The following is a 115,343-nucleotide window of genomic DNA, read 5'->3' on the forward strand; positions in this document are numbered from 1 at the left end:
ATCACCGTCATTTCAGGATACAGCTCTGGAGATTCAGGTACAAAAGCAATGGCTCCCTGATATTCCTCGGGATTCTCATCCTGCTTATGCCCCTGCACACGGATTTCTCCGGCCTGCGGTGTCATCAGGCCCAAAATATGCTTCATGGTCGTACTTTTCCCGGCACCGTTCAGACCGATCAGTCCTACCATTTCACCCGGTTTCACATCCAGCGAAATTTGATGCAGCACCGGGCGCTTGGCGCTATATCCGCCGGTCAGTCCGTTAATTTGCAACACAGGCTGTTGTTCCATGGCTCCCCCTCTTCTCCCTTACTCGTTCGGTTTTGATCCTTTTTCCTTCAGCCATCTTGGTGCACCCTTGTTTTTGCGATCACGCTCGCGCTGTGCTTTTCCTGCTTTGGACAAGGCTGCTCCTTTGCTCTTGCCTGGAGCTGAACCGTTCGCGGAATTTCTGCCAGGACGTCCGTTTTCGGCACGAACAGGTGCCTTTCGGTCCTCCGCCGATGCTCCATTAGATAAGGATCTAGCCTCGGATGGTCTTACAGGTGCACGCTTGGCATCCGCCGGACGCGGCACAACTACTCGACCTCCATGCAACGCACGCTCTGCGATGTCAATGCCCAGTTCACGGGAGAACTTACGCATGATAAATGTTTCACGGTCAGTGACAACCGATGCCACTAATCCTTTGCGTCCCATCCGTCCTGTCCGTCCTGCACGGTGAACATAAGCTTGACTATCCGTAGCCGGGTCAAAATGAATGACCATTTCAAGTCCCTCAATATCCAGACCACGAGCTGCCACATCCGAAGCGACCAGTACTTTGAGCTTGTCCTCGCGGAATTTGGCCAACACGTTGCTACGCGTAACTTTATCCGCATCTCCATACAAGGACGCCGTAGTCAGCCCCATATGCTTGAGCTTGGCTTCAATCTCCCCGATGGCATTGGTCGTATTCACGAACACCAGTGCTTTTCTTGGATTAAAATGTCGCACCAGACGGCGCAGCATATCCACCTTATCCCGTTCTTCAGATACAAAGTAATAGTGTTCCAGTCCACTGGCCGTCTTCTGGTCGGGATCAATCCCAATTTCTACGTATTCACGCATCTCCCGTTTTGCCAGCGACTGAATCTCATCGTTCAGCGTTGCGGACAGGAATACCAATTGACGATCACGTTGGGCGGTGCCCAATATGTTGGTTACATCGCCTGCTCCGCCAAGCTGGAACATCTGATCCACCTCATCGATGACGATGGCTGTAATATTGTGCATTTTCAGCTTTTTCGAAGCGATGAGTTCCCGTACACGTCCTGGTGTACCCACGACAAGCTGTGGATGATCCTTGAGCTTTTCGATTTGACGTTTGATAGCCGCCCCACCAATCAGACCAAGTACACGGATTCCGCGATGCTCTCCGTAGCGCTGACCCTCACGTACAATTTGCATAGCGAGCTCCTGGCTTGGAGCTAGTATCAGCTTTTGCGTAGCCTTTTTCTGTGGATCAATCGCTTGCAACAGCGGCAGCAAATAAGCCAGTGTCTTGCCTGTGCCAGTTTGTGAGCGCGCCAATACATGCTTTCCCTTCATTATTTCCGGTATAGCCTCTGCCTGAACTGGCGAAGGCTGTGTAATTTCATGCTCAGTCAGTTTGTCCAACAGATCTTGTTCAACGCCGAGCGATTCAAAATTCAATGTCATGAAAAGGTCCAACCCCTATACGTAAATTCGTTACTCTCCATTATATGCGAAAATAGCCCTGTTACCAAATCACAAAAATAAAAGATGTCCCTCACCATAGCTAATGGCTTACGGGACATCTTTTATTTCTTATTCATCACACCATGACCCAGCCTGTCGGTCAGTCTGGGAGCTAACTGATACAGCTTGAGAAAAGGAGATACCCAACGTGGCAGATTAACCTCCTCCTTGCCAAGCTCCATCGCTCTTACGATATGCCGTGCTACCTTATCAGGTTTTAGCATAAACCAGCTTACATTTCGAACATATCCTCCTGAAGGATCTGCCAGTTCAAAAAACGGTGTGTCGATTGGCCCGGGGTTAATCGTCGTTACAGTCACTCCACTCCCGCGCAGCTCTTGCCGAAGCGCATTGCTGAAACCGAGCAACGCATGCTTCGTCGCCGTGTAAGAAGAAGATTTAGCTGTCCCGATTTTCCCGGCCATGGATGCTACATTGACAATCTGTCCATGGCCCCGCTCCGTCATTTGCGGCAGAAACGCCTTGATGCAGCGAACAACACCCATGTAGTTCACGTCCATCATTTGTTCAAACTCCATCAGGTCGGTTTCATTAAAATACTCAAACTTTCCGTAGCCCGCATTGTTAAGCAATATATCGACCCGTCCGTACTGTTCCAATACTCGTGCAGCAACAGCCTCTACCTGCTCCTGGCGGGTGACGTCCAGTTGGATAAGCTCATGTCTGCCGCTGATTCCCGCAGATACTTGCTTCAGTCGCTCCTGCGAGCGTGCTGTTAAAATAGGAATCGCGCCCTTTTCGCTTAACAACTGAGCGCAAAGGGCGCCAATCCCACTAGATGCACCTGTAATCACAACTATCTTGTCCTGTAGTATATTCACGGTCATCCCTCCACATTAAAGAAACTTGCTCCTTTAATATTAAGAGATCATCACCTGAATATCCAGCTCACCGATTCCTTCCACCGTAAGCGGAATATAAAGGGCACGCTGAGGCACAAAAGTGGTCAAGTTTTCTGATTTCATGACCTGCGGAGGCGTAATATCCACGACAATTCCCTGACTGGACAAAATCGTACTGGCATTACCACTAATCATATTGCCCAATTCTGAAATTGCGCTTTTTCCCATCTCATCAATTTCAGTCAACACAAATCCGCCCATCATCGCTGATACCATACGTAGCGCCACCTGTTCATTCAGGCCGAACACAATATTTCCGCTAAGCTGTCCGGTCATCCCGATCATAATCCAGATGTGGTCGTCCACCAGCTCGACATTTTTCACACCAAGATTTCCGGGTGAAGGAGATACTTGGATCAATTGTTCAATGACCCGTCGCGCCGACTCCAAAAAAGGATTTATCACTTCTGCCTTCACGATCAAAGCGCCCCTTTACGATGGGCTTTTAGACATACAACAAAAGTCCCATTTAAATTAGAATTTTTTAATTAAATATTACTGTAAAACGAATCGATCCTCAATAAAATGCTCTCTATATCACTTATCGACAGCTACCCGGTAATTTTTTATAGCTAAATCACAAAAAAATGTGAATAATGTCCTATATCTTTGCTTCTTACCGGTTTTAGATTGATTATTTTTGAAGGTTTTCAGGACTTTAGTCTTTATTTCCCAATATACCACACTTTAAGGTGCTCTGCTTCGATTCATTGCCCTTCCTGCTCGAATAACCTATAATTTAATGAAATAAAGCATAACGACGGTTTTACATATGAACCTATGGGATTGGCTAAAAATATTCATTCTATACAGCTGCGATAAGATTAAGAAAAGAGAGGAGGAACTTCATGAACATCAGTCAACTTGAAACACTTATCATGATTTCCAAAACGATGAGCTTCCGCAAAGCCGGGGAACTTCTCAATTTGACGCAGCCGGCGGTGTCCGCCCAAATTAAAAGTCTAGAGGATGAGTTCAAAACCATTCTGATTGACCGCAACCAGCCTGTCACCCTGACCGACCGGGGAGCTGTTTTTTTGGAACACGCCGAGCGCATATTAGAGGTTGTTGAGGAATTAAGACAAAAATTATACGATCTAAACGAAACACCGCAGGGTCACATTGCGCTGGGCACCACAACATCCATCGCTATTCAAATTTTACCGCGCGTGCTTTCCTACTTTCAGGATCAGTTCCCTCTCATCAAAACCTCCATTCAATCCATGGCTTCCTCAATGATTTATCAGCAGGTGGAGAACGGACTTATTGATGTTGGCATCGGTTATCTGATTGAACGTAATCCCAATTTAAGCACTTCGGTTCTGTACTACGATTCCTTTGAGCTAGTCGTGTCTCCTACTCATCCACTGGCCTCACAACCACATGCTACCATTGAAGCCCTTCGGGAAATTCCGTTGATTCTGCTCTCTCCCGATACGGTGGGACGAAAATTCGTGGATGATGTATTTAAAAAGCACCAAATCGCACCTCATGTCGTGATCGAGTTGTCCAGCAGCGAGGAAGTCAAACGGATGGTCGAAATTAATCTCGGTGCTGCCATTATTTCCAGACTATCGGTCACTTCTGAACTGCGTGCAGGCACATTAAAAATGATCCATATTCCCGAGCTGGAAGTTAGTCATCCGGTAGGAGTGATTTATAAATCCGGCCGATATCTAAACTCAGCCATGCAGCAATTTTTAAGTGATCTGAAGGGGATGCCGGAGACGAATTTCACCAGTTCTGAATAACGTAATTCGCTATGAACACCATACGAAATATAAACCCTGATTACGAAAGGAAGACAGGCTATGAAATTTGATCTGCACACCCATCATTTCCGCTGCGGTCATGCAGACGGAAACATTCGAGATTACATTGAAGCAGGCATTCAGTCGGGCTTACAAGCGATTGGTATTTCGGACCATTCCCCTTTCCTGGGCAGCGAACAGGATCAGGCTTTTCCTAAAATTTATATGGCTAAGTCACAGCTTGCTGAATACGTAGAAGAGGTACAACAGCTTAAAAAGGAATATGAAGGCCGTATTGACGTGCTCCTCGGATTGGAAACGGATTATTTTCCTGATTTTGCTGAATTATATCGTTCCACTCTGGCTCCTTATCCATTTGATTACCTCATTGGGTCGATTCACAATGTCGAAGGGAACAGCATTTTTAACCGTAACCGTTGGAACAAATTAAGCGACGCTCGTAAAATCGAGGTCAAACAAGCCTACTATGCGCTCATTCAGGAATCTGCGCGAAGCGGCATGTTTCAAATTTTGGGTCATATTGACGCAATGAAGGGAAACTTTCCTGCCTTTTCAGACATTCCTGCCGATGAAGCCATTGATGAAACCTTGCAGGTAATTGCGGAATCCAATGTGGCGATTGAAATTAACACTTCGGGTAAAACCAAGCTAAGTGGCGGATGGTACCCGTCTGCTTCTATTTTAGAAAGAGCGCACCATTTTGGTGTGGAGGTCACTTTTGGTTCGGATGCCCATAAGCCTTCGCGGGTAGGCGATGACTGGGAAGAAGTAAAGGCAATGCTGAAGGATATCGGCTTCCGGGAATGGGTCTATTTTAAAGAAAAACGTAAAATTCCTGTGGTGCTTTAAAATTCAAGGTGGGAATTGCCGCTCCGCAAATGATTTGATCTTACGAACGCTGCTGCAATGGGATTGTTGGGGATTGTAATTTATACGGTGATAATTCCATTGCAAAGGCGAACGCTTAGCAAGATTATGACATCTATGTGTGAGGAGAATTACATATGCACTTGGAAGATCCTATGAACAAGCTTAAAAAGCTAAAGCATGACATCACGCGATTTATGCTCATCTATAAATTTGCGCTCGACGAAATGGAAACCAAGATTGAAATATTAAAGCAGGAATTTCAAGCATTGCACGATTACAGCCCTATTGAGCATACCAAATCACGCCTTAAATCTCCTGAGAGCATCATGAATAAAATGATTCGTAAAAATAGCGAGTTATCGCTGGATGCTATCAAAGATCATATTAAGGATATCGCAGGTTTGCGTATTACTTGCTCTTTTATTTCTGACATTTATGATGTCAGTAACATGCTTCAGAGACAAAGTGACTTGAAGGTACTGGAAATTAAGGATTACATCAAGAATCCCAAGCCGAACGGTTACCAGAGCCTGCATTTGCTGGTTCAAGTTCCTGTATTCATGTCGGATTGTGAGGAGCTAGTCTGCGTAGAGGTGCAAATTCGAACCATTGCGATGGATTTCTGGGCCAGCCTGGAGCATAAAATCTTTTATAAATACAACCAGTCTGTGCCCGAAAACCTGACACGTGAATTAAAGAACGCAGCAGATTCCGCTAATGCTCTCGATCTTCAAATGGAGCGACTGCATCGTGAAATTAAGGAGATTAAAGATGCTAGAGGTGAAGAGGACTCCATAGAGGAGCTTCGAAAGATTATGATTAATAATCAGCAAATTACGGTGCCGGCCAATTTCTTGAAGCTTCTAGGAGAGTAAGATTAGGCGGTGCTCCACCGCTATGCGAATGATTTGATCTTATGATCGCTGTTGCAACGGGATTCACTGGATGGTATAAGCCCTTTAAAGGGTAGAATCCCATTGCAAAGGCGAACGCCTGCGCTTCTCCAGATTCAAATTCTCCACTCCGCCTGCAGGATACAAATTTATGATCAACGAATCGCGTGTTTGCTCAAAAATTGAAGAATAGAATCATTGATTAAGATCGGCTTCTCTCTAAGCATGTGCGGTCGATGACTACAACCCGGAGCAATTAGATAACGTGAGTCTTGGACCCTTGAGCATAATTCCAGGAGTTGCTCTTCTGTGGCGAAATCATCATGTTCACCCGCGATAAATAATGCAGGGCACGTAATGCTGCTTAACTCACTACGTGTCAATTGCGGATATTGGCGCCAATCCTGTGCGCTCTGACGCATAAATTCTTGCCAATTCCCCTGATGTGCCTCCTCATGCCGATCCATCATTTGATGGATCATTTCATAACGTTCGTTTTTGATGAGCCACTCTGGTTCAAATTCATCTGCCCCCTCAGGACATGCGACTCCACTACAGCCTATGGTCGTAACGGTAGCGAACATTTGAGGGTGCTTCACCGCACAGTATAAAGCCACATTGCCTCCGCAGCTGTACCCAATAAGATGGGCTTTGGAAATATGTAGCGCCTCCATAAAATCAATTACATCTTCTGCGAGTTGAGGGGTGCTCCATTCCAGGCTATCACATTTTGTTCTGCCATGACCCCTGTGGTCGGGAAAATAACATGTATACTTTTGCTGAAAATCAAGTAATTGCGATGAAAAAGCTAGAATTCCTCTTGAATAATGACTGTGCAAAAATATGACGGGTTCTCCTGCCCCCATTTTTTCATAATACATTTCTAAGTTCTGAATCTCTACGTATGGCATATGATCCTCCCCTTTTCAGTCGCTCCGTATCATTTACAATCATTATTTCGTCTATCTTAATATAAATGAAAACCATTTCAGGAGGAGTGATGTAAGTATGAAAAAGATACTTGTTTTGGGTGGAACGCGCTTTTTTGGCAGGAGACTGGTGGAACGTCTGCTGGAGAGTTCCGAGAACTCCGTTACCATCCTCACACGGGGCCAAGCAAGCGATTCGTTTGGTGACCGCGTTAAGCGAATCTATGCAGACCGTACCGATCGGCAAGCGCTCGCTGAGGCGGTAGGTGAGCAAGTGTGGGACGTTGTTTATGATAATATTTGCTTTTCTCCAGATGAAGCCAGCGAAGCCTGCCGCATTTTTGATGCTAAAGCTAAGAGGTATATTGTGACCTCCAGCCTATCCGTCTATGATTCGAGCCCGGAAGTGCTGACAGAGAGCATCTTTGACCCTCAGGCTTACCCGGTTCGCAAGGGCGGGAAGGACGATTTTACATATCAGGAGGCTAAACGGCAGGCAGAAGCAGTTTTTATGCAGCAAGCTACATTCCCTGTAGTTGCTGTTCGTTTTCCGATTGTATTGGGGACAGACGATTATACGAAAAGACTTCACTTTCATATCGAACATGTTCGTGAAGGAATAGAAATCGGAGTCCCTAATTCCGCAGCACAAATCTCATTTATTCGTTCCGATGAAGCCGCAGATTTTCTGTTTTGGCTTGGTCACACTCCTTTAACAGGGCCTGTAAATGCTTGCTCCGACGGTACAGTGAGGATTGGAGAGCTCATTTCGATCATTGAGCAGGTAACGGGAAAACAAGCTGTGATGAAAGAAAAAACAGCAGACGAGCACATGTCTCCATTTGGTATTACACAATCGTGGTACATGGATACGTCCAAAGCCCAGTCAGAGGGGTACTCATTTCTCTCCCTACATGAATGGCTTCCAGAACTGGTAACCAGCCTGAACCGTTCTTATAAATCATAAAAAAAGAGGACCCGAAGCTTCGAGTCCCAGCAATATATATAATTCAAAGGGGGTCATGTCTATGTTGTACCCACTCTATGTTAAAGTAACTTTGCAGTTATGTTTCATTTTTGTAACAAACTGAAATACAAATGAGCCCAGCCAAGGCAAGAAGGCCACTCGCCGCCACAGAGATAGAGAATGCCCTAATATAATCTGACAATTTAGCTTCTGAAAGCGTGTGATGAAGCGAGGAAGAGAACAAGAACCCGATCAAAGCGACTCCCAACGAATTAGCCAAGTACATAAAGGTCGTGAACAAGCCTGAGCCCGTTCCTGCCTCTTTAGCCGATACAGCACCCAGGACGACATGAGCCAGTGGCGTTGTGGCCATTCCGAGACCCAAACCATATACACCTAGTATCATGATAATTTGAATATGAAATAGGTGGAACGCATCTAGATGTAACGATCCAATGAGCAGAAAGCTACAAATCCCCATGATTAGCATACCTGATTTCAGCACCTTGCTCCCCCACCTCTTAACCAGCCTAGACGACCATAATGAGGTAAGAAAAAAGCCAACACCTAGCGGTAAAAAGACCATACTTGTGGATCGAACATTGTATTTCAAACCGGATTGTACATAATAATTCAAAATAAAGAAGAACGAAAACATACTAAGATAGATGACAATTACCGTCAATATCCCTGCGCCGAATGACCTCTTTCTAAATATAGATAGACGAATAAAAGGCGAGCCTCCCTTCTTTTCTTTTCCCATTTGCGTAACTATAAAAGCAACCAAAACCAGAATGGACAACAGCAGACAACCCCATGTCCATGAAGCCCAGCCCTGCTTTTGTCCGGTTGTCAACGGATAGACAAACAACAATAAACCAAGAAGCAACAGAAAAGCCCCTGCCCAATCCATGTTTGGCACGGATCTGCCATAGGATTCCGAAATAATAGGACAAAAGAGTAACACTAACAGCCCAAAGGGAACATTAAAAAAGAAAATAATACGCCAACCCAGGCCAAAAAGGTTCCAGTCTACCAAAAATCCACCCAGAATTAAACCAAGTGTAAACCCAACCCCAATGATAGCTCCATAAATCGCAAATACCAGCCCTTTCTCTCTGGGAAGAAAGCTGCTTTGCATGATAGATAGAACCTGAGGTTGAATCATGGCAGCTGATATCCCTTGAAGCACACGGATCATAATGATTAACATAGGGTGCGATACGATCCCTCCTAACAAAGCCATCAATGTAAAACCCAACACCCCGATGCATAACATGCGTCTTCTACCATACATATCTCCTAGTTTGCCACCCAATATCAAGGCCACAGCCAATCCCAGAGAATAGCCCGTAAATATGAGCTGTGCCTCCGAAAAGCTGGCGTGCAGGTCCGCCTGCATCATCGGAAGGGCAACCTGCATCATATAGGTATTCAATGAAATCAACAAAGTGGGAAGTAAAATAAGAGCTAATGCGTACCAGCGACGCGAGTCTACCTGCTGTACTGCTTGAGGATTAGTCATAGATATGGCAAAACGATCTTTCATGGTAGTTCCTCCAACTCTATAATGGTTATCTTTGATCTTTTCATTTCTCATCTCAACTTGATAACCATTATCATCTATAAAGGAAGGAGGCTCTACCTACGGAGGTATTTTCTATGCCTATAGAAGGAGCACAAATGCAAAATCCTCCAAACATGATGGACATGCTTGAAGGATTGGTTTCATTAAGATTTATTCGAAAATGTATCTGGGTTACGTATTTTCTTGATATATTCGCTAGGATTACAACCATAATACTTTCGAAAGGTTGTCGTAAAATTGCTGGCGTTGCTGTACCCAATTGAAAAGGCAGTCTCTCCAATGTTTAATTGTTCAACTTCCAAGTACCAGAGTGCTTTTTCCATTCTTTGCTTACGCACCATTTCAAAAATAGTCATTCCGAATAAATGGGGGAATCCCTTCTTTAGCTTGAATTCATTAAGCCCAACCTTTCGAGCCAGCGCTTGAATAGACAGGGGATGTTCAAAATGAAGAATGACGAATTCACGAGCCTTTTGGAGCTTGGATATATCTTCACGACTTATAAAATGGCTTGTCCCCCTTGTTTCATGTCCATCCATCTCCCCAAATAATGCAATAAAATCCATTGCCTTGCTTTCCATGTATAACCGTTTCATCGTCCCATTGTAGTTGCAATGTATCATGTCAAAAACACACTTATGCATGGCTGGCGTATCCGCATAAGAGTCAATATTTCCCTTGTAACGCTGCAGCCATGTTTCCATGCTATGCTTTTCTGCGATATCTCCGGCATAATGAAAAAGCTCTTGTGGAGAACATCGTATTTCCAGCATTTGATGGCGAACTCCTGCCTTCTTTTCCTCATAAACCAGTTCATCCTCTAAATATAAAACATTCCCGGTCAAGCGATTGGTATGACTTTCTTTGCCGTTCCATTCACAGTATATTTCACCGTTTAAGCAATAGCTGAGTTCAAAGAGAGGACAAGCCTCCTGAATATGAAGCTTCATATTCTGTTCAAAGGTGAGATCCGTGACTACGATTTCCATACCTGGGCGAATCTGTGTGCGTGTCATGCTTCCCTTGCCCATATGCGGGGGAAGCGTGAGTTGTTGCTCCCATTTTTTATGATGAATGCGACCATCCACAAGCTCCGTGAATTGGTCAAATAAATGATGAATGTCTGCACTCCATATATTCAAAGCCAATATCAGCCCTTCTTTCCTGTTCAGTCCTAACTATAGAATAACAAAAAAAGAGGACCCGAATCATCGGGTCCCAGCAACATTTATTATTCAAAAGGGGGTCATGTCTGTATTGTACCCGTCCTGTGTTAGAGTTGTTTTGCAGTTATATTTCATCTTTGTAACAAAATATTCCACTGCCATTTCTATGCATAATCCCCTTGGTTCATCGAAAATACCAATACACTCGGCACCTCTCCTGAGGGATCATAAGCACCAATTGTACGCAGCAGGCGCATCTTATTTTTAATAAGTACGCGCATGGAAGCCTGATTATCCTCTTGGCAACGACTTTCGATCCGCTTGAGCTTCAAAGATCCGAAACCAAAATTCAGCATTTCTCCCACCACTTCTGTAGCCAGCCCCTGTCCCCAAAAAGGACGATCCAGAATATAGCCCAGTTGTGCCTCACCCGTTCTTTCATTCCATTGTTGAAAAGAGACGATACCGAGCAACGGTGAGGAGGTAAGCTCATTGGATTCACCAAGGAGATTGCTTTCTCCTGTATTTCTCTGATGCCATTCCACCGCAAAATGCAGGGAATCTAGTGAATCAGCAGATATTTTAATTTGCGCAACCAGACGCCGCATTCGTGTATTGACTGGTTTGCGAATTCGATTCACATATTGGATCACCAATGGATCGGATAGAATCCGTTCCAGCGCGGGATAATCCTCCGTTCTTAGCTGGCGCAATCGGACTCGGCGGGCGTAAAGCTCCGGTAGCCCAAGACGAAGCATTTCTCTGGTCAGCACAATGTTCCCCCCTGCGGATGGATTGGCTTTTAGAAATGAATGTTTCCATACTTAATCCAGGTCCTGAATCCCGCGGTAAATTCCTGTGCGCAGCTCTCGAATATAATACGGCAAAGAAGGCACAGCAGCTTCCTCCGCTTGTTTTACCGCCAGTTCTATATCATAAGGTACACGTACAAAATGAATGGAGAAGGACGTAGGCTGCTCCTCTCCCATCTCACCCTCTAAAATGCAGTAGGAAGCCTGCGTAACATCCAACGGATTCCCGACACTGCCGACGTTAAAAAGGGTTTTTCCCTGAAAATGCTGGATAAAAGCATTGTGCACATCACCATATCCCACAACATCTGGAGCAAAAGCAACTTTTCCATTTTCTTCTGCTAACGGATCGAACATGGCAAGCCGTTTTTCCGGCTCATCCCATGGCTGCACACGGTGATATACACTTTGCGGCGAGGCATGCACCAGACGGATACGGCGTCCGCTCATTCTGAAATCATAATGAAACGGTAACTGTGCCAAATACTGCACTCGTTCTGCCCCCAAGCGTTCGGCTTGCCAGCTAAAATTGAGATCATCCGTAATACTAACCAGCTCATCCCAATTCCCCCGCACGACCACTTCACAACGTTGACGGACAGCATCCAGAACCTCGCACGGGCTAGGCCCTTTGCCGATCAGATCCCCCAAACAAAACACACGGCTAATGCCTCGGGAAGCAATATCCTCCAGCACCGCCTCACAGGCAGGCCAATTGCCATGAATATCTGAAATGACAGCAATACGATCCATCTGAACCTCACTCCTTTGTCCGAAACGACTACATCTCTACACTACATTCAAGCCATCTTTATGTAGTTCCAACATATATGATAAAGATGAAAAAAAGATCATGGCCTATTGGCCGGATTTTAGCGTAATGACACTAAGCTCTGGTCTGCACAGCACGCGAATCGGCAAATGTGTCATGCCAATGCCTCGGCTGACATACAGCGGCATTCTCTCTGTTCCCACATGAAATAACCCCTGGATGTACTTGCGTCCACCCGGAGGCGGCATTGGTGCTCCAATGACCGGCAAGCGTACCTGTCCTCCATGCGTATGCCCCGACAGTTGAAGATCAAAGGACATTTGCGCCGCTACATCTGCATAGTCCGGCTCATGCATCAGCAGCAGCTTGCACATCTCATCAGGTAGCCCGTGAATGGCACGCTGCGGATTGGGCTTGCCCATGATGTTATCCTCTAAACCGACCATGGCTACACGCTGTCCCGCAAGCTCTACAATCGCATGCTCGTTTCTCAGCAGCGTAAATCCGGTTTTCGGGTATAATTCCTGAACTCCGGCTGGTAAGCCTCTATAATCATGATTGCCCAGAATAGCAAATTTGCCAAGTGTGGCGTGCATCGAAGCCATAACTGGAACAGCAGCCTTCATGGATACTGCATAGTCATCTACAATATCGCCTGTAAAACAGAGCAAATCTGGCTTCAGACCTGCGATCCGGTCCGCAAGCTCGCGCAGATCCTGCTCATCCATATGAAAACCCAAGTGCACATCACTGAAATGTACGACCCTGATTCCGTCAAAAGCAGACGGAAGACGAGGGAGAGTCAAGTTGAAGCGTGTAATTTCCAAATGATTAGGCTCCCATAAGGAAGCATATCCTCCAGCCAGAAGCGCGGTTCCGGCTGTGGCTAAAGCCGCCTTTTTCAAAAAATGACGGCGCGAAGGATTGGCTGGTTCATTTGAAATGGAACGCCGCGAAGAACCGGGAGGGATAGCGGCCCCCTGATGCGGGCCATCCTGACTCTCGCGGCGGGTGTGCGGCGTCTTCTCCATATGCGTTCCCCCTTGCGATCTATTCCTTGATCTCACTTTTTAGAAATTCTTACTGTCCAGAAGCTTTAGCGATGGGTGGACAACCACTGCTCCGCATAGTCTACCAAATCACGTTGCCTCGCGAAAAAACATGAAGCCTCTCCAATGTTCACTCGCGTAAAAGCTGAGGGACAGTCCCGTTCAAAATCAAGTCCCAGCTTCTCAAAGTCATCTGAGGTAATATTAAAATCCTGAAAAGATACCCACGCTTTTGCTCCATCCACTATCATAGGAGCTTGATGCGTGATCACTTCTCGTCCATTATAGGCTGTTCGATATTCCGCCAAATGCAAGGACGTGTTGCTGTCATGTCCGCAGCCCAACAGCAGCACATAGGCATCTGCCTCATACAGCTTTGCCAAGGGCGAATGCTCACCCAGCCCATAGTTGAGCTGATGATCTGTCAGTAATCCCAAAGCAGCAGGTCCACGTGCCGCCAGAGAAACATGCGGATGCCCGCTGCGCTTGGTTCCCGGCAGGCCACGGAACGCTTCTACAATGATGCCCATCCCCCCGGTCAGCGTCCAGGCCGGATTATAAGCGGGCATTTCCTCGCGTACCAGTTCCCACCATGACTCATCCAGAGGCGGGTTCATCCAGGTCGAAGGATCAGTCAAGTCATGAGACTGTGTCGGCATCACCAGCGTCCCTTCCGGGCCAACCGCTTCGGTTAGCGCGGCAAGAATGGCCGAGGCTCCGCCTGGAACAAAGCGCCCAAAGCTGCGCATCGACGAGTGAACAAGCAATGTCATGCCGCTCCGAACTCCCAGCTCCTTTAATCCCTTCATGACATCCGACCTAGTGACAGGTCGATTCGTTATCGGTTGCACAGTCACCTGTCCAGCCTCCTTTTCTCCAAAAACGATACACAATACCATAATTATACCATAACTGCTATCCGCGCTCCTTCCTCCATGTTACCCTCCATCTTTTCTGAGCGCAAAAAAACAGGCTTTCTCCAGTTTGAGAAAAAGCCTGTTTGGGCAAACCTATTCGCTGTCTAGTGCTATACAGTCAGCCAGCGCTTGAACATATGCTTGGTCGTTTCCTTATTCATTTCGGCAATAGAAGTTGTCAACGGAATGCCTTTCGGGCAAGAACGTACGCAGTTTTGCGAGTTCCCGCATCCTTCCAGCCCATCGTCCGTCATCAACGCCTCCAGCCGCTCTTCTTGATTCATTTCCCCTGTCGGATGGCTGTTAAACAGGCGAACCTGAGATATCGCCGCAGGTCCGATGAACGTCGTCTTCTCGTTGACGTTCGGGCAAGCTTCCAGACAGACACCGCAGGTCATGCACTTGGACAGCTCATACGCCCACTGACGCTTTTTCTCTGCCATTCTAGGACCAGGGCCCAGATCGTAGGTACCGTCAATCGGAATCCACGCTTTGACCTTCTTGAGCGCGTTAAACATCCGGCTACGGTCGATGACCAAATCCCGAACTACCGGAAACGTGCTCATCGGCGCGATCGTAATCGGCTGCTCCAGCTTATCGACGAGCGCTGCACAAGCCTGACGCGGCTTGCCGTTAATCACCATGGAGCATGCTCCGCATACTTCCTCCAGGCAATTCGACTCCCAGCATACCGGGGCCGTCTCTTTACCGTGGCTGTCCACCGGGTTACGCTGAATTTCCATCAGCGCGCTAATCACATTCATCCCCGGACGATAAGCCAATTCAAATTCTTCCGTATAGGGACTGGCTTTAGGATCAGCTTGACGGGTCACAACGAACTTCACTGTTTTATTCGACTTCACTGCTTGCTCCGACATCTAAATACACTCCCTTCCGTTATTTGTTCTTGGAATAATCCCGAATACGCGGCTTGATCAGCGAAACATCCACCGCTTCATACGAGATTTGTGGTCCTTCCGGTGTCCAGTCCGCAATCGTTGTTTTCAGGAAATCCTCATCGTTGCGATCCGGAAAGTCTGGTTTGTAATGGGCCCCGCGGCTTTCGTTGCGCAGTAGCGCACCTTTGGTCATCGCTTCAGCCAGCTCCATCATATTCCACAGTTGCCGTGTAAACGCCGCACCCGCATTGTTCCAGCGCGAAGCGTCATTAATGTTAATGTTAGAGTAACGCTCCTTCAGCTCCTTGATCTTGTGGATCGTGGCTTCCAGCTTGTCATTATAACGAACCACAGTCATGTTGTTCGTCATCCACTCACCCAGCTCTTTATGAAGAACATAAGCATTTTCTTTTCCGTCCATATGCAAAATACGCTCATATTTCTCCGTCTGCTGATGAACTGCTGCATCAAATACGGAGGTAGCTATATCCTGTGCAGATTTTTTCAAGCCCTTGATGTATTCCACAGCCTTAGGTCCAGCCACCATCCCGCCGTAAATGGCTGACAGCAACGAGTTCGCACCCAAACGGTTCGCACCGTGATATTGGAATTCACACTCACCAGCCGCGAACAAGCCCGGTATATTCGTCATCTGATTGTAATCGACCCACATACCGCCCATTGAATAATGAACAGCCGGGAATATTTTCATCGGGATTTTGCGCGGATCGTCACCGACGAATTTTTCATAAATTTCAATAATGCCGCCCAGCTTTACATCCAGTTCTTTCGGGTCCTTGTGTGACAGATCAAGGTAGACCATGTTCTCGCCATTAATACCCAGTCCATCATCAACGCATACACTGAATATTTCACGTGTCGCAATATCGCGAGGGACCAGATTTCCGTAAGCCGGATACTTTTCTTCGAGGAAATACCATGGCTTACCGTCCTTATACGTCCAAATACGACCGCCCTCTCCCCGTGCCGACTCGGACATGAGACGCAGCTTGTCATCACCTGGTATAGCCGTCGGATGAATCTGGATAAACTCACCGTTCGCATAGCGTACGCCTTGCTGATACACCGCACCGGCAGCCGTGCCCGTATTAATGACGGAATTCGTGGTTTTACCGAAAATAATCCCGGGGCCACCAGACGCCAAAATAACTGCATCCGCCGCAAAAGTCTTCACTTCCATCGTACGCAAATCCTGCCCGCAAATCCCTCGACAGATGCCTTCATCATCCAGTACAGCCTGTAAAAACTCCCAGTTCTCGTACTTGGTCACCAAACCCGCAGATTCCCAGCGCCGTACCTGCTCATCGAGAGCGTACAGAAGCTGCTGTCCTGTCGTCGCACCGGCAAAAGCGGTCCTATGATGCTGGGTACCGCCGAAGCGGCGGAAGTCCAGCAGTCCTTCCGGTGTCCGGTTAAACATGACGCCCATGCGGTCCATGAGATGAATGATCCCCGGAGCCGCTTCGCACATCGCTTTTACCGGAGGCTGGTTGGCCAGAAAGTCCCCGCCATAGACTGAATCATCAAAGTGAATCCAGGGTGAGTCTCCCTCACCCTTGGTATTTACCGCACCGTTGATGCCGCCTTGAGCACAAACGGAGTGGGACCTTTTGACCGGAACCAAAGAAAATAAATGAACGTGAACTCCCGCCTCTGCCGCCTTGATCGTAGCCATTAGACCTGCCAGACCGCCGCCCACGACAATAATGTTGGATGCTGCCATTTCTGCTCACTCCTTTTTTTAGGATTTTAACCAAATCCCCTTTTACGTTTGAAAATAGAATCTCAACACGATGTATAATTGATATGAGTCGTTTATAGTAGCTGTTTAAAAGCGCCGCATTGCACCAAGGCAGTTGCCGTTTCCTGAAATTCCGCACTGCGGAATGCAAGCAGGGAAGCGATGAAGCCGATAGACACCACCACGAACAGGGTCATACAGATATAAGAAGATACTTTTTGCGCACGTGGTCCCACGGTAATCCCCCAACTGACCATAAATGCCCACAGTCCGTTAGCAAAGTGAAAGGATGCCGAAACGACACTGATTAAATACAAAATGAAATAAACCGGGTTCGTCACGATGCCATGCATGACTCCGCCTAGCTCCTCATGGGTTACATTACCCAGAGCCACCTGAAAGCGCGTGTCGTATACGTGCCAGATAATAAATACAAACGTAATGACGCCGGAAATACGCTGGAACAGAAAGCGCCAGTTACGTGAATAGCCGAATCTTTTGACATTCGGGTCAGCCTGATAAGCAATATACAAGCCATAAATTCCGTGGAACAGTAATGGCAAGTAGATGAATAACGTTTCTAGCACAATAACCAGTGGCAAACCATTCAGGAAGGCCACGCTGCGATTAAATCCTTCCTTGCCGCCCTCCACCGCTGTGAAGTTCGTCACCAAATGCTCAACAAAAAATAGAGCCAGCGGAATGACGCCAAGAAGCGAATGCAGCTTTCTGGAATAAAATCCTCTCATCTAGGTCATGCTCCCTTCTCCCAATAATAGCGTTTTCAATAGTAATATAACATATAAATTGACAGTTTCCGACAGGAAATGTCCAACAAGGTGTCCCTTATAAGGAAAAACAAAAGTGTGAACATCTTGTGTCGCTTTCATGTTACTCCTTTTCGGCTTATAATGGAATTGCAATATACGTATTAATTATTATGTCTTTTTTGCATATAGAGAGGAAGTGGATGATTTGTTTGAGGATTTGAACGCTTTTGCCGTGATTGTCGAGCAGTCCAGCCTGAATAAAGCCTCCAAACTGCTGAATCTGTCCCAACCTGCCCTGTCTCGCAAAATTGCGAAGCTGGAGGAAGAGCTGGGTGTGAATCTCTTTGATCGTCGGGGCAAACGGCTCGAAATTACGTCCACTGGCCGATTTGTTTATACATTCGCGCTAGAGCAACGGCAACGACAGCTGCGCTTCTTACAAAAGCTGTCCCAGCACAAAAATGAAGCCCAGAGTATGCTTACACTCGGGGCTAGTCTCACGACACTCCAAACGACGCTGCCTACCCTCGTCGAAGCTTTCATGAGCAAGCATCCTCAAACCGAGCTAAAGCTGCTCACCGGTAAAACCCATGAAATCGTCGCCTTTGTACGTGACAAAAAAGCAGACGCCGGTATTGTCGGGTCTGCCATTCATGAAGCCGGACTGCGTTGCATTCCGCTATTTGATGATCATTTGGAGCTCGTTGTTCCCATTGGACATGAATTAACCGTCAAGACAGGAACGGCCTCGATGAAAGATCTGCAAGGATTGCCGATGATTATTTTCTCCAAAGGAACCTGGTACCGCAGTCTGACGGATGACTTGTTCCAGCGCAGCGGCATCATGCCGGATATCCGCATGGAAATCGACTCCTTCGAGGCAATTGTACGCCTGCTTCCAACCTGTAAGGCTTCTGCCTTGCTACCCAAATCCTATTTGCGGAGCGAACTATTACGGGATAATGGACTCACTGCATTATACTTGCCCGATTTGAAGGAGACACGCCGAACAACCTCCCTCATTTACTCGGAGACGACCGATCTCGGTCCGACAGCACGACGCTGGATTAGCGAGACACGTGCGTCGTTTGCAGGCTACCGTATGGTGTAGAGGGTTTAATCCTCTTCATTAACATTAACAACCTCATCCTCAAAGCGACCGATATTGTCATTCGAACCGATGATGACCATAATATCATCTGCTTTTAGCCGATCCATAGCCGTCGGTGCGATCAGGATACCGTTCGCCGTATGAAGCGCCACAACGCTACAACCAAAGCGGGTACGGGCATTTAGCTCTGCTAGCGTTTTGCCATTCAGACATGCAGGTACATTGAGTTCCACAATACTGTATTCCTTAGACAACTCCAAATAATCGAGCAAATTAGGCGTGACTAGCTGGTGAGCCACCCGGATACCCATATCCCGTTCTGGATAAATAATCCGGTCCACACCGAGCTTTTCTAACGCACGCCCGTGCAGCACAGATATGGCTTTGGCTACAACTTTTTTCACACCCAGCTCCTTCAGCAAAATGGCGGTGAGGATGCTTACCTGAATGTCATCACCAATAGCAACAATGCCACAATCGAAATTACGGATGCCCAGTGATCGCAACGAGTCTTCATCGGTAGCGTCCGCCACGACAGTATGTGTCAACATCTCACTCATACTGTCCACAACATCCTCATTCCGGTCAATGCCTAGCACCTCGCACCCCATATCCACCAATTGCAAAGCCAGGCTTGAGCCAAACCGCCCCAAGCCAATAACTACAAACTGCTGCGTTTTCATATCTACTCGAAAACTCCCTTATCTGAATCAATTTCATAAATGAGGATTTTGCACAAATCCCATAAGCGACTTCCAATGAAGAAGATATAGAACGAAATGGTTTAGTTCGTCTATATCTTGACTTCGAAGCGACTGGTATCGAATTTTGCAAAATCCTGAAATGATTAAACCAACGAAATGTATATGAAATGATTCATCCTATAATCATTTTGCCTTCCGGATGACGATACAATTCTTTACCCTTTTTCGGCCCCAGTGCATAAGCTAGCGTGAGTGGCCCCAGTCTACCTGCAAACATCGTCAGGGTAATCACCAGCTTGCCTATGACTGTTAAATCAGGTGTAAGCCCCATCGACAGCCCCACCGTACCAAACGCAGACACCGTCTCAAACAAGATCATCAGAAAATGATGATCTTCGGTTGCCGACAAAATCATGGTCACCCCGATCACGAACAGCAACCCCAGCAGTGTAATGGTCAAAGCCTTGTAAATTCGTCCCTGCGCAAGTCGGTACTTGAACAGCACAATATCTTCCCGCCCCCGCAGCATCGAAATCACTGCTCCAATGAGCAGGGCGAATGTTGTGGTCTTAATCCCGCCTCCAGTAGAGCCAGGGGAAGCCCCAATAAACATGAGTATGATGATAAAAAACTGCGTAGCCTGCCGCAAGCCTGCGATGTCCAGTGTATTGGCACCTGCGGTACGGGGAGTAACGGACTGGAATAAAGATCCCAGTAGCTTACCACCCCAATCAAGCGAGCCAAGAGTCTTTGGATTCGTAAACTCAAATACAAAAATCACGAGCGTGCCGACTACAATCATAGCGCCCGTCATGCTGAGTACCACCTTGGTATGCAAGGACAGTCTCTTGCGCTTGCGATATTCTGCCAGGTCTGACATCACTACAAAACCAATGCCGCCAGAAATAATTAGAAACATTGCGGTAAAATTAACAATCGGATCATATACATAACCTGTCAAGCTGCGAAATTCACCGAATAAATCAAAACCAGCATTGTTAAACATGGAGATGGCATGCCAGATTCCAAAATAAATCGCCCTGCCTACGGGCATATCAAAGGACCAGCGAACCGAGAATATCGTAGCGCATACGCCTTCAATAACCAGTGAGTACAGTAATACCTTACGGATTAATCCGACAATTCCCTCTACAGAAGTCTGATTCATCGCTTCCTGCAAAATGAGGCGCTCCCGCAAGGAAATCCGACGTTTGAACACCAGCGCGATCAAGGTAGCCATAGTCATAAAGCCGAGACCGCCAATCTGAATGAGTGCAGCGATGACGACTTGACCAAAGGTTGTGAAAAAGGTCCCTGTATCCTTAACGACAAGCCCTGTTACACACGTCGCGGACGCGGCAGTAAACAAAGCGTCTATAAACGCAAGTGGCTTTCCTGTTGTATTGGAGATCGGCAGCATTAACAATAAGCTACCTATTAGAATGATAATGGCAAAGCCCGCAACGAATATCTGCGGTGGAGAAAGCCGAAGCCAGCTTGCATTGGGATTCATCTATTCATCACTTCTCTCCTAATCCTTAAAACTATAAATCAGTGATTTAATACGGTGTAAGCTCGCTACGCGTTCCATTTGATCTTTCGATCGTCGTTGCCCCTGAATTTTTTGATTTTTCCAAACCTTAGTTAACTATAATTAGCATTCCCTGAATACAGGAAGAATGCATGTCAAGCACTACTCGGCCCCCTGTGCTATTGGCGGGCAGTAGCGAAGGGGGCAGAATTGTTCTGAAGAAGCGAAGCGTTTGCCTTTATCTCCGGATTTTAACCATTAAAGGGGGTATACAATAAAAAAATCCGGGAATAACAGCAATCGGAAGAATAATCTGCATCCGCAGCGGTCTAACCAATCCAAACACTTTTATACGCACAAAAAAAGACACCGGAAAACCGAGTGCCTGACTTGGTTCCTGCTCATAGCCTACGAGGTTAGCTGACGGATTCGGGCAGCACAGTATGCCCTATTTACACTTCCGATCCAGCAGGATCGGTTGTAAAATTCACCCCAGTAACATGGTTCCCCCGTTTTCCCATAGAAATTCGGCTCAACTGTATATCATTACCTATGTATTTCATAGGCATTGCCTCAAGATTATAATCCTTCTATATCCAGATCACAAAACCGATTTCGCCGAAAAAACGTGAAATTGGCTTTATTTTGCGAATGGGCATCGTTTAATCGCGGCTTATCTAATTTTATTGGAACTTTAAAGTGCTTTCACTCTATTTTCATGAATATCGCTTGTCTGTTGGCGGGAACCTGTGCAGTATGATATCTTTAATGGATGTTCTTATTTACAGATTAAGGAGGAAACTCATGAATCCTATCGGGAAACCGGTCGTGCTCACGGCCAACTTCAAAAAATTAGGCTTGCTGGGCGGGATTGGCCTGATTTGCTTTTTTATCTTTCAATTGCTTATTCCCTCGCTTAGCAATCCGAGTCCAGAATCAGTAATGAACGCAAAGGTCATCAGCAAACAAGAAGCGGTCATACACGCATTGGACTTCGCCCGCTCCGAGCTGGGCTATACTGAATCACAGCCTGAGGAGCCTGTCGTGACCTATCAGGCCGAAACAGATTTGTACGGTTATTTATCTAGAGAAAAACTACTTCAACAGTACGACCGTACATGGAAAAAAAGTTACCCTTACGAAACCTTTCGGGTCGATCTGCCTGAATCCTCAGCGAAGAGTAAACTGCAAATTCATGTGGATTTATCCACTGGCAAGGTCGTTAGCTTTAAACGGATCACCTTCAGCACCAATTACACACAGGCTGATATTTCTACGGATGAACAAGCACGTAACAGGCTTGTACGTGTGGCTGAGGACGGCATGACGCTCGAAGCCAAGGAGCAGGCGGCCGCAGTATGGGTCAAGCGCTTTGGCTTTAAGCCGTCGGATTTGAAGCTTGCGACCACTGAACAAGAAGGCGGATTAAAGTATACCGTAGACGATAAAAAAATCGGCGCCTCGGTACTTACACTGGCTTTTACTTTTGAAGACGGTGATGTTCGCTCCTTCACCCAAAGCTTTTCGGCCCCGTCGTCCTATACCGATTATATCGAAAAGCAAACATTTTGGGCGAATTTGATGACCTATGCGGGTTATGCCCTATTTAGCTTTGTACTGGGTGTACTTGCCATTGTGTATGCGTCACTCACCCGACGACATACTTCATTTGTACGCGGCATTGTTCTATCCGTTGTATACTTTATTGCTAGTATAGCTGGGACCATGAACATGCTGCCTTTATTGCAAGCAGAAGCAGGCGGTAAGGGCATGCTTATATTTCTTATGGTTTTCCAGATTGGTGTTACCTTTTTCATGGCTGTAGCGCTCTACTTCTCCTTGGTCGGCGGTGACGGGCTTATGCGTCAGGTTGGACTGAATGCATGGCCGCGTGCGAAAGAGCCGGGCTACGGGCTGTATGTGCTTCGCAGTATGTATGTTGGCTACTTGTGGGCCTTTATTTTGCTCGGGGTACAATCCATTTTGTTCTTTATACTGGAGCGCACATTTAATACATTCTCCACCACAGATGCCACGCAATCCCCTTATAATATGGCTTATCCATGGCTACTGCCGATTATGGCCTGGATGGCAGGTATTGGAGAAGAGACTGTCTACCGTCTGTTTGGTATTCCGATGGTCAAAAAAATAGTAAAAAACACTTTTGTTGCTTGTCTGATCACCACGCTGATTTGGGCACTGGGACATACACTTTATCCAATCTATCCGGTGATTTCCAGACCTATTGAGCTGACTTTTCTTGGTTTGCTGTTCAGTTTTGTGTTTCTGCGTTACGGCTTTATTGCCGCCATGTTCAGCCACGTTATTTTTGACAGCATTCTAATGGGACTTAGTGTGATGAGTCTGGGAGACACTGTGAATGTGAGCGCTGGTCTATTCTGGATCTTACTTCCAGCCATCGTGGGTTACATCATTTATTGGTTTAGTCCTAAAAAGCCAAATCGAATTATGTTTGAACCTATAAAAAAAGAGGAGCCGTATTCTACGACTCCTCCTCCCGAAGGGCAGCTATAATCTGACGCGCAAGCTTATCCCCAATAGAGAGAGGCCGGAAGTCTTCGACACTGGCCTCTCTTATTTTTTTGAGCGATCCAAAATGCTTAAGCAGTAACTTACGCCGTTTCTCGCCGATGCCTGGAATAGAGTCCAGCCGGGAAGTTACCATAGATTTGCCGCGTTGCTCGCGGTGGAACGTAATGGCAAAACGGTGAACCTCGTCCTGAATCCGTTGCAGCAGATAAAATTCTTCGCTATTGCGTGCAAGTGTCACGGCCTCAGAGGACTCTCCCACTAATAGTTGGGAAGTTCTATGTTTGGCATCCTTCACCAGACCACACACAGGAATGAACAAACCCAGCTCATTTTGCAATACATCGGTCGCCGCCTTAATTTGTCCACGTCCACCATCGACAACGATCAAGTCGGGACGTTCCAAATTTTCCTTAAGCACACGTTCATATCTACGTCGGATAACCTCACGCATTGTTTCATAATCATCGGGTCCCTGCACAGAACGGATTTTATATTTTCGATACTCCTTCTTGGCAGGCTTGCCATCAATAAACACGATCATGGCTGAGACTGGATCGGAACCCTGGATATTGGAGTTATCAAACGCCTCCACCCGGTGCAAGCTATCCAGTCCAATGGCACGTCCGAGATTGCTTGCAGCTTTGGATGTCCGTTCCTCATCCCGCTCGATCAGCTTAAACTTCTCATCCAAAGCAACACGTGCATTTTCCGTCGCCATGCCTGTCATTTGCTTTTTCAGTCCACGCTGTGGTACAAGTACCTTTACATCCAACCATTCAGCCAGAGCGAGAGCCGCCGTACTCGGGTCCTCCAGTCCACCGGATAGTTGGGTTTCTGTTTCCTTTACTCCGGTATCTTGGTCACCAACTTGGTCTTGATTTGTTGCTGCTGCATAAGTTGCCCGTTCTTCAGCCACCAGCAATGAGTCAGCAGAATGCTCTGTCTCCGTTTGTATCGCTTTCTCATCTGTCTGTCCGGTAGCATCGGTTGTAGCTGCACTGTGGAGTACAGTTTCTGCCGCAACCGGTTGATCGACATTGACCTGTTCTGCCTGCATCAGCTTAGGAGAATCCGGCAGCAATATTTCTTGCGGCACTGCCGGGTTGTCACTATAATATTGCGTCACATAGGACATAAAATCACTGTAAGCTTCACCGTAGAAAGGAAAAGTCGACATATGGCGCTCGATCATTTTACCTTTGCGGACATATAGGATTTGTACACACATCCAGCCCTTATCTACTGAAAAACCGAATACATCTCGATCCTTCGCATCCGATGTGGTGATTTTCTGCTTTTCCATCATCGCGTCGATGCTGATAATCTGATCTCGCAGCTCCTTGGCCCGCTCAAAGTACAATTCCTCTGCGGCCTCCTGCATTTTACGCTGAAGATCCTTTTTAATTTCCTCATGTCCCCCGCTCAAAAAGGAACCAATCTCCTGACCAATCTGGTCATACGTTTCCTTCTCGACCTCTTTCACACAAGGCCCCAAACATTGATGCATGTGATAATACAGGCACACTTCCTTGGGCATTACACCACACTTGCGTAACGGATACATACGATCCAGCAGCTTCTTCGTCTGATGTGCCGCGTAGGAATTGGGGTATGGTCCAAAATATTTTGCTTTATCTTTCAGAACGCGACGGGTCACCTCCAGCTTGGGGTGTGCCTCGTTCGTAATTTTCAAATACGGAAAGGTTTTATCATCCTTCAATAGCACGTTATAACGCGGCTGGTACTTTTTAATGAGGTTGCACTCCAGAATGAGCGCCTCCATATTACTGCCTGTAACGATATATTCAAAATCACGGATATCGGAAACCAGTCGCTGCGTCTTGCCGTTATGGCTACCTGTAAAATAGGAACGGACCCGGTTTTTCAACACTTTGGCCTTGCCGACATAAATAATGGTGCCTTCGCTATTCTTCATCAGGTAACAGCCTGATGCATCCGGCAGTAACGCTAATTTGTGCCGTATGTTCTCCAGCGCCTTCTCCTGATTCTGCAAGTCCTCCGCATAAGGTTTCATTCGCCCGGTTCCTCCTTCCATTCTTAATGATTACTCAACTAACTATTTATAATATATAGGAATAATACACAAAAACGCCCCCGGTATTTACAACCGGAGGCATTGACCTTTCATGGCCGCTCCACCAAGCCCCCGCGGGAGCATGGGTCACATGCGATGATTATTGGTGTTTAGTAAGCATGCTTTTCAGCGCTTCTTTAGAGTTCAGACCTACCACTTTATCGACAGGCTGTCCGTCTTTGAAGACGATCAGGGTAGGAATACTCATCACGCCGAAACGGGAAGCAGACTCTGGATTTTCATCCACGTTCACCTTCGCGATTTTGACGCTGTCGCCAACTTCTGTGGACAGATCCTCCAGAATAGGAGCGATCATTTTGCAAGGACCGCACCATGGCGCCCAAAAATCAACCAAAACGGTTCCTGTGCCTTCGACTTCTGCGTTGAAGGATTGATCGGACACGTTAACAATTGCCATTGTATGTTCCTCCTTTATAGAAAAGTCAAGATTATTATAACCTGTAATGTCTGTTTCGACACCTTTTAATTATATCACAATAGTCTTTTAATTGTAAGATATCAAAATAGCAGACGGAAAAACGCTTAGCCCCGCTGATTTTTTCCCTTTACGGTAATGACATCTACAAAAGGACGAATCCGGTCCATCAAGCGTTGTCCCTTGTACATTTCCTCTCCGTCCTTACTCGTAAAGCTGAGATGCTTCTCCAGCCCCTGCAATGAGTAATTGGAAGTATAAAAGGTCGGTTTGCGATTCATTCGGTAATTCAATATGGAGCCCATCACATGGTCCCGTACCCACGGGCTTAAATTTTCAGCACCAATATCGTCAAATACGAGCAGATCGCAATTTTTGAGCATTTCGGTCGTTTCCTTCAGCTTCTGCCCGTCCTGAATCATGGACTTTAAGTCCTCCACAAAATCAGGCATATACACGATCACACCGTTCAGACCCGACAGGGCCAGCTCGTGCAATAAATAGCCCATCAAAAAAGTTTTACCCGTACCAAACGTACCTTCCAGATACAGTCCTTTTTTGGATAGACCCTGACTTTTCGTTTCTTCAATGTAACGGAATAGCTGTGTGACGGCAGGCATACGTTGTGAATCTTTGCGCGCAATTTCAAGAGCGTTATATCCCTCGAGAAGGGCGCGTTCATCCACATAAAAGCTTTTAATTCGCTGACGCACCCGTTGTTCATGTTGGGAAGCAACCAACTTCGCACATGGGGTCCGAATGTCCACGATTTCGGCTGTTCCATTCGGATATTCCACGCCCAGCTTGCAAAAGTGGCCCTGAAAATCGTTAGGACATCGTTCCAGCCCCGGACAATTGTCGCAATTTCGACGATCCCGGGTATACTGAAAGAGCATGCTCATGTTGAGTCGCAATTGTGTTTCGTCCACATCAGGATGAGCAGCACAAAACTCCTGCACGAGCGGATCATTTAGAACTTGATCGGCTACATTGCGAGTGCGCTGGCGAAACGAAGGGTTCTGCATCTGCTGTAGCAAATCGCCCAGTGATTCCAAGAACGCTCCTCCTTTCTTAAAATGTGCAGAGTTATGGACACCTTAAAATCTATCTACACCTTTTTCTGTTTTCCGGATTGCATTCGTTCGGCCAGACGCAGCAGTTCATCCAATTCTTCCTCAGATACAGACTCCTCGGAAGGATGATCCTGAACGATTGGAATGGATGGCTTGGCTGGCCCGCTATTTTTGGCATATGCGCGGGATCGACCGCCGGAAGGAGAAGCAGAGGACTGTTTTCCTTTTACCTTGGCTTGATCCCTTATATATTGAACGGCTTTTTCGTAAGTGTTTACCTGCTTAAGCAGCATGTTGGAAGCAACGGCCTCGACAAAGTTGCGGTTAATCCGCTGATCGCTCCCAGATACGAGCAGTGACATCAAATAATGGATCAGCACGTTGATGACTTCACCGGGCAGCTTATAGCTGATATCAATTTTCTCGAATATATCCAGCAGGTTACCGGGAACCGTGCCAGGGAAAAAGGTTTGCAGCAAGCGACGATAAGGCTCGTTGCGCAACATCATATTATACTGGTGAATGTCACATTTGGCTGTGAATTGTGGTGGAACCTCCACATAAAATTCCATTTCCACAGCCTGTTCTGCAGGCGGCTCTTCAGATGTGGAAGTTTCCCTCTGGCGCAAGGCAACCACTTTGGCGGCCTGTACCTGCTGTTCCTCCTGACGCTTCCGATCCTGTCTGGAGTGCTGACTAGCTCGAAGCTGAAGCTCATCGAGCAACAAATCGCCTGCTTCGGTAAAAATACCATCCTCATCCAGCAAGCGACTAATATCCTGTACAGAAAGGTCAAATTTGCGAACAACGTAATTGACCATGCCTAACTGCTCGTGCTCAAACCGAAGACGTTCCACGTGCTTACGATTGGCAGATTCACGCGGAAAACGGAGAATAATATCTGCATAATTCAATGCTTCCTCCGATTCTGACGCTAGTGCCCCAGTCTGACGACTAGTGGACACCTCGGACAGCGCCTGCTCCAGTTCATAATCTATAACATGGGTATTCAGTTCAAATAACTCGTAGAAAGGAATCGAAATATTCTCTTTATTATAGGAAGAATGCGACCATTCGCTAGATTCCCTGCTCCACAACGATTCTCTCAGAGAAAGCACTGCAAACTTACCGATTTTGTCTCTCAACAAAAGGGTGAGATGCTGTGTTCTGAAAAATTCAGCAGGTGCAAGCGGTGGCTGCATCTCATATTCGTACATATAGTCGTCCGTTTCGGGTGCATACAGCCTGGACGTCTGTAACAGACCGACGGCCTCCAGCTTGGAGGTCTGTTCAATCAAATACTTGCGTCCCTTCTCACTCGGCTCCAGTCCCAGTGTCAGAAAAAGGCGACGCTGCTGTTCCAACGGCGAATAACCGATTTGTCCAACTGGCACATGCTGGAACAACAGTCGATACAGACTGACCGCAAATGCGCCTACCATCGGCTGATAGACGCTTCCCAGCATCAATTCATCCAGTGCGCTCAAGCCAAATTCCCGATAAACGCAATAGCGGTGGTTCTCAGTATAGTGCAGCAGGTTTTTCATCCGCATTCCAACATTCTTCCTTTCCTGACATAACGGTCTCCAAGATGTTTTTCTATTCTATCATACTTGCCTTCTCGTGGGACCAACAAAATAAGGGCAATTGTTCTCCTTTTTGGCAGCCATATTCGTCTGAGTTCTACTTTTTTCGAGAATACTAACTATTTTATGACTTTGTGACCTGCATCATGGTAAAAATAAAATTCTTCACACTTCTTTCATTGGTGAAAAGCTTTACTTTGAGCTACAATATAATGGTTAAGCATCACGTATTGGATACAGGAAAGATATAAGGAAGTACACATATTTCGGTTAAGCCGATTATCATTTACAGATCGTAAAGGAGTGTAGATCGTGAGTCAACATCAACCACAACAAACCCCAGCAACACCCAACGAAGTAGCCTCCACACTGGAAGGCTGGTATGCGCTTCACGATTTCCGGTCCATCAACTGGACAGCATGGAAGACCGCAGACGATGAAGAGCGCGCCGGAGCACTGGACGAGCTTCAAGAGTTTATGAAGGAATGGAACGTTACCGAGGAAGCGGGTCTGGGCAGCTCAGCTGTCTATACTGTAGTTGGACAAAAGGCTGATTTTGTCATGATGCACCTGCGCGAAACGCTAGAAGACCTCAATAAACTGGAAAATGACTTTAACAAAACAACCTTCGCCAAATATACAACCAAAACCTATTCTTATGTGAGTGTGGTGGAACTAAGTAATTATTTGAGCAAAGATGAAGATCCAATGCAAAATCCACAAATCGTCGCACGATTGAAGCCCGTATTAAACAAGGCGCGTTATATTTGCTTCTATCCAATGAACAAAAAACGTGACCTGGACGACAACTGGTATATGCTTTCGATGGACGAGCGTCGCACCTTGATGCGCAGCCACGGTTTAATTGGACGCAGCTATGCTGGCAAAGTAAAGCAAATCATTTCCGGTTCCGTCGGCTTTGACGATTGGGAATGGGGCGTAACACTGTTCTCCGATGACGCACTTCAGTTCAAGAAGCTAATCTACGAAATGCGTTTTGATGAAGTCAGTGCCCGTTACGGTGAATTCGGCTCCTTCTATGTCGGCAGCGTGTTGAATGAAGAGACATTTGAAGACATGTTGAAACTGTAAGACGCAGACATCAACTCTTACTGAATAGAACCGAGGATTTCGTGAACTCCCACTTACGGGACGACGGAATCCTTTTTTTATAAGACCTAAAACTATAATAGATAACAAGAACAATGAAAAAAAGGCCTCCGAGCTCCTGTATAAGAGCTGTGGAAACCTTTTTCTGCTCGTATTGTTTTTGCATGTTGACTACTCGTCTGAGGTTAGAAAAACCGCCCTTTTTTCAGTACCAGTGGAATTCCGCCTATGATGAACAGATAGCGGAGATCGACAATTTTTTTCAATTGTGCGGCCACCCAGCCTTTTATTTTGCGTTTGCCCACCACGGCGACGGCTTCGCCTTTTCCAAGCGAAGCAACCGTCCCTTTGTTGGAAAATACGAACTTGTGCAGCTCCTTTTTGCGAAGAGTAGCGGCCAGATTCTTGGCACAAAGGACCCCTTGCTGCATCGCAATTTGGGCAGTCGGTGGATAAGGACGTCCTTCGGGATTAAACATCAGGGAGCTGTCCCCGATAATAAAAATATCATCGTGGCCGGGTGCACGCAGAAAATCGTCGATTTTCACCCTTCCGCGCATCACTTCGAATCCGGCTTTCTCAATTAATCCGTTCCCACGAATCCCTCCCGTCCACACCACCGTGCAGGCTTCGATTTTCTCACCCTCACCAACGATTACACCATCCTGCAAGCATTCCTTAATCGGAATTCCAATGCGGAAGGTGACCCCTTTACGCTTAAGGACATCCATCGCATACTCCACCAGTTCAGGATCGAACCCTGGCAGTGCCGTAGGAGCTGCCTCGACGTTAATGATTTGAATCCGGTTAAAATCGATATCATACGCTCTAGCGAGCTGTGGCAAACGATCCGCCAACTCCGCTACAAACTCAATCCCGCTGAAACCAGCGCCCCCAACGACAAAATTGAGGCGACCTGGCTTACCGTCATTTTTATACAGGGCCAGTTGGTATTCAATATGCTCACGAATCAGGCGAACCGAGTTAATACTGCGAATCGTCAGCGCGAACTTATCCATCCCCGGAATACCGAATGTTTCTGGCTCCCCGCCTAGTCCGATGACCAAATAATCGTAGGACAGCGAGCCATCCTCCAGCACGATTTTTTTCTCCTTTGGTATGATTTCCTTAACCGTTCCTTTGACTAAATCCACCTTGAACTCATCGATTAGCTGAGCAATCGGAATCCTTGAATGTTCAATCGTATCTGTACCTGCCGCGGGCATATGAAGATGTGTCGTAATATAGTGGTAATCATGACGGTTAATCAGCGTGACATCCGCCTCATTGTGCTTGAGCTCCTTTTGCAATTGCTGAGCCGTCAATATACCGCCATATCCGGCGCCCACAATGACAATTTTGGGAATACTGCTCATGCTTCTACCCCTTCCGATATACATAATCATAATCATTAATTGTTCACAGCTGTTCTCTCAAAACGGTTAATTGATACTCACAGAAAAGTCTTCATCAAATATTAATCGCTTTAACTTTGCAAGCGGAACCCAGCAGTTTATAATGATAAACAGTGAATCATGCGTTCGGCGGCTATCTGAACCTCTATGCGGCTGATTCAATATCTACAAATCCCATACTATCCCTTTCGGAGGTGTTTTTAGAGTGACAGCTCAATCCACAGGTGCGGAGATCCGCGATCTGATTATTATCGGAGGCGGTCCAGCCGGTATTTTCGCCGCTTTTTACGGAGGAATGCGTCAGGCATCCGTCACCTTAATTGAAAGTATGCCCCAACTGGGCGGCCAGCTTGCAGCCCTTTATCCTGAAAAATATATTTATGACGTTGCTGGCTTTCCTAAAGTGACTGCACAAGAACTGGTTAACAATTTGGTTCAACAAATGAACCACTTTAATCCAGAGGTGCAGCTAGAAGAGAAAGTCGTATCGTTAGAGAAAAAGGAAGAACGCCACTTCATTGTAAAAACAGACAAAGGTGGCGAGTATCATGGTAAAGCGGTTATTATTACCGCTGGTGTTGGTGCTTTCGAGCCGCGCAGACTGGATCTTCCAGGTGCCGAGCGTTTTGAAAAAACGAACCTGCATTACTTTGTCAGCGACCTGAGCAAATTTGCAGGCCGAAAAGTGCTTATCAGTGGTGGTGGTGACTCTGCTGTAGACTGGGCACTTATGCTGGAACCGATTGCAGAACAGGTTACATTGATTCACCGCCGTGACAAATTCCGTGCGCATGAACACAGTGTCGAAAACCTCCTCGCTTCCAAAGTAAACGTTATTACACCAACGGAAATTACAGAATTGCATGGAGAAGACACGATTACTAAAGTCACTCTTGCTCATGTAAAAACCAAAGAAACACAGGAAATCGAAGTGGACGATGTGATCGTTAACTTTGGATTTGTATCCACACTTGGCCCGATTGCTGAATGGGGAATTGAAATCGAAAGTAACTCTATCGTGGTCGACTCTCGCCAGGAAACAAATATTCCCGGCATTTTCGCCGCAGGGGACATTACGACCTATCCAGGCAAGCTCAAGCTGATTGCGGTCGGCTTTGGTGAAGCTCCTACGGCAGTCAACAACGCCAAGGTCTATGTAGATCCAGATGCCAAGTTGTCTCCCGGCCACAGCAGTAACATGAAATTGTAGTCTAGTTTAGACTATGACAAAAAAGGGTATTTTACTCCAAATTTGAATCTTTGGAGTGAAATACCCTTTTTTACGGTGTGCCTATTCGTTGCAGTGATTGTCCGTAAAGTCATCCGAACCCTGAATGACTTTACAGTCGCAGTACGAGAGCTTGTCCGGTCTAATGAAGGACTACGGCTGTATTCATCTCTAGATTTCTTTTGTGAATCTCAGCCAGCAACAGTGCAATGAAGTCACATTCAAGTTTAAGCTCGATTGCCATCTGATAGGAATCCAAAAGCATTTCATCCGTCAGCATAGCCATCCTCGACACAACCTTTCCTTTTATTTCAAAATCTATTCTATCAAAATACCAAAATCGGAACAAGCGTTCTGTTATCCACAGTCAATTGTGGAAATCCTGTGTATAAATTGTTGGTAAGTGTCGTTAACCCATATATGTGACAGGGGATAATGTGGACAATATTTATACACAGAATTTTGACGCTCGAACACAAAAAAAATATTTTTATTATTTATACAAATATATTATATTTAGCGTCTTGTTAATAGATTAAATTGGAATTTTATTGAAGAAAACAGAAATTATTGAGGTCTTGTATTAACCTCTAAAATCCATACGCGTCCATTCTGATCAAGCCCGTAATCAAATCCCAGTTGTCCGATCCCGGGAAATCTCCTTTCCAGTACAGGAATACAGCGTTGTGTAAGTTCAATGATCTCTCGCCGCTTTTGAATAGCAAGCCGCCGGGGATATATCATCCGAAGTGCCTCTGTTCCCTTCAGCAAAGTGCCCCCCTTGCACAGATTCGTAATGACCAGCCCAGGCCGAGCATGACGTGCAACCACCGCACGAAAATCCCACCTCTGCCCTTCCTTCACAACTTTGACTCGATAGTCGACAGGTCTACCTTGAATACTTGCCAGTTGGATGCCTTGTTGAATGAGATATGGACGTTGGATTCGGAGCTTATGGATTCCGATTACAAGCGCTCTAAAATGACTGAACCGGTGCGTGTGCTCCATACGCGTACAGGTGTATCCCCTACGCTCCTGTGCCACACGCATGACTCCGACTCCTCCGCCTCCTTTCACAGGTTTTATAAATACAAAAGCATGCCGCCGCAGCATCATGCGCAATTGTTCTTCACTATATAGACAGGTTTCCGGTATATAAACGGCGGTATGTGGATGGTGGAGCAGCGCCTTCGTCTTTAGCCATTTGCTTGCAAGTTGTCTCATCTAACCCTCTCCTTTCGCCGTCAGTTATACTTATACATACTCAACAGGAATGTTCTATTCTTGGATGATTGTCCGCGGCATGTGCCTATTTCGACAAGATCATGGCGAACGGTAGCATGCACCGAACATCACTGGTACAATGACAATAATCTACTACCATTTGCACGGAGCAACGGAAATTACCGGCAAATCGTTTTTTCAACAAGGAGGTCAACTCATGAATAGCAAAATTGGCATCATGGACATTGGCTCAAACTCCATTCGTCTGGTGATCTATGAAATGACAGAGACAGGGGCCTATCGAATTGTGCAGGAATGCAAAGAAGCTGCCCGACTGAGCGAAAAGGTTGGGGCCAACGGCCGTATGGAACGGGAGGCGATTCGAAGCATCGCTCCATTGCTGCGCCAATTTATGGCGGTATGCCATATGCACGGGGTGGTCCGTATGCGTGCAGCAGCAACAGCAGCCATCCGCAATGCCACGAATTCGGACGAAATCGTCCAATGGATCGCGGAGGAGACAAATTTAACACTGGAAATACTGAGCGGGGAGCAAGAAGGCTATGCCGGTTTTCTGGGCGTAGTGAACACTATGAATGTGAGTGACGGAATCATTATTGACATCGGGGGTGGTAGTACCGAAATTACGCTGTTCCGCGATCGAAAGCGACTGCATACGGTGTCATTTCCCTTTGGCGCCGTCAATATGAATTGGCGCTTTGGACGTGAGGTTAAGAATGGCGAATGGTCTCCTCAGCAGATTGAGGAAATGGAGAGCTTTGTCCGTTCTTCACTGCAAAATCATGATTGGATCTTCTCCAATCCGGGTCTGCCATTCATCGGGCTGGGCGGAACCCTGCGTACTTTGGCTAAAATCAATCAGAAGCGGCAGGATTACTCACTTCCTGTGACGCACCATTACGAAATGACGATAGAAGATGTCGATTACTTCTATGGCAGTCTGCCCCATCTTCCCTATGAAAAACGCAAAAAAACAGCCGGCCTGTCCAAGGACAGAGCCGACATCATTGTACCGGGTCTTATTATATTGAAAACGATATTTGAAGCTGCTCAAGGCTCCGCGTATTTGGTCAGTGGAGCGGGTCTGCGAGACGGCCTATTTCATGAGCTGGTCAATGCTGAACAGCCCGTGGTAGCTAATCCGCTTATCACATCCATTCGCAATATCCTTTCGTTTGCTGTCCCGGTTAGTGAAGCGCATGTCAAGCGGGTTAACGAGTACGCCGTCCGTCTTTATGACACATTGGCTAACGGAACCTCAGCTGCTATGGACAAGCGCTTGTTACTGACCGCAGCAACTCTTTACAAAACGGGGGCTGCCCTGAATTATTATCATTTCCGCCAGAATTCCGTATTCTGGATTTTACATGCAGGCATTGGCGGTCTGTCCCATAGGGAAACGGTACTAGCCGCGTTGATCGCGGATTACCATCCCAAGAACCGGACTCCCCGTTTGCTACGCACACATGCCGATATTTTGGAGCCTTCCGACGAGGAACGTGTACATCGGCTCGGCTCGCTGCTCCAGCTCGCGATTGGCATGGATCGGAGTGAGTCAGGAATGATTACCAGCATCAATCCCACTACAGGGGATGACGCACTGCATCTTCGTCTGGAAAGCAAGAGTGAACCCATATTAGAACAACGGGAGCTAGAATCGGTTGCCAAGGATTTCCAAAAGGCGTGGAACCTTACATTGTCGTGGTCCATTCTACCTTCTTCCAATTTCTAACCTTCATCGCTTCAGACTGGCTCCTAATGGGAGCCTCTTTGTCGTTTCTGGACACAAATTGATAGCTGCCGTTAGGCAAAAGCTTGCGCGCCTTCACATTATCCCTTAACGATAAATGCAGAATATCTGCCAGCATTTCTTTGATCCCGTCATCATAAATCGGACACATTAGTTCAATTCGGCGGGTCAAATTGCGCGTCATCCAATCCGCACTGGACAGAAATAACTCGGACTTGCCTCCATTTTCAAAATAAAACAATCTGGAATGCTCCAGGAAGCGGTCTACAATACTGATGACACGTATGTTCTCGCTGAATCCTTCCACACCGGGACGCAAACAACAAACCCCTCTAATAATAAGATCAATCTTCACACCTGCTTGGGAAGCCGCATATAGTTCATCGATCATCTCCTGATTGGATAAGGAGTTGATCTTGGCAATAATCCGGGCGGGCTTACCTGCCAATGCTTGCTCTGCTTCCCTACGGATGAGCTCAAACAGCTTGTTCTTCATTCCCGTTGGAGCCACCGTAAAAGCTTGCAAAGTCTTGAGCGCGGAGAATCCCGTAATTTCATTAAACAGTTCGGAGGCATCCTCGCCAAGTACCGGATCTGACGTAAACAATCCGATATCCGTATACACGCGCGCCGTGCTTTCATTATAATTGCCTGTGCCTACATGCACATATCGTTTGAGTGCGTTACGCTCATGACGTATGACAAGGATGATTTTGGCGTGCGTCTTCAAGCCAACCAACCCATACACTACATGACAGCCTGCTTTTTCAAGCTTACGCGCCCAGGCAATATTACGTTCCTCGTCAAAACGGGCTTTCAGCTCCACCACCACCGTTACCTGCTTGCCCGATTCGGCCGCACGTGCCAATGCCGGAATCAACTTCGATTCCCCGTTGACACGGTACAGGGTCATTTTGATTGCCATCACATCCGGGTCTTCTGATGCCTCAATGATAAAATCAGTTACCGCATCGAATGATTCATATGGATGGTACACGAGCACGTCCCGTTTGCGAAGTACGTTGAAAATATCCTCTTGTGGGGGCAGTTCTTCCGGATACAGTGGTTTGATTGCCGGAAATTTCAAATGCGAATACCCCTCCAAATGATCGGCAAAAGACGACAAAAACGTCAGATCCAACGGCCCGTCCATCTCAAACACATGATCGAACAGCTTGAATTCGCGTTGAAGCTCCATCAGGGCATAGGGATGGATCCCTTTTTCTACTTCCAGTCTAACCGGCGCCCCCCGGCGTCTTCGACGCAGCTCTTTTTCAATCTCTTCGAGCAAATCTTCGATCTCTTCTTCATTAATGGATAAATCGGAGTTACGCGTAACACGAAAGGCATGAACCGCCTCCGGAACATATCCAGTGAACAGCGTTTGGATGTGATGCTTGATTAGTTCCTCAATTAAAATAAATGATTTCTTCTTGCTGTTCGACCGCAAAGGCACCGTAACAACACGTGGAATATTCGAAGGCACCTGCACAATGGCAAAAAGCGGTTTATCCTCCTCCGTATCCCCGGGACGTCTCAAGACGACCGCTAAATATACGTATTTATTATGAACCAGTGGAAAAGGACGGCTCTGATCGACCGCCATCGGCGTGAGTACCGGAAATATAATTTCATGAAAATATGCATCCAGCGACTTGCGCTGTGTTGTATTTAAGTCTTCATATTCGAGCAGTAAAAGACCTTTTTTCGTCAAGAGGCGAGAAATATCACGATAGGTCCGGTATTGTTCCGATACCATCGAGACGGTACGCTTGATCAGGCGTTTGTACAAACCGGAAGGGGTATATCCCGTAAAATCCTTTTGCATAAAACCCGCCTTGATCTTCTCGCGCGTCTCTGCAACACGAACAGCCATAAACTCATCCAAATTGCTAGATACAATCGCCAAAAATTTGGCTCTCTCCAGCAACGGTGTATCTGCATCCTGAGCTTCCTGAAGCACACGGCGATTAAATTCAATCCAGCTTAAATCTCGATTAAAGTAACGTTCTGACCCGGCTTTATCCTTATTCTGACTCTCTATCAACATATGGCCTCCATCAATTCATGCAGTATAGTATCCCTTTATTGTACTATTAGATGAAACGCACTAGCATCACAGCAGTGTAAACGCAATGTAAAATGTGTGTAAACACAAACTGGATGTATGAAAAGGTCAATCGGACGCTTTACAAAAATAGCATTAAGCGGTACAGTGTTTACGTCTGTTTCATAGAGTAGATTGACGAACCGTTCCTTTTTCAGTTGTTTATGTTCATTATGATGTGTAATAACCACTTAGAAGTCACGTTCAATTGCTGATTTTCAAATGGCATGATATAGGGAGGATTTACGTTATGGAACCCAAGAAAACGCCACGCGTACTGCAAAAAAACATCGAATTTTTCACCGCGGCGCTATCTCAACACCTCGTTTCGGTCTGGCAAGAGGACCCTACAGGTGTATACTGTGAGATTGGCTGTGGATATATCGAGTTATTCAGTAGCGAGATGATTCGGGTGCGCAATCAAGATGGAACCCCAAGCCATTATGACCGCAATATCACCATGTTTCAGTTGATCACGAAGGATCAGCCGATATAATTATTATATGCTATGCCTGCGCTGTTCTTCCAGATTAGAATTGTTTAATGTTTACAACTACCGATTTTCATATCTGCTGAATCTTGCAGTTTTTCCAAAAAGCGCCTCAGAGCGCTTTTTTTGTCGACTTTTTTTGAACATCGTTTCGAAAAGCAGTATGATAAGGGAGCATATTACCTAAATTTAAAGGGGAATTAACCGATGGAGCATACAACATCAGATGGGCGCATCCTGGTTATGACCGCGGTTGAAGCCGAACGTGAAGCTGTACTGCGGGGCCTGCAAGGCGATACCCGTTTTGTGGTCGAGCTGGCTGGCGTGGGCGCACCGTCCGCAGCGGCTTCAACCGCGCTAGCACTAGCGGCAGCTGGTGACTACCATCTGGTCATCAGCGCCGGAATTGGTGGCGGCTTCGTGGAGGTCGCTGCACTGGAAAGCGTCGTTGTTGCTGACGCGATCATTGCCGCCGACCTAGGAGCCGAGACGGCAGAGGGCTTCAGCAGCGTGGACGAGCTGGGTTTCGGCTCAAGCCGAATTGCCGTGAACGTTGCCACCGCGCAGCGATTCGTTCAGGCGCTGCGCGCTGCTGGACAGACGGCTGTCGCGGGGCCGATCCTGACCGTCTCCACGGCCACCGGTACGGCGGCAACAGCGGAACGGCTGGCCAAGCGCGTTCCCGGAGCTGCTGCCGAAGCGATGGAAGGCTACGGCGTAGCCGTGGCGGCAAATAGGCTGGAACTACCGACGATGGAAATCCGCACGATTTCCAATGCTGTCGGTCCACGTGACCGTGCAGCCTGGCGGATCAAAGAGGCTTTGCAAGCGTTGGAAGCCGCATTTTCTACATTAACGGAGGTTATATAGATGCAAATTGCTTTTTCACCTTGTCCCAACGACACTTTTGTCTTCCATGCCCTGGCGCATGGATTGATTCCGGGCGCACCCGCGCTGGACATTACATTTGCCGATATCGACATCACCAACAATCTGGCGATCACACCAGACGGACTGGATATCATGAAAATTTCGTATGCTGCACTCCCTTGGGTGCTGGATGAATACGCCCTGCTGCCTTGCGGAGGCGCACTGGGCCGGGGGTGTGGTCCGCTCGTGCTGACCAAGGAAGGTTCCACCGTCGAAGGCCCGGAAGCCCTATCCGGCAAGCGTGTAGCCGTTCCGAGTGAACGTTCCACTGCCTATCTGCTGTTCCGCCTGTGGGCAGCCAAGCATGTGCCTGGGGGTGTCGGCGAGATCGTCGTGATGCCGTTCGACCAAATCATGCCTGCTGTCCGTGACGGGGAGATAGATGCCGGGCTAGTCATTCATGAAGCACGGTTCACGTATCCGTCCTACGGACTTAGTAAGCAAGTCGATCTGGGGAACTGGTGGGAAGAAGATACAGGGCTCCCAATCCCGCTCGGAGCCATTATTGCCCGACGTACGCTGGATTTGGATGCGATCACAAACTGGATACGCGCCTCTGTCGAATACGCTTGGAAGCATCCAGAAGCTTCGCGTGAATATGTATTGTCTCATGCGCAGGAGCTTTCACCCGATGTCGCCCAATCTCATATCGACCTGTATGTTAACGATTTTACCGCCAATTTGGGCGACAGCGGATATGCCGCCATCGAAGCTTTGCTTGGTCGCGCTGCGCAGGAAGGGCTGGTACCTTCGTTTGATTTAGCCCAACTGCGCCCTAATTCCACAACAACACGTTAAAAGGGACAGACAAGCCATGCATGTTTTCCTGCTGAATAGAGTAGTTTAAACATATAAAACCTCCCGAACGAGCACATGGCCTAGCCGTGCGCCCCATTCGGGAGGTTTTATCATTTCATATGGCGAATCCTCATTCGGGCTCGCTTGATCCTTATTCTTAGTTCTGTTCCTGCTCCACAACCTCGGTCTTAAATACGTTATCCAGTTTGGTACCCAATCTTTTGACCAGCGGCACCTTGATATCCCGGCTCAGCTCCTTGAAAAAAGCATCCATGTCACAATTAATCTTATCCAACACGACCTTCACGGTGCCCTCTGCCAAGATCTGCTCATTCAGATCCTCCGGTACGGTAACCGAGATATCATACTTCTTGCTTAACGTTTTAATGTAGCGGGTAAAGATTTCGATAAGCTCCTCATTGTTGAACTTCTCAACTGCAACTTGCCCTTTGTTAGTAAATTTCAAATTCACTCTCACGTTAGCATTTCCCCTTTTCCTTTTGACCATTTATTTTGGATAAACGTTGAACCTTTCAGAGGCTCTTCAAAGAAAGGGCCTTACCGGTCGTTTTAGACTCTTGTCCTTTGATATACTAAGTATAACACATTAAGGCCGTTTTCATTTCCCAACTTGTCGTTTTATGATAAAAAATGATACAATTTGCGCATTTTCAGCATAAATTCTTTCTTTTCATGCCAATCATTAGGAATAGTTTATACACAAATACACAAAAAAACGCCTATCTCGCAAAAGAAAGACGTTTCCGTATAGATGCTTAAGTGGTATGCATTTACAGAGGTTTCGTACATTCCCAACCGTGTGAACGATACTCACGCACAGCGTCTCGTATATCCTCAATATCATCAGAATGCAGCAAAAGGGCAGGTAGAATTACCCAATACTCATTCTCCGCTAGATCAATAAATACGTCCTCGACATCATAATATTGCATATCGCCAAATGCCATATCCCTGATTTTCTGTCCAACCAAAGGTGTAAACTGGGAATCAAATGTTTTCATCACCTTCGTATATTCCTTCACGCCCGTTGCCGATATCTGCTGTGAAATAATGACGCTCAATGCTGTTACCTCCCTGACCTAATAATGCTCATTATACCCTTCTCTCAGACCCTCTACAAAACCTTGCGCAAAAAAAATCATAAAAATCAATAGGCCGATGCCAATAGCAACGGAGCTGATTACAATAATGAAAATGCCCTGCGTGTTTCTTTGCTCCATTCGTTTCGTTAAAATTCCGAAAACCAAACCTAAGACACCCAACAATCCTCCAAAGACAAAAAAACTAAATATGAACCCCAAACCTGCAAAAATCCAGCCAAATAGAGCGAGCACCCAGCCCTGCGGCTGCGACTCGCTCTGTTTCATCTGCCAGCGCTCCCTCGCTGTAGGTGTATATCTGTCCATTCCTTCTCCCCCGCTCCACTTGCATTCCTTAAGACAAAAATTCGCTCGCCTTCTCCCGATGGACAGGCTTGATATGCATGTCCAACACTTTTAAGGCTGCTAGCACAACCCCAGCATCATCTGTAAAGCCCAACATCGGAATAACATCTGATATGGCATCTAATGGAGAAATAAAATACGCCAAGGCTCCGAATGCTACCCCTTTGGCATACAGAGGCGTTTCAGGATCTATCGCACAATAGTACATAGCCACCGCATCCTTCACAAAGGGAACTTTTCCAGCCGTGGACTTCACCTTGTTGAAAAATCCCTTTTTCACCTGTTCTTCCTGTTTTGGATCATACTTGGCTTTGGTTACGTCAAAATCCTTCATAGGTTCCTCCTATTGCTGACCGGTAAGTTTGAAAGTGCCACCTTCCCGCTTACCAAGCGGATAATTTTGAACCGTCATTTCCACCTTCGTGTTCTTATCCCACACCGGAAGCTTGTCAGATGTACCGTACCCTTTCATAGCTATGTTTATAACTTCCTCCGCCTTCTTCGTCAATGCAGCAGAGGACATATTATATTTACCATAACCTTGATAAGCACCGCCAAAACCGAGATTAGGTTGATTGTTCACATTCAGTAGCACACCCTTCAACGTGCCATCTTCTGTTACATCAAAAGTCACTTTTTCCAATACAAAATCATCGGTGACGACAGATGTCTGCTCTAACATATGCGTTATGGCTGACAGGTTTGCTGTTAATCTAACTCGTTCCAGTAGCGCCGCTGTATCGTTTTGTTGCTTCGTTAATGCTTGTGTTGTCTTATTTAGTGAAGCGTTCGCACTAGTTAAAGTATTTACCTTCGTATTCAGATTATAATTCCATCCCCCCAAGGCTATACATCCTAGTACTGCTACTCCTGAAATGACTGTTGCTACAACTGCGAGCTTACGAACAGAATGTGGTTGCGGCTCCACAGACTGAGTATGACTGCTTAATTCTCCCATACCAAACTTCCTCTCTACTTATATAGTCATATTTTACTATTCCCCTCTCTGATAATCTAGTATATTTTTCCTAATTCAATATTACTATGCATTTGTACAGGAATTCGTTTCATCAGCCTTTGAGCTTCGGTTCTTTCGTTTTCCGGGAGATGCTGTATTTACCAGATACACACTGCCTGCGATCAGCACCAGCCCCACAACAAACGTCAAAGTAAGTGATTCCTTGAGCATTACCATACTAAAGACCGTGGACAACACCGGAATCATAAACGTATAGGAGCCGACGGTTCCCGCATCTCCGTTGTCGATTAGTTTAAAATAAATCATCCAGCCCATCGCAATCACGAATATCGAAATAAACAATAAAATCGCGATAAAGGAGGTCGTCCAGTGAATATCGCTCCATTTCTCGGTCGTAAATCCAATCCCATTAAGTATAATCCCTCCCAAAACGAGCTGCATCGTCACCGCCCAAATGGAATCCAACTGTTGGCTTTTTTTCTTCATATAAATCGTTCCGAGCGCCCAGCACAGTCCTGAAGCTAGCCCCAACACAATGCCCAGTACCGATAAATGCCCTGCCATTCCACCAGAGCTAATCACAATCACCCCGCCAAAACCCAGCACCAGTCCAATGACCTTCAGGGGAAACATACGCTCCCCCAACCACATCCAGGAGAATAATCCTAACAGGATCGGCTGAAGGAATACTAAAGTGGAAAACAACCCAGCAGGCAAATAACGCAACCCTACCGTCTGCAAGCCATAGTAGCCTGCAATATTAAATATGGCCAGCACCAGATAAGTCCACCCATTCTGTCTAAAGCGTAAGGTTTCCCGATGACGCATAGCGAACAACAGCAGAATCACACCACCCAGTAGGGTACGGAGTCCTGAAAAAAATATCGGCGGCGTATCTGGCAAAGCCAGCTTGGTCAACGGCCAGTTGATCCCCCATACCATTACTAATATCAAGACAAGCCACAGCGTGGCTTTAGGTGTTAATTTTTTCATAGATATCTTCTCTCCCTTAGATTTTCATCGTTCATTGCTTACGACTAAAATATGAATAGCCGTTTGCAAAGTTTTGCTTTACTAGCGTATACTGTGGTCACTAATAAATAAAATGAATGTTTTCAATGAGGGAGATAACTTTTCACTTATGACCATTACTCAAATTATGATCTTCGTTCGTGTAGCTGAAACGCTAAACTTCACCCAAACTGCCCATGAGCTGCATATGACGCAGCCCGCGGTTAGCCATGCCATCGCAAGCATCGAAAACGAGCTGGATGTTCAGCTATTGCTGCGCGACCGAAAAAAAGGAGTGCTGCTGACCGATATCGGGCACAAGGTACTGCTGCAATTCCGCATGATGCTGCAAAGCATGGAAAAGGTACAGCAGCAGGTGGCTGCTGAAAAAGGTCTAGACGTGGGCACGATCACGATCGGGGCCTTTCCTTCTGCCTCAGCCTATTTTCTGCCCCCGATTATTCATCATATTCGTCAGCATTATCCGAACCTTGTTTTCGACCTACATGAAGGCTCCACGAATGAGGTCAAGGAGTGGGTTCATACCAGAGAAATCGAAGCGGGTATCATCCTGTTACCAGACCCTCAGGTAGATGTCATCCCTTTATGTCAGGATGACATGGTTATTCTCCTGCCAGACGGTCACCCTCTACAATCGCACAATAAAATCGCCATTCGAGACTTGAATCAGCAGGATATGATCTTTTGTAAAGGTGGACATGAGGTCGCCATTATGGAAGGTTTTGAACGCGAGCAAAGTCAGTTGCAGGCACAGTTCATTACTCATAATATCAGCACCTTGGTCAGCATGGTTCGACAGGGACTAGGTATGGGTATTGTCTCTTCACTCGCCTTGTCCACGTTCCCCCATGATCTGACCGTCAAGGAGACTTCACCTCTGATCACACGCCAAATCGGTATCGCTGTACCATCCCTGCATAATGCTTCACTTGCTGTACAGTTATTTGTGCGGACCGCGCAGGAGCTATTTACGGATTCGAAGCAGTAAAAGCATTGGATTATGATCATAAGGAGGTCTATTCATATGCAGAGAAATCAAATCATTCGACCCAATAGCTAGCTTACTAACCTATTTCTGGTTGTTTTCTATGTATTTATTCAAAATGAATTCTTGACGGGGTTGTTTTGATAGGCTTAACAGTTAGCAGTTCTAAAGCATTTATGCATTAATTCCACTGGTATATTATTCTAGTGCGGCGGGTAACCTATATGCTGAATACCTGCAATTTTTAAACTAGGAGGCTTTTGCATGAATGACCATCTCGTTATTTTGATCAGAAGTTTTTCAGCATTTTTTATCCTAATGATAATTGGGAGAATATTAGGGAAGCAAACCCTTTCCAATATGAACTTTCATGAATTCGTAACGGCAGTTATATTAGGAGCTATGGCTGCTAACTTTGCATTTAACGAAAAAATAGAAGTTATCCACCTATTAATAGCCCTGTCCGTTTTTACAATTACTTCTTATGTTTTGGCCAAGCTTTTTTTGAAATTCAGAAACTTTAAGATGTGGACAGAAGGAACTCCCACCGTTCTCATAGAAGGAGGGCTCATTCTCGAAGATAACTTAAAAAAAATAATATGACATTGGATTCTTTAAACCAGCAACTTCGCGAGAAAGATATATTTAATATAGAAGAAGTGGAGTACGCCCTACTTGAGATTAACGGAAAACTATCTGCCCAAAAGAAAAAGGAACTGCAAGCCGTGACATTAAAAAATCTGCAGTTGAATGCAGGCAATGCCACACAGTTCCCAATTGAGCTTATAATTGACGGTCAGCTTTTGCATGGTAATTTAAACTCCAATCATATTTCTGAATCCTGGATGCTGTCCCAACTGAAGGCTCGCGGTAAAAAGTTAGAGGACGTATTCTATGCCGTTAAAGGCAGCAACGGCCAGCTCTATCTGGATGAATATAAGGATAAAATCCAGCAACCAATTGATGTGGAATAGTTTGACTTTCGATCAATACTTACCTGAGATTCAACGTAATCAGATAATTGTATTTGGCAGCGTGCTTAAGCTCATCCAATATGATACCGTACACTGTGTCCTTATAGATGCCAGCAGGCAAACCAAACCAGATGTTGCGGTACCGTTCCACCGCACCCAACTCTCCCATCAAGGCGCGCTGTAGACCTTCTGTATAGGATTGCACCCTCTCATATTCCTCACTACTGATGCCTGCAATTTCCTGTCCTGTCAAAGCCCGATACATCTCTCTGAACATTTTATTGTGGCCGCGCTCATCGTTACGGATACTTTCAATAATAGCCACCTGCTCTTGTGAGGGAGCCAAATTGATCAATTCATCGTAGAACAACTCATCGTTACGCTCCCCTTGTACCGCTTCCTTTATCATTTGTACTGCTTTCGGAAATCCTGTGTTCCAGATAGGTACAAAATTGGCCCGCATATAGTATGAATTTCCCCAGTAAGAAGGTACTTGATACAAGTTTATCTCCTCCCGATGTTAGTTTTTAGAAAGTATATGCGCATCTGCCCATGTCGGTTCCTAACATTAGGAAAATATACTGATGATAGCTAACACCGGGGAAGAACTCACTAAAAAATCAATTACAATTTGTGTCCTAGTTGAAAGTGCTGCATCTATTGCTTCCAGATAATAAAAAGCACCTATTAATGTCCATACTGCTTGTTTCAAGGTTGATACGGGTACGCAAGCTATAAGCTATAGAGAAATAGACGAGAGACTCTTTGACAAACATTAGCTGGTTTTCTTGTCTTAATATGGTCTACTAAAAAATAAAAAAGAGTTTTCCATAAACGGAAAACTCTTTCGCGCTTTAAACAATCTGCTTCTATACTTTCTTCAATGTCGGACCAATCCACCAGCCAAATCATCCCATCGCCAAGAAACCTCATGTCCATGGAGATGCAGCCCCCCAAACCACTCGTCGATCCCTTGAACTGCAATGCGGTCCACTGATCCATTCAGTACCTCATTACCCAACTCTGTCAGAATTACCTTTCGGTTCAGAAAATCCGGAATTTGTCTGAAATCCAAGCCGGCCTTATCCCCGTCAATGATCAGCAAAGGATGTTCGCCTTGAGCCAAAGCACGAATAAATTTCCAGTATTCGAGATCACCCATGCCAAGCACATGCAGGACGTCAGTTGCATGACGAAACAATTCCAATGGCGTATTCACTCCATTATGAACGGCCTGAAGCGTGGTCTGTTCCACAATGCCAAGACCATTCCACTCCGAGGGCAACCGCTTGAGATGTGCTGTGAAAGCTTCATAGGCAAATGGCAAGCCGGATGCTGCCAATTCTGCCTTCTTGTCTTCCAGCAGATTAGCCATTTGAGTAGGATCAGGAGAAGCGTACGCCTGCCAAAGCTCGCTTCCGAGCTCCATTTCTTGCCGTTCAATAGTTCGCCAGGTCCCGGATAATGTCTGAAGCTGTGCCGGAGTGAGCTGTCCCAGACCATGAAACCGTTCGATTCCCGGAAACTCCCCAATACAGAGCAGGCTCAGCTTCGTGCGGCCCAGTTTCTGTCTCTTGAACCAGTGGAGCAGATAGGCGAGCATGCTCTGATCAAACAGGTCATGCTCAAACCACAACACGACTTCATCATACTTAATAAACTCACGAAGTTTCTGCTCTTGTTCCTCACACCCCGTAGTATATTCGCTGGCCGGAATACCCATCGTTTCCTCCAGGACCCGGGCCCGCAGTACCCGTTCTTCAGCTCCCGCTGGATTTGTAAATATCGGTCCTGCCGGATATACCTCTCTCCATACAAGCACGTCGCCTTGTACAACACCCTGCTTCAACATGTCACCTACAACATCACCGTTAACAATATGTAGCATGTTTTGCCCTCCCTCATACAAATGATTGAACACGGAAACGAGGTCGGCTACCGGGAGTGTACCTTTCAACTTTCGGCGGGCATCGTGCAGCCGCTTCTTAAGCGTCGGGACCGGAGTGCCCAGATAATCGGAAATTTCCTGCAGAGAGTAACCGTAAAAATAAAACAGCCGCAGAGGCACGCGCAGCTTGGCAGATAGTGCCTTCACCGATTGCTGCAGAACTTGGCTCTCCTCCCTACGCTCTGCAATTTCTGCCAAACCCGGTACTCCTCCCGATACCTGCACAGCTTCATCTAGAGGAAGCACCGAATGATGCTTGCGCCGCAGCATCCGCTGACACTGTCTTACGACAATGGTCTTGAACCAGCCTGGAAAAGCTGCCGGGTTCTGCAGCTTCTCCAGATTCTGATAAGCCTCTATGAACGCATCCTGCACGGCATCTTCCGCGAGATGGACATCCTTCAGCATGTCATAGGACACGGCATATGCCATTCCGCGAAAATGCAGCATCAGCTGCCCGAACGCTTCCGCGTTCCCTTGCCGCGCCTTTTCAACCCACTCCCTCATACGTTCCTAGCCTCTTTTCTTTCGTGTTCTTAATCTTAAGTGCCGGCTCAGTGGGGGAAGGTTACAAATCATGTTGATGGAAAAATGAAATGATTGATAAAGAGCTTCACTGAACACAGCAACCATATTAACAGATTCCTTCTCAATAGAAGCATAATGTAGTTACAGGCTGTTGGTTTTCAACAGAAATATATCATCCTTTATTTTTTACGAGGTTAAGTTCAATATGACTTCGACCATGTAGCCATAGCAGTTCATCCAGTAAAAACGCCAATCCATCCTTACTACGCAAACGCTCGATCAGTTCTGTAACGACTTCCATAATCTCACGCTGTACATTGTTCGCTAGTTGGAGACCCCCACTTTCCCCATCCACATAAAGATATGGATGATCCGGTTGATCTATCTTTCGTACATGCCGCAGGCACAATATCCCATGTTCAAGATAAAAGAAATAGCTACGATCATACAGAACTCCCTCAAATAATTCATACATATGAGGGTCATCATCAGGTCCATATGTCATGGTAACTCTTTTTAAGCCAACTGGATTGCTCATATATACTTTCACCCCCTCAGAATTCAATTGTAAATTCCTATACTTGAAATTTTAGTGAAGTAAAACTCTAATTTAAATAATGTAAACTTTTTATTCGACAAGTCCTGAAGGTTTGTATGCAATACTGTAATTTATGTATAAGAAGTCGTTCATTAAATACATTCGCAAAATGGTATATATACCAAGTTAACTTCTATTATATTAATGAGGTACTCATAGTATATGTTTTGAATTCTTATAATTAAAATGGAGAGTGATACGATGGATTTTATAAAATCTATTTACACAAAACAAAACGTAAATAGCTCAGTACTCTTTTTTGCATTTTTAGTTTTATATAGTGTTTTTTCTGAGATTGAAATTAAACCCGTAGTTCTCTTACTTTTTACAGTTGTATTTGCGTTTTTTAATGCCCTGAGTAAATTGGTCCAATCCATACGTAGTGATAATGATCTTAAGTAAAGTAATCTTTACACATTAAAAAGACCTCCAGGACGAATATAGTACGTGACTATACCGTTCTGGAGGTCTTGATTTACATTTTCGAATTGTTAACGCCCCATCATGAAGGTTTGTAGACAATTCATTTTCATTGTACCCTTTTAAACTATCTTAACAAGGCTCTTCGTTCGGTTTTCCGGCATCCGTAGCCGTACGGAAGCTTGAACCGCAGCCGCATGTAGCTACAGCATTCGGATTATGAATCGTGAAGCCGCCTGACATTCCAGACTCTTCAAAGTCGATTTCCAGACCGTCCAGGTAGCGGATGCTTTCCTTCTCCACTACAATCTTCATATCCTGTACGTTCATATATATATCTTGATCCGTCTCGTTGTCGTCAAAGCCCATTGCATACGAAAATCCGGTGCAACCGCCCGGCGTAACACCCAGACGTAAAAACATATTCGGCGTTTCCTGCTGCTCCAGCATATCCTTCAAACGCTCAGCAGCGGAATCGGTGATGTTAATCATAGCTCCATCCTCCTCTTTTACTTCATGTTCCCCTTCAGTATACTCCACTATTTGCAGGTGCTCAAGTCATGGAATGTCCTTCCCTTACAGGCTTAAAGACCTGTTTTTCTATTCGTTTGTATTGAACACCGGTGGTGTGAGGTTTATAATAGGTGAAGAGTGTGTAAAAGAAACTGTCGGAAATTTGTCATTTCAAAGGCGATATTTTGAGATATTCATCATTGTAGCCTGGCATTGTAACATTTTTCACATATCGTATATCCGCGCTGCCGGATTCTTACCGACGGAACGGGACATCCTGTGCGCACTTAGCGCTTGTGCCGCTGATTTGGCGGACAGCCTCGCACAGAGCAACTTGAAGGAGGAATAGGCATGTCCACATTAGTTACACCTTTTACAGACCGCAGAATGGCGGAAATTGTAGAAAAGGTACAGAACGGTATTCGTTTGAACCTTGAAGACGGTATATATTTGTATGAAACTGACGATATCCTCACACTGGGTCAGTTGGCTAACGAAGCTAATTTACGCAAGAACGGAAAAAAGGTTTATTTTATCGAAAACATGAGCCTGTACTTCACCAATGTATGCGAAGCGCGCTGCGCGTTCTGCAATTTCCGCAAGGATCAGGGGGAGGACGGCTCTTATACGTTGTCCGGGCAGGAAATGATTGATTATGTAGAGCAACACATCCATCCGGGAGTAAGAGAATTCCATATCGTCGGTGGTCATAATAATCATGTGCCTTTCCAATACTATGTAGACTCATTGAAGGCTCTGAATGAAAAATATCCGCACGTTACACTGAAAGCTTACACAGCAGCGGAAATTGACTTTTTCACACGCATAAGCGGCTTGAGTATTAAAGAAGTGCTTCAGGAGCTGCAAAAGGCTGGACTTCAATCCCTGACTGGTGGTGGCGCAGAAATCTTGTCCGACGAATATCGGAAGAAGATGCGTGTTACGAAAGCCAACGTGGACCGCTATCTCGAAGTACATCGCACGGCCCACAATCTCGGCATGAAAACTCATACGACCATGCTGTACGGTTCGGTCGAATCGTATCAGGATCGTATTGAACATATGCTGCAAATTCGTGAATTGCAGGACGAAACGAACGGATTTATGGTATTTATTCCACTGTCCATGCAGCCGAAAAGCAAAAACGCCAACATCATGCGCCGGAACTCCGCTTACGAGGATCTTAAAACCATTGCGATCAGCCGCCTGATGCTGGACAATATCGACCATGTCAAAGCTTACTTCATTAATATTGGCCCGCAATTGACGCAGGTCGCTCTCACCTTTGGCGCATCAGACGTCCATGGTACGATTGTGCGCGAGCAGATCAGCCACGCCGCAGGTGCGTTGACCCCTGCCGGATTGACCCGTAAAGAGCTGATCTGGCTGGTCAAAGGTGCCGGACGCATACCTGTAGAACGGGACACCTTCTATAACGAAATCGAAGTTTTCGAATAAATGTAATATCGGATTCAGATTTCCCGCGAGCATTTCATCCCCATTACTCACACCATGCAGCATCATGCTGCCTCGGAATACGCTGGTCTGCCTGCCAAAGGCAGGCCCGATTCTCGGGTTTTATAACAACAAAAACTTGTGTTAGATCAACGAGACACCAGACCATTTGCCGGGGACACGGTAGCGAAAGGAAGGCGGATTTTGATGAAAAATTTCGTTATTCTGGGGGGCGGCTATGGCGGCCTTACCATTGCCAAAGAATTGCTGGATAAACACATTCCCGACGATGTTCAAGTTATTTTAGTGGATCGAATGCCCTTTCAGGGGTTAAAAACAGAGTATTATGCCCTCGCGGCTGGTACGGTTTCTGATTTTGATTTACGGGTGCATTTTCCAGATGAGCAACGTCTTATTCGCAAATATGGAGAGGTCACCTCGATGGATCTGGAGAATAAAATGGTCCATTTTCAAGACGGTGAACCCTTGTCCTATGACCAGCTTGTCATTGCGTTGGGTTGTACCGACCGCTTTCACAATACACCGGGGGCTGAAGAACACAGCTGTACGATCCAGTCGTTTAACCATACCCGCCAAACCTATCTGCGCTTGAACGAAATCAAGCCATATGGACATGTCCATATTGTAGGCGGCGGTCTTAGCGGTGTTGAGATTGCTGCGGAGTTACGTGAAAGCCGTACAGATTTGAATATTACCATTATGGATCGGGGCGAGCGGGTGCTGTCGGCATTCCCGCAACGTTTGTCTGCCTATGTACATGCTTGGTTCAAGGAGCATCAGGTTAATGCCCTGAATCATGTTGCGGTTTCCCGTATTGAACCGGGGGCTATTTATAACCGTGACGAGCAAATTGTAACGGATGCAGTCGTATGGACGGCCGGGATTCAGCCGGTAAAAATTGTGCAGGATTTAGCTGTCCCTAAAGATCCTCAGGGCCGCATCGTGCTCAACGAATATTATCAAATACCGGACCATCCTGAGGTGTATGTGGCCGGAGACTGTGCGAGCCTTCCCTACTCTCCAAGCGCTCAAGCGGCAGAAGTGCAAGGGGAGCAGATCGCACACATTGTACGCGACCTGTGGAAAGGTCAAACGCCTCATCCGCATCCTTTAAAGCTGCGTGGTACATTAGGCGCACTTGGCAAGAAGGCCGGGTTCGGCTATGGCTTTATGGGCAGTACCTCATTGCGCGGACGAGTACCACGCCTGCTTAAAAGCGGTGTGCTCTGGAAGTCCAAACGCCATTTTGGATAAACGTATGCTCAAGAAACAAAGAAGACCCGCTCTCAGAGCAGGTCTTCTTTGTTTCTTGAGTGTTTGCATCATGTATATTCTCTACAAAAAGGAGCTGGCTAACAGAGCCTTTCAATCCAAATCTAGGTTATCCCATGCTTCAGCTTCCTTAATTTTGTTCATAATCACTTCGTACAGAAGCTCTGCTGAATCTGCGGATACAATCTCGCCGTTGACCATCGCATAGGGTTCGGCGTTGCACTGACCGCAATTGCTTAGGCAGCCGTATTCAATCACATCATAATCTGGATTCTGTTCCAGCTTGGACATGATTTCATCGGTACCCCAATGCATATTACTGGTGCAAAACTCAATAATAGGTCTTAACATTTTTTCACCTGCTTTGGATGACGGGCATTTTAATTTGGCCCGCTTTGTAATATAATAATAAAGGTATAGGAAAGGAGTTGAATTCTAATGAGCGAAACACAAAGCGTTCAAATGTATGATGAAGTAGCTGATGTACTGGATAAGCTCCGTCCGTTCCTGCAACGCGATGGTGGCGACGTTGAGCTGGTTGACGTTGAAGACGGCATCGTTAAGCTGAAGCTGGTAGGCGCTTGCGGCAGTTGCCCAAGTTCCACGATCACGCTGAAAGCAGGGATTGAACGTGCTCTTCTCGAAGAAGTCGACGGCGTCCAAGAAGTGGTACAAGTATTCTAATGCTTGATGCATAATGATCATGAGAGTCTTGACTTCGGTAACGAAGCTCAAGACTCTTTTTTGTGTTACAGCGTCTGAGGGATCACTCAAGCTTATATGGTTGGCCGAATGGGGTCCAATCCTCCCGATACATCCATAATATTACCTGTTATAAAATCCGAATGCTCCTCACACAAATAGGCGATCACTCGCGCAATGTCCTCTCCGCTCCCCGGACGTCCACGCGGTGTCTCTTTATCCTGCATGCCGATGACATCGGCAATTGACATTTCCTTATTTGCTCCTCGAATATCCCCTGGACAGATCATATTGACCGTAATGCCATTAGGAGCTTCCTCCACAGCCAGTGACTTCGTAAAAGACACCAGCCCCACCTTAGCGGCTGCGTATACGGCGCGATGCGGCCAAGCCCTTGCTTCTCCAGCATGACCAAAGCCAAAATGAATAATACGTCCCCATTGCTGGCTACGCATGTGAGGCAATACCAAATGATCCAGCAACATGGTACCGACCAGATTCCCTTGTATCATGGCATGAATCTCAGCCACACTGTAATCCGCAAACAGACGGCGTTCCCGGATGAACGGTCCGGCATTATTCACCATAATATCGACTCCGCCTAGCCGATCCTGTACTTCACCAATCAGCCTCCTAATATCTTCCTGAACAGAAATATCCCCTTGTAAAGACAAGCAGCGTACTCCCTTAGACTCAATCCCCCGCTTAAGCGCTTCAGCTTCTGCTTGGCTATGCACATAATTCAGCGCAATATTACAGCCTTCATCCGCCAGACGCAGAGCGGTCGTTTTACCTAAACCTTTGGCACTGCCCGTTATGAATGCGACTTTATCTCTCAACAATTTTCCTCCTGTTCACAGAGATCGGTCACCCCCAAGTATAAAATATTTAAGCTTCCCCTACAACTCCATTCAAAAAGAAACCCCCAGTCCTCTTGTTCAAGAGAATCTGGGGGTTGCGTGCAATGCGTTCTCGTTCCCTACTTAAAATGCCGGGATAATTGCGCCTTGGTATTTATCTTCAATGAATTTTTTAGTTTCTGGAGATTGCAAAGCTTTAAGCAGCTTCTGAATCGCTTCGGAATCTTTATTATCAGGACGTGCTACCAGAACGTTAGCATAAGGAGAATCCTTGTCTTCCAGTGCCAGTGCATCCTTCGTAGGGTTCAGCTTCGCTTCCAAAGCGTAGTTCGTGTTAATCAACGCAATGTCTACTTCAGGCAACTGACGTGGCAGCATAGCCGCTTCCAGCTCCTTGAATTTCAGGTTTTTCTTATTTTCAGTAATATCTTTTACCGTAGCTTCGATGTTGCTTGCGTCTTTCAGCTTGATCAGACCTTGTTTCTCCAACAACAGCAAAGCACGGCCTCCGTTTGTCGCATCGTTCGGAATGGCTACAGTTGCGCCATCTGGGAGTTCATCAAGCTTTTTATATTTTTGGGAGTAGATGCCGAAAGGCTCCAGGTGAACCGCGCCCACAGAAACCAAATCCATTTTGCGCTCTTTGTTCATCACATCCAAGTAAGGTACATGTTGAAAGAAGTTAGCATCCAGCTGCTTGTCAAACAATTGAACGTTCGGCTGTACATAGTCGTTAAACTGAACGACTTGGAGGCGAACCCCTTCTTTTTCCAACTGAGGCTTGATTGCTTCCAAAATTTCCGCATGTGGCACAGGAGAAGCTCCAACTTTCAGCTCCACTTCACGTGGTGATCCGCCTGTATTTTCGTTCGCATTGTTTGTATCCGATGTTGTGCTCTTTGTACCGCAAGCCGCCAGCACCGCAATTAATGTCAAGCTTAATACAGCCAATACCCATTTCTTCATGTTATTACCCCTCCAATAATTTGTAATATTCAGGAGCAGACGTCCTGATCAATAAGGATATCTATATGTTTTCCCTATTTTCGAGTATAATGCCGCACGAGGCGATCTCCCGCCATTTGCAGCAATTGTACCAATACGACCATCAGCACGACCGCAACGATCATGACAGCCGTTTCATAACGATAATAGCCGTAGTTGATAGCCAGTGTACCTAGTCCACCGCCCCCGATCATCCCGGACATTGCCGTGTAGGATACGAGTGTAACGACGGTAATGGTTAATGCGGCGAGCAGACCCGGAAGTGCCTCACGTAACAGCACACGCCGGATAATTTGTCCTGTCGAGGCACCCATCGCTTGTGCGGCTTCAATGACGCCCTTGTCCACTTCACGCAGAGACGTTTCGACAAGACGTGCGAAGAATGGGGCAGCCCCGATAACCAATGGCGGAATGGTTCCCAGCACCCCGGTCGAGGTACCTACCAGTGATCGGGTAAAAGGAATAAGTGCAACGATCAAAATGATAAAAGGTACGGAACGTAAAATGTTAACGATGAATGATAATACAATGTATATCACCTTCATCAGAGTTAACGAGGAGCGACTCGCCAGAAACAATAATATACCGAGCGGCAAACCAATAACGAGGGTGAACAATGCGGATGCCCCAAGCATCTGAAGGGTTTCCAGCGTAGAATTCCCTAGCTCTTCCCAACTCACTTGTGAAAAATCAAGTTCGCTCATTGTCCAATCACCTCCACATCAAGTCCTTGCCCAGACACTTCGCGCAACGTATGCTCTATATCCTCATGATTTCCTTCAAAACGAACGATTAGCTGTCCATAGGGTACATTTTTAATGGTAGATATGGTTCCCTGCAAGATCGCAAAATCAACACCAGTACTTCGAGCCGTACGCGACAGAATCGCATCATATGTTTTACTGCCCAAGAAGGAGATACGTACCACCTGCGCCGACTCGCCGCCACCTGCTGCCGCAATCGCTGCTTGCAACTCCTCGGGATGTTCTGACTCCCGTTGGATAAAGTCCTTGGTTACCTGGTGCTGTGGTTTCAAAAATACTTCCGCCACCGGACCTTGCTCCACGATGTCGCCCTGATGAATGACACCAACTCGATCACAAATGCTTTGAATGACATGCATTTCATGTGTAATCAGCACGATGGTTAAATTAAAGCGCTGATTAATATCCAGCAGCAATTTCAGGATAGACCCCGTCGTCTGCGGATCAAGCGCAGAAGTCGCTTCGTCACACAGCAATACATGAGGATCACTAGCCAGCGCCCGTGCAATTCCTACCCGTTGCTTCTGTCCACCTGAGAGCTGTGACGGATATTTTCCACTGTGTTCTTCGAGACCCACCAATTCCAGCAGTTCACGAACCTTCTTGTCCAGCTTCTGCTTGGGCGTGTTTACCAGCCGCAATGGAAATGCAATATTGTCATACACCGTCGCCGAAGACAACAAATTAAAATGCTGAAAAATCATTCCGATTTTTCGACGTTGCTTCTGTAACTGGGATTGACTCACAGTGGTGAGGTTTACCCCGTCTACCCATACTTCACCTGAAGTAGGGCGTTCCAATAAATTAATACAGCGGATCAATGTACTTTTCCCCGCCCCGGAGTGACCAATCACTCCGAATATTTCTCCACGCTTTATAGAAAGATTCAACCCAGACAGCGCATTAACGCGTCGGTTGCCTTTGCCATAATGCTTGGTTAACTGCTTAAGCTCTATCAACGTGGTGCGACCCCCTTCACTTCTTCCTTACCCTTTTAACCAGTTGTCATCTCTCAGGATTGTATAAAATCGCTATTTATTTATACAAAAAAGAGCCCCTTTCACAGAATGAAAAGGGCCCCACCTTGCGAACCTTTTCTCATCTGCCAAAATCGCTATAACTCTAGCGGTTTTGTAGGAATTAGCACCATCATGTTCCCTCCCAGTGTATTACACCGGGAAAGAACGGGTTGCCGGGCTTCATCGGGCCAGTCCCTCCACCTCTCTGGATAAGAAAAATATGTTAAACTCCAGCTTTAGCTGTCCGTTAAGTTTATATAAAAAAATATAATTCAAGCATTTTTCTGAAACTAGGTTTCAGTATAGATAGTTTACATAGCTTTGTCAAAGGATATTTTCTATCATATTTTTGGGCGTACTGCCCGGTTCTCCCATTGTTTCGCAGTATAAGTAAAGGCGTTTGACAGCGACCGACACACCATTTCCAAGCCCTGCTGCAAATCTTCCAAATGGTGATCGAGGTCCTCCAGTTGGATTTTTCCATACAAAGCTCGGTGTCGTTGCCAGAGATCATCCTGCATTTCCGTATTCATATAGTGTATCTCCGTATTTCGACGCTTACGCAGCCGATTGATGGCATCGTTGTATGTGTCCTTGATATCAATTAAATTATCGGTCAATACAGGATGCATTTTGAGATACTTGAGCTGCCGCAACACGGTAAAATACGAATAATGCGCCTTATACTGCCCTGTTTTTAAATCATACAGATCATTCAGCCAGTTACCCAGCTTATCTAAAATGGAGAATACCCTCACAAACCCATCTTTATAAAAGAAAACATACAATGCATAGTCGGATTTTTCATCCTCGCTCATATCTTCAGCATATCCGGCTTTCACTTTCATACGGAAAAAGGCGGCAGCATGATGGCTCTGCTCCAGTTCATCCAGAGATGACATTAGACCGCGTGTCAAAATATCCGCCTTCCGAAAATCGTGGGTCGGATCTCCACCAGCCTGAATTTGCCGCTCCAGCAGGTTCAACATATCTGACATGCTATTCATGGCATCCAGCAAGATTCCCTTGTTCACACGTGGCGGCTCACCCAGTAGCTTGCGTATCATGCTTACGCCTCCTTATAAATGTAAAATCCGGCTGTAGGTTTCATTAGGGCGTCAAGCGAAATAACTCGTCCATCGTTGATCTACAAGCTTAACAATATCCTCACGCGGTAACACCTCATCCGGATACCCCGGCTTCATACGCGCATCCACTACAATTGGCAGCTTATAGTTCAGATGATGCAAACGCACTTCGCTGTCCGCGTACATATCCGTAGCCGGGTTAAAGCGTGTGAATACCGTCCACAGGAACGAGGCTTGAGAGCGAACGACTTCTTTGGCATCGTCCACAATGAAGACGAGCGGCCACTCTTGCTCACCTGCAGCTAATCGCTCCAAAACACGTGCCGCCAGCTCAGGCTCCTGCTCAAAAGACGCACCCGATACGACGAGGCATCCTCCGCAATAGGGCTTAATTTCACGAATTCCCGGCAGATCGCCTCCCTCATAAGCACGAGGCAATTCACGTACAGGCTCACCTATCCCCATCAGGATCGCCTTACTACCATGATTCAGCTTGCGGCCTGTGTAATCGAGTGTATCGTGTGACGTGTGATTGAAAATAAATAAATCCGTTGCTGGATTAAATCGCTCCAGAATGGTTTCCAGCAGCAGGTTAAAGTCAGATAAATCAATTACTCGATCCGTCAGCATCAGGAACTTGGTCAACGATAATTGACCTTGACCCAAAATAGTAAAACCGGATACAAGCGCTTCACGGGAGTAGCTTTCACGTACGACTGCCGCTGCCAGCGCATGTACGCCCGTTTCCGCATACGCCCACAGGGACTTGACGGAAGGCATCACAAGCGGATATGCAGGCGACAGCAGACGTTGCAAAAACTCACCGAGATAGTAGTCTTCTTGCCGAGGCTTACCTACAATGGTTGCCGGATAAATGGCATCCTTGCGGTGATGCATATGTTTGACATGAAATACAGGGAAATCATGCTGTAATGAATAATATCCAAAATGATCACCAAACGGGCCTTCCGGACGGCGTTCATGAGGCGGCACATAACCGCTGATTGCAAATTCTGCTTCTGCTGGAATCCGGTGACCCCCAAGCGGATCTTCTGTCATGGGCAGCTTGCCTCCCATAATAAGCGAAGCCAGCAGCAGCTCAGGCAAGTTTTCCGGTGCTGGAGCAATGGCAGACGCAATCAGGGCAGGCGGGCCACCAATGATAATCGTCGTAGGCAATGGCTCATTACGCAGCTCCGCTTCATGATAATGGAAACCGCCGCCTTTATGAATTTGCCAGTGAATGCCCGTCGTCTGATCATCATAAATCTGAATGCGGTACATCCCCAGATTATGATCCTTGGGCTGACCTGGCTTCTCGGTATACACAAGTGGAAGCGTAATAAACGGCCCTCCATCTTCATGCCAACTGGTCACTTTAGGCAGTGGCGCTAACGGAGCCTCTGTACGGCGAACTCCCAATACAGGGGCCTCGCTGTGAGATACTGTTTTTAGCCCTACTTTTAGCATGTCCTTAATCAGGCCACGTTCATTCCACAATGCTTTGGGTGTAGGTGGAAACAATGTTTTGGTGGCTCCGACAATTGCATCCATCAGTTGCTCTGGTCGCGGGCCAAAAGCCATGTCTACACGGCGATTCGTGCCAAACAGATTACTGGCTACAGGAAACGGGGTTCCTTTTACATTCGTGAACAGCAGTGCCGGCCCTTCTTCCTCAATGACTCTTCGATGAATCTCAGCCAGCTCCAAGTAAGGATCGACAGGTGCCTCTATAATTTTAAGATGATTTTCTTTACGCAGCGCTTCAATAAATTGGCGCAAATTCTGGTAGATCAACTGGACGACTCCTCCTAAGCAAATCAAGCCCTCGAGAAACTCGTGGGCCTGGTTTGTTTCTTATATGCTATTATACGTGTTTAAACGCCTCTTGGGCAAAAATCCGCTTCACTATGATCTATGAAATGCTTAGGTACGTTGTGCTTGGGTCGGAACAAGCTTGCGGTCCGGTGACAATTGCCATACACGATAGCTCAGATAAGCCAAAACGGAGAACAACGATGCAATCACCAGCATATGTCCCAGCACGATAAACATGTAGATTTCAGGTCTGTTGACGTACAACAAGATAATTCCAATCACCACTTGAAGCAAAATTAACAAGACCGACACGACACCCAATATACGGATATCTCGGTGATTCGGGTGATAACGGTATGAGTAGTGACCCACAGCCAAGATAATGACGAACAGCAGACCGGCTGAAATCTGATGAAGCAGCAGTGGAGATATGAAGCCCCCAATATTTACAACCTTCTGGATGACCGAGTGACTAAGCAACGCCCCTGAATAGACAGCAATATAGGTATAGATCGTCGATAGCCATATAAAGTTGCGATAGCCCCGACTGACACGCCCAGGAATCAGACGCGGAGTGTGGCGTGAGTCCGCGTGCTCCTGCCAGGCCCCCAGCGTCATCATAGTTGCACTGGCAAAGGCGATAAGCGCAAAGCCAAAATGCAGTCCCATGACAGCAGCCGATTGGGAGAAAATGACAGCCAACGCCCCCATGGCACCTTGTATGATGACAAACAAGAGCGTGAGCAGCGAGAATAGCTGTAAATCCTTCCGATGCTTCATAAACAGCAAAAAGCCAACAAATGAGGCGATAGAAAGAATCCCGGCCATGGCACTAACGGAACGATGAGAGAACTCAATAAGGGATGCGATCGTATGTGCCGGAACCAGCTTGCCATTGCAAAGCGGGAATTCCCGGCCACAGCCAAGACCTGAATCCGTCCGTGTCACGACACCTCCACCGAAGGTAGCCAAAAACATGACAATACATGTTACGAGTGCCAGCCATTTTAATATTCTAATTTTGTTATTCAAATTCACCCGTATCCTTCCAAATATAATATTTATTCACTTTATATGTTGTGAAATGATCACTTAAAGTAATTATAACTGATATATCGTTCCTTGACATACGAGCTTTGTTGACAAAATGTGAACGTGTCCGTGAGAAAGCCGCCCCCTTAGAAGGAAGCGGCTTTCTGAATGTCTTGATGTTTAAAATTCACTTTGGAACCTTCATGCATGCATGTACAGCATTCATTATTTTGCCAAGCTCGCATGGACTTCAACAGCCCGATCCAAAAATTGCTCAATCTCCTCGCGGGATTTGCGCAGTCTGTTCACCAGACGTACCAGTTCTCTGCCTTCACTGTAAGCGATAAAGCTAGGAATACCCAATACATTCTGCTCTTGACTGACGCTTTCGGCCTGTTCTACATCAATCTCAATTAATGTAAGCTTATCTGCATATTGTTGTTCCACATCAGGCATGAACGGATCAATGAAATGACAATCCCCACACCAGTCCGCCTTAAATACAGCCACCGTTACGCCGGGAGTAGATATTGCCTTATTAAAGTCTTCATGAGAGACGATTTTTTGCATGGATGATTCCTCCTTAAATTCTTTTTATGCTGAAAAGATTGCACTTTCTATTGTAACGCCAAGTGAAGCTTTTGCACACTCCCCCATTCTGCTCACATGCCGATTGGAAGCCCTCTCATTGAGGCATACTAAAGATATACTTAAGAATCCACATAAGCGACGACATCCTAACAGCATACCCAACATACTTGGCAGGATACGGGGATGCTTGCAATTGGAAAGGAGGTTATTTAGTCATGTCTCTTACCGAATGGCTCCATACAGCATCTCGACAGCTTCAAGGAGGGCTAAAGCTACTGGGTTCCGTTCCCCGTGTTGCAGAGGAAGCTTGGGAGGGCAAACGGGCGGCTTGGACCGAATCCCGCAAATTACGCTACCCCTTGCGTCAACTAGCGTGGGATTATCATACAGCACAGGCCGCTATGAATGAAGCTGAAGCGTTAATGCTGGTGAACGGACCCGCTACGCGTCCCTCTTCTCTGAATATGCCCTTATGCGAAACAGACTGTGAGCTGCTGGAGCGGATCAAAAATGATACAGCACAGGAGAATCGCAGCAACGTCACCCGCACGGCCGCTTACCTTGAATGCTATCGTGGCTACCCGGAGTTACACTGGGCATTACTGGCCCACCTGGTTTCTCGTAATGGCGGCTATAATATGACCGATCTGAAAGGGGGACTGATTGGCAACCTGTTTGGCGAACAGGAAAAGGAATGGCTGTATCGGCTACTGGAGCGCTGTAATGCCCTTATTTTTCAAGATGCTTACCCGCAGTTGCAACTTTACATGCACAGCCGTCATTTGGGTCGGAGTTGCTTTCATTTGTTGCCTTATTTTCACATTTCGCCATTCATGAAGCCCTTTTGGGAACGTTTTTGGGCTTGGCGGGATAGCTCTCTGTTGACTGTGGCGCTCATCATTAATGAACAAAACTATATTGAAGGACGTGTGATAAAAGATCCGTATTTTCAAAAATTTGTGACACACAAGCCGGGCTTTTATTTGCATGACTGGCTCCAACTTAATCAGGTTATATTTCCACTTGGGCTGAACGGTGGACTTGCTGGACTAGTGATGGAGCGTTTCGGCCATTTGGACGAGCGGATCGGCTTTGGCAAAAGTCTCTATGCTATGCTCTTCGGCCATCAGCAGGTGCTGGACCAGGTATCAGCATTCGCTAACAGTGTGCCGCATACGGGTTCACGCAGCGACTATTGGCCCGGATTGTTCACCCCGAATGAACAAAAAGCGCTGCACTCTCCAGATGAAAGTGCAACGCTTTTAGCACATGAATGGCTACCGCCAGGACAACGTCTGTACAGCCCGGAGCTGAACGCCGTCTGGTCCGATACAGCTTATGATCCAATCCCCCGTTATGACTGGTTTCAGGACGGCTCCACACTTGGACATCTCAGCGAACCAAGGCGACCGCTGTTATTTGCCATGCGCCATGAGCATCGCCACGGCATCCAAAAAACAGCAATGGCCCACGTTGCCCATAACAGCTTGCAACCTTTCCACTGATAGACTGGAGGACTCTTTAGCCTTGTTGTCCTGTAGACTCACGCTGTAGACGCATTAACGGACGCAGTACCTTTTGCAACATACGTGGGTAGTTGCCCAGCTCGTCCCTGCGCAATACGCGCAGTACAACCAGCAACAGCAAGTAGCATACCAGTACAGCTGCCCCTGCAATGCAGCACGCGATCAAGAAGGCCACACGCGCAGGCATCAAATGCACCAGTAGAATACAGGCTTCATTTACACCGTATCCGATAGCTCCCGAGACGACGACTGCGGTTAAGAACCCTGCCCAGCGACGGCCCATGATGGAAAAGGAGACGATCCCTTTAAGCACACGTAAATTCAGCAACGTGATCACGAGGAAACATAATCCGGTTGCGGCAATGATCCCGTAAATCCCAAGCCAACCAGCCAGCAGCCAGCTCGCTGCAAACTTGACGACGATACCGACCATGACATTAACCATTGAAATACGTGGCTTGCCCATACCGATCAATATCGAATTAGAAGTCATCATCGTAATCTGGAATATCGTTCCGAGTGTCAGAACAGCGATAATACCGCTGCCTCCAAGCGAGCTAAACAGTAAACCATTAATAGAATAGGCGGTTACACATAAAGCTAGCACAATTGGCATTCCAGTCAAAATAGAGATACGCAGGGCCAGCGTCATCTGATTTTGTAAATGCTGCTCATCCTTACGGGCAAATGCTGCTGAAATGATCGGAATAAGCGATTGGCTGAGCGCAATGGCCAAAATCGGCGGAATTCCCGCCACACTCTGTGCCCGAGAGCCTAGATAACCCAACTGAGTAGTCGCCTGATCCAATCCCACTTGACCAGATAGCAGTCTCACCACAATCGACGTATCAATAAAGTTGACCGCCGGAACTGTCAGAGAGGACAATACAATGGGAATGGAAAGCTTGAAAATATCTTTGTAAATGCGCATCATCGGTAGCGCGGATCTTTCCTCTTGGAATTGATCTTGGCGATCCTGTCGATCCTGGCGGCGCAATTTCACCGTGTAGTATAACATGACCGCTAGAGCGCCAAGACTTCCCATGACACCTCCGAAGGAGGCCCCGGCCGCAACCTCGCGATCTCCATAACCCAGCTTCAAAATAATAAAAGCGAGTACAATAGCAGTCGCTACCCGTGCAACCTGCTCCACAATTTGTGAAATACCGCCTGCGGTCATATTACCGCGCCCTTGGAAGTATCCACGCATCATGGCAATGGCAGGGAACAGCAGTAATGCTGGTGCCAAAGCCTGAATGGCCAAAGCGGATTGTGGAACCCCTGCTACATGCTCGGCAAAGTAAGGTGCTCCAAAATACAGTAGCGCTGTAATGATAATGCCTGCCGCTACCGCGAATATCAAAGCCGCACGATACACACGTCGTGCTTCCGAAGGCCGATCCAGTGCATAACGTTCTGAAACCATTTTGCTCAATGTGCTTGGAATACCGGCCGTAGCCACTGTGAGCAGCATCAAATAAGCGTTGTTCGCAATGGTAAACGAGGCGTTCCCTACGGAACCGAGCAGATGCTCCAATGGAACACGCTGTACCAGACCAAGCACTCTGGCCACCAAGGCGGCAGCGGCTAAAATAAGCGTACCTTTAAGGAATGTTTCTTTATTGGACAAGATGCGTTCCCTTCTTTCTTGCTGTTCACACGCATGCAAAAGCCCCGCACAAACAATCATGGCCTGAGCCATCACCGGTGCGGAGCCGCATGTCGATTCTGTCTCTGCAAATCATAATAAACGAAAACGAATCTCGGGTCATAACACCCAAATCAAGAATACAATAATCATGGCAAGCTGCAAAATCACTTTCATCACGGTGCTGGTAAAAAGACCTAATACAGAGCCAAAGCCCACTTTTATAGCTCGATCCAGCGGGGCTTTGCCAATCAGCTCACCCAGTACGGCGCCGATAAATGGTCCCAAAATCAGACCAAATGCCGGAATAACGAAGGGGCCAATAATAATCCCGACAGTGCTGAGGATTGCTGACAGACGCGAGCCGCCAAATCGCTTGACTCCCCACGCATTCACAGCATAATCCGCAACAAAAAGGGCAACGACGATTAGTGTTTGTATAATCCAAAACAATGCATTGTATGGAGCAAACGAGAAAAACCAGCCGTATACAAAAAATGCAAAATAGATGGCGAGCGCCCCCGGCAATACGGGATATACCGCCCCGGCCATGCCCACAATGAACAGCACAATAACAACAATCCAGCCTACAACGTCCATGGGCCTCCTCCTTCTCGTCCATTCATCCTGCTAGCTGCATCATTCGTTTTATTACACAAGCACATAATCACGAATCACTTCTACAATGCCGTCGTCATTGTTCGAAGCCACGACCACATCAGCGGCTTCTTTAACCGTATCCTGAGCATTCCCCATTGCTACGCCCAGCCCAACCGCTTGAATCACAGCCAGGTCATTCAGACTGTCGCCAACGGCAACCACCTGCTCAAGAGTAATGCCAAGCAGGTCGCACACTTCAGCGATTCCACTGGCTTTGGATATACCAGCTGGGTTAATTTCCAAATTTGTCATCGAGGAATTGGAAATTTCAAGTCCCCCCATGTCCTGAAGCTTAAGTAAAATTTGGTGGCGAATTTCGTCATTTTCCGTATTATAACCGAATTTGAGCCATTCCTGTGTGTCCAATGTATCCGGCCAACGATCTCTGTTATATAATTCCTCCGTTGAGTAAGCCCAGAACCAAGAGCCTGTTTCTACGGCAATCTGGTGCATCTTACGAACGAGCTCCTTATCAAGTAAATAACGGCGCCACAACTCGTGGGGTGATTTCCACACCTCACTGCCGTTTACAGTTACCATTGGCGTCTCCAGGCCGAGTTGCTGACCGTAAGGCAGAGCATGCATCGCTGCACGTCCAGTAGACAAGCATACATGAATCCCTTCCTGAATCGCCTTGTTAATCCAGTTAATCGTTTCCAAGGAAATTTCATGATTATCATTCAGTAAAGTTCCGTCCATGTCGAGCGCAAGCAGTTTGTATTTATATTGGTTTTCTCCCATAGTCTCTCTTCCTCCTGTATGTCCCTTATGTCCAACGACATTTTACCATGAAAAAGAGATGCCCACAAAAGAATTCAAGTCCTTATTTCGCTGCCAGAGGCTTTTTAGGAGTACCATCTAGCCCGTATACTTCGTCATACGCATCAAATATTTTACGTGCAACTGGCCCCGCGCTCGTCGCACCAAAGCCCCCTTCAGGAATGATGACCGCTACCGCCAGCTTCGGATTTTGACGCGGAGCAAAAGCGATGAACACCCCATTATCTTTAACCGTACGCCCCACCACCTGCTGAGAAGTTCCCGTTTTGCGGGCATAATCATAAGGAAATCCGTTAAAGGCTTTAACATCCGTAGCCATACCCCGAATCACTGTATTCCAGTACGTATCTGAAAAGGCGACCTCATTCAGCACCTGCGGCTTAAACTCACGTACAAGATTCCCCTGATCATCTACAATTTTGCTGACCAAATGAGGCTGCATACGTTTGCCCTTTGTTGCCAGCACAGTTGTATACTGGGCTAACTGCATGGCTGTATATTTTCCCTGCTGACCAAAGGATGCCTGCACCAATCGTGTCAGCGCACTTTCATGCTTGCTCGTATACTCAAGTCTCCCCGCCCATTCACCCGGCAGATCTACTTCTGTCGGTACGCCTAATCCAAATTCCTTCATATACTTGTCCCATACGTCAATTCCCTGATGCACCCCTGCATTACTTCCGTATTTGTCATACATTGGCTTGCCGATCATATCTACCATAAACGTATTCGACGAGACCTCAATTGCCCTGCTAGGTGTCAAAGAACCATACACATGTCCGCTAGAATTCCCAACCCGGCTGGAGCGATTTTTGCCGTAGTACGCACTTCCCGTATCCAGATAAGTTTGTCCGGGAGAAAACAGGTTTTCCTTCAACCCGATCAGCACGGTTAGCGGTTTAATGGTTGAACCCAGAAGCACCGAAGATTCTGGATGTGGACCCGCTTTTCCGCTAGGCACGGATTTAATTGTTCCATTTCCCATTTTATGCTGAATTTCATCATATACCGAAGGCGAGGTACTTCCACTTTTCCATACATTAGAGTCATAATCCGGCATACTGGCCATTGCCACGATATTTCCGGTCTCTACCTCCATCGCTACAGCGAAGCCAGTGGTAGCGTCTTGATGAAGCTTCCCCGATACGGCATGAGTATGAAGCCAGCGAAGCTGATCCATAATGGCCTGTTCGGTTTTCTGCTGAATTTCCTTGTTGAGGGTGGAATATAAATGATGTCCTTTTTCAGGAGGAGTAATGGATTCAATGCCCTCCGGCATGCTGCGAGGATTGACCTCTACCGTTTTATATCCGTTTTTTCCTCTCAACTCGTCCTGGTATTGCAGCTCCAGGCCATCATATCCGACCGTTTCACTTTCCGAATAAACCTGTGTCGGTCTTAGGACCTCCGAATTAGCTTCATAGAGCTCTTTATATTTGGGTCGGTTCGTTCGAGCTCCTTTGAACTTGTACATATATCCAATCGTTTGTACCGCCACCCGATCCGGGTCATAATGGCGTACACTTTCTTCTACAACCTCTACACCAGGGAACTCTATCCGATGCTCCAGAAAATAAGCGATTTCCTCACGACTCAGGTCGGATTTGACCAAACGTGGGGTAAATCCCCTATATTGATTATAGTCCGGGTCCAGTCGCTTTTTTATTTCCTCTGCATTAAGCTGCTCTCCTTCGTTACGACCCAGTTCGTTTAATTTGGCAGCAAGCTTGGCAGCAAAAGCATTGAGCTCAGGGAGCAGCTTTTCCCCCGGCTTGCGATCTTTCTCCGTACGCTTGCTATAATCCTTAGATAAAGTTACATACAAGGACTGTACTGAAGTCGAATACGCCAGCTTAACCGTACCTGTAGAATCATAAATCGTGCCGCGACTCGGGGCTAACGGGACATTTTTCGTATTTACGGATTGCTGCTGGCCCTTCAGCTCCTCCGATTGTACAAACTGCAATACAGCTAGTCTGGTAATGATCAGGGCAAACAGCACAAAAGCACTAAAAAACAGTAGGTTGGTTCGTAAAACCGTCCGTTTTTTTCGTGACTCTTCATCCTCTTCATGATTTTTCTTTTTGAATGAAAACTTTTTATCCAAACTTCTTCTGTCCATATTAGCTGCATTACTCCTTCCAATAGGTTTCATATTCCCTGATCCTACCATATCTAAAACAATAAACGATGAATTCTAAGATGACAATTTTGTAAGAAAACGTAGAAAAAAAATAAAAAAAGCTTCCCTCAGCCCAAAGGCTAAGGGAAGCTTTCATGAAATGACATCGTATAAAAGGATTATGGCTGTTTGATTGCATTAGGATCGGTTGCTGTTTCATCCTTTTTCTTTGGAACACCGTCCAGACCGTACACTTCGTCGTAAGCATCAAAGATTTTGCGTGCTACAGGTCCAGCACTCCAGGCCCCAAAGCCCCCTTCAGGAATAACAACCGCTACTGCAAGTTTGGGATTCTGACGTGGCGCAAAGGCAATAAATACCCCGTTATCCTTCAGTTTACCGCCTACGCTTTGCTGCGATGTCCCCGTTTTACGAGCATAGTCGTAAGGGAAACCATTAAATGCGCTGACGTCTGTTGCCATTCCGCGTATGACCTCATTCCAGTATGCATCCGGGAATTTCACTTCATTCAGCACCTTCGGCTTAATCGTTTGAACTACATTGCCGTTAGTATCTTTAATCTGACTGACCAAATGCGGCTCCATCCGTTTGCCCTTGGTAGCCAGTACAGTGGTATATTGTGCAAGCTGGAGCGTTGTATACTTACCCTGCTGTCCAAAAGAAGCATACGCTAATTTGGACAAGGCCGATTCCTTACTTTTAGGTCCATACTCTCTCAAACCAGGATATTCCGTAGGTAAATCTACACCCGTAGACACCCCTAGCCCAAATTCCTTCATGTAGCGGTCCCATACATTCACACCTTGATCTTCCTTGGCATTATTAATGTACTTGTTGTACAATCTTTTGCCCACCATATCGACCATAAATGCATTGGAGGAATGCCGAATGGCAGAAGCCGGGTCTAACCCCCCGTACACATGACCGGAAGAGTTTCGAACTCGTGACGAATTGTTACGCCCAAAATAAGCCGCTCCTGTATCCTGATAGTAGGATGAGGTACTGAATAGATTTTCCTCCAGACCTATCAACACAGAAAGGGGTTTAATTGTGGAGCCCAGAAGAACAACTGACTCTGGATGTTGACCCGATTGGCCCGATCCGAACGAACGAATAGTACCATTCAAGTATACATTTTGTATTTTTTTGTAATTATCACTGGATATATTTCCAGTCTGCCAGTAATTTGCATCATAATCTGGCATACTGGCCATCGCTACCACATTTCCTGTGTCCACTTCCATAGCCACAGCGAAGCCTGTTTTGGCATAAGGATGTGTCTTGCCAGATACAGCGTGTGAATGGAGCCATCTCAATTGATCCATAATGGCTTCTTCAGTCTTCACCTGAATTTCTTTGTTAATCGTAGAATAGACATTATTTCCTTTTTGCGGAGGAGTAACAGAATCTACACCTTCCGGCATATTACGCGGATCTATCGGAACGGTTTTATAGCCATTTTTCCCCCGTAATTGTTCCTGATATTGGAATTCCAGTCCATCAAAGCCAACCGATTCGTTATCCATATAAATGAGGCCCGGATCATTTTCAGCTGACATAGATTTTTGAATATTCTTATATTTAGTCAACGTTTCACGCGCACTTTTATAGCTTTTAATGTAGCCAACCGTTTGAACAGCTACCGTATCTGGATCATAATGACGTACCGTTTCCTCTACGACATCTAAGCCTGGAAACTCACTTTTATGCTGCATAAAATAGGCAACTTCATCTTTATTAAGATTCGTTTTAATCAGACGCGGCGTAAAACCGCTAAATCGCTGATAGTTCCGATCCATAGCGTCCATAATTTGTTCTGCCGTCATTTTCGGCTCATCTTTATTACCATATTGGGCAAATCGATTTGCCAGCTTTTGTGTCATGTTTTCCAGCTCAGGCAACAGCTTTTTATCTGGATTACGCTTTTCCTCCACGCTGTCACTATAGTTCTTGGAGAGTGTGATATACAGCGATTGTACAGGTGTAGAATACGCCAGTCTATTCTGCCCGGTAGAATCATAAATTGTTCCGCGAATCGGCGTAAGCGGTACATTTTTGGTAACATTACTGGCCTCCTGCTGCTTAAGCTGAGGTCCATCTACAAATTGAAGTATCGCCAGTCTTACAATAATGACCGTAAATATAATGAACGAGCTGAAAAAGAACAGATTGATCCGAAAGCTGAATCTTTTTCGATCAGACGTCTCGTTGTCTTTTCCCTGCTCGTTGTCTATCTTTCTCATGTGCCCTTTTCCACTCCTTATTAAATCACTTTATCCTTGATATGTGTTTGGGCAAAACCAGGCGGATTAAACCAGTCCCCACTTTGCGCCCAGGTTGGGTCTAGCGGTACCCACTGATCCTGCGCGCTCAAATACACTTCATTCCATGCATGGGAACCGTAGCCTCCCTGTCCGTTATATCCAAGCCCTGTCACCACCTTGACCTGTAGTCCCTGCGACCGAGCCATCATCGCATACAGGCGGGCATAATCAATGCACACTCCTTTACGTGTATCAAACGTATCTCTAGGAGTCTGTTCATGCCAGTCACCACGTTGCTCATAGGCTTCCACCTTACTGTAATCATAGCTAATACGGGTGCCTACCCATTCATACAACGCTCTAGCTTTTTGCTCGTCACCGCTAGCCCCTTCTGTAATCTTGGCCGCTGCCTGAACGATATCGCTTGGAATGTCCCGGTCGATTATTTCATATTTGCGCTGCATGATGCCATTCAGTTCCTTGGTAACAGCCTGCGTAAATACGGGCAATTTATCCTTAATCAGTGTACCGGATAACGGCTCAATGACCGATTGCGCTCCCTGCTTATAAATCGGTGAAGCTTGGACGTAGCTGCTAAACCCGCTGTCTGGGTACAGACTTACGCCGATGAATAGCAGGGCTATAACCATGATAGCGCGTGCTCCACCAATAAGAGTACCTATTCCAGCCCCTGCCACCCTGCTGAAAAAGCCTGATTTTTTTTCATGCTCATGGAAAGAAGAATCTGACTTGCCACCTACCATCAACACATAAATTGCACGTAGTACAAATTGGGCGATCGCATAACTGAGCATGAACAATACGGCGAACCGCAGCAACGGAAACCCCTCTAACCCCGCCACCAACGTATAATAAAATTGCTCAATCCCACTTAGTTCTCGCTGAGGCAAATGTTCCATGTAAGCCGCCAGCCATTGTTGTACCTTCGGTGAAAGCCACATGGCTAATCCGAGCGAGCACAAAATACCCGCCACAGTCAGTATGCCATCTACAATAAGACTGAACAGCGCCCCTACAGATCTGGAAGCTCCTCGTCTCCAGCCCTGAATCAACGACAGCAGTACAATGACAATCAAAAACACCGTCACGCCATTCCAATGAAGAATAGGCTCCAGCCAGGATGGTTTCATTGTGTTCCTCCTGTCTCTACGGCGACTGTGGCGACTGTGTTACAGCCGAGCCTTTCGCACCTTCGATATATTTCTTGACGGTATCGCCCATACTCCACTCGCCCAGCGACATCCCCTGAAACCATACCTTGACCTTGTCACCATCAAATGGACCTTTCACTTCCAGGTTGGAGCTGGTTACCGAAAACGTACCATCCGCGTTGGATGTGTATTGGGCATCTCGTCCCTCTTTGATCATCATGTTCAAAGCCTCGCTCTGAACCTTGTTAATCGCATCATCCTTTGCCTGAGTAACGACCTTGCCGACCTGTTCAAAGGAAATGCCACTGTAGATAAGCAAGCCTGCAATGACGACAATGACAATTAGCCATTTTACGAGAGTTCTTACAATCTTCAATATGACTAACAGTAGGACAAGCCCAATTAATATATACAGCCAGTTATCCTGAACGATCTGCCAATTATGTTCCAAAAACTCTGTCCAGACGCCCTTATCCATTTCGCTACACTCCCGTTTTCAACTACATCATTTAAATCACAAAATTGTCTCTGTAATTATACATGATTACGTGATGCCCTGTCAGCTTAGCTCTTTTACATACCTTGTTATTCAATTCTTGTCCATACAAAGTGGTCTATGTTCGTCCATTCCAGCGTACAACTTAGGAAGAGCCAATACGTGGTGCAACATGAAAGTTTACATTAGGGAAGGGGGTCATCCCATGAAAACAGCCCTCTGGCTGTATCTCTTTTTATTCATTGCTTTTTTCGATCTGCATGCACAATATCCTATTTTGACACCATTCGCTATCTCCCTGGGTGCAGCACCTACTTTTATTGGCTGGATGATGGGGATTTACTCTCTAACTCATCTGCCTGGTAATTTGATGGCCGGCCCCAAGGTCGACAAACACGGTAGCCGCCGATATATTATGTTCAGCCTAACAGCCGCAGGCATCATTCTTGTCATTCAATCATACATCCACACACCGTGGGAATTACTTTTTCTTCGGGCGATTAGCGGTTTTGTGTTAGCCTTTTTATCTCCGGCCTGTCTAGCCATGTTGGCACAGCTATCCGATCATCCAGTTACGCAGGGCAAATATATGTCGGGACATGGTGTCGTTCACACGCTCGCCTCTGTCCTGTCTCCAGCCGCCGGCGCATTTATCGTAGCCAGTTTCGGCTTTAGTGAGACATTTAGTTCCCTTGGCATCATTCTCGTAGTCACGGGACTTATGGCTTATTTCACCTTGCCCAAAACAGCACCCGCTCCACAGGCCCAATTATCAGATGGTCATGCGACATCTGCTCCACTATCCGGGGTACAGAAGACGCGTTTACCATTCAATTGGCGTTACCTGCTCCTGCCTTTTGTTTTGGCGTGTGCACAAGGCATTTTATTTTACGAAATTCCATTACGGAATAACGGTTCTGCGTCTATGATGTCCACCGGATTGCTCTTTTCCATCATCAGTTTGGGAGCACTTTGCACGCTCAGTCTGCTGTTTCTGAACAAATATTCACCAATGGTGCGACTACTTTGTGGCATTATTTTGATGTCTCTAAGTTTTTACGCACTCGCCACCACGCCCGAAGCGGCGATTGGTATCATACTTTTTATTTTGGGAACAGCCAAAGGCATCATTTTCCCAGCGCTGGCCTCCCTTTTCATACGAATTGGAGGTGCGCGACTGGGCAAAACCTTTGCACTACAGTCTATTGCAACATCTATCGGCTCCTTTGCCGGACCTGTACTGGCAGGTCAGCTACCCGATCACATTTCTCCTTTTTTTATCGCATTTCTGATTCTGATGGCTGGCCTGCTATTCGTTCCTATTAAGCGATTATCTCCGACGCCGCCACTGTCTGCCTCAGGACCTTATCATTCCTAGCTAGTCTGAGGGCAGTGGTATGCTAATATGCTACCTTTAAAGCCCAAAATGTCGTTTCAGAGGGCAAATGCACAGTACACTATCCCCCTATCCACATAGACTATTTTGACTGAACATTCACTAACAAAGGGAGGTGCAGCCTGTGAGCCACTGTCATCCTGTAAGCCCTTGCCCTGTTTTTGGAACTTCAACTGGCACCATTCTTGTTCTTTATATTCTGCTCGTCATCATTCTCCGTACTTGCTGGTTTTAATGTCTGAATTGCCCTAACATGTTGCCCCTTGTACCCATGCCTGCCACTTCTGGCAGGCTGTTTTGTTATTTTTTGCATGAGAACCCTATTTGGAGCTACACTATACACATATTCTTCATTTCCCGGGGAATTTCGAGCATATGTATCAGACAAGGGGTGAGCTTAAATGGCGATAACCGTGATCGTCGAAGGGAAAAATGACCGCAGCAAACTTCGCCGATTACTTGACCCGGAGGTTCACATTTTATGCACCTTCGGTACACTCAACTCTATAAAACTAGAATCCCTCCACAAGCGGGCCAAGCACGACGAAATATATTTATTTATGGACAATGACAGCTCAGGGAAAAAAATAAGGGGTGTGCTTGCAGACTCTTTTCCGGATGCCTGCCATATGTATACCCGCAAAGGATACGCTGGCGTAGAAGGCACTCCAGACGAATATGTGATCGCTCAATTGGAAAAAGCAGGGTTGGAAGAATACATTATATACCCGCCACCTGTTCTTTAGTCTTGAAAATAACAAAAAAGCTGTCCTCAGGCCGCTTGCATGCCTGTTGGACAGCTATATGGTGCACTATAAAATGCCTCTAAAATGACATTAGAACTTATGAACCGTATCGACGATCATCAGCAAGAAGCTGAGTGTCAGATGGTTAATGGAAAAGAAAAATACTTTTTTTGCCCAGGAATCCGTTTCTTCTTCCTTAATCGTAAAACCTTTAAAGGCATAAAATGCCCACAGCACGGACAGTAACACGGACACGATCATAAAAATCATACCGGCATATCCATAAGCATACATAAGGATGGGTACCGGAATCAGCAATACAATATAAGGAATCATCTGGATCTTGGTCCGATGGATACCTTTTACGACTGGCAACAACGGAAATCCTGCTGCGCGATATTCCTCAACTCTGCGAATAGCAAGTGCCCAAAAGTGAGGCGGCTGCCATAAGAACAGGAGAGCGAATAAGAGCCAAGCGCCCATATCAATACGACCCGAAGCGGCCACATAACCAATCACAGGAGGCATTGCACCAGAAATACCGCCGATGGATGTGCTCCATGTAGACGAACGTTTTAACCAAAGTGTATAAATACCGACATAGACGAACATACCAAGTAATCCCAGTAATCCTGCCTTTACACCAGAGAAGAAGAATAGAACAGCTAACCCGACAACACCCAAAATAATAGCGTATGACAACACCGTTGTAGGGGTCAGACGCCCTGTTGGCAGTGAGCGATTACGTGTACGTTCCATTTTCAAATCCAGCTCACGGTCAAAATAGTTGTTAAAAACACAAGAAGACGCCATAACCAGCATTGTACCTAAAAGTGTAAGAATTAGCTTTATATAATCAACGTCCCATTGCGATGCTAACCAAAAACCACCAAAGGCTGCAACCAGATTGGTACGAAGGATGCCTGGCTTGGTAACTGTAATAAAATCTTTCCAAGTGCCCGCTTTGCCGGGTGGTTTAGATTTTACAGAATAGGTAGCCGCATCCGAAGAAGTCTTATAACTTATATTATCCATTGTGAGTAACTCCCCCTTAGAGATGTATGAATTCGGGAGTAAGTTGAACTCCGATATAAATTTTATCATATACCTACCCCAAAAAGTTTGACAGAAAACGCACAAAACGTTCACAATTCCGATGGCAAATCGCCCCTGCTGATCGTTTACAGTAAATTTGGGTAGTAATAAGTACAGGAAACAATACAAAAGGAGCGACAGATATGGATACAGCCACACACTTTGTCATGGGAATCGGATTGGCCGGGCTGGCCTACACTGATCCTGTCGTCGCCGGAGATCCAAAGTTGGCCGCAGTCGTACTGCTCGCTACAGTCGTAGGGTCACAAGCTCCGGATTTTGACACTTTGCTTCGGTTGAAAAATAATGCAGCCTACATTCGCAATCACCGTGGACTGTCGCATTCAATTCCCTTCTGGTTGATATGGATTTTGTCCATAACAGGACTGATTTGCCTGATCTTCAGAGATGTGCCCCCTGGTCATGTAGCATTATGGGTAACGATTGCTGTCTGCCTGCATGTATTCACAGATTTATTTAATACGTACGGAACACAGGCATTCCGGCCGTTTACAAACAAGTGGATATCTTGGAATATCATCCATATTTTCGATCCCTTTATTTTTGGCACCCATGTTGCTGCGATTATGCTGTGGGTCACCGGATTGATTCCACCCGCTCCCTTGTTTATTACGCTGTACGTTATTATTGGCCTATATTACATTTGGCGAACCTGGAGTCATTTTATAACCAGAAAAGCGGTACGTGATATGGACAATGAGCGTCAGGAGGGCGACATCTATTATATCATTCCCACCGTATCATGGAACCGGTGGCATGTGGTAAAAGCTCATCAGAATGGAAGTTATGACATTGGCGGATTAAATGGCAAACATTTATTTTGGACGAAACATGCAATTCCATCCACACATCCTGCCGTAGAAGCATCCAAATCCTATCGCGATGTGCAAGCATTTCGCTATTTTTCCTCCTTTGCCGTTGCCGAGGTGGAAGAACTGGAATGGGGCTACATTGTGCGATGGGGAGACGTCAGGTATCGACACCGGAGACAATATCCATTCGTGGCTGTGGTCGCGATGGATAAGCAGTTCGGACTGATCAACAGCTATATTGGATGGCTCAGTGACGAAAAAATGCAAAAACGCCTTTCCCTGCATACGAATTAAAACCTGCCTACAAGCTAACAACAAGCCGTATGAACAACAGACAGCAAGTCTCCCTTCATCTGGAGCTTGCTGTTTTTTTGGCCATACGCGTAATAAATCACATCTCATGAAAGCGCCCTCTTGACGAAGCGGACTTGCGTGATTCACAATGGTGATAAGCCATGCGTAAAAAAATCCGGAGCATGATCGCTCCGGATTTTCTTCATCACAGTTGCTCATAATACAGCTTCCAAGATGGAGTGTTTATGTGTATTACTGCAAACGGCTGCTGCCCGACAAGGATTGTTCTGCTTGTTGGACCAGCTTTTTCGTGATATATCCCCCAAGAGAACCTGTTTCGCGGGAAACAACATTACCGAAGTAACCGTCCTGAGGAATCGTGATGCCAAGTTCTTGAGCTGCCTCATATTTTAATTGTTGTAAAGCGGCGTTGGCCTGCGGTACTTGCAGGTTGTTTGAACGACGTCTGCTCATATTTGAATCTCCTTTCAGTTCTTTGTGAGTGAGGTTCATTGCAAGCTTGCAAGATTATTATGGCTCGCTTACAACTACTTATTCCTGAAATTCAACATTCGAACACTGGAGGTTTTTACCAATGAGCAAAGGTTTATCCCTATGGTTCGCCGTTTCATCCATTGTCCTGCTGACCGCAGCCGCTATATCCATCAGTTATTCCGCATGGCTTGCCATTCTACTGGGACTATTATCTGTCGGCAATATCGGCTGGGGTTTCGTGGTCAAAGCCCGACAACGCCGCTCCTAATCCAATCCTTTAAAAGGCCTAATCCGTTTCGTCTCAATATGCTTTAGCGTACACGTGGCAGAAAGCCCATGCGCTCTTTGACCGCAGACAACGTGACTTCAGCCGCTTCTTGTGCGCGCTCTGCGGATTGGGCCAAAATACGTCCAATCTCACCGGATTCCCGGATGTCACGATAGCGTTGCTGAATCGGTTCAAGCATAGCTACAACGGTCTCTGCCAGTTCTTTTTTAAATGTTCCGTACATTTGACCTTCATAGCGATCCTGCACTTCTTGGAGTGACAAACCGGAACACTGGCTGTAGATGCCCATCAGATTACTAATTTCCGGTTTATTGGCCGGATCATATCTAACCTCACTGCCGGAATCAGTAGTAGCGCGGCTGATTTTCTTGCGTATGACTTTCGGTTCGTCTAGTAGCGCAATAAAGCTGCCTGCATTCGGATTGCTCTTGCTCATTTTTTTGGACACATCATCCAGGGACATAATTCTCGCCCCTACTTCAGGGATATACGGTTCAGGAACAGTAAAATAATCTCCATAACGGTGATTAAAGCGACCCGCCAAATCGCGTGTCAGCTCCAGATGCTGTTTCTGATCGTCGCCTACCGGGACGAGATCCGCGTTGTAGAGCAAAATGTCAGCTGCCATCAACGATGGATATACGAACAGCCCTGCTCCTACAGAGTCCTTGCCTGCTGCTTTGTCCTTAAACTGAGTCATCCGTTCCAACTCGCCCATATTCGTCAGTGTTGTCATCAACCATCCCAACTCAGCGTGCTGGGGAACATGGGATTGTAAAAAGACATTGGATTTTTCCGGGTTAATACCTGCTGCGATAAATAATGCTGCTACCGCCTCCGACTGCTCACGTAATTGAGCCGGTTCCTGCGGTACGGTAATTGCATGAAGGTCTACGACCATAAAGTAACATTGATGATCCTCTTGCAATTTGACAAAGTTTTTCATGGCACCAATGTAATTGCCCAAAGTAAGTTGTCCGCTAGGCTGAATACCTGAAAGTACAGTTTTCATATTCTTCCTCCTCAGTATTTCAAAATTAGAACGCAAAAAGGCCCCGCATCCTCAAGGGACGCGAGACCGTGGTACCACCCTTATTCATTGCCGTCAGCCTATTACTTGTCGGAGCTATGCTCCGTGGCTGCCTGCAATCTTAAAGCTCCGTTAACGGGGAGCAATCGGCCGTCATACTGAGGACAGTAAATTCCTGTTCTGTGCGGCACTCCAAGGTCCATTCAGCAGTGCAGGCTCACCGGTTCCCATCCACCACCGGCTTTCTGAAGAGCTTATGCGAAAGCTTACTTGTCCTCATCATCGCGTTATCCATGTCATTACTTTCTAAACTACATTAATGATAATTCCGCATAATGTTATTGTCAAATGACGATTGTGCCCTACGACCAAAAATCTGTTATCATAATGACACGAAGCTTCAACCGATTATAGTGGACAAAGGAGCATGGATATGAAACAAGTGACCAAAGAACACTGGAACGGTTACGACACGTATGTTTTACATAGTAGTGAACTGGAAGTTACGATGATCCCTCGCCTCGGGAATAATATTATTTCAGTGCGTGATCTGAAGCTCGACCGGGATATCGTACGTCGGCCCGGTGAGGAAGAATTGGCTTTCTATTTACAAAAGCCTTATCATTTTGGCTTGCCCATTTTGATTCCTCCAGGCCGAATTCGCAAGGGACAATTTGAGTTTGACGGTGTTCCTTATCAGTTCGACCGAAATACAGCCAATGACAATCATATACACGGTCTGCATCGTAATCAGTCCTGGCGCTGCAGTGATATTGAAGAGGATGAAGAAGGTTGCAGTGTTACTACCGAGCTTTTAACAGAAAGTGATCCGCACTGGATGGAACAATTCCCCATTCCCTTACGTCTGGAGATGACGTATCGCTTGCAGGGTGCTGTATTAAGTCAAACGCTGCGCGTAACGAATTTGGGCGAAAAAGCAGCCCCATTTGGCTTAGGATATCACACTTGGTTTATGGTGGACGGAGAACCTGAGCGCTGGCGTCTAAAGCTACCTGTGAACGGCGTATATGAGCAGGATGCTGAACAACTACCTACAGGTATCATTACTTCGTTAGATGACTTGGAACAGCTCTCTTCGGGACTTTCTCTGAAAGGAACAAATCTAGACACTCTGCTGCGGGCAACGGAAGGCCCTGCTGAAGCTCTTTTGACTCGTGACGACGGTTATCAAATCCGCTACACAGCAGATGAGCAATATTATAAGTATTGGGTTTTATATACCAAAGGTGAATGCGACCAGTATCTTTGCATTGAGCCTTATACATGTCTGCCTGATGCGCCCAATTCACCTGATCCTGTCGGGGAAGCCGGACTGATCCGTTTGGAGCCTCAGCAATCCATCGATCTCAAAACTCAGATTCATATCATATATCCGTAATTTTCCTCTAGTCACTTTTCTTCCTTCGGCGCATATTTTCATAACTCTGTCGCATACTAACCTCATCACAGCCGAAGGAGGTGACTACACATGAATGAAGCTAATCAAGGCAGAAGCCGTCGCAGTAACAACCTAGTTGTTCCTCAAGCCAACAACGCATTGCAACAATTGAAATATGAAGCTGCACAAGAGCTGGGCATCACCATTCCGGCAGATGGTTACTACGGTGACATGCCATCCCGTGAAGCTGGTTCTCTGGGAGGCTATATCACTAAACGCTTGGTACAGCTGGCCGAACAGCAATTATCAGGTCGTTCAGGTCAATAAGCGTCATTATTCCACATGAGCATTCCGTTCATCGTAATTTACCAAAATGTGTTATAACGGGTATATAACAAAGGCGGTCTTCCTTAGGAAGGCCGCCTTTTCTTTACTTTTTTTAATTGAATTATTCGGAATTAGCCGCTCGGTATGTAGGCTTGTTGTAGCGGATCATGAGATTCGCCATGTTGTAGTTGGATTCCAGTGTTGCATCTACCAAAATCGTTCCTTGTCTAATGGCAAAATCGAAAGCAATCTCCCCATGAGTCCAGCTACGCTTATGATTTAGCGTTTCTAGAGCCATACGCCGAAAATCCTCCCGATGCTTTGCTGATAACCCCGGTTCTACTGCTGCAAATGTGCCACCTTTACCTGCAAGCGGATTATGACGAATCCCAAATTTCCCAACTACATTGTTACGTATTTGTACAAATACGATACCTGACGACAAACCTGCGAGTTCATTATCCAGTTCTTTTAAAACGATATCCATCTGCCTTGCTAACGACAATTGACCTACTTCGTCCATTACAAAAACCCTCCTATATACCTTATCAAGAAATAATTAATAGGTCTTACGGCTCAATTATATGCGAAGATTTTTAACCTTACAATCAAAACCAACATAATTGGGTATTTATAACTATTTTCTAAGTATATCCATCATTTTAAATTTCGCCAACAGGTAATGTTAATTACACTTCGACATTTTGCGACTTTGTTCATCATCTTCTGCAAAAATCACAAAAAAGGCCTCCCTTATGGGAGACCTTTCAAAAGTGTAAATCTGTTATTTTGTCATTTGTAAAAATTGCTCAATATCCTGAACAGTAACTTGCGCAGCATTACGCCAGAAGTCAGCCTGTGTTAAATCGGTACCTAAGTGCTTGGAAGCCAATTCTTCGACTGTCATGCGACCCGTATCACGCAGCAAGGCATCATATTGGTCGGCGAAGCCGTCAGGATTTTCCTTCGCAAAAGCGTAAATTCCTGCACTGAACATATACCCGAATGTGTACGGGAAGTTGTAGAAAGGAGTGTTCGTAATATAGAAATGTAGCTTGGATGCCCAAAAATGAGGATGAGCCTCATCCAGGACACCACTAAACGCTTCACGCTGCGCTTGTTCCATCAGCTCGCTTAATTGTTGTGCTCCCACAACTCCTTTTTTCCGCAGCTCGTAAAAACGGGTTTCAAACAGGAAACGAGCATGAATGTTCATAAAGAAGGCTACACCACGCTGAATTTTATCCTCCAGCAAAGCTACCTTCTCCTGACCTTCGGCAGCTTCCAGCAAAGCATCTGATACAATTAGTTCTGCCAGCGTTGATGCCGTCTCAGCTACGTTCATGGCATAATTTTGATTCAATGGGTGCAATTCATTCATCACATGTTGATGATAACCGTGCCCGAGCTCATGGGCCAGTGTCGAAACGTTGGATGGTGATCCGGCATAGGTCATAAAAATACGGGTCTCTTTGCTCAGACGCAGAGATGTACAGAAACCACCCGGACGTTTGCCTGGACGGTCCTCTGCTTCGATCCAGCTTTTCTCAAAAGCCATTTGGGCAAAGTCAGCCATTCTCGAGCTAAATTTACCAAATTGCTCAACAATCGTTACAGCAGCATCGTCGTAAGGGATTTTAGTAGTTGACGTCCCCAGAGGAGCTTCAATGTCATGCCAGGATAGCTTCTCTAAGCCCAGCAGCTTTGCTTTCCGCTCCAAGTATTTGACTACAATAGGCTTTGTTTCATTAATAACCTGCCACATCGTATCTAGCGTTTGTGCAGACATACGGCTGATTTCCAACGGTTCCTTAAGCACATCTGTCCAGCCTCGTTTTTCATATAGCTTCAGACGAAAGCCTGCCAAATGATTCAATGTATCCGCGCAATAGTCCTCTACCTGAGTCCATGCCTCTTCCCAACGTGCAAACACGTCTTTACGTACGCTGCGATCTGCTTCATCCAGCTTATTAGCAGCCTGACCAACAGACAGGTTTACGATCTCGCCATTTTCCGGCACGGGGATCGTCATATTTTTGACAATGGTATCATAAAAGTCGCCCCAGCCATGGTAGCCATCCACTGCGAGATCCAATGCAAGGCTTTCCAGCTCAGGAGCCATTTTTTCACGTGCTTCGTTCCGATATTCAGTCAGGACAAAAGAAATCGGCTGGATAGCTTCGCGCTCCATCCATTTCTGCCAAATGTCTTCACTGGTTTGTGCCAGCAAGTTCTGGAAAGAGACTAAAGCACTTTTCCCTTGGGCATACAGCGTGTTGACACGCGCCCCCAATTGAACAGCCAGCTTGTCGTGCTGGTTTTGAGCAGTTAGACAAGAGACAAAGGAACCCGCCTGCGACGCACCATTAAACAGCTCCTGTATGCTATTCAGTACACTATCCAGACGCTCGGTATCCAATACCGTTTGTGGTACTTTGGCTGCTTTAAGCTGGGATTGCAGCTGTTGAACCTTGCTCTCCATTTCTTCCAAAAATGCATGAAATGAGGCAGAGGAAGATCCTCCGCTAAAAATAGATTCCAGATCCCATGTTTGCTTTAACGGCGTTTTCATAATAGTTCCACCTTTCTTTTTTGGCGAATTCATGTGGTTTCATATACAATAAAGCTACATCGTGATAGTAAATCACTACAATTGGGAGGAAAACAGGATGAGACCCTTACAAATTTCGCCGGAAACGGCTGTGAAATTATCCGAAAAGCTCGGCATTCCGCTGGAACACCTTATGCATACACCCCAGCACATTTTGATGCAAAAGCTGGCCGAACTGGCTAAAGAAGAAACCGCTGACCCGAACGGCGGAGAATCGAACAAATCATGATCCCTTTTCATAAAACCTGGCCTTATGACATCGTCATGGGAGACGTTTATGTACAGTCTTGTCCGTTTTGCGACCATGATAATGTTTTGCTGCCCCTGAAGCCAAAAGAACTTAAGCTCATACACGAAGGTATGAAAAAGTTACTTGTGTTTCCATGCTGCCATAACAAGGTTACTTTGGTGGATTGTGATGACGATTATTTGCTGTCAGATACCACATTGCGTCATCATTAATTCATGAGGCAGTTGTAAGATAAGATAACCCGTTTTACAAACAAGGTGTGAACCATGAGCCTAAATCGGCCATAGTGCACACCTTTATTTCTTCAAGAGGAGCTTGCGTCCTGCATTTCCTCCGGCAGTTGGAAATTTTTAGCCAACATTTGTTCTCGCAGTACAGACCACTGTTCACGGGAAGCCCGGATCATGGCTGCATCCATAATCTTTTTGTCATTAATGACACGCGAAAACCAGCGTACCGCTTCGTGAAAGTTGCCTGTACGTCGATGCAGTTCACCAATCAGATAAAGCAGTTTGGCATTATTCGCCCCGACACCCTCCAGCTCATAGACCCGAACATACGAATCCAGACTAAATTTGAGAAAGCGAAGCTCCTGCTCCTCATTTCCCTGGTATCTGTACATCCATGCGATATGCTGTAATAGACTGGCTACTACGCGTTCCTTTTCTCCGATGACCTGGGCACAGAGTAAACCCAGTTTATACGTTTCTAATGCCTCTTCCCAGCTACGATGCCCGCCATATTCGCGAGACTGCCAGCGGTTACCGATTTTATCCTTAAATATCTTGGTTTGCTGATCGCTTAACTGAACGGTAGAGTGCTCTGTCGAGGTAAATCCACAATGAGGACAGACCCTTACGACATAAAAATCCGGATTTTCATTCTTATAATAAGCACAAAAATCTGAATCCGTACGAATGGCCTTCTTTAGGCTTGGTCTGACACGGGATGTCTGAAATTCTTCTTCGCAATGTGGGCAAGCGATTTTGATCTGATATAACGGTTCAAGTTCCAATGTTTTTACAACCCTCTCCAAAATTCGGCAATCCCCGAAAGCTTACGGGGTATTTACAAAATGATGCGCAGGACCAGACAAACGGTTAAGTATGATTGAACGAAGCGGCTCCTCAATGCCCGTATCCGTTAACGCACCTGCCATACAAGACAACCATGCCTCTGCTCGCTCCTCCGTTACGGGAAACTTCATATGTCTGGCACGTAACATCGGATGACCATATGCATCAGAAAAAAGAGACGGTCCTCCAAAAAACTGGCTCAGGAACATATACTGCTTTTCCTTAACCGGTTCCATGTCTTTAGGAAACAGGGGACTTAACAACGGATCTTTATAAACTCTCGGGTAGAAGGCCTCAATAATAGCACGAACACCTTCCGCACCCCCAAGGTTGTCATAAATGCTTAGGCTAGGATTCACTTTTCTCCAACTTTCTGTGCTATGGTAATAAATATACACCCGTATTATAACAAAAAACAAAAAATGACGCTAAAAATAAGCGTCATTTTATCAATTTAACATATGAAGAGGGTGTGCTTCGTTGCACACAGCTTCGTCATTCTATAAACACAACTAATAACTCCGCCAATCCTCTTCACCGGGATGGACGAGAGAGACACGAATAACATACACAAAAGCACATACGAACAGACCGGCAACGATACTCATCCTGATCACTCCATCCTTAAGGTTATGGGATCGTTGTTTTCCTATTTTAACATACTATTTACAAAAATACAGCATTAGATGTAATCGTTTTCTTTGATTTTTTTGTACTCTTTGTCCATCCCCGACATAGGTATATTAGTACAACTCCAAAGGAGGGGCCTCTATGTCGCTATACCGTCGTTACTCGCTTCCTCTGCTCATCCTTACACTGCTATTCCTATTTATGCTTATGGCTGTATACCCGCAATCTTCTCTGAATGCCGGACTTCGGGGGCTTGCCATCTGGTGGGACGTGCTGTTTCCGTCTTTATTCCCGTTTTTCGTTATTTCCGAGCTTCTCCTCGGTTTCGGAATTGTTCATTTCATAGGTGCGCTGTTGGATCCGCTGATGCAGCCTCTATTCCGTGTACCTGGCTGTGGGGGTTTTGTCGCTGCGGTCAGCTGCGCATCCGGTTACCCGATTGGAGCTAAACTAACAGCCAAGCTGTGGGAGCAAAAATGGATCACACGCATTGAAGGAGAGCGTTTGGTCGCGTTTACCACTTCCTCTGATCCGATATTTTTGATCGGTGCGGTTTCCGTTGGCTTCTTCCATCAACCAGAAATTGCACTCGTACTGGGCGCGGCCCATTATGGTGGCGTGCTCATCATCGGGCTGCTTATGCGCTTCCACGGTTCCCGTTCAGGGGAAACAGATACTCGCAGCGACCGGCCTCAACCTACTCAAAAAGCCTGGTCGAAGTCCACGAATACAAAAGCAGCAGGTCGCAATAGGCAGCCTGGCCCCCTACGCCAAGCATTATATGCCATGCATACAGCTCGTTTGGAAGATGGTCGCCCATTGGGTGAGTTACTTCGTCAGGCGATTACTTCCTCCCTACGCCTTATTATTGTCGTAGGAGGGCTAGTTGTATTCTTCTGCGTCATTTTAGAAGCTTTGACGAACTCCGGTTTAATGAGCGGGCTTCATCTGCTTACGGCAAGCCTATTGACTGCATGTGGTCTTCCTCCTACGTTAACGGAGTCCATCGTGGGTGGTATTTTCGAAGTCACTTTAGGAGCGCAAGCCGCTGGTGAAGCCACGGCAGCAGCGTTACCATTCAAGGTAGCCGCAGCCGCTTTTGTTCTCTCCTGGGGCGGGCTGTCGGTTCATGCGCAGGTTGCAAGTATTTTAAATATGACAAATCTCCGCTATATGCCATTTTTGTTGGCCCGGGCTGCACATGGCATCATCTCAGCACTGCTAGCTCTCGTGTTATGGCGGCCTCTGATGGGACAGGGAAGCTCTCCCGTCTTTTCTCCAATATACGACATCGCGTGGTCTCCTGGCTTCTCGTCCGCCATGCTGTTGCAAAGTCTGCTAGTTCTTGCCTTTATACTGGCTGGAATGCTTAGTCTCTCATGGTTGAGTGTGGGTACAAGTCGCTTATACGTACGTTTGAGAAGAACACACAGGCAATGAACGATTGTGTTCTTGCTCATAATTGATTATGATCGATATATACCCATGACAAAGGAGCTTTTCATCTTGAGATATTATGTTCTGGATCGCGGGGATCAGCACTCCATGGACTTGAGTCAGCAATTTCACCGTCTTGCCCAAGAAAAGAATTTCAAGCTGGATGCCGAATCGCCGGAAATCGTCGTGTCTATTGGAGGCGATGGTACGATGCTTCATGCGTTTCATACCTTCATCGACCGCATTCCGGATATTGCCTTTGTTGGTGTACATACCGGTCATCTGGGCTTTTATGCTGATTGGCGTGCGGACGAGCTGGAGGAGCTAATCCACCTGATGAGCCAAAGCGGATCTGAGGGACCGCTTAACCCGAGAATCGTTAAGTATCCACTGATTGAGTTGGAAATTCACAAGAAGTCAGGCAATGCTTCTTTTATTGCCTTGAATGAGTTTACGTTAAAAGGGGTGGATGGCACTGTCGTTGCCCAAGTAGATATTAACGATATCACCTTTGAAATGTTTCGCGGTGACGGTATATGTGTTTCTACCCCCTCAGGAACGACCGCCTATAATAAAGCACTTGGCGGAGCTATGGTTCACCCCACCATTGAAGCATTGCAATTGACTGAGATCGCTTCCATTAATAACCGCGTCTATCGGACACTGGGATCGCCATTGCTACTGCCCAAACACCATCATTGTGATATTTTTTCACGGAAAGATCAGCGTCTTTTATTGACAGTAGATCACCTGAACTTTCCTGTCGATGACTTAATCTCTGTTCGATGTCAGGTCGCAAGTCAGAAGATCAGCTTCGCTCGTTACCGTCCTTTCCCATTTTGGGATCGAGTACGCAACGCTTTTCTTAATTAGAACCTATAAAAGAGCCGACTCTGGCTCTTTTTTTACAAACAAAACGGTTCCTGAAAATTCAGGAACCGTTTTGTTGTGGAGCTGTAAATGTTTTATTCTTTTTACTACCCTCAGCTCTTTCGGCTTTAGCAGCTGGCTGGGTCTGACGCTGGCCCTCAGGCTCACGAGAGACACGAACTTGCCGTCCCTCCCGATTTTCCTTTGATTGGCGCTCATAGCGTGGTCCACGCGATTCCTTTTTATCGAAACTTCCCTGCTGATTGCGCTGTCTACGTGGTTCACGGGTTTGCTGCCCTTCACCCGGATTCCGTCCATCTTTTGCTTCACGTCTTTCTCTGGATGGACGACTTTCGCGAGCTTCACGTGGCTGTCGTTCACGTACTTCCTGGGCATCCTTCGGTTCCCGACGTTGCAACTCACGTGGTTCTCGGGATTCTCGAGGCTGCTCCACTCGCGATTCCTCTGTAGCTGAGGAGTCCTGCTGTGGTTGCGGCCACTCCTGTTCTCCAGCTGTATGTTGCAATACTTCTTGCTGCTCTTCGGGTTCTAACGTTCCCGCTTGTTCCCTTTGAGCATCTACCAACTGCTGAATATCTGGAGCAATGATTTCATCATTGACGCCGTTTTTATTAACCACTTCACGGCTTTTTTGCAACACAAAATAGGCACAGCCAAAATTGCAGTATTCATTAATGTAATCGTCCAGTACCACTATAGATGTATCCTTATTTGCTTTGGGATGACCGTCTCGATAAAAGCCCTTCAGACGTAGCTGATTGTAACCCCAATCACCAATAATGTAATCATAGCGATCCAGCACTTCACTATACCGATCACGAAACGCTTCGGGATTCCACCCGTTCTTGTGATCCTGCAACAATTCATAGTTTTTACCACCGATTTGAAACAAGCTATTCTGACCGCCTTTCCCGGATCAAGCCTGCGAAAGGGCGCCTTCTTCCTTATGCTGAGCGGCTGACTTCACCTGCTCATGCGCTTGGTAGGAGCTGCGGACCAACGGTCCAGATTCAACGTGGCTGAATCCCCGCTGTAATCCCTCTTCCTTTAACTTCGCAAAATCTTCCGGTGGATAATATTTTTGCACATATAAATGTTTCTCGGACGGCTGCAAATATTGACCAATTGTCAGAATGTCACAATCGACTTTACGCAGATCATCCATGGCTTGTAAGATCTCGTCCCACTCTTCTCCGACACCTAGCATGATGCTTGATTTCGTTGGAATAGCCGGATTTAATTGCTTCGCATGTTGAAGCAGCTCCAGAGAGCGACGGTATTTCGCTTTAGCCCGAACCTTGTCGGACATACGCTCCACCGTTTCAATATTATGATTCAGAATATCTGGTTTGGCATCCATGACGATTCGCAGCGATTCAATATCGCCCATAAAATCGGGAATCAATACTTCTACACTGCAAAGAGGTAATCGGCGGCGAATCGCACGAACCGTTTCTGCAAATATAGTAGCGCCCCCATCTTTCAAATCGTCGCGAGCCACACTGGTAACGACACAGTGCTTCAAATTCATGTTTTCAGCCGCTTCCGCGACGCGTTCAGGCTCCTGCAAGTCCAGTTCCGTAGGCATTCCCGTATTTACTGCGCAAAAACGACACGCACGCGTACAAATATCACCCAAAATCATAAATGTAGCTGTCCTATTGGCCCAGCATTCATATATATTAGGGCATCGTGCCTCCTCACATACGGTATGTAATGTCTTGGAACGCATCATGCTCTTGATTTCCTGATAGTTATCGCCTGTCGTAAGTTTAATACGAATCCAGTCGGGCTTAGCTTCCTTTACTTTTCTAGACAATGGCATAGACCTTCTTTCTGATAAGCTTAAGCTGTCATTGCCATACATTATAACATGAAAGCCATGGAAAAACCTCCATTCATTGTTCCCTTTTTGATATGACATTGATGCCGGAAAAAGTAAACTCTTTACATGGATAAAAGCGGCGGATATGGCTCAATCTAAACAAAAGCGCCCTATTCACGCTATTGTATACGGGCCTAGAATTTATCGGGCGATTAAGCCCTTCTATAGGAGGTCGGTTCACGTGCCTTACCCTACGCGGACAGCCCGAGCTGTTCGTCTGTTATCGCTGCTGTTATGTGCTACTACACTGACAGCGGCCTGTCCGCTTCCTGCCCATGCCTTTGCCAATCACTTACAGTCCTCGTCCGCCGAAAGCAGCCTGACCGCAAATGTAGATGCTTCACATGCTCAGTCTTCGTTGTATACGTCCAGGCTGGCTTTATATCATTCCATCGAAGCCCTGACTGGAGTTCCTTGGTACAGACTGGCCGCTATCGACCAGTATGAACGCACACTTACGGTGGCCCATCCCAAGGATCGGAAGCATGCGGAACGAATCATAGGTATTTTCATCACGGGACCAGTCTGGTCCGGCATGATGAACCCTGATTCGGAGGATCAAAATCCGCGTTCCATTGAACTATTTTCCGGGCTGGGACAAGACGGTTCGGGTGATGGAATCGCTGACCGTAATAATGACAAGGATCTGCTGTTCAGCATCGCATCTTATCTCGGAAAGTATGGAAACAACGAGGATGAATTTGGTATTGCCGTTTGGGAATATTACCATAACAGCCGCGCAGTTCAAAGAGTTCAGCAGTTTGCTAAGCTGTATCGGACGTATGGCAAGCTGGATCTGGTCAGTCAAGCTTTCCCCCTTCCTTTAGGCAGCATTTATAGCTACCGCAGCACATGGGGAAGCCGTCGCAGCTGGGGCGGCTACCGGATACATGAAGGAACTGATCTGTTTGCTGGCTATGGAGTTCCAGTTCGCAGTACCTGCTACGGTGTAGTTGAAATGAAGGGCTGGAATCCCTTCGGCGGATGGCGAATCGGAATCCGAGATCTCAACAACCGCTATCACTACTATGCGCATCTTTCCGGCTTTGACAAAACCGTCCACAACGGAGACATCGTTACACCCGGCCAGACGGTTGGCTGGGTCGGAAGCTCGGGCTATGGAAAACCCGGTACCCAAGGCAAGTTTCCACCGCATCTGCACTATGGTATATATCGGGACAATGGTTGGGCAGATTGGTCCTTTGACCCGTATCCGTTATTAAGACAGTGGGAGCAGTCCGAACGCAAAGCGCTCAAAACAGGAAAAACAAAAGGGACCTCCTCATAGGGGCCCTTTTGTTTTTCCTAGGCAGCTCGCGTCATTCCCTCCGCTCTATGGCGTTGGGGACTGGCTAGAGGTGTTTTGGTTTTCCTGTGCCTCTGGAACACTTACTGTGCTGGGATCTATAGCGCCGCTACTCTCTATGGAATGGGGAGGCAACGCCAACTGCGGAGCGGCTGCACCATTTTTACCCACTGGTTTACCCTGATTGTCATAGTAGTACATCGGAACGTTGCCTACCACTAATAAATAAGAAACCGGAATTTCCGTCTCCACAATCTGAGGTTGCATCTCAAACGGTATAACCACGGACACTTCCGTCGTAATCCGAATGTACACTTCCACCAAGATCATGTTTATGCCCGCATCCTGTTGACGGGTATTTAAATCCACCTTGATTGCTCCATGCGGCTCTACCTTTAGGGGGACCGTTGGTCCATAAGCTGCCAACAGTGGACTGCCCAATGCCTGACCAATCGGAACACTCTCATCAAAATGGCTCATGCTGTCCATCGTTGCCTTGACTGCTTTGAGCGTGTCTGACGTAATTCTCATATGCTCCGCATAATTCAGAACAAAACCGGAGGTTCTCCCTTGTGCATCCGTTCTCCATTCGATCAAATTATCAGCTGTCTTCCCCTGCTCTACCTGTGCTGTAATTGCTGAATTAATAGCCTCCGTCGCCATTTGTTTAACCCGCACTTTTGCCAGGTGCATCATGGGCGGCTTCAAATGCTGCTCCACATAAGCAGCCATCTGTATGATCCCTACCAGCAGCGCCAGTGTCACAATAAAAAAAAACCTACGTCTGCCGCGTCGCCTTCTGTTAGGTGCGCTGTGCCATTGCGGTCTTCTCATCATCCGATCCCCCCGCAGCGTTGAACTTACCCTACAAGGATATGCGAGTTGTACACGAAAAAGAAGCCGCCCGTCCGGCAGCCTCTCTAGGTGGAACAAATATATAATTGCAAATATAAGGTGCACTCATTATTTGAAAATATGGTCAATCTTTTCGATATCAGCCTGACTCAATTGGACATTTAGCGTCTTCAGATTCGCCAGCACCTGCTCCGGCCCCTTCGCCCCTGGAATGAGGGCATCAATCGAATCACGGGTCAAATACCATGCGAGTACAACATGAGCAACCTCTGCATTCAACGCATTGGCAATCTCCCGTACCTGCTCCACTTTGACCAAATTACGAGCAAATGCATCGCCCTGAAACAATGGATTTTTCGCTCTGATGTCCGAGAAGGTCATGTCTTTCGTATACTTACCCCCCAGCAATCCCGAAGCTAGCGGAAAATAAGGCACAAACGAAATGCCATTTTCCTTGGTATAAGGCAGCAGATCCTTCTCGGCTTCCCGTTGAAACAAATTATATTGGGATTGAAGCACATCTACATAACCGTCACTATTCGCATCCTTAAGTTGTTCAATGGAGAAGTTAGATACACCAATGGCCTTGATTTTGCCTTCGTCCTTGAGCTTCTTCAGTTCTCCTACTGCTTCTGCCTTCGGTGTAGCTTCGTCCGGGAAATGGATATAGAACAGATCAATATAATCGGTCTGCAATCTTCTCAGGCTGGATTCGACGGATTCACGTAAAAAAGCAGGCGAGTTGTCAAAAACGACCTCTCCGTTTACAAATTTGTGTGCACCCTTCGTGGCAATAACAGCTTTATCACGCTGACCACGCTCTTTCAATACCTCACCAATCAACCGTTCCGAGTGCTCAGGTCCATAAATAAAAGCCGTATCCAGAAAATTGATGCCGTTATCCAAAGCTGTGCGAACGACTTCTTTGCCCGTTTCATCATTCAAACCGGAAAAGAGATTATGTCCTCCCACTTTATTTGCACCCAAACCGATTGGTTTTACATATAAATCTGTTTTACCAAGACGCACTTGCTCTGCCAATTCACGTCATCTCCTTTTCGAAAGTTACTTCCATTTTATTATTAGATTCCAAAAAAAGCAAAGTGCGTACCTGGCAGTTGTCCTCATCCTTTAATCCCCGTCAAGGCAATCCCTTCCATAAAATACTTCTGTCCTATGGCAAACAGAATAATAGCAGGCAAGACTACAATTAAAGATGCGGCCATCAAAACGCCCCATTGAGCCGAATATATTCCCTGAAACTGCTGTAGCCCAATCGCCAACGTAAATTTGCTCTCATCATTAAGGTAAACCAGCGGCCCCATAAAATCATTCCATGTGTTCAAAAACGTAAACAATCCAATGACCAAAATTGCCGACCTCGACAAAGGCAAAATAATACGGGTAAAAATTGTAAAATGATTACCTCCATCCACAAATACAGCTTCATCCAGTTCTCGCGGTAGAGTCATGTAAAATTGTCTTAGCAAAAAAATATTAAAAACGCCTCCACCAAAAAACGAAGGTAATACCAATGGAACGTACGAATTAACCATGCCTAATGCCTGCCAACCAATAAACGACGGAATCAGCGTGACTGCAAACGGCAGCATCATGCTGCTTAACAATAGAGCAAATACCTTATCTCTTCCCTTCCATCTCATTCGCGCAAAGCTATAGGCAGAAATGGTACTCGACAGAAGTACACCCGCCAAAGTACCCGCAACGACGATAAATGTATTCACAAAATAGCGTCCAAACGATAACTCTTCAAACGGCTGAAAAAAATTCTCGAGTACAAAAGGCTCTGGAATCCATTTCGGCGGGATCAAAAAAATCTGACTTAAATCCATCATGGAGCTTCGCACCAGCCAATAAAAAGGAAACATACAAAACAGGGAGCCCACTATGAGAACTGTGTAGAGTAACACCCTGCTCCCACTCCAACCGTGTTTTTTCATCTTCATGCCCCCCCGCCTTCGTAATACACCCATTTTCGGGCTGTCTTGAACAGAAAGGCAGTGAATACCAAAACGACAATAAAGAGCACCCAAGCAATAGCACAGGCATAACCCATATTCGAAAAGGTAAATGCCTCGCGGAACAAATAAAAGGTATAAAACAAGCTGGAGTTATTGGGTCCGCCCTGAGTCATGACGTAAGGCTGAACAAACACTTGAAACCCACCGATGAAGCCCATAATCGTATTAAAAAAAATAGTGGGCGATGTCAATGGAATTGTAATATACATAAGCTTATGAAGAGCATTTCCACCGTCAATTTCAATGGCTTCATAATAATGTCTAGGTATATCTTGCAGGCCTGCCAGAAAAATAATCATGGTTCCTCCAACGGTCCACAAACTCATTAAAACCAGCGTAGGAACTACCGACCCTTCGCTATAGATCCACTGACTTTCGGGCAAATGCAACGCACGCAGCACCACATTTAGCAAGCCAAGATCCGGATCAAACAGCCACATCCAGATCATAGACGATGCTATGAGTGGCACAATGGTAGGGAGATAAAAAACAGTCCTGAAAAAAGCCAGACCCTTTACCTTTTGATTAAGTAATATCGCTAAAAAGAAAGCTACAATAATTTGCAGGGGCACACTTAGAAACACATAATAAAACGTAACCCCGAGTGATTTATAAAAAAATTGATCCGTACCGTCAAATAAGTGGACGTAATTATCCAGACCGATAAAATGGGCTTGTGAAGCAACCTTATAATCGGTAAGACTGAACCAGAGACTAGCGATCATCGGTCCCAGAACAAAAATGACAAAGCCGAGAATAGCAGGGGCGGCAAAAAGCCACCCCAACCCATTTTCCTTCTTACGAATAGAAGATAATGATTGCATTCTATCCCTCTCTTTCTGTCAAAACACTCACCCTATTCTTTTGGATACGTCCCCTTAAATTCCGCGTTGGCCTTTGCGGAAACCTCCCTAAATGCTTGCTCCACCGTTTTCTTGCCTAGCCATACCTGATCCAGCGCCGGGTTAATGATGGCATTGATTTTTTCCGAGTTTTTCAGATAATAGTCGTAAGAATTAACACCGTTATGCAGCGTTTGGTTCATGACAGCATCACGGTAACCATCGGCATGACCTGGTTTGACATCGGCCCATTTGCTAATCAAGTCTGGTTCGGTGTACCACTTTTTCATGACAGGCATCCACAATCCGCTGGAATGCATGTCAAGTCCGCTTTCAGCATCCAGCAAGAATTTATAAAACATCCATGCTTCTTTAGGATGTTTGGTTTTGGCAGAAATCACTTCCGGTTCGCCAAACAGGATCGTTTTGCTGCTCTTCAGTTTAGGTAACACGCCTACACCAAAATTCACCTTCGATTCTCCAAGATCCAATTGAACCCACTGTCCATCCAGATCCATCGCTACACGTTTACTTTGCAGTGCTACGGCCGGGGAAGGTATATTTTTGGACTGCGTCGGCGACGGTGCCACATGATAAACATTGATCAGATCAGCCATTTTCTGAACAGCTTCAATCACATCAGGGCTCTCAAGATTAAGCGAGTCCCCTTTGTCTGAAATGACACTTGCGTTATTGGAAGGCACAAGCAAATGCCACATCCATGTATCAAACCGAACTCCATACTGTTTAATGTTACTTGCATCGAAATTGGGACTGAGCGCATTATTTCCCGCTTTATCAATGGTGAGCTTTTGTGCTGTCTCTAAAAACTGCTCCCATGTCCAAGCCTCTTCAGCCTTTACTGGTGGCAAAGCAACACCAGCCTCATCAAACAAATCTTTATTGTAATAGAGGGCGAAAGCTTCCTCAGTTACCTTGACCCCTGCCACTTTGTCCTTATCCCAATAGATGACTGAATTAGGAATAAGACTTTCCTTCGTTAGCTCCTTATCCTCCTTCAAAAATTCATTTAAATTATATAGTTTGCCTTGTTCAGCCCATTGCAGAGCCTGTGCTTTATAAATGGGAAATACATCGGGTGCCTGATTGGCAGCAAACATCGTCGTTAATTTGGTTACGTAATCTCCGGGGATATGCATATAGTTGATTTTGATCCACGGATATTTCTCTGTAAATTTTTTAGCGATTTCCTGCTGAACCTTCTTTTCATTGGTGCTCCCCCAACTGGCATAGGTCAGTGTCACTTGCTCGTGACCCTGCAAATCAACTGGTTTGCTGCTGCTCTCATTTGAACTACAGGCTGACATAAGCCCAACGATCAAGCACATGCAGACGATCCATAATTTTCGTTTTAACATGAGTAACGCCCCCAAACCGGTTATTTTTTTATCTTTTCGTTTGTTGCTTCGTCACTAAATTTATTTTAGCAAACGCTTACATTTTTAAAAGTCGTACTCTCATTGGATTGGTGTCATTTGATTAGATCTATGAATTTCCCCGATGCGAATCTGGACGAATGCCCCCTTACCTGCTGGCGAGTGGAGCGTAACGCCATATTCCATTCCATATAATAGCCGTACTCTTCTGTCTACATTTTTAATGCCCGTTGATCTGATTTCTCCAGCTTGAATTCGGCGTATATGATCTTCCTGAATTCCTAATCCGTTATCCTCCACTTTAAAACACACCAATTGCTTCTCAATCCAGGCTGTGATTCTAATCAGACCTCCTGATTCCATTTCCGCGAAGCCGTGAATAATTGAATTCTCCACAAAAGGCTGCAAGAAAAGTTTGGGAACTTCCATTTGAAGCAAAATGGGATCAATATCATATTCCACCTTGAACTTGTCCTCAAAGCGATTCTGCATAATATAAATGTATTTTTCCAGCCAATTCAGATCGGTTTCCAAGCTCCATGTATCGTTTTTGTTTCGAGTAGTAATTTGCAGCATTTCCGCCAGACTAATGATCAATTGGCCCAGCTCCTGCTGTTGATGTTCTAACGCGATCCAATACATGGTCGTTAAGGTGTTATACAAAAAATGGGGATTAAGCTGTAAATTAAGTGCCATTAACTCCGACTCTTTGGCTCGTAGACGTGACTTGTAATTTTCCTCAATTAAATCTTTAATTTTTTCATTCATTTGATTAAATCGAATCACCAGATCTCCCAATTCATCATAGCCACGTACAGGAATTCGAATATCAAAATGTCCCTTCTCCATTACTTTCATCGCCTGTTTCATATCCGTGATGGGCTTACTGATATAAACAGACAGTAAATAAGCAAGAATAACAGCAACGAGCATCATAAAACCTAAAAAAAACACCGTGTAGGTGCGAATCGTTGACAGATGTCCCAATACATCTTCCATAGGTATGGCTATATAAGATACCCAGCCCGTCGTCTTCATGACTTCGTAAACCAGTAATATGCTTTGACCTTTAACGTTTACCATTTTCATCCCTTGTTCCGAAGTAATGGCATCCTTAAGCCAATCCGCCACGGGTTCCCCTACTTGTTGCTGTCTATCTGAACTCATGACCATCCCGTTTTTATCATGAATCATGCCATAGGATAGATGTGCAAATCCGCTACGGGCTGCGTAATCTTCAAAACCCCCTTTTAACAAGTCAGGACGAAAATTCAATATAAGTATAGGTTTTTCCTTTCCCTCCGGAAGCGTATGGAAGGTTCCTGCATCATCTAATGCAGTCAAATGGAGCTGCTTTACCACAGCAAATAAAGAACTAAACTCATAAGAGCCTCGTTTTAAATCCTGCTGATGGAATGTATCGGCATACGAATAAGCGGGAATCCATTGGGTAGCCCCCTCTGCTTCCACCGCCGTTGTTGCCAACGGAGAAGAATAGAACGGCTGAACAGGAATATACATCCGATCAGTGCTTCCATATGCATAATTTTGTGTCATAATTTGGGAAGCGTATACTTCCTCCATATTGCCAAAATATCTGTACAAAATTTTTGTAATGCTGCGATCAGCTCGTAACAGTGATGAAGAATCCGAAGTATCCACGTTCGTAATAGTTTGAAGAAGGTCATGATCGATTGGAATCATATCTACGGTTTTTTGAATAGCTGTCAGCTTGTTATCCAGCAACTGGTTATTACTACGCAGAACGCTTGTAACGCTATCTGTTACATTTGTAGTGATATTCCGTGCGCTCGTTTCAAAGTAAACGAAACCTAGGAGCAAAACGATAAAACCAGACAACAAAAAATAGGACAGCATCAATTTCGTACGAAAGCTACTGTCCAAAAATTTTTGATACATATATTTAACTTGGCGCATCGTATCTTCCTTTCACCTAACAATCAGTTGAATTTCCTACGGAATTCTTCCGGTGTGTGCAACGTTTTTTTTGAACACTTTAAAAAAGTACTTGATATCTTTATAACCAACTTGTCTGCTAATTTCTGCGACCTTGGCGTCTGTATGCAGCAGTAAGTGCTGAGCCTTTTGCATTCTGAGCTTCACCATATATTCCGTGAACGAGAGCCCAAAATAATTTTTGAACAGAATGCTAAAATAGGACGCATTATAGTGAAAGCGCCGGGCCACGATCTCCAGACTAAGGTCTTCATGTAGATGTGCATCTAGAAATTCCTTGCACTTTCTCATAATGGGATCGCCTTTGGAGCCGCTATGAAGCTCAAGAACCAGCTCTTTTAACCATGTTGCAACACCATCCTCAAGATTCCGAAGACAGGTGGCCTCTTCGACAGCTTTGTTCAAACGTTCCGAGAAACGTGAGTAGACTTCCTCACTCCACCCTATATTTAACCGTTGTAAACTAACCAACAGAAGGTGTACCAATTTTGCTTTAAGCGCTTCAGGTGCAGGATACCCTTGCGTCATTTGTCCAATGAAATTCTGCACCCGATCCAATAGCTGATCTGGCTCTCCATTAGAGATAGCGCTTTCAATAAATTTAATAAAGGCCATTTGTTCGTATGCGCTCATTTCTTGTACTGGCTGCTCATCATCTGAAATGACAAGGTTCAGACATCTGATGTGAGGTGTATAAAAGCGCATGGAGATTAGGCCGACGGCCTTTTCGTGAGATCGACTTATTTGCATTTCATCAAAATTAAAAGGCTGACCCCAAGCAAACCAGATTGAAATCGCTTGCTGTTGCTCCAAATTTTTCAGCCCAGCTTGAAGTGTTCTTTTGGCCTCCTTGCCTTCAGCCCTATCCTTCCAATTCACCACTGCAACCACATGGTCTTTATGGGTTTCAAGTGGAAACACGACAGAAGACGCCCAAGGCCGCAATATTTCAACAACCGTATTACGGAGCTGAGAATACCACATATGTATATCCTCCGGGTGCGCTGCCGATGCTCCCAACGCGAGAACTTCTCCTACCCCATGCCATCCAAAGTGACTCTTTAATAGGCTTTTCTCGTTAGGCTGTAATTTGTCTGTCACACATCTGCTAAACAAATGCTCCACAAATGCAGGCATACTCTGCTCGATCTGATTCAACGCTGTTTGATTCCCACTCAGTGTTTCCTGTTCCTCTACAATGATCTTCTCCATATGTTGAATTACTTCAATGAGTTGCTGTGATTGCACCGGTTTCACCAAATAATCATTCGCCCCATACCTCACCGCCTGCTGTGCATAGCTAAATTCCTGGTAGACTGTCACTAAAATAACTTTGGTCTCATGCTGACCGAATGTTCTCAATTGTTGAAGATATTCAAGTCCATTCATGATCGGCATTTGAATATCTGTAAAAACGATTTGGATCGGTTTGGATAACGAAATGGTCAGAGCATCTTTCCCGTTCTTGGCTTCCCATACCTCGTATTCGGGACGTAGATCCCTGACCATGGCAGCCAGACCTCGACGCTGTCTAGTTTCATCATCCACAACAAGTACTCCCAGCGGGATCGAATTCACTGACTCCCCTCCTGTCGTTTTCATACACGCATTTTTTTTCAGTATAACACTTACAGGTGGGAGCCGATCCTATTTTCTTTTTCGCTTCATACTGCGGATGGTCGTTTTTGTGGCCTGATCCACCCGATATGATTCCGTGATTTTTTGCAGTGCTTTGTTGAAGGTAAAATCATCTAATGTATTATGACTTAAATACGCCATGGTTACCTCAGGTAGCTTGATATAACAGATCGATATCGCCCATGCTACCGCCATTTGTACATAATAATCCTCGCGATGGGTCTGATTCAGTAAAGTAAACACCCGCTTCATATACTGTTCCTCAATATAAAAATTAAGAAGCATAACCACACCAAACCGAATTTCATATTCTTTCTTGGAGAATAGATAGGGCTGAATAAACTCCCACACCCGTTCTTTATGATGTTTCGTGATTTTCAATCCGGCACAGAAACTATCACATACGGACCAATTATCAATTTTAGGAACAAACTTGGCGGTATAACTCAAAACTTCCTCTATATCTGTTTTTACAGAACCAATCACCATACCTTGCAGCATTACTTCTTCGAAGTGTTCACTTTCAGCGGTCTCCAGGTAGAGGCGCCAATCCCCTTTGGCAATATCTTGAGCAAGCTTACGCAGCACTGGCAGACGTACACCCAGCACATTATTAATCGTCGGAAGCAATGCAGCCGTAAATTTCTGAAAATCTGCATCCACATATGACAGTATCTGTTCTCTAATTGTTTTCTCCATCATTTCCACTCCCTGATTCTTAACGAAATGAAATACTCCACAAATAAATGGAGGCCACCGAACCATAAGGCGAATAGACTCGGCGGTACTCCTCAAATTGCTGCTTGGTCAAGGTATCTAGATGGTACAACTTCATCATTCCCCGTCGAATAGCCATATCGCCCCAACTGACCACATCTGGACGCTCCATACAATTAATCAGCATCATTTCAGCCGTCCAAGGTCCTATCCCTTGCAGCGAGGACAATTTCTGAATCACCTGTGCATCGGAAAGCTCATATAATTCCTGTAAATCCAACAGGCCCTGCTCGATCGTTTGGGCTATATTAAGAATACATGTGGCCTTTTTCATGGTGATGCCACAGCTTTGAATATCTAAAGCCGACTGAACAGCTATATTTTGTGGAGTGATCACGCCTAACTTCTCCTGCATCCTTGCCCATATGGTCTGAACCGCCTTGGCCGATATAAGCTGTCCCACAATCGCATGAACGAGCGCCGCAAACAGGTCGGGAATGATCACACGTTCTACCTTGCCCATTTGCGTCATCGCTGCACCAAGTACGGTGTCTACGTTTTTTAGATAATTGATTTCCTTTTCCCCATAGTCAAAGTTTTTGGTCATTACGGTTTGCATTCGTTCTCCCGCTGCCCCCTTATATGGTTCACTCTTGATTCAATGGCATGGACTGCTTTTACATCAAGGTTCGAAACCTTCTTTGCTCACGTAGAGCTGTTCCTTCGGAAAAACATGAAGAAAACGCTCATAAACCGCCTTATAGGCAGCAGGATGATACCATTCTTCCAGCCCCAATGACTCGTACAGCACACCAATTTTCAAGCTACGCGTTCGTCTCCCCCCACTGCCATCTCCCATAAAATAATCATCAATACAGACACGGTTGACCAGAGGCAAAAGCTTGTCTGCAAAATGTTCACTGCTTGGAAGCATCGGAGCAATCGTAGCTTGCGTAGGTACACCTGCCTCCTTTAAGAGATGTAGCGTTTGGAGACGAGCCTGGATGGGAGGAGCCTCCGGGGTAAAATGTTTGCGTATATCTTCACGATCTGTTTCTATAGTCATACTCACACGTACACGATCCCCCAATCGGAGCAGTAAATCAGTATCCCGCCGTACCAGTGGACTGCGCGTCTGTAAAAAGAGAAAATCCGGGGGATCCTCCACCATCACCTCCAGCAGAGACCGGGTCACCTCTTCCTTGTACTCGGCAGGCTGATAAGGATCTGTGCTTGACGACATGAAAATCGTGACTTTACCTTTAGATTTGGCTCTACGAAGCTCCTTGCGAAGAATATCTGCAGCCTGATTTTTAATATCAACCCATGTCCCCCACGCCTCCTTCCGAAATGTGGAGACTGGCAATTGGCGTACATAGCAATACGAGCAACCAAAGGTACAACCTGTATACGGGTTCAACGAATGTGTATATCCTGACAAGAAGCCGGTCCCTTTATTCAAAAGAGTCTTGGGGGATTTGTAATACTCATTTTTCATACTGAACCGATGCCACACTTTCCTTTTCGAGCTGCAAAAGCTTCACCTTCATGTCCAAACCACCACGATATCCGGTCATAGCTCCATTTTTACCGATGACCCGATGACAAGGGACTGTGACCAAAATCGGATTAGCACCGATGGCAGCCCCCACCGCACGAACAGAGGCTGGCTTTTGAATAGCGTTGGCAATGTCTGAATAGGATAGTGTTTCCCCATACGGAATATCACACAACGCATTCCAAACCGCCATCTGGAACGCAGTCCCATGAAAATCAAAGGGCAATGTAAATTGGGCGCGCTTCCCTTGGAGATATTCAATCAGCTCCTTGGCATAGGGCTGTAAAGCAGCATCCTCTTCAACTAAAGGACTGCCGGGAAATCGTCTTCCCGCCCATGAAAACAATTCCTCTACAGGTTGATTGGGGGAACCTACATAACATAGTCCTTCCGATGTAGCTGCAATATATAAATTCCAATCCTCATGTGTCAACAATGACCAATAGATCGTTTTATTTATTTGCTGTGCCATGCTGTGTACCTCCATTTTGTGTTGCTTCCAATTTGAGTTGGCGATATTGCAATGGGGTGTAGCCTGAATTCTTTTTAAATAACGTAATAAAGTAAGGTGCATTGCACAGACCTACGTTCTCCCCTACTTCCGCAACAGATATATCTGAGCAAATGAGTAGCTTCTTCGCTTGTTTCAACCTGGTCTGCTGTATATATTCCATTGGCGTTATATGCATGATCCGCTTGAAGGTACGATGTAAATGATACGGACTTCCATGGCTTATTTCAGCTAGGATGTGCAATGTTAAGCCCTTCATATAGTTAGAATTCACGTATTCTGTAACCAGTGCGATCCATTCATGATCAGGCAATCGTTGTCCTGTCGGTTTACATCTTTTGCATGGACGGAAATGCTCGACCAATGCCTGCTCTACTGTTTTAAATATACGGATGTTCTCTCTTTTGGGAGGTCGGGATTTGCAGGAGGGACGACAAAATATTCCCGTTGTCTTCACAGCGTACAAAAATACCCCATCATATGACTTGTCGTTTTCTACAATAGCGCTCCACTCGTCGTCAGTTATGGATAAATCGGATGTACTCATTCAAATCACCTCTCTAATGCAAATGTGGCCTCCCCACATATCCATGGCAGGATTATTCAAAATCCTTCTGTCTAAATTATAGACTAAATAGTGAACATATGTACCCTTCTTGGGATGTAAAGGCAAGATAACGAAAAAAAGATGACTCCCCGCGGAGCCACCTTTGATCTTACTTATCTATCTTATTATTTAGGCTTGAAGCTTGCTCGGTTTGGCGGTGATCGTCAACTCATCTGAAGGAGGCTGATATTCCTTTGACCAGTACTCGGCATTTGAAATACCTGCCTTCTTCGGGTCAAACACCGGGTCTAGCCCTTGCCTCCGCTGCTGTTCGTAATCCTTGAGCACGCGGAAAGCAGGTTTGGCCAGCAGAATCATAGCAATCAGATTCACCCAAAGCATAATGCCGACACCCATATCCCCCAGTGTCCACGCCAGAGCTGATTCCTTGACGACCGTTCCATAAAACGTCGAACCCAGAATAACCAGCTTTAGGACGAACATAGGCCATTTGGCTTTACGGTCGGCAACCAGGTAGGCCATATTTGTTTCTGCGATGTAATAATAAGAGATAATGGTTGTAAACGCGAAAAAGAACAAGATAATTGCCAGCAGACTGGAGCCGAAGCCCGGAAATACCGACTCAATAGCAGCCTGTGTATACTGGGTCCCCTCTTCAACACCGGGAAGATTGTGCACAATAAAATCGCCACCGGGTCCCTTCACGTTATACATACCTGTGAACAGAACCATAAAAGCCGTGGACGTACAGACCAAAAAGGTATCTACATACACGGAAAATGCCTGGACCAGCCCTTGCTTCGCCGGATGAGATACTTCCGCAGCGGCTGCCGGGTGCGCACCAGAGCCTTGTCCGGCTTCGTTGGAATAAATCCCCCGCTTTACACCCCAAGCAATCGCCGTCCCTGCTATACCGCCGAACACAGAATCCACGCCAAAGGCACTACGAAAGATCAGCGAAAATACATCGGGAAGTGCAGTAATGTTCGTCATCATAATGTAGAAAGAGACGAGGATGTAACCGAGTGCCATGAACGGAATGACAACCTGAGCCACATTGGCAATCCTTTTTACACCACCAAAAATGATAAGCGCCAGCAACACGACTACTAAAATCCCCGAAACCTTCATATCTATGCCAAACGAACTGTGAAAAGCTACAGCAATGGAGTTCGATTGAGTTCCCGGCATTAGTAAACACATCGCGACCAACGCAGTAACCGCAAAAATGACGGCAAACCATTTTAAGCCTGTCCCTTTTTCAATATAAAAGGCTGGACCGCCTCGGTACTGACCATCGCGCTTTACCTTATACACCTGAGCCAGTGTGGATTCTACAAAAGCTGTAGCCGACCCGATAAAGGCCATGACCCACATCCAAAATATCGCCCCAGGTCCACCCATACCAACCGCCAAAGCAATCCCAGCAATATTCCCCGTCCCTACACGCCCCGATAGTGCCATCGTAAAGGCCTGAAAGGAGGATACACCTGCCTCGGAACTTTTCCCTTTAAATACTAGGCGGATCATCTCTTTGAAATGCCTGATTTGCAGGAATCGAGTCATGATCGAAAATAATAGTCCCACACCCAAACAGACATATACCACAGGATTGCTCCAAATGACGCCGTTTACTGCCTCTGCCCACTGCTCTAACATTCCTTGTATTTCCCCCTGATCAATCCATTGATTTTCTAGTCTATGTTTTCAGAAAATTTGCATAATTACAAAAAATTATAGATTAGTTTTTACCCCCATACAAGTTAATTTAATTGACATATTGTCAATTACAAGTGGGCTTACCAGCTACATAAAATAACGACAAAAAAGCTCTGATGATCCGAGAATATGGATCATCAGAGCCTTGTCCTTAAGACATTTAGGCAATGCTTTCTTTCTCATTCAGAGCACTAGACAGTTTCAACAGTGGAGCCTGCTCCGTTACCTCTCCTTGAGCAATTGGAAGGACTTCAGTATATTCGGAAGAATTCGTAATGATAACTGGCGTAATCGTAGGATAACCCTCTGCCCTGATTTGCTCAACATCAAACTCAAGCAGTAGGTCCCCAGCTTTCACCTGATCGCCTTCTTTGATATGGGACGTAAAATGTTTACCGTCCAGCTTGACCGTATCTACTCCGACGTGAATCAGAACTTCTGCGCCATGATGCGAAACAACTGCAAGCGCATGTTTTTTCTTGAACGCCACGGTGATGGTTCCATCGAACGGGGCCACGACTCTGCCCGTTGTCGGTTGGATGGCGATCCCTTTGCCCATAGCTTCCGAAGCAAATGCAGGATCGGGAACCTCCGACAAAGCGACCACAGTTCCTTCAATTGGGCTGAGTACCTCTTCATTAGAAACAACAACTGTAGAGGTCGATTCTTTAGCCGAATTGTTAGTAGTTTCCTCTTCTTCAACTGGATCTTCAAAACCTAAAATATAAGTCAAGATGGCTGACACCAGGAATGAAACGGTAATCCCTAAAATCAATCCCGGGAATCCTTGTCCACCAGGGCCGTAAAAGATCGGCAAGGTCAGCAATCCAGGTGCGCCGGAGGCAAATGCTTGCGTTCCCGCTTGACCGATAATGGCACCACCAACGGCGCCGCCGATAATACCTGCAATAAACGGACGTTTCAGTGGCAGCGTAACCCCATAGACGGCTGGCTCCGTGATGCCGAATAAAGCGGTAAGTGTAGCGGAACCCGCCAGCGTTTTCAACTTCTTATTTTTGGTTTTCAGCATAACACCGAACGCAGCGCCGGTTTGAGCAAAGATGGAAGCCGCAGCGGAAGGCTTGATTCCGTCTCTGCCATTAACAGCAATATTATTAATGAATACAGGTACAAGACCCCAGTGAACACCGAAAATAACGAGCAACTGCCAGCAAGCACCAAGGATTGCTCCAGCTAGCAATGGACTAAAGCTAAATGCAGCAACGAGTGCAGTAGCGATCGCGTTGCCCACATACACCCCGACTGGACCAAACACGATCAGGGTTAGAGGAAGCATAATTACAAGTAGAATCAAAGGTGTAATAAAGTTTTTGACGCTCTCGTGGATCACTCGATTGCACCATTTTTCCAGCTTACTCATGACGATGACGGCTAAAATGATCGGAATAACGGTAGATGAATAACTCATCATAACAATAGGAATACCGAAAAAGTCCGTAGGTGTACCTTCCGTTTTTAGCGTGACAATGGTCGGGTAAAGCAACCCTCCGGCAATGGTCAGGGCAACGAAGATATTACCTCCAAATTTCCGTGCCGTTGTAACCGCTAACAAGAGAGGGAGGAAATAAAACAAGCTGTCGGCCGCAGCATACAAAATCATATAGGTAGTGTCTTTCGGTAGCAACCAACCAAGGTTACTCGCAATCAGCAGCAGACCTTTTAGAATACCGGACCCCGCCATAACTCCGAGCAAAGGTGCAAAAATGCTGGAAATTACGTCGATTACGGCACCAAATCCTTTGTTGCCTTTAGCTGAATGATCTTCTTTTCCAGTTTCATTCAAGATATTGGATACATTGCCGATTGCATTATATACCTCTGGTACTTTGTTGCCGACTACAACCTGGAACTGACCACCGCTCTGCTTCACAGTGATAATTCCGTCGGTTTTTTCCAACTTTCCCTTGTCCGCTTTTGCCTCATCTTTTAGCACAAAACGCAGGCGTGTGGCGCAGTGAACGAGCGATACTACATTTTTTTCGCCACCTACCAGGTGTACAATTTCCTTAGCCAGTTTTTCATAACTCATGATGGACACCTCCATGTTCTAAGGGGCTTTTTACATATTTAGGCACACAAAAAACCTAAGCCTTGAAAAATGGTGGGCACTTTAGTCCCGCGATTTTTCATGACTTAGGTTTTGCCTGCATAACCAGTAACAATCCCAGTTAAAACTTATTAAATTCCTGTTACTCTCATAATATAACCAATATACCATATTTGTCAACAAAAACTTTTAATCGTCTATTCTTGATCCTTTTTCGTTGAAAACGTTCGACTTATCTGTTCACCACCCGTTCAATATGCACGGTTAGATACAATTTTTCTTCGTTCGTCAATTCGTGATTGTATTCTTTTTGCACAAAAGCTCCGATTTTCTCTGTACAAGCAGCCGCTTCCTTATGCTTTTCCTTAATCATGTCATACAAATGATCATAGTTATTTTCGTAGTGATTTCCCTTAAATACGCGCTGGGCGAAAAATTTCAGATGCGTAATAAAACGGAAATAGCTCAGAGAGTCCTCGTCGAACTCCACCTTAAAATGATATTTTGCGATATTGATAATTTGCTGGATAAACTTCGTGATACTCATGGTCGTAATGACTTCCTCGTTCATTTCAGCATTCACGATGTGAATCGCAATATAAGCCGCTTCGTCCACAGGCAGTTCAATACCGAGCCTTTGTTTAATTTGTTCCAACGTTTTCAGACCCATCGCGAATTCTTCTTTGTACAGCTGCTTGACTTCCCACAATAACGCGTTTTTGATTTCCAATCCTTCCCGGTATCTTTCAACAGCGAAATTGATATGATCAGTCAGCGAAACATAAATATTTTCGTTCAGCTTTCTATTCAGATTATGCTTGGCGTCATTAATGACTTCCTCCACAATCACAATCAAATCAAGCGGTACCTCACGTAACAGCATTTTAAAGTTATCGGACGTCTGCTTGTTTTTCAGAGCAAATACCTTCTGAATTCTGGTTTCGTCTACTTTGTCTCCAGGCTTTTTCTTAAAAGCAATCCCCCGACCCATCACCACGAGTTCGGTGCCGTCCGTCTGGTAGACGCTGATTACATTGTTGTTAATGACCTTTGCTATGTTCATCTCGATCCCCCGTTCCATATGCCAGCAAGAGCCACACATGCTCCATCCTCTTTATTGTAAACAGAAAAAAACCGAAGCACGCCAAATAAACAAGACTGTAACATCTGCTTATTCGTGGCTTAGGTTTTGCCTGCTACGCAGTAACAATCCTAAAAATGATGGAATTGCGTCAAGTATAGCCCGAAGAGGAACGATTGTCAACGCTTTCAATGAAGAAACGGAGATCGGAAATCCCCGTGGGCCCGGGACGTCCGATCCTATTTACTTGTGGTACGATTATTCGCCCAGATTTTCGCCGTCGGAATGAATTACATTTTTGTACCAGTGGAAGCTTTTCTTTTTAATACGTTTCAACGAACCGTTGCCTTCGTTGTCACGGTCCACATAAATATAACCATAGCGCTTTTTCATCTCTCCTGAGGAAGCGCTGACAATGTCAATAGGTCCCCAACTTGTGTAACCGATAATTTCGACTCCGTCTTGAAGAGCCTCACCCATTTCGGCAATATGCCGCTTGAGATAGTCGATCCGGTAATCGTCGTTAACTTCTCCTTCAGGCGAAACCACATCATTGGCACCAAAACCGTTTTCCACTACGAACAGTGGTTTTTGGTAACGGTCATGCAATTGGTTGGCTGTGATGCGGAAACCTTTGGGATCGATCGTCCAGCCCCATTCGGACTTGTCCAGATATGGATTGGCTACGGAGCCAAATACATTACCACTGGTCATGTTCTTGACGATTTCCGGGTCTGTGCTGGTCGTCCGGCTCGAATAATAGCTGAATCCGATATAGTCAACAGTATGATCTTTCAGAATGGCTGCGTCGCCTGATTCCATCTCAATGTTTAATCCATGGTCCTTGAAGAAGCGCTTCGCATAACCAGGATATTCGCCGCGTGACTGTACATCAATAAAGAAGTAGGACTCGCGGTCTTTTTCCATGCCCTGATATACATCTTCGGGATTACATGTATACGGATAGAAGCTGCCGGCAGCAAGCATACAACCAATCTGGGCATCCGGGATAATCTCGTGACACGCTTTAACAGCCAGCGCACTTGCGACAAGCTGATGATGTGCAGCCTGGTACTGAATTTGTTTAACGTTTTCACCTTCTTGAAAAACAAGCCCGGCACCGAGAAACGGCAAATGGAGAAGCATGTTAATCTCGTTGAATGTCATCCAGTATTTCACTTTATCCTTATAGCGGGTGAATACTGTTTTGGCATAGGTTTCAAACAGGCCTACCAGCTTCCGGCTCCGCCAGCTTCCATATTTCTCGACCAGATCTACCGGCACGTCAAAATGAGCGAGGGTAACGACTGGCTGAATGCCATGTTTATGCAACTCGTCGAACAAATCATCGTAGAATTGCAAACCTGCTTCATTAGGAGTAGCGTCTTCTCCCGTTGGAAAAATACGAGCCCAGGCAATGGAAACACGCAGCGCCTTGAAGCCCATTTCTGCAAATAGCGCAATATCCTCGCGATAGTGATGATAGAAATCAATGGCTTCGTGGGAAGGATAGAATTCGCTTTCAAGTGGAGTCAGCGAGGGAACATTTCCTTTCATTATGCTTCTTCTCTTCTCTCCGGTAGGCAGCAGATCCACCAGACTCAATCCTTTACCGTCTTCCAAATAAGCACCCTCGGCCTGATTGGCAGCAAGAGCACCTCCCCATAAAAAGTCTTTAGGGAAAATATAACTGGACATAAACATTCTCCTTCCAAATGTGTGATAAAAGGGGTAGCTAAGGGTGATAGACAATAAAAAAACCCAAACCAGCCTGTATACACTTACAGTGTAAACAAGCCAATTCAGGTTATGCCCTATCGGTAACATCCCATGAAAAGGTTATACGTATTTGATTGAAACTCTAACAAAGATTTGGGAACCTGTCAAATTCATTTGATATAATAACACGCAATTAACAAACCAACAACATTATTTTAATCGCCTATTGGGTAATGAAAAGAACCATGAAAGATACCTCAGATAAACGACTTTGCGAAATCTACTCAGTCGCTAATTAAAATATTTTGTTGCAAGAAATTTAGAAAATCCCTTTGCATAGAGCCAAGAGGTATAATTTTTTTGATTATCTTGAACCTCCAATGCTGTCCTTTACTGTTAAATGACCATATTGCAGAAGACAGATATATGGAATGATATTTTTGTTCTTGTAAATCAGCTACTTCAAATTCAACTTTTTGTACTACTTTAGTGGAAAATAGATTCAGGAAAAGGATAATAATTTTATCATTATTTAGGAGTAATATAGCTCGACTTGTCCAAGCCGAAAGGCTTTGAGGAGTTGAATAGCAGATAAGCATGTTAGGTTCTCTATGCGATTCAGTTAGCTTATTAATAGTTTTTTTGTTAATGAATATCATAATCAAATACCTTTCTATTTGGATGTTCAAATAAAATAGCATTTTAAAGAATATCTTTCAAAATTCCAATTGTTTATGATAAGAGCAAATATATTATATACTCCCATAAGTAAACTATTTATATTATATAATACCACAAGTAAACTATTCCAAGAAAGGCTACATACTCTATTAAGATGGTTACTATATAAACCGCAATTTAAGATCATAACCTAAACCAGTAGATGACCAATTTTTCCCAGTAGTTGTTTATGGGATGCAAGAGCAGGTATTAAACTTTTTTATATGCTTTTAGCCTCAGCTACGAATTCGTGAGTAATGAAACCGACTAGAAAGGTTAACAACGCATAAAAGACCGCTATTCTCGAGTATCGTTTGTCCTTTCCCTTTGCCTACGATTTGCAGAACGTATGGGATCGGCACGTTGATCGCCGAAGTCCGCAAACTGAACAGGCACCTGGCATTTTCGCCACCTCACATAATGGACGCCTCATTGCCGTCCGTAAGTCGGATCGGCATGGAGCGTGCGTGCTCCGGTCAGCCGCCTTGACAATCCTCATCCTATATAAGTTTCTCCAACTACCAGTTTCGTTCTTTCGTTAACTTGACTCCCATCACCCTTTATTTACAATAACCTTCTTTATGGTGATAATTCCAGCTCACCCTACTAGTCATTGAAAGATAATACCCTTTAACGGCATACAGTGGCGAAACCCGCCACACGCCAAAATTCGAGCAGCTTTTCCTTTGAACCAAGCTACTGGAAAATATGATCACTTTATCATTCGGTGCAAGATTCTTGCTCCATACTAACGGGAGTCTGTCAAAGGAAATATTTAATGAACTCGGAATATGTCCAGTCGAATATTTACTGACATCCCTGACATCTAGAATCTTCACATTTGCAAGCGGTGATGAGATAGGTCCCAATCTTCAAAACTCACATTAGTAAGGGATCGTAGAGGCCACGATTGTATTATTAACCATAAACTAAACAGTCCAATTGAAATGACGAATCACTGTCATCATACTATACTTCCTCCATCCTAAGCTCAGCAGATATTAAGATATATGCGCAAGCTCATTTATTGGAATTATTCGAGATCCTATTATTTCGAGACGTACTACATTCAATTTAGATGACCATAATAACTCCATTCGCCATGCTCAGGACGGGAAAAAATCTATTGACTTGTTTAACCATCGATAGAGAGAAAGTAACAAGCAGCGAAATGAGCAAGAATGGAATTCCAAGACCCAACGTATATACCGCTAACTGCCCTATCCCTTGGTACAATGATTCGGACGACCCTGCCAAAACAAGTATCGAGGAAAGTGCGAGCCCCACACATGGCGTCCAGCCCGCCCCAATTTCCAATCCAAGGATAAATGAACCAAGCCAGCCACCGTATTTTTTTTCCGTTTCCCAACTGCTTAGAACTCATTAAAAACTTGAGTTTGAGTATCCCCATCATTTGTAGGCCAAACACCACAATCAATAGTCCGCCAACCTTCTCAATCAGATCCTTGCGTAAGGAGACAAAATTACCTATAGCGGAGGCAGTAGCCCCATGATCACAAAGATAACACTAAATCACAAGGATGAAGCCCAATGAACGTACGACCAGAATTTTACGATTCACGACAAAGCGACCCCTGCAATCATCGTATCGGATATATGTGAAACATACGCCGGCCGGAGAGGGAATACGTAAGGCGACAAAAACGAGAGTACGCCTGCTGCAAATACTACTAATAACGTTATCTCCTCCAACTTCTCCCCTCCTCATTAAATCAGAGTATCGCTCGCAAACAGTATTGCAATTTTATCTTATTATTTTTATCAGAATAATGGACTAAACTTGACTTCGTCTCTACACATGTTAAAATTCTATTCATCAATTGATATAGTACTTATTATGAAAGATTGTTGGTTTCATAGTTTTTTTCAGTGTATGGAGAAGCATTTTTGATTTGCTATATTGGTCAAAACATATAGTGTAGGATCCTTAACATATTTCACCAAGTTGAAGTGAGGTTATAAATGAATGGAAGAGATGCTAAAGTGTGCAAAGCTTTTCAAGGAAGATCTATATAAGCAACTGGCTAGAATAGGTAAATGTCTATCAAGTGACAAACGTCTTGAAATCTTGAATGTACTATCACAAAGTCCCAGAACAGTGGAGAAATTAGCCGCATGTACAGAAATGAATATAGCTAATGTTTCTCGTCATCTACAGGTCTTACTGGACGCTAAGCTTGTTAAGTTCACAAAGAAAGGAACTTACGCCATATACTCACTAGCAGATCCTGAGATCACTGACTTCCTCTCTTCACTATGGAAGATTAGTGAGAAGCAAATTCCTGATATCAGGAGAATGAAAGATGACTTTTTAAACAACTTGAATGACATCCATACCCTATCCATGGATGAAGTAAAGAAAAAACTAGATGAAAACTCCATTATCTTAGTTGACTTACGCCCCAAAGAAGAGTTTGAAACAGGACATATTCAAGGAGCAATTTCAATGCCGATGGAAGATCTAGACGTATTAATGGGAGAGTTACCGGAGGAAGCTGAAGTGGTCGCTTATTGTAGAGGGCCATTATGCGTTTATTCGGCACTTGCTACGCAAAAATTGCAAGTTGAGGGATTCAAGGCGTATCGTATGGAAGACGGAGTGAATGAGTGGCAGGAACATTTTCATATACATTAACCAATCTAAGCCTCATCTAAAAAAGACTTCGAAGCCCACATATTTGTGACTTTGAAGTCTTTTTGTGAATAATGCAAACCTGGACATTATACGACTTGATTAGAGCGAATAATACTCATTGACATTTAGCTTTACTATTCCAATCCGTGTGCTGCAATATAGCTACTTGTAAGATCCTCTCCAGAATCGATAGTTACTTTTCCTTGAGTTCCTACGGGAATGCCGGCCTTTATCAGTAATTGACCAATATGGCAATTTTCTTCTGCTTTTTGCATCAAAGCTTCTGTCATGCTTATGTCTTCATTGGTCGCTCCTGGATTCAGAACAACATGCGGGCGATGGGTAATACTTAATTGATCACCTTGAGTTATATTACCTTCTGTATCCATAAAGAATCCTGTCACAGGAAGTTTATTTTTATCTAACATATATGCTAAGGTCATCGTGTAACAAGCTACTGCAGAAGAGATAAGAAGTTGTTGTGGGTTAGCCCCTTTACCACTTCCCCCTTTGGGGACTGGAATTGCAATTTGAGTTTGTAGATTGTCACTTTTAATGCGTCCATCACCCTTTGCATCTTTGTACCAAACCGTATTCATGTTAATTGTTTTTTCTGCCATATTAACATCCCCTTTTAGATATTGTAAGTCCAAAACTTCGTTAAGGTTAAGATTCATTACTCTATGAGATTTGACAAATTTCTCACTAAGGAACAGCTCTTTTATAAGTTGTATAAAACCTTTACAGCCGCCTCACGTTCTGGTGCATTAATTTTCAATGTAATTTGAAGCTATGCTTTTGCCATAGAAATCAAACCTCCAATTAAATTATGTATCGCTCGATTAATACATCAATTATTCAATCGATCAATTGAATTTTATTATATAATTTTACTAACGTCAAGTATACAACTAACGTACAAAGTGAAAAATTATAAATATTATTCATGTATTTGTAATTGAACTCCCACCAATAGTTACCGCTTTCAGACCTTATTTCATATTGAAGCCCTCATTGATATAACACTGTAATTTATGTAATGCTTCACATGTCAAACGGGGTAGTACCAGCGTCGCTGTCACTATGGGCAAAGACAGAGCTAGGCTGCCGACATTGATCGGCAGCCTAGTCTTAGTTAGAGATTGAACTATCGTTTCCCGTTAGTTTAATGATCTGACTTTTTTCTTCATCATGACATCAAGAAAATATAGTAAAGTGTGCATATTAGCTTTTACCCCAATATGCACACGCCATCAACATATTTACAGTTAGATACCGTTCTTTTGATAATTTTTCTTGCTACCCGTCCGTGTTATTCACAGTCTATCTTAGCTTTTTAAAATAATCGAATAACGCATGAATTTCTTTATAGGATACATCCCCATATATTGACATCGTTTCGAAAGTTACGCCTTCATAATTTGAAAACAAGTAATCCTGAGACTCAAAACCTAAGAGTTGATAAAAACTTTTCCTTTTAATTCTTTGATTATTATTAAGAAATTTAGGGTTAACTTCTTCAATATTCAGGCAAATCCGATAGTTAGAGTATTTATTTATTATCTCATTAACAACTGCTTTCCCGTACCCTTTATTTTGATATGCTTTACTAATTGCCAAATAGAATATGTAAAGCATATCGTTTTTTACGATTAGATAATTCATTCCTACCAGCGTGTAATCATCATATATTCCATAAAACAAATGGTCGGTATCATTGCTTATCTCTACCAATTTATTATATGGGACCATCTCTTCTTTAGGAAACGAATCATCATAGATTTTTTTTATCTCATCAATATTCTCGTTATTAACTCTTTTTAATACTACAGTCATAAATTTCTCCTCGCTCTATTTTTTAAGAAGATTTCGTACTTATGCCAATCGCTTTGATATGAAAAAAAAAATATATATGTCTATCTCTTACAGGTCACAGTTCAAATTCTCAGGATCCTCTCTTTAAGTGCTCTTTAGTTTACCACTTGATTTTGAATTTTACCTTCTTTCTTTCCATACAACATGTAATATAGAAAAAGTGTAGCTAATACAATTAATCCGAGTATTACATACAAACCACTATATCCTGTAGCTGGAATTATCAAACCGATAATCGATGGGCCAAATCCGTTCCCTAGATCATAGAATATAAAGAACGTCGCAGTTGCTAAGCCAACTCGGTGAGGTTCGGCTAAATTGATGGCTATGGCTTGAGTTATGGAAGAAATATTACCAAATCCCAGAGCAACTAATGCTCCTACCAATAACAATGTAAAGCTACTGTTAACTGAGCTTAAAAGAAGCATCCCTACTCCATATATAATAAGAGCCGGATATATGATAATGTTAGCACCTTTTTTGTCCATTATTCGTCCTGTAAAAGGTCGTGATATTAAGACAAAAACAGTATATACCATAAAGAAGAAACTTGCTGTGTCTATTAACCCTAACTCCAAAGCATAAATATTTAAATATGAAACTATGCCGGAAAAACAAAAAGTCATGAAAAAAATAATAATTGCTATCGGCATTACTTTTGGCTCAACAAAGTCAGAGATTTTTATTCCCTTTTTATTGTTCTTCTCAGTCTTGTACGTTGCGGGAAACTTCAGAAAAAATGCGATTACTAAGCTAAAAATTCCAAGCAATAGACTTAAAGAAAAAATCATTTCAAAGTTTGAGTTTTGACTCAAAACTAAACCAATAAATGGACCGATTCCTGTGGCCAAGGCCGTACTAATTGCAAAATAACTTATCCCTTCACCTTTTCGTGGTGCAGGAAGGCTAAATACAACAACCGTACTCACAATTGTAGATATAATACCCACTGTGATACCGTTTAAAAGCCGATTTAATATGAGAAAGTTAACATTAAGATGAACGAAATAAAGTAATGTTGTTAAAATTAATAAAAACAAGCTGGTCATCAAGATTTTTTTGGAATGTATAAGACGTCCTGTAGACAAACGCCCTAATAATGAACCGATAATAAAAATACCTGCGACGATACCAGCTTGGCCGGTTGATGCATCAAATTCATTAATTGCATAAAGAGTGATTGTCGCGTTTAATAAAAAGAAAATTAATGTCATAATGAAATTGACAGACGAAAGAATAATAAAGTTTTTCGTCCACAATTTAGGATTCGTTTGGTTCACAGCATATTCTCCTGTCTGTAGATTTTGGTAAATACTTGATATGCAAGTGAGCTAATATTCTGCATTAAAGGAATAAATAACTTGTTATAAAAATTCATAATAAAATGAGACCCATATGAAGGTCTCATATTATTTGAACAACACAATCTCCAATGCGACTCATATTCCAACCTTTCGCAGTGCACATTAAAAAGTGTACGATTCGCCGTCTTCGGGAACTAATAAATTAGAGGTGAATCCCTTTTCTTCTCCAAAGCTTTTTAGTTCTTTTCTAGATAATGTCCAATGATTAACTGCTTCCATATGGACTGAGATAATTTTGGCGTTAGGAGCCGCCTTATGCACCTCGTAAACATC

General features: G+C 45.5%; 112 protein-coding genes, 2 pseudogenes and 2 riboswitches (2 of these 116 cut by a window edge). Of the genes and pseudogenes, 32 read left to right on the plus strand and 82 right to left on the minus strand.

Features of this window, described 5'->3' with window-relative positions; translation table 11 throughout:
• From AOU00_RS07485 to AOU00_RS07500, 4 genes are all read right to left on the minus strand, one after another.
• A protein-coding gene (locus AOU00_RS07485; RefSeq protein ID WP_013311782.1) for an ABC transporter ATP-binding protein crosses the window boundary here: on the minus strand, nucleotides 1-293 show its 5' end (the start). It extends 454 nt beyond the left edge of the window; 293 of the gene's 747 nt are visible here — the first part of the coding sequence; the start codon lies at nucleotides 291-293; its stop codon lies beyond the left edge, outside the window.
• Nucleotides 294-311: 18 nt separating this feature from the next.
• On the minus strand, nucleotides 312-1,703 hold the full coding sequence (locus AOU00_RS07490; RefSeq protein WP_061830094.1) for a DEAD/DEAH box helicase: 1,392 nt from the start codon (nucleotides 1,701-1,703) through the stop codon (nucleotides 312-314).
• A 122-nt stretch (nucleotides 1,704-1,825) separates the two neighbouring features.
• The gene (locus AOU00_RS07495; protein WP_081330690.1) at nucleotides 1,826-2,605 is read right to left on the minus strand and encodes an SDR family NAD(P)-dependent oxidoreductase; all 780 of its coding nucleotides are present in this window, start codon (nucleotides 2,603-2,605) and stop codon (nucleotides 1,826-1,828) included.
• A gap of 39 nt (nucleotides 2,606-2,644) precedes the next feature.
• On the minus strand, nucleotides 2,645-3,103 hold the full coding sequence (locus tag AOU00_RS07500) for a chemotaxis protein CheX (RefSeq protein WP_061830098.1): 459 nt from the start codon (nucleotides 3,101-3,103) through the stop codon (nucleotides 2,645-2,647).
• 431 nt (nucleotides 3,104-3,534) lie between these two features.
• Here AOU00_RS07500 and AOU00_RS07505 point away from each other — a divergent pair, with 431 nt between their 5' ends.
• From AOU00_RS07505 to AOU00_RS07515, 3 genes are all read left to right on the plus strand, one after another.
• Nucleotides 3,535-4,437, plus strand: coding sequence for a LysR family transcriptional regulator (locus AOU00_RS07505; RefSeq protein WP_061830100.1), 903 nt, complete (start codon nucleotides 3,535-3,537; stop codon nucleotides 4,435-4,437).
• A gap of 60 nt (nucleotides 4,438-4,497) precedes the next feature.
• Nucleotides 4,498-5,307 carry a histidinol-phosphatase gene (locus tag AOU00_RS07510; RefSeq protein ID WP_061830102.1) on the plus strand — a complete coding sequence of 270 codons (810 nt, stop codon included), beginning with the start codon at nucleotides 4,498-4,500 and terminating at the stop codon, nucleotides 5,305-5,307.
• Between the two features lie 155 nt (nucleotides 5,308-5,462).
• Nucleotides 5,463-6,203, plus strand: a complete 741-nt coding sequence (locus AOU00_RS07515) for a GTP pyrophosphokinase (RefSeq protein WP_061830104.1) — start codon at nucleotides 5,463-5,465, stop codon at nucleotides 6,201-6,203.
• A gap of 173 nt (nucleotides 6,204-6,376) precedes the next feature.
• Here AOU00_RS07515 and AOU00_RS07520 read toward each other — a convergent pair whose 3' ends face one another.
• Complete coding sequence (locus tag AOU00_RS07520) at nucleotides 6,377-7,132, minus strand: alpha/beta fold hydrolase (RefSeq protein WP_069290312.1); 756 nt, start codon at nucleotides 7,130-7,132, stop codon at nucleotides 6,377-6,379.
• 97 nt (nucleotides 7,133-7,229) lie between these two features.
• On the opposite strand from AOU00_RS07520, the gene AOU00_RS07525 reads away from it, so the two are divergent.
• Entirely contained in the window at nucleotides 7,230-8,117 is an 888-nt protein-coding gene (locus tag AOU00_RS07525) for an NAD-dependent epimerase/dehydratase family protein (RefSeq protein WP_069290313.1), read from the plus strand.
• A gap of 97 nt (nucleotides 8,118-8,214) precedes the next feature.
• Here the strand turns inward: AOU00_RS07525 and AOU00_RS07530 are convergent, their stop codons facing one another.
• The 9 genes from AOU00_RS07530 to AOU00_RS07570 form a co-directional block, all read right to left on the minus strand.
• On the minus strand, nucleotides 8,215-9,666 hold the full coding sequence (locus AOU00_RS07530) for an MFS transporter (protein ID WP_069290314.1): 1,452 nt from the start codon (nucleotides 9,664-9,666) through the stop codon (nucleotides 8,215-8,217).
• Between the two features lie 182 nt (nucleotides 9,667-9,848).
• Nucleotides 9,849-10,853: a helix-turn-helix transcriptional regulator gene (locus tag AOU00_RS07535; RefSeq protein ID WP_069290315.1), complete on the minus strand. Its 1,005-nt coding sequence runs from the start codon at nucleotides 10,851-10,853 to the stop codon at nucleotides 9,849-9,851.
• Nucleotides 10,854-11,035: 182 nt separating this feature from the next.
• A complete protein-coding gene (locus AOU00_RS07540; RefSeq protein WP_069290316.1) occupies nucleotides 11,036-11,644 on the minus strand; it encodes a GNAT family N-acetyltransferase in 609 nt (202 codons plus the stop codon).
• Between the two features lie 51 nt (nucleotides 11,645-11,695).
• The gene (locus AOU00_RS07545; RefSeq protein ID WP_025724028.1) at nucleotides 11,696-12,436 is read right to left on the minus strand and encodes a metallophosphoesterase family protein; all 741 of its coding nucleotides are present in this window, start codon (nucleotides 12,434-12,436) and stop codon (nucleotides 11,696-11,698) included.
• A 105-nt stretch (nucleotides 12,437-12,541) separates the two neighbouring features.
• Entirely contained in the window at nucleotides 12,542-13,486 is a 945-nt protein-coding gene (locus tag AOU00_RS07550; RefSeq protein ID WP_069290317.1) for a metallophosphoesterase, read from the minus strand.
• 65 nt (nucleotides 13,487-13,551) lie between these two features.
• Nucleotides 13,552-14,361, minus strand: coding sequence for an AAC(3) family N-acetyltransferase (locus tag AOU00_RS07555; protein WP_069292022.1), 810 nt, complete (start codon nucleotides 14,359-14,361; stop codon nucleotides 13,552-13,554).
• A 170-nt stretch (nucleotides 14,362-14,531) separates the two neighbouring features.
• Nucleotides 14,532-15,299: a succinate dehydrogenase iron-sulfur subunit gene (gene sdhB, locus AOU00_RS07560; RefSeq protein WP_013311795.1), complete on the minus strand. Its 768-nt coding sequence runs from the start codon at nucleotides 15,297-15,299 to the stop codon at nucleotides 14,532-14,534.
• A 19-nt stretch (nucleotides 15,300-15,318) separates the two neighbouring features.
• Nucleotides 15,319-17,064, minus strand: coding sequence for a succinate dehydrogenase flavoprotein subunit (gene sdhA, locus AOU00_RS07565; RefSeq protein ID WP_061830109.1), 1,746 nt, complete (start codon nucleotides 17,062-17,064; stop codon nucleotides 15,319-15,321).
• Between the two features lie 92 nt (nucleotides 17,065-17,156).
• A complete protein-coding gene (locus AOU00_RS07570; protein WP_061830110.1) occupies nucleotides 17,157-17,831 on the minus strand; it encodes a succinate dehydrogenase cytochrome b558 subunit in 675 nt (224 codons plus the stop codon).
• A 226-nt stretch (nucleotides 17,832-18,057) separates the two neighbouring features.
• On the opposite strand from AOU00_RS07570, the gene AOU00_RS07575 reads away from it, so the two are divergent.
• Nucleotides 18,058-18,963: a LysR family transcriptional regulator gene (locus tag AOU00_RS07575; RefSeq protein WP_028541456.1), complete on the plus strand. Its 906-nt coding sequence runs from the start codon at nucleotides 18,058-18,060 to the stop codon at nucleotides 18,961-18,963.
• 5 nt (nucleotides 18,964-18,968) lie between these two features.
• On the opposite strand, the gene AOU00_RS07580 is transcribed toward AOU00_RS07575, so the two are convergent.
• Both AOU00_RS07580 and AOU00_RS07585 read right to left on the minus strand, forming a co-directional pair.
• Complete coding sequence (locus tag AOU00_RS07580; protein ID WP_028541455.1) at nucleotides 18,969-19,646, minus strand: potassium channel family protein; 678 nt, start codon at nucleotides 19,644-19,646, stop codon at nucleotides 18,969-18,971.
• A gap of 193 nt (nucleotides 19,647-19,839) precedes the next feature.
• Nucleotides 19,840-21,180, minus strand: coding sequence for a TrkH family potassium uptake protein (locus AOU00_RS07585; RefSeq protein ID WP_069290318.1), 1,341 nt, complete (start codon nucleotides 21,178-21,180; stop codon nucleotides 19,840-19,842).
• A 408-nt stretch (nucleotides 21,181-21,588) separates the two neighbouring features.
• Nucleotides 21,589-21,741, minus strand: a riboswitch (cyclic di-AMP (ydaO/yuaA leader).
• 261 nt (nucleotides 21,742-22,002) lie between these two features.
• Here AOU00_RS07585 and AOU00_RS07590 point away from each other — a divergent pair.
• Nucleotides 22,003-23,733: a CPBP family intramembrane glutamic endopeptidase gene (locus AOU00_RS07590; RefSeq protein WP_069290319.1), complete on the plus strand. Its 1,731-nt coding sequence runs from the start codon at nucleotides 22,003-22,005 to the stop codon at nucleotides 23,731-23,733.
• Here the strand turns inward: AOU00_RS07590 and uvrC are convergent.
• The 4 genes from uvrC to AOU00_RS07610 form a co-directional block, all read right to left on the minus strand.
• Nucleotides 23,702-25,786 carry an excinuclease ABC subunit UvrC gene (uvrC, locus tag AOU00_RS07595; protein ID WP_069290320.1) on the minus strand — a complete coding sequence of 695 codons (2,085 nt, stop codon included), beginning with the start codon at nucleotides 25,784-25,786 and terminating at the stop codon, nucleotides 23,702-23,704. The genes AOU00_RS07590 and uvrC overlap by 32 nt on opposite strands.
• Nucleotides 25,787-25,946: 160 nt before the next feature.
• Entirely contained in the window at nucleotides 25,947-26,264 is a 318-nt protein-coding gene (gene trxA, locus AOU00_RS07600) for a thioredoxin (protein ID WP_010347861.1), read from the minus strand.
• A gap of 125 nt (nucleotides 26,265-26,389) precedes the next feature.
• Nucleotides 26,390-27,337 (minus strand): primosomal protein DnaI, encoded by a 948-nt coding sequence (gene dnaI, locus AOU00_RS07605; RefSeq protein ID WP_061830114.1) that lies wholly within the window; start codon nucleotides 27,335-27,337, stop codon nucleotides 26,390-26,392.
• Between the two features lie 53 nt (nucleotides 27,338-27,390).
• Entirely contained in the window at nucleotides 27,391-28,908 is a 1,518-nt protein-coding gene (locus AOU00_RS07610) for a replication initiation and membrane attachment family protein (protein ID WP_069290321.1), read from the minus strand.
• A gap of 345 nt (nucleotides 28,909-29,253) precedes the next feature.
• On the opposite strand from AOU00_RS07610, the gene hemQ reads away from it, so the two are divergent.
• Nucleotides 29,254-30,033 carry a hydrogen peroxide-dependent heme synthase gene (hemQ, locus tag AOU00_RS07615; protein WP_023990152.1) on the plus strand — a complete coding sequence of 260 codons (780 nt, stop codon included), beginning with the start codon at nucleotides 29,254-29,256 and terminating at the stop codon, nucleotides 30,031-30,033.
• Nucleotides 30,034-30,236: 203 nt separating this feature from the next.
• Here hemQ and AOU00_RS07620 read toward each other — a convergent pair whose 3' ends face one another.
• Nucleotides 30,237-31,427 carry an NAD(P)/FAD-dependent oxidoreductase gene (locus AOU00_RS07620; RefSeq protein WP_025724040.1) on the minus strand — a complete coding sequence of 397 codons (1,191 nt, stop codon included), beginning with the start codon at nucleotides 31,425-31,427 and terminating at the stop codon, nucleotides 30,237-30,239.
• Nucleotides 31,428-31,671: 244 nt separating this feature from the next.
• Between AOU00_RS07620 and AOU00_RS07625 the strand changes: the two genes are divergently transcribed.
• The gene (locus tag AOU00_RS07625; RefSeq protein ID WP_069290322.1) at nucleotides 31,672-32,676 is read left to right on the plus strand and encodes an NAD(P)/FAD-dependent oxidoreductase; all 1,005 of its coding nucleotides are present in this window, start codon (nucleotides 31,672-31,674) and stop codon (nucleotides 32,674-32,676) included.
• A gap of 160 nt (nucleotides 32,677-32,836) precedes the next feature.
• Here AOU00_RS07625 and AOU00_RS07630 read toward each other — a convergent pair whose 3' ends face one another.
• The gene (locus tag AOU00_RS07630) at nucleotides 32,837-32,980 is read right to left on the minus strand and encodes a sporulation histidine kinase inhibitor Sda (protein WP_007431918.1); all 144 of its coding nucleotides are present in this window, start codon (nucleotides 32,978-32,980) and stop codon (nucleotides 32,837-32,839) included.
• 281 nt (nucleotides 32,981-33,261) lie between these two features.
• Nucleotides 33,262-33,918, minus strand: a complete 657-nt coding sequence (locus tag AOU00_RS07635; RefSeq protein ID WP_069290323.1) for a YheC/YheD family protein — start codon at nucleotides 33,916-33,918, stop codon at nucleotides 33,262-33,264.
• 217 nt (nucleotides 33,919-34,135) lie between these two features.
• Between AOU00_RS07635 and AOU00_RS07640 the strand changes: the two genes are divergently transcribed.
• Nucleotides 34,136-35,671 carry a Ppx/GppA phosphatase family protein gene (locus AOU00_RS07640; protein WP_069290324.1) on the plus strand — a complete coding sequence of 512 codons (1,536 nt, stop codon included), beginning with the start codon at nucleotides 34,136-34,138 and terminating at the stop codon, nucleotides 35,669-35,671.
• On the opposite strand, the gene ppk1 is transcribed toward AOU00_RS07640, so the two are convergent.
• Nucleotides 35,631-37,739 carry a polyphosphate kinase 1 gene (gene ppk1, locus AOU00_RS07645; protein ID WP_069290325.1) on the minus strand — a complete coding sequence of 703 codons (2,109 nt, stop codon included), beginning with the start codon at nucleotides 37,737-37,739 and terminating at the stop codon, nucleotides 35,631-35,633. The two genes, AOU00_RS07640 and ppk1, sit on opposite strands and share 41 nt — an antisense overlap.
• A 307-nt stretch (nucleotides 37,740-38,046) precedes the next feature.
• Between ppk1 and AOU00_RS07650 the strand changes: the two genes are divergently transcribed.
• The 3 genes from AOU00_RS07650 (at nucleotide 38,047) to AOU00_RS07660 (ending at nucleotide 40,014) form a co-directional block, all read left to right on the plus strand.
• Nucleotides 38,047-38,292, plus strand: a complete 246-nt coding sequence (locus AOU00_RS07650; protein ID WP_007431922.1) for a hypothetical protein — start codon at nucleotides 38,047-38,049, stop codon at nucleotides 38,290-38,292.
• A 201-nt stretch (nucleotides 38,293-38,493) separates the two neighbouring features.
• Nucleotides 38,494-39,156, plus strand: a complete 663-nt coding sequence (locus AOU00_RS07655; RefSeq protein WP_069290326.1) for a futalosine hydrolase — start codon at nucleotides 38,494-38,496, stop codon at nucleotides 39,154-39,156.
• A complete protein-coding gene (locus AOU00_RS07660) occupies nucleotides 39,157-40,014 on the plus strand; it encodes a 1,4-dihydroxy-6-naphtoate synthase (protein ID WP_069290327.1) in 858 nt (285 codons plus the stop codon).
• Nucleotides 40,015-40,171: 157 nt separating this feature from the next.
• On the opposite strand, the gene AOU00_RS07665 is transcribed toward AOU00_RS07660, so the two are convergent.
• The 6 genes from AOU00_RS07665 to AOU00_RS07690 form a co-directional block, all read right to left on the minus strand.
• Nucleotides 40,172-40,492, minus strand: a complete 321-nt coding sequence (locus tag AOU00_RS07665) for a hypothetical protein (protein ID WP_014277849.1) — start codon at nucleotides 40,490-40,492, stop codon at nucleotides 40,172-40,174.
• 313 nt (nucleotides 40,493-40,805) lie between these two features.
• Nucleotides 40,806-41,096: a hypothetical protein gene (locus AOU00_RS07670; protein ID WP_069290328.1), complete on the minus strand. Its 291-nt coding sequence runs from the start codon at nucleotides 41,094-41,096 to the stop codon at nucleotides 40,806-40,808.
• Nucleotides 41,097-41,114: 18 nt separating this feature from the next.
• Nucleotides 41,115-41,441, minus strand: coding sequence for a hypothetical protein (locus AOU00_RS07675; protein ID WP_061829831.1), 327 nt, complete (start codon nucleotides 41,439-41,441; stop codon nucleotides 41,115-41,117).
• A 28-nt stretch (nucleotides 41,442-41,469) separates the two neighbouring features.
• Nucleotides 41,470-41,814: a YkvA family protein gene (locus tag AOU00_RS07680; RefSeq protein WP_013311822.1), complete on the minus strand. Its 345-nt coding sequence runs from the start codon at nucleotides 41,812-41,814 to the stop codon at nucleotides 41,470-41,472.
• Nucleotides 41,815-41,823: 9 nt separating this feature from the next.
• Entirely contained in the window at nucleotides 41,824-42,438 is a 615-nt protein-coding gene (locus AOU00_RS07685; RefSeq protein ID WP_069290329.1) for a hypothetical protein, read from the minus strand.
• An 84-nt stretch (nucleotides 42,439-42,522) separates the two neighbouring features.
• Nucleotides 42,523-43,452 carry a DMT family transporter gene (locus AOU00_RS07690; protein WP_069290330.1) on the minus strand — a complete coding sequence of 310 codons (930 nt, stop codon included), beginning with the start codon at nucleotides 43,450-43,452 and terminating at the stop codon, nucleotides 42,523-42,525.
• Between the two features lie 148 nt (nucleotides 43,453-43,600).
• Here AOU00_RS07690 and AOU00_RS07695 point away from each other — a divergent pair, with 148 nt between their 5' ends.
• From AOU00_RS07695 to AOU00_RS27580, 3 genes are all read left to right on the plus strand, one after another.
• Nucleotides 43,601-44,479, plus strand: coding sequence for a LysR family transcriptional regulator (locus AOU00_RS07695; RefSeq protein ID WP_069290331.1), 879 nt, complete (start codon nucleotides 43,601-43,603; stop codon nucleotides 44,477-44,479).
• Between the two features lie 261 nt (nucleotides 44,480-44,740).
• Nucleotides 44,741-45,079, plus strand: coding sequence for a DUF421 domain-containing protein (locus tag AOU00_RS27575; RefSeq protein WP_330998676.1), 339 nt, complete (start codon nucleotides 44,741-44,743; stop codon nucleotides 45,077-45,079).
• Complete coding sequence (locus AOU00_RS27580) at nucleotides 45,076-45,450, plus strand: DUF421 domain-containing protein (RefSeq protein ID WP_330998677.1); 375 nt, start codon at nucleotides 45,076-45,078, stop codon at nucleotides 45,448-45,450. Before AOU00_RS27575 ends, AOU00_RS27580 begins: the two co-directional genes overlap by 4 nt.
• Before the next feature lie 19 nt (nucleotides 45,451-45,469).
• Here AOU00_RS27580 and AOU00_RS07705 read toward each other — a convergent pair whose 3' ends face one another.
• From AOU00_RS07705 to AOU00_RS07725, 4 genes are all read right to left on the minus strand, one after another.
• Complete coding sequence (locus tag AOU00_RS07705; protein WP_061829907.1) at nucleotides 45,470-45,913, minus strand: ferritin-like domain-containing protein; 444 nt, start codon at nucleotides 45,911-45,913, stop codon at nucleotides 45,470-45,472.
• Nucleotides 45,914-46,330: 417 nt separating this feature from the next.
• Nucleotides 46,331-47,905, minus strand: a complete 1,575-nt coding sequence (locus AOU00_RS07710) for a sigma-70 family RNA polymerase sigma factor (protein ID WP_069290332.1) — start codon at nucleotides 47,903-47,905, stop codon at nucleotides 46,331-46,333.
• A 193-nt stretch (nucleotides 47,906-48,098) separates the two neighbouring features.
• Entirely contained in the window at nucleotides 48,099-48,464 is a 366-nt protein-coding gene (locus AOU00_RS07715; RefSeq protein ID WP_069290333.1) for a hypothetical protein, read from the minus strand.
• A 612-nt stretch (nucleotides 48,465-49,076) separates the two neighbouring features.
• Nucleotides 49,077-49,436 (minus strand): HesB/IscA family protein, encoded by a 360-nt coding sequence (locus AOU00_RS07725; protein WP_013311832.1) that lies wholly within the window; start codon nucleotides 49,434-49,436, stop codon nucleotides 49,077-49,079.
• Between the two features lie 372 nt (nucleotides 49,437-49,808).
• On the opposite strand from AOU00_RS07725, the gene mqnE reads away from it, so the two are divergent.
• Complete coding sequence (gene mqnE / locus AOU00_RS07735; protein WP_023990177.1) at nucleotides 49,809-50,915, plus strand: aminofutalosine synthase MqnE; 1,107 nt, start codon at nucleotides 49,809-49,811, stop codon at nucleotides 50,913-50,915.
• Between the two features lie 204 nt (nucleotides 50,916-51,119).
• Complete coding sequence (locus tag AOU00_RS07740; RefSeq protein WP_069290334.1) at nucleotides 51,120-52,187, plus strand: NAD(P)/FAD-dependent oxidoreductase; 1,068 nt, start codon at nucleotides 51,120-51,122, stop codon at nucleotides 52,185-52,187.
• A 111-nt stretch (nucleotides 52,188-52,298) separates the two neighbouring features.
• On the opposite strand, the gene AOU00_RS07745 is transcribed toward AOU00_RS07740, so the two are convergent.
• Nucleotides 52,299-52,556 carry a YuzB family protein gene (locus AOU00_RS07745; RefSeq protein ID WP_023990179.1) on the minus strand — a complete coding sequence of 86 codons (258 nt, stop codon included), beginning with the start codon at nucleotides 52,554-52,556 and terminating at the stop codon, nucleotides 52,299-52,301.
• An 87-nt stretch (nucleotides 52,557-52,643) separates the two neighbouring features.
• Between AOU00_RS07745 and AOU00_RS07750 the strand changes: the two genes are divergently transcribed.
• Complete coding sequence (locus tag AOU00_RS07750; protein ID WP_013311836.1) at nucleotides 52,644-52,889, plus strand: NifU family protein; 246 nt, start codon at nucleotides 52,644-52,646, stop codon at nucleotides 52,887-52,889.
• Nucleotides 52,890-52,981: 92 nt separating this feature from the next.
• Here AOU00_RS07750 and AOU00_RS07755 read toward each other — a convergent pair whose 3' ends face one another.
• The 8 genes from AOU00_RS07755 to AOU00_RS07790 all read right to left on the minus strand — a co-directional run bounded on the left by AOU00_RS07755 (nucleotide 52,982) and on the right by AOU00_RS07790 (nucleotide 61,063).
• On the minus strand, nucleotides 52,982-53,746 hold the full coding sequence (locus AOU00_RS07755; protein WP_069290335.1) for an SDR family oxidoreductase: 765 nt from the start codon (nucleotides 53,744-53,746) through the stop codon (nucleotides 52,982-52,984).
• A gap of 144 nt (nucleotides 53,747-53,890) precedes the next feature.
• Nucleotides 53,891-54,733, minus strand: a complete 843-nt coding sequence (locus tag AOU00_RS07760; RefSeq protein WP_061829843.1) for a MetQ/NlpA family ABC transporter substrate-binding protein — start codon at nucleotides 54,731-54,733, stop codon at nucleotides 53,891-53,893.
• 74 nt (nucleotides 54,734-54,807) lie between these two features.
• Nucleotides 54,808-55,476 carry a methionine ABC transporter permease gene (locus AOU00_RS07765; RefSeq protein WP_013311839.1) on the minus strand — a complete coding sequence of 223 codons (669 nt, stop codon included), beginning with the start codon at nucleotides 55,474-55,476 and terminating at the stop codon, nucleotides 54,808-54,810.
• Complete coding sequence (locus tag AOU00_RS07770; protein ID WP_069290336.1) at nucleotides 55,473-56,495, minus strand: methionine ABC transporter ATP-binding protein; 1,023 nt, start codon at nucleotides 56,493-56,495, stop codon at nucleotides 55,473-55,475. Before AOU00_RS07770 ends, AOU00_RS07765 begins: the two co-directional genes overlap by 4 nt.
• 136 nt (nucleotides 56,496-56,631) lie before the next feature.
• A riboswitch (SAM riboswitch) is annotated at nucleotides 56,632-56,771 on the minus strand.
• 125 nt (nucleotides 56,772-56,896) lie between these two features.
• Complete coding sequence (locus tag AOU00_RS07775) at nucleotides 56,897-57,622, minus strand: Cthe_2314 family HEPN domain-containing protein (protein ID WP_069290337.1); 726 nt, start codon at nucleotides 57,620-57,622, stop codon at nucleotides 56,897-56,899.
• A 51-nt stretch (nucleotides 57,623-57,673) separates the two neighbouring features.
• On the minus strand, nucleotides 57,674-59,440 hold the full coding sequence (locus AOU00_RS07780; protein WP_069290338.1) for a UbiD family decarboxylase: 1,767 nt from the start codon (nucleotides 59,438-59,440) through the stop codon (nucleotides 57,674-57,676).
• A gap of 129 nt (nucleotides 59,441-59,569) precedes the next feature.
• Nucleotides 59,570-60,439 carry a COX15/CtaA family protein gene (locus AOU00_RS07785; RefSeq protein WP_237166381.1) on the minus strand — a complete coding sequence of 290 codons (870 nt, stop codon included), beginning with the start codon at nucleotides 60,437-60,439 and terminating at the stop codon, nucleotides 59,570-59,572.
• A 279-nt stretch (nucleotides 60,440-60,718) separates the two neighbouring features.
• Nucleotides 60,719-61,063 carry a thioredoxin family protein gene (locus tag AOU00_RS07790; RefSeq protein WP_025723593.1) on the minus strand — a complete coding sequence of 115 codons (345 nt, stop codon included), beginning with the start codon at nucleotides 61,061-61,063 and terminating at the stop codon, nucleotides 60,719-60,721.
• 236 nt (nucleotides 61,064-61,299) lie between these two features.
• On the opposite strand from AOU00_RS07790, the gene AOU00_RS07795 reads away from it, so the two are divergent.
• On the plus strand, nucleotides 61,300-62,589 hold the full coding sequence (locus AOU00_RS07795; RefSeq protein ID WP_061829848.1) for a DUF2515 family protein: 1,290 nt from the start codon (nucleotides 61,300-61,302) through the stop codon (nucleotides 62,587-62,589).
• A 16-nt stretch (nucleotides 62,590-62,605) separates the two neighbouring features.
• On the opposite strand, the gene AOU00_RS07800 is transcribed toward AOU00_RS07795, so the two are convergent.
• The 7 genes from AOU00_RS07800 to AOU00_RS07830 all read right to left on the minus strand — a co-directional run bounded on the left by AOU00_RS07800 (nucleotide 62,606) and on the right by AOU00_RS07830 (nucleotide 71,755).
• Nucleotides 62,606-64,240, minus strand: coding sequence for a putative polysaccharide biosynthesis protein (locus AOU00_RS07800; RefSeq protein ID WP_069290340.1), 1,635 nt, complete (start codon nucleotides 64,238-64,240; stop codon nucleotides 62,606-62,608).
• Between the two features lie 138 nt (nucleotides 64,241-64,378).
• Nucleotides 64,379-64,858 carry a DUF456 domain-containing protein gene (locus AOU00_RS07805; RefSeq protein ID WP_061829850.1) on the minus strand — a complete coding sequence of 160 codons (480 nt, stop codon included), beginning with the start codon at nucleotides 64,856-64,858 and terminating at the stop codon, nucleotides 64,379-64,381.
• Between the two features lie 51 nt (nucleotides 64,859-64,909).
• Entirely contained in the window at nucleotides 64,910-65,659 is a 750-nt protein-coding gene (locus tag AOU00_RS07810) for a Cof-type HAD-IIB family hydrolase (RefSeq protein WP_061829851.1), read from the minus strand.
• An 82-nt stretch (nucleotides 65,660-65,741) separates the two neighbouring features.
• Nucleotides 65,742-67,820, minus strand: coding sequence for a peptidoglycan D,D-transpeptidase FtsI family protein (locus tag AOU00_RS07815; protein WP_061829852.1), 2,079 nt, complete (start codon nucleotides 67,818-67,820; stop codon nucleotides 65,742-65,744).
• A gap of 179 nt (nucleotides 67,821-67,999) precedes the next feature.
• Nucleotides 68,000-70,084 (minus strand): peptidoglycan D,D-transpeptidase FtsI family protein, encoded by a 2,085-nt coding sequence (locus tag AOU00_RS07820; RefSeq protein ID WP_061829853.1) that lies wholly within the window; start codon nucleotides 70,082-70,084, stop codon nucleotides 68,000-68,002.
• Nucleotides 70,085-70,104: 20 nt separating this feature from the next.
• Complete coding sequence (locus AOU00_RS07825) at nucleotides 70,105-71,256, minus strand: transglutaminase domain-containing protein (RefSeq protein ID WP_061829854.1); 1,152 nt, start codon at nucleotides 71,254-71,256, stop codon at nucleotides 70,105-70,107.
• A gap of 16 nt (nucleotides 71,257-71,272) precedes the next feature.
• Nucleotides 71,273-71,755, minus strand: coding sequence for a hypothetical protein (locus AOU00_RS07830; RefSeq protein WP_061829855.1), 483 nt, complete (start codon nucleotides 71,753-71,755; stop codon nucleotides 71,273-71,275).
• A gap of 223 nt (nucleotides 71,756-71,978) precedes the next feature.
• On the opposite strand from AOU00_RS07830, the gene AOU00_RS07835 reads away from it, so the two are divergent.
• From AOU00_RS07835 to AOU00_RS07840, 3 genes and pseudogenes are all read left to right on the plus strand, one after another.
• Nucleotides 71,979-73,151, plus strand: coding sequence for an MFS transporter (locus AOU00_RS07835; protein WP_061829856.1), 1,173 nt, complete (start codon nucleotides 71,979-71,981; stop codon nucleotides 73,149-73,151).
• Nucleotides 73,152-73,335: 184 nt separating this feature from the next.
• A pseudogene (locus AOU00_RS26995) lies at nucleotides 73,336-73,404 on the plus strand (YjcZ family sporulation protein); the annotation flags it as partial.
• A gap of 166 nt (nucleotides 73,405-73,570) precedes the next feature.
• Nucleotides 73,571-73,915: a toprim domain-containing protein gene (locus AOU00_RS07840; protein WP_061829857.1), complete on the plus strand. Its 345-nt coding sequence runs from the start codon at nucleotides 73,571-73,573 to the stop codon at nucleotides 73,913-73,915.
• A gap of 90 nt (nucleotides 73,916-74,005) precedes the next feature.
• Here AOU00_RS07840 and cyoE read toward each other — a convergent pair whose 3' ends face one another.
• A complete protein-coding gene (cyoE, locus tag AOU00_RS07845; RefSeq protein ID WP_013311855.1) occupies nucleotides 74,006-74,950 on the minus strand; it encodes a heme o synthase in 945 nt (314 codons plus the stop codon).
• Nucleotides 74,951-75,153: 203 nt separating this feature from the next.
• On the opposite strand from cyoE, the gene AOU00_RS07850 reads away from it, so the two are divergent.
• Nucleotides 75,154-76,137, plus strand: a complete 984-nt coding sequence (locus AOU00_RS07850; RefSeq protein WP_061829858.1) for a metal-dependent hydrolase — start codon at nucleotides 75,154-75,156, stop codon at nucleotides 76,135-76,137.
• A 252-nt stretch (nucleotides 76,138-76,389) separates the two neighbouring features.
• On the opposite strand, the gene AOU00_RS07855 is transcribed toward AOU00_RS07850, so the two are convergent.
• Nucleotides 76,390-76,611, minus strand: a complete 222-nt coding sequence (locus tag AOU00_RS07855; protein WP_013311857.1) for an alpha/beta-type small acid-soluble spore protein — start codon at nucleotides 76,609-76,611, stop codon at nucleotides 76,390-76,392.
• Between the two features lie 121 nt (nucleotides 76,612-76,732).
• On the opposite strand from AOU00_RS07855, the gene AOU00_RS26550 reads away from it, so the two are divergent.
• Nucleotides 76,733-76,900 (plus strand): hypothetical protein, encoded by a 168-nt coding sequence (locus AOU00_RS26550; RefSeq protein ID WP_007431986.1) that lies wholly within the window; start codon nucleotides 76,733-76,735, stop codon nucleotides 76,898-76,900.
• A 43-nt stretch (nucleotides 76,901-76,943) separates the two neighbouring features.
• On the opposite strand, the gene trpS is transcribed toward AOU00_RS26550, so the two are convergent.
• Nucleotides 76,944-77,933, minus strand: a complete 990-nt coding sequence (trpS, locus tag AOU00_RS07860; RefSeq protein WP_061829859.1) for a tryptophan--tRNA ligase — start codon at nucleotides 77,931-77,933, stop codon at nucleotides 76,944-76,946.
• A 451-nt stretch (nucleotides 77,934-78,384) separates the two neighbouring features.
• Here trpS and AOU00_RS07865 point away from each other — a divergent pair, with 451 nt between their 5' ends.
• Both AOU00_RS07865 and AOU00_RS07870 read left to right on the plus strand, forming a co-directional pair.
• Nucleotides 78,385-79,350, plus strand: a complete 966-nt coding sequence (locus tag AOU00_RS07865; RefSeq protein ID WP_069290341.1) for an aldose 1-epimerase — start codon at nucleotides 78,385-78,387, stop codon at nucleotides 79,348-79,350.
• Between the two features lie 90 nt (nucleotides 79,351-79,440).
• Nucleotides 79,441-79,677, plus strand: a complete 237-nt coding sequence (locus AOU00_RS07870) for an alpha/beta-type small acid-soluble spore protein (protein ID WP_013311861.1) — start codon at nucleotides 79,441-79,443, stop codon at nucleotides 79,675-79,677.
• A 121-nt stretch (nucleotides 79,678-79,798) separates the two neighbouring features.
• Here AOU00_RS07870 and AOU00_RS07875 read toward each other — a convergent pair whose 3' ends face one another.
• Nucleotides 79,799-80,200, minus strand: a complete 402-nt coding sequence (locus tag AOU00_RS07875; RefSeq protein ID WP_013311862.1) for a hypothetical protein — start codon at nucleotides 80,198-80,200, stop codon at nucleotides 79,799-79,801.
• Between the two features lie 261 nt (nucleotides 80,201-80,461).
• A complete protein-coding gene (locus AOU00_RS07880; RefSeq protein ID WP_069290342.1) occupies nucleotides 80,462-82,249 on the minus strand; it encodes a M3 family oligoendopeptidase in 1,788 nt (595 codons plus the stop codon).
• Between the two features lie 97 nt (nucleotides 82,250-82,346).
• On the opposite strand from AOU00_RS07880, the gene AOU00_RS25705 reads away from it, so the two are divergent.
• Both AOU00_RS25705 and AOU00_RS27000 read left to right on the plus strand, forming a co-directional pair.
• Nucleotides 82,347-82,517 (plus strand): YycC family protein, encoded by a 171-nt coding sequence (locus AOU00_RS25705; protein WP_013311864.1) that lies wholly within the window; start codon nucleotides 82,347-82,349, stop codon nucleotides 82,515-82,517.
• Entirely contained in the window at nucleotides 82,514-82,750 is a 237-nt protein-coding gene (locus tag AOU00_RS27000; RefSeq protein WP_023990206.1) for a hypothetical protein, read from the plus strand. The genes AOU00_RS25705 and AOU00_RS27000 overlap by 4 nt, the downstream gene beginning before the upstream one ends.
• Nucleotides 82,751-82,842: 92 nt before the next feature.
• On the opposite strand, the gene AOU00_RS07890 is transcribed toward AOU00_RS27000, so the two are convergent.
• On the minus strand, nucleotides 82,843-83,553 hold the full coding sequence (locus AOU00_RS07890; protein ID WP_172828271.1) for a DUF2225 domain-containing protein: 711 nt from the start codon (nucleotides 83,551-83,553) through the stop codon (nucleotides 82,843-82,845).
• Nucleotides 83,554-83,595: 42 nt separating this feature from the next.
• Nucleotides 83,596-83,973, minus strand: a complete 378-nt coding sequence (locus tag AOU00_RS07895) for a globin domain-containing protein (RefSeq protein WP_023990208.1) — start codon at nucleotides 83,971-83,973, stop codon at nucleotides 83,596-83,598.
• Between the two features lie 412 nt (nucleotides 83,974-84,385).
• Between AOU00_RS07895 and ylbJ the strand changes: the two genes are divergently transcribed.
• Together ylbJ and AOU00_RS07905 are read left to right on the plus strand one after the other, a co-directional pair.
• Complete coding sequence (gene ylbJ, locus AOU00_RS07900; protein WP_069290343.1) at nucleotides 84,386-85,684, plus strand: sporulation integral membrane protein YlbJ; 1,299 nt, start codon at nucleotides 84,386-84,388, stop codon at nucleotides 85,682-85,684.
• 66 nt (nucleotides 85,685-85,750) lie between these two features.
• Nucleotides 85,751-86,554: an NAD kinase gene (locus AOU00_RS07905; RefSeq protein ID WP_013372943.1), complete on the plus strand. Its 804-nt coding sequence runs from the start codon at nucleotides 85,751-85,753 to the stop codon at nucleotides 86,552-86,554.
• A 58-nt stretch (nucleotides 86,555-86,612) separates the two neighbouring features.
• On the opposite strand, the gene AOU00_RS07910 is transcribed toward AOU00_RS07905, so the two are convergent.
• Together AOU00_RS07910 and lipA are read right to left on the minus strand one after the other, a co-directional pair.
• Nucleotides 86,613-87,464, minus strand: coding sequence for a YutD family protein (locus tag AOU00_RS07910; protein ID WP_069290344.1), 852 nt, complete (start codon nucleotides 87,462-87,464; stop codon nucleotides 86,613-86,615).
• Between the two features lie 24 nt (nucleotides 87,465-87,488).
• Nucleotides 87,489-88,391 (minus strand): lipoyl synthase, encoded by a 903-nt coding sequence (lipA, locus tag AOU00_RS07915; RefSeq protein WP_069290345.1) that lies wholly within the window; start codon nucleotides 88,389-88,391, stop codon nucleotides 87,489-87,491.
• 247 nt (nucleotides 88,392-88,638) lie between these two features.
• Here lipA and AOU00_RS07920 point away from each other — a divergent pair, with 247 nt between their 5' ends.
• Complete coding sequence (locus tag AOU00_RS07920; RefSeq protein ID WP_069290346.1) at nucleotides 88,639-89,745, plus strand: M23 family metallopeptidase; 1,107 nt, start codon at nucleotides 88,639-88,641, stop codon at nucleotides 89,743-89,745.
• Between the two features lie 45 nt (nucleotides 89,746-89,790).
• Here AOU00_RS07920 and yunB read toward each other — a convergent pair whose 3' ends face one another.
• The 19 genes and pseudogenes from yunB to AOU00_RS26225 all read right to left on the minus strand — a co-directional run bounded on the left by yunB (nucleotide 89,791) and on the right by AOU00_RS26225 (nucleotide 110,888).
• The gene (gene yunB, locus AOU00_RS07925) at nucleotides 89,791-90,597 is read right to left on the minus strand and encodes a sporulation protein YunB (protein ID WP_069290347.1); all 807 of its coding nucleotides are present in this window, start codon (nucleotides 90,595-90,597) and stop codon (nucleotides 89,791-89,793) included.
• A gap of 129 nt (nucleotides 90,598-90,726) precedes the next feature.
• Complete coding sequence (locus AOU00_RS07930; protein ID WP_069290348.1) at nucleotides 90,727-91,659, minus strand: aldo/keto reductase; 933 nt, start codon at nucleotides 91,657-91,659, stop codon at nucleotides 90,727-90,729.
• A gap of 83 nt (nucleotides 91,660-91,742) precedes the next feature.
• A complete protein-coding gene (locus AOU00_RS07935; protein WP_069290349.1) occupies nucleotides 91,743-92,579 on the minus strand; it encodes a carbohydrate ABC transporter permease in 837 nt (278 codons plus the stop codon).
• Between the two features lie 2 nt (nucleotides 92,580-92,581).
• Nucleotides 92,582-93,484: a carbohydrate ABC transporter permease gene (locus AOU00_RS07940; protein ID WP_069290350.1), complete on the minus strand. Its 903-nt coding sequence runs from the start codon at nucleotides 93,482-93,484 to the stop codon at nucleotides 92,582-92,584.
• Between the two features lie 32 nt (nucleotides 93,485-93,516).
• Nucleotides 93,517-94,881, minus strand: a complete 1,365-nt coding sequence (locus AOU00_RS07945) for an ABC transporter substrate-binding protein (protein WP_061829872.1) — start codon at nucleotides 94,879-94,881, stop codon at nucleotides 93,517-93,519.
• 99 nt (nucleotides 94,882-94,980) lie between these two features.
• Nucleotides 94,981-96,837 carry a histidine kinase gene (locus AOU00_RS07950; protein WP_069290351.1) on the minus strand — a complete coding sequence of 619 codons (1,857 nt, stop codon included), beginning with the start codon at nucleotides 96,835-96,837 and terminating at the stop codon, nucleotides 94,981-94,983.
• Between the two features lie 36 nt (nucleotides 96,838-96,873).
• Nucleotides 96,874-98,454, minus strand: a complete 1,581-nt coding sequence (locus tag AOU00_RS07955) for a response regulator (protein ID WP_237166316.1) — start codon at nucleotides 98,452-98,454, stop codon at nucleotides 96,874-96,876.
• A gap of 69 nt (nucleotides 98,455-98,523) precedes the next feature.
• Entirely contained in the window at nucleotides 98,524-99,213 is a 690-nt protein-coding gene (locus AOU00_RS07960) for a DNA alkylation repair protein (RefSeq protein WP_069290352.1), read from the minus strand.
• Between the two features lie 19 nt (nucleotides 99,214-99,232).
• Nucleotides 99,233-99,850, minus strand: a complete 618-nt coding sequence (locus AOU00_RS07965; protein WP_069290353.1) for a DNA-3-methyladenine glycosylase family protein — start codon at nucleotides 99,848-99,850, stop codon at nucleotides 99,233-99,235.
• A 63-nt stretch (nucleotides 99,851-99,913) separates the two neighbouring features.
• A complete protein-coding gene (locus AOU00_RS07970; RefSeq protein WP_069290354.1) occupies nucleotides 99,914-100,729 on the minus strand; it encodes an SPL family radical SAM protein in 816 nt (271 codons plus the stop codon).
• A complete protein-coding gene (locus tag AOU00_RS07975) occupies nucleotides 100,719-101,261 on the minus strand; it encodes a methylated-DNA--[protein]-cysteine S-methyltransferase (RefSeq protein WP_061829878.1) in 543 nt (180 codons plus the stop codon). Before AOU00_RS07975 ends, AOU00_RS07970 begins: the two co-directional genes overlap by 11 nt.
• Nucleotides 101,242-101,847: a bifunctional transcriptional activator/DNA repair enzyme AdaA gene (locus tag AOU00_RS07980; RefSeq protein ID WP_061829879.1), complete on the minus strand. Its 606-nt coding sequence runs from the start codon at nucleotides 101,845-101,847 to the stop codon at nucleotides 101,242-101,244. Before AOU00_RS07980 ends, AOU00_RS07975 begins: the two co-directional genes overlap by 20 nt.
• 189 nt (nucleotides 101,848-102,036) lie before the next feature.
• On the minus strand, nucleotides 102,037-103,527 hold the full coding sequence (locus AOU00_RS07985) for an alanine/glycine:cation symporter family protein (protein WP_061829880.1): 1,491 nt from the start codon (nucleotides 103,525-103,527) through the stop codon (nucleotides 102,037-102,039).
• Between the two features lie 220 nt (nucleotides 103,528-103,747).
• Entirely contained in the window at nucleotides 103,748-105,637 is a 1,890-nt protein-coding gene (locus AOU00_RS07990) for a beta-glucoside-specific PTS transporter subunit IIABC (protein WP_061829881.1), read from the minus strand.
• A gap of 250 nt (nucleotides 105,638-105,887) precedes the next feature.
• Nucleotides 105,888-106,718, minus strand: a complete 831-nt coding sequence (gene licT, locus AOU00_RS07995; protein ID WP_061829908.1) for a BglG family transcription antiterminator LicT — start codon at nucleotides 106,716-106,718, stop codon at nucleotides 105,888-105,890.
• Between the two features lie 276 nt (nucleotides 106,719-106,994).
• The gene (locus tag AOU00_RS08000) at nucleotides 106,995-108,434 is read right to left on the minus strand and encodes a 6-phospho-beta-glucosidase (protein ID WP_061829882.1); all 1,440 of its coding nucleotides are present in this window, start codon (nucleotides 108,432-108,434) and stop codon (nucleotides 106,995-106,997) included.
• A gap of 1,301 nt (nucleotides 108,435-109,735) precedes the next feature.
• Nucleotides 109,736-110,014, minus strand: coding sequence for a rhodanese-like domain-containing protein (locus tag AOU00_RS27680; protein ID WP_172828273.1), 279 nt, complete (start codon nucleotides 110,012-110,014; stop codon nucleotides 109,736-109,738).
• 235 nt (nucleotides 110,015-110,249) lie between these two features.
• Nucleotides 110,250-110,519 (minus strand): annotated as a pseudogene (locus tag AOU00_RS27685) (cytochrome c biogenesis CcdA family protein); the annotation flags it as partial.
• Between the two features lie 234 nt (nucleotides 110,520-110,753).
• Nucleotides 110,754-110,888 (minus strand): cytochrome c biogenesis protein CcdA, encoded by a 135-nt coding sequence (locus AOU00_RS26225; RefSeq protein WP_155729708.1) that lies wholly within the window; start codon nucleotides 110,886-110,888, stop codon nucleotides 110,754-110,756.
• 274 nt (nucleotides 110,889-111,162) lie between these two features.
• On the opposite strand from AOU00_RS26225, the gene AOU00_RS08015 reads away from it, so the two are divergent.
• Entirely contained in the window at nucleotides 111,163-111,831 is a 669-nt protein-coding gene (locus AOU00_RS08015) for an ArsR/SmtB family transcription factor (protein ID WP_061829884.1), read from the plus strand.
• 134 nt (nucleotides 111,832-111,965) lie between these two features.
• On the opposite strand, the gene AOU00_RS08020 is transcribed toward AOU00_RS08015, so the two are convergent.
• The 4 genes from AOU00_RS08020 to AOU00_RS08035 form a co-directional block, all read right to left on the minus strand.
• Nucleotides 111,966-112,451 carry an OsmC family protein gene (locus AOU00_RS08020; protein ID WP_069290356.1) on the minus strand — a complete coding sequence of 162 codons (486 nt, stop codon included), beginning with the start codon at nucleotides 112,449-112,451 and terminating at the stop codon, nucleotides 111,966-111,968.
• Between the two features lie 703 nt (nucleotides 112,452-113,154).
• Entirely contained in the window at nucleotides 113,155-113,667 is a 513-nt protein-coding gene (locus AOU00_RS08025) for a GNAT family N-acetyltransferase (RefSeq protein ID WP_069290357.1), read from the minus strand.
• A gap of 134 nt (nucleotides 113,668-113,801) precedes the next feature.
• Nucleotides 113,802-114,986 (minus strand): MFS transporter, encoded by a 1,185-nt coding sequence (locus AOU00_RS08030; RefSeq protein ID WP_069290358.1) that lies wholly within the window; start codon nucleotides 114,984-114,986, stop codon nucleotides 113,802-113,804.
• Between the two features lie 186 nt (nucleotides 114,987-115,172).
• Nucleotides 115,173-115,343, minus strand: the 3' portion of a protein-coding gene (locus AOU00_RS08035; RefSeq protein ID WP_061829888.1) for an MBL fold metallo-hydrolase. The gene runs 594 nt beyond the window's last position; the window shows 171 of its 765 coding nt (coding positions 595-765); its start codon lies off the right edge, out of view — the gene reads right to left on this strand; it ends in the stop codon at nucleotides 115,173-115,175.

It is taken from the genome of Paenibacillus polymyxa (assembly GCF_001719045.1).
Taxonomy (GTDB): Bacteria; Bacillota; Bacilli; order Paenibacillales; family Paenibacillaceae; genus Paenibacillus; species Paenibacillus polymyxa_B.

What these genes read in the sequence shown, in the direction of transcription:
- AOU00_RS07870 (WP_013311861.1), top strand. Translation starts at nt 79,441, where the DNA reads ATGAATGAAGCTAATCAAGGCAGAAGCCGTCGCAGTAACAACCTAGTT.
- AOU00_RS07785 (WP_237166381.1), bottom strand. Translation starts at nt 60,439, where the DNA reads ATGTTTTTGGCTACCTTCGGTGGAGGTGTCGTGACACGGACGGATTCA.
- AOU00_RS07705 (WP_061829907.1), bottom strand. Translation starts at nt 45,913, where the DNA reads ATGCGGGCCAATTTTGTACCTATCTGGAACACAGGATTTCCGAAAGCA.
- AOU00_RS07880 (WP_069290342.1), bottom strand. Translation starts at nt 82,249, where the DNA reads ATGAAAACGCCGTTAAAGCAAACATGGGATCTGGAATCTATTTTTAGC.
- AOU00_RS07585 (WP_069290318.1), bottom strand. Translation starts at nt 21,180, where the DNA reads ATGAATCCCAATGCAAGCTGGCTTCGGCTTTCTCCACCGCAGATATTC.
- trpS (WP_061829859.1), bottom strand. Translation starts at nt 77,933, where the DNA reads ATGAAAACTGTACTTTCAGGTATTCAGCCTAGCGGACAACTTACTTTG.
- AOU00_RS07570 (WP_061830110.1), bottom strand. Translation starts at nt 17,831, where the DNA reads ATGAGAGGATTTTATTCCAGAAAGCTGCATTCGCTTCTTGGCGTCATT.
- AOU00_RS26550 (WP_007431986.1), top strand. Translation starts at nt 76,733, where the DNA reads ATGAGCAAAGGTTTATCCCTATGGTTCGCCGTTTCATCCATTGTCCTG.
- sdhB (WP_013311795.1), bottom strand. Translation starts at nt 15,299, where the DNA reads ATGTCGGAGCAAGCAGTGAAGTCGAATAAAACAGTGAAGTTCGTTGTG.
- AOU00_RS07960 (WP_069290352.1), bottom strand. Translation starts at nt 99,213, where the DNA reads ATGGAGAAAACAATTAGAGAACAGATACTGTCATATGTGGATGCAGAT.
- AOU00_RS07710 (WP_069290332.1), bottom strand. Translation starts at nt 47,905, where the DNA reads ATGAGGGAGTGGGTTGAAAAGGCGCGGCAAGGGAACGCGGAAGCGTTC.
- AOU00_RS07525 (WP_069290313.1), top strand. Translation starts at nt 7,230, where the DNA reads ATGAAAAAGATACTTGTTTTGGGTGGAACGCGCTTTTTTGGCAGGAGA.
- AOU00_RS07945 (WP_061829872.1), bottom strand. Translation starts at nt 94,881, where the DNA reads ATGTTAAAACGAAAATTATGGATCGTCTGCATGTGCTTGATCGTTGGG.
- AOU00_RS07580 (WP_028541455.1), bottom strand. Translation starts at nt 19,646, where the DNA reads ATGAAAACGCAGCAGTTTGTAGTTATTGGCTTGGGGCGGTTTGGCTCA.
- cyoE (WP_013311855.1), bottom strand. Translation starts at nt 74,950, where the DNA reads ATGGATAATATAAGTTATAAGACTTCTTCGGATGCGGCTACCTATTCT.
- AOU00_RS07750 (WP_013311836.1), top strand. Translation starts at nt 52,644, where the DNA reads ATGAGCGAAACACAAAGCGTTCAAATGTATGATGAAGTAGCTGATGTA.
- AOU00_RS07685 (WP_069290329.1), bottom strand. Translation starts at nt 42,438, where the DNA reads ATGGGAGAATTAAGCAGTCATACTCAGTCTGTGGAGCCGCAACCACAT.
- AOU00_RS07675 (WP_061829831.1), bottom strand. Translation starts at nt 41,441, where the DNA reads ATGGACAGATATACACCTACAGCGAGGGAGCGCTGGCAGATGAAACAG.
- AOU00_RS08025 (WP_069290357.1), bottom strand. Translation starts at nt 113,667, where the DNA reads ATGACTGTAGTATTAAAAAGAGTTAATAACGAGAATATTGATGAGATA.
- AOU00_RS07980 (WP_061829879.1), bottom strand. Translation starts at nt 101,847, where the DNA reads ATGAGTACATCCGATTTATCCATAACTGACGACGAGTGGAGCGCTATT.
- AOU00_RS07805 (WP_061829850.1), bottom strand. Translation starts at nt 64,858, where the DNA reads ATGGACGTTGTAGGCTGGATTGTTGTTATTGTGCTGTTCATTGTGGGC.
- mqnE (WP_023990177.1), top strand. Translation starts at nt 49,809, where the DNA reads ATGTCCACATTAGTTACACCTTTTACAGACCGCAGAATGGCGGAAATT.
- AOU00_RS07505 (WP_061830100.1), top strand. Translation starts at nt 3,535, where the DNA reads ATGAACATCAGTCAACTTGAAACACTTATCATGATTTCCAAAACGATG.
- AOU00_RS27580 (WP_330998677.1), top strand. Translation starts at nt 45,076, where the DNA reads ATGACATTGGATTCTTTAAACCAGCAACTTCGCGAGAAAGATATATTT.
- AOU00_RS07970 (WP_069290354.1), bottom strand. Translation starts at nt 100,729, where the DNA reads ATGAAAAATGAGTATTACAAATCCCCCAAGACTCTTTTGAATAAAGGG.
- AOU00_RS07655 (WP_069290326.1), top strand. Translation starts at nt 38,494, where the DNA reads ATGGAGCATACAACATCAGATGGGCGCATCCTGGTTATGACCGCGGTT.
- AOU00_RS27575 (WP_330998676.1), top strand. Translation starts at nt 44,741, where the DNA reads ATGAATGACCATCTCGTTATTTTGATCAGAAGTTTTTCAGCATTTTTT.
- AOU00_RS07940 (WP_069290350.1), bottom strand. Translation starts at nt 93,484, where the DNA reads ATGCAATCATTATCTTCTATTCGTAAGAAGGAAAATGGGTTGGGGTGG.
- AOU00_RS07760 (WP_061829843.1), bottom strand. Translation starts at nt 54,733, where the DNA reads ATGAAGAAATGGGTATTGGCTGTATTAAGCTTGACATTAATTGCGGTG.
- AOU00_RS07875 (WP_013311862.1), bottom strand. Translation starts at nt 80,200, where the DNA reads ATGGACGAAGTAGGTCAATTGTCGTTAGCAAGGCAGATGGATATCGTT.
- AOU00_RS07830 (WP_061829855.1), bottom strand. Translation starts at nt 71,755, where the DNA reads ATGGATAAGGGCGTCTGGACAGAGTTTTTGGAACATAATTGGCAGATC.
- AOU00_RS07810 (WP_061829851.1), bottom strand. Translation starts at nt 65,659, where the DNA reads ATGGGAGAAAACCAATATAAATACAAACTGCTTGCGCTCGACATGGAC.
- AOU00_RS07795 (WP_061829848.1), top strand. Translation starts at nt 61,300, where the DNA reads ATGTCTCTTACCGAATGGCTCCATACAGCATCTCGACAGCTTCAAGGA.
- AOU00_RS07815 (WP_061829852.1), bottom strand. Translation starts at nt 67,820, where the DNA reads ATGGACAGAAGAAGTTTGGATAAAAAGTTTTCATTCAAAAAGAAAAAT.
- AOU00_RS07545 (WP_025724028.1), bottom strand. Translation starts at nt 12,436, where the DNA reads ATGGATCGTATTGCTGTCATTTCAGATATTCATGGCAATTGGCCTGCC.
- sdhA (WP_061830109.1), bottom strand. Translation starts at nt 17,064, where the DNA reads ATGGCAGCATCCAACATTATTGTCGTGGGCGGCGGTCTGGCAGGTCTA.
- AOU00_RS07680 (WP_013311822.1), bottom strand. Translation starts at nt 41,814, where the DNA reads ATGAAGGATTTTGACGTAACCAAAGCCAAGTATGATCCAAAACAGGAA.
- AOU00_RS07725 (WP_013311832.1), bottom strand. Translation starts at nt 49,436, where the DNA reads ATGATTAACATCACCGATTCCGCTGCTGAGCGTTTGAAGGATATGCTG.
- AOU00_RS07825 (WP_061829854.1), bottom strand. Translation starts at nt 71,256, where the DNA reads ATGAAACCATCCTGGCTGGAGCCTATTCTTCATTGGAATGGCGTGACG.
- AOU00_RS07690 (WP_069290330.1), bottom strand. Translation starts at nt 43,452, where the DNA reads ATGAAAAAATTAACACCTAAAGCCACGCTGTGGCTTGTCTTGATATTA.
- trxA (WP_010347861.1), bottom strand. Translation starts at nt 26,264, where the DNA reads ATGGCAATTGTTAACGTGTCCGATCAATCCTTCAACGCAGAAGTCGAA.
- AOU00_RS07850 (WP_061829858.1), top strand. Translation starts at nt 75,154, where the DNA reads ATGGATACAGCCACACACTTTGTCATGGGAATCGGATTGGCCGGGCTG.
- AOU00_RS07630 (WP_007431918.1), bottom strand. Translation starts at nt 32,980, where the DNA reads ATGGCTATGCTGACGGATGAAATGCTTTTGGATTCCTATCAGATGGCA.
- AOU00_RS07520 (WP_069290312.1), bottom strand. Translation starts at nt 7,132, where the DNA reads ATGCCATACGTAGAGATTCAGAACTTAGAAATGTATTATGAAAAAATG.
- AOU00_RS07490 (WP_061830094.1), bottom strand. Translation starts at nt 1,703, where the DNA reads ATGACATTGAATTTTGAATCGCTCGGCGTTGAACAAGATCTGTTGGAC.
- AOU00_RS07935 (WP_069290349.1), bottom strand. Translation starts at nt 92,579, where the DNA reads ATGAAAAAACACGGTTGGAGTGGGAGCAGGGTGTTACTCTACACAGTT.
- AOU00_RS07620 (WP_025724040.1), bottom strand. Translation starts at nt 31,427, where the DNA reads ATGAGCAGTATTCCCAAAATTGTCATTGTGGGCGCCGGATATGGCGGT.
- AOU00_RS07985 (WP_061829880.1), bottom strand. Translation starts at nt 103,527, where the DNA reads ATGTTAGAGCAGTGGGCAGAGGCAGTAAACGGCGTCATTTGGAGCAAT.
- AOU00_RS07790 (WP_025723593.1), bottom strand. Translation starts at nt 61,063, where the DNA reads ATGCAAAAAATCGTCTCTCATGAAGACTTTAATAAGGCAATATCTACT.
- AOU00_RS07775 (WP_069290337.1), bottom strand. Translation starts at nt 57,622, where the DNA reads ATGATACGCAAGCTACTGGGTGAGCCGCCACGTGTGAACAAGGGAATC.
- AOU00_RS07550 (WP_069290317.1), bottom strand. Translation starts at nt 13,486, where the DNA reads ATGGAGAAGACGCCGCACACCCGCCGCGAGAGTCAGGATGGCCCGCAT.
- AOU00_RS07640 (WP_069290324.1), top strand. Translation starts at nt 34,136, where the DNA reads ATGAATAGCAAAATTGGCATCATGGACATTGGCTCAAACTCCATTCGT.
- AOU00_RS07515 (WP_061830104.1), top strand. Translation starts at nt 5,463, where the DNA reads ATGCACTTGGAAGATCCTATGAACAAGCTTAAAAAGCTAAAGCATGAC.
- AOU00_RS07835 (WP_061829856.1), top strand. Translation starts at nt 71,979, where the DNA reads ATGAAAACAGCCCTCTGGCTGTATCTCTTTTTATTCATTGCTTTTTTC.
- AOU00_RS07590 (WP_069290319.1), top strand. Translation starts at nt 22,003, where the DNA reads ATGAATCCTATCGGGAAACCGGTCGTGCTCACGGCCAACTTCAAAAAA.
- AOU00_RS07745 (WP_023990179.1), bottom strand. Translation starts at nt 52,556, where the DNA reads ATGTTAAGACCTATTATTGAGTTTTGCACCAGTAATATGCATTGGGGT.
- AOU00_RS07510 (WP_061830102.1), top strand. Translation starts at nt 4,498, where the DNA reads ATGAAATTTGATCTGCACACCCATCATTTCCGCTGCGGTCATGCAGAC.
- AOU00_RS07975 (WP_061829878.1), bottom strand. Translation starts at nt 101,261, where the DNA reads ATGGCACAGCAAATAAATAAAACGATCTATTGGTCATTGTTGACACAT.
- AOU00_RS07965 (WP_069290353.1), bottom strand. Translation starts at nt 99,850, where the DNA reads ATGCAAACCGTAATGACCAAAAACTTTGACTATGGGGAAAAGGAAATC.
- AOU00_RS07840 (WP_061829857.1), top strand. Translation starts at nt 73,571, where the DNA reads ATGGCGATAACCGTGATCGTCGAAGGGAAAAATGACCGCAGCAAACTT.
- ppk1 (WP_069290325.1), bottom strand. Translation starts at nt 37,739, where the DNA reads ATGTTGATAGAGAGTCAGAATAAGGATAAAGCCGGGTCAGAACGTTAC.
- AOU00_RS25705 (WP_013311864.1), top strand. Translation starts at nt 82,347, where the DNA reads ATGAGACCCTTACAAATTTCGCCGGAAACGGCTGTGAAATTATCCGAA.
- AOU00_RS07990 (WP_061829881.1), bottom strand. Translation starts at nt 105,637, where the DNA reads ATGAGTTATGAAAAACTGGCTAAGGAAATTGTACACCTGGTAGGTGGC.
- AOU00_RS08020 (WP_069290356.1), bottom strand. Translation starts at nt 112,451, where the DNA reads ATGGCAGAAAAAACAATTAACATGAATACGGTTTGGTACAAAGATGCA.
- AOU00_RS08015 (WP_061829884.1), top strand. Translation starts at nt 111,163, where the DNA reads ATGGAAGAGATGCTAAAGTGTGCAAAGCTTTTCAAGGAAGATCTATAT.
- AOU00_RS07865 (WP_069290341.1), top strand. Translation starts at nt 78,385, where the DNA reads ATGAAACAAGTGACCAAAGAACACTGGAACGGTTACGACACGTATGTT.
- AOU00_RS07660 (WP_069290327.1), top strand. Translation starts at nt 39,157, where the DNA reads ATGCAAATTGCTTTTTCACCTTGTCCCAACGACACTTTTGTCTTCCAT.
- AOU00_RS07650 (WP_007431922.1), top strand. Translation starts at nt 38,047, where the DNA reads ATGGAACCCAAGAAAACGCCACGCGTACTGCAAAAAAACATCGAATTT.
- uvrC (WP_069290320.1), bottom strand. Translation starts at nt 25,786, where the DNA reads ATGAAACCTTATGCGGAGGACTTGCAGAATCAGGAGAAGGCGCTGGAG.
- yunB (WP_069290347.1), bottom strand. Translation starts at nt 90,597, where the DNA reads ATGAGAAGACCGCAATGGCACAGCGCACCTAACAGAAGGCGACGCGGC.
- AOU00_RS07740 (WP_069290334.1), top strand. Translation starts at nt 51,120, where the DNA reads ATGAAAAATTTCGTTATTCTGGGGGGCGGCTATGGCGGCCTTACCATT.
- AOU00_RS07635 (WP_069290323.1), bottom strand. Translation starts at nt 33,918, where the DNA reads ATGAGACAACTTGCAAGCAAATGGCTAAAGACGAAGGCGCTGCTCCAC.
- AOU00_RS07820 (WP_061829853.1), bottom strand. Translation starts at nt 70,084, where the DNA reads ATGAGAAAGATAGACAACGAGCAGGGAAAAGACAACGAGACGTCTGAT.
- AOU00_RS07530 (WP_069290314.1), bottom strand. Translation starts at nt 9,666, where the DNA reads ATGAAAGATCGTTTTGCCATATCTATGACTAATCCTCAAGCAGTACAG.
- AOU00_RS07765 (WP_013311839.1), bottom strand. Translation starts at nt 55,476, where the DNA reads ATGAGCGAACTTGATTTTTCACAAGTGAGTTGGGAAGAGCTAGGGAAT.
- AOU00_RS27000 (WP_023990206.1), top strand. Translation starts at nt 82,514, where the DNA reads ATGATCCCTTTTCATAAAACCTGGCCTTATGACATCGTCATGGGAGAC.
- AOU00_RS07950 (WP_069290351.1), bottom strand. Translation starts at nt 96,837, where the DNA reads ATGCGCCAAGTTAAATATATGTATCAAAAATTTTTGGACAGTAGCTTT.
- ylbJ (WP_069290343.1), top strand. Translation starts at nt 84,386, where the DNA reads ATGTCGCTATACCGTCGTTACTCGCTTCCTCTGCTCATCCTTACACTG.
- AOU00_RS07855 (WP_013311857.1), bottom strand. Translation starts at nt 76,611, where the DNA reads ATGAGCAGACGTCGTTCAAACAACCTGCAAGTACCGCAGGCCAACGCC.
- licT (WP_061829908.1), bottom strand. Translation starts at nt 106,718, where the DNA reads ATGAACATAGCAAAGGTCATTAACAACAATGTAATCAGCGTCTACCAG.
- AOU00_RS07695 (WP_069290331.1), top strand. Translation starts at nt 43,601, where the DNA reads ATGACCATTACTCAAATTATGATCTTCGTTCGTGTAGCTGAAACGCTA.
- AOU00_RS07715 (WP_069290333.1), bottom strand. Translation starts at nt 48,464, where the DNA reads ATGAGCAATCCAGTTGGCTTAAAAAGAGTTACCATGACATATGGACCT.
- AOU00_RS07610 (WP_069290321.1), bottom strand. Translation starts at nt 28,908, where the DNA reads ATGCGGATGAAAAACCTGCTGCACTATACTGAGAACCACCGCTATTGC.
- AOU00_RS08000 (WP_061829882.1), bottom strand. Translation starts at nt 108,434, where the DNA reads ATGTCCAGTTATATTTTCCCTAAAGACTTTTTATGGGGAGGTGCTCTT.